This is a genomic window from Thalassospira sp. CH_XMU1458 (genome assembly GCF_037027205.1).
Classification (GTDB): Bacteria; Pseudomonadota; Alphaproteobacteria; order Rhodospirillales; family Thalassospiraceae; genus Thalassospira; species Thalassospira tepidiphila.
This window is the reverse complement of record NZ_JAYMDW010000002.1, coordinates 54,095-169,437: the sequence shown is the minus strand read 5'-3', so window position 1 is coordinate 169,437 and position 115,343 is coordinate 54,095. Positions and strand designations below refer to the sequence as shown.

Below are 115,343 nucleotides of genomic sequence, written 5' to 3'. Positions count from 1 at the left end.
CCATGCGGTTGAGTGTGATCAGATCGAGATCGTCGAGGCATCCCACCCCGTCCCCGATGCTGCGGGCGAAAAGGCGGCCAAGCGCATCCTTGATATCGTTTCTGATGCCGGCCCTGATGATCTGGTGGTCTGCATGATTTCCGGTGGTGGATCGGCGCTTCTTGCCCTGCCCGGACCGGGTTTGACACTTGAAGACAAACAGGCCATCAGCAAGGCGCTTTTGCGCAGCGGTGCGACGATTTCGGAAATGAACTGTGTGCGCAAACACCTGTCCGCGATCAAGGGTGGCCGCCTGGCCAAGGCCTCGGCACCGGCGCGCATGGTGACCTATCTTGTATCTGATGTGCCGGGTGATGATCCGGCGATCATTGCGTCGGGCCCGACGGTGTCTGATCCGACGACCGGGCAAGATGCACTTGATATCATCCGCCATTATCAGATCGACATTCCGCAGGCTGCCGAAGACCTTCTGCAAAGTGCAGAGGACGAGACAATCAAACCCGATGATCCCTGCTTTGACGGTCATGAAACCATCATGCTGGCCCGCCCGCAGGATAGCCTCGAGGCCGCAGCATCGGTTGCACGTGACATGGGGCTGAATGCCGTCATCCTTGGTGACGCCATCGAGGGTGAGGCACGCGAAGTCGCCATCGTTCATGCCGGGATTGCCCATCAGGTTGCCAATCATGGCCAACCGGCGACAAAGCCCTGTGTCCTGCTTTCGGGCGGTGAAACCACCGTCACCGTCCGCGGCAAGGGCGGCCGTGGTGGTCGCAATAGCGAGTTTTTGCTGTCACTTTTGCTGCAACTTCGCGATCAGCCGGGTTTCACGGCACTGGCAATTGATACCGATGGTATTGATGGCAGCGAAGACAACGCCGGGGCAATCATTGACGCCAAAAGTTGGCAAACCGCCCAGAAGGCCGGTATCGACCTTCGCGAATATCTGGCCAACAACGATGCCTATAGCGCGTTTGCCAAGATTGATGACCTGCTGGTCACCGGCCCGACCCTGACCAACGTCAATGATTTCCGGGCGATCCTGATTGAAAACTGAGTTTCCGCCAAGCTGGAGAGTCACTGCGGATGTCAAGTAAGGGACATTACCTCGGCGGAAGTAGTTTACTTCGCTCCGGGAAAGCGAAAATCCTCGGAGAAAAAAGGCCGCTTTTGCGAGATGCCACCTCTGAAGGTTCACTTAAAAATCCAGGACAGGACAAGCTGGCTTGCCGAAATCTGAAGAGCGCACGTTCGACATTACTTTTTCGATCATACGTAAGGAATTGCAGAGCGATGTCGTTAGCCGGACGCCCATGGAATCCACCGCCAAAACCAATTTTGAAGCGCTTTAACAATAATTTAGACGCGATAAAGGATGCAGTAATGCGGGATCCCTCATTCACTGACTAAGGATCAAGGTTACTTTGGCATCCATGGACGGACCCAGCCAAGCCCGTCTTCGGTCTTGCCGTGCGGCTTGTATTCGCAGCCGATCCAGCCTTCATACCCAATGCGATCCAGCATATAGAACAGGAAGGGGTAATTCAGTTCCCCGCTGTCAGGCTCATGCCGACCGGGCGCGCCCGCGACCTGAACATGGGCGATGCTGTCGATATGTTTATCCAGTCTTGCGGCGATGTTCCCGCCGACGATCTGGGCGTGATAAATATCGAATTGCAGTTTCAGGCGCGGGTGATCAAGCTGTTCAAGGATGACGGCCGCCTGTTCGATGGAATTAAGCAGATAGCCCGGCATATCGAGCGGATTGATCGGCTCGATCAGGATATCGACGCCGGCCTGATCGGCAAGGTCCGCAGCATAAAGCAGATTGTCGCAATAAAGCCGGGCAAGTTCGCCGGGATCTTCGCCCTTGCCCATCAAACCGGCCATGCAATGGAGCATCTTGCAATCGGTTGCCGCCGCGTAATCAAGCGCCTGCACGACTGAGTCGCGAAACTCATCTTCGCGTCCAGGACGGCACGCCAATCCGCGGTCGCCTGCCTCCCAGTTACCGGCTGGCAGGTTAAACAAAACCTGTTCCAGACCGTTGTCATTCAAAAGCGATTTAACCGTCGATAACGGCATGTCATAGGCGCCGATATATTCCACCCCGACAAAGCCTGCATCTGCCGCCGCGGCGAACCGTTTTTCAAACGGCAAGTCGGCAAACAGAAACGAAAGGTTGGCGGCAAAGCGGGGCATGATCCATCCACACGAATGATTAACAATGGCACATGGTTTCCGATGCAGCCCGCAAGGTCAATCGTCAATCGCCAGATTGCTCGGTACGTGGTGCCGAAGATGCCACTTCGCTTCTGATCCACTCCCCGAATGCTTCAACTTCGCGAAGGTTATCGCCCCGGCCAGTGTGCACATAGTGATAAAAATGCCCTTTGATTTCCGGGCCAAATGGCATCACCAGCAATCCTGCATCAATTTCTGCGCACACCATCACAGGACTGGCCAAAACAACACCTTGGCCTGCAATCGCCGCCTGAATGGCGTGACTGTCATCGGAAAAACTGATCCCCGCAGATGGCAAGTGATCTGCAGCACCTGCCACCTGCCCCCACCTTTGCCATGTCGGGGTCGCATCATCCGGGCGTAACCAGTCAAAATGCAGCAAGGTCGCATTGCGCAAGTCTTCCGGTTTTTTCAGGCCCAGTGCCGGACTGCAAAGTGGCACGAACTGTTCACGAAACATCGTGTGTGCAACCAATCCCGGATAGGGGCCGACACCATATCGAATGGCTGCATCCGCCACACCGCCGGCAAGGTCGACGGCCTCTGGCGAGGTATGAAGTCGCAAGTTGATATCGGGGTATTTTGCCTGAAACCCAGACAGGCGTGGCAACAGCCATTTTGCTGCAAAGGATGGAATGACCGAAACCGTCATGCTGCGCGATACCGGGCGGTTCCGCACCCGATCAACCGCCTTGGCAAAGGCGGCAAAGCCATCACGCAAAACCGGATACAACTCCTGCCCGACATCGGTCAGAACAACCTGCCGTGGCTTGCGGTCAAACAACCGGACACCCAGCGTTTCTTCAAGCAGACGCACTTGATGGCTGATCGCGGTCGGCGTGACGCCAAGCTCGGATGCGGCATTCTTGAAACTTTGATGGCGTGCTGCGGCCTCAAAGGCGCGCAGGGTCGCAAGCGGCGGCAACGACATATGAATGAATTCAACTCATCTATTGGCTGAGGAATTCGATTTTGCCGTGGGAATAAAATTCCGTCAATCCTTGGTCATGAAACCAAAATACAGATGAACCATTTTCATCACATGGAGAAAATGATGACCAGAATTCTTCATATCGACAGCAGCGCCCGGCCCGGTAGGTCCGATCAGAAACAACATGGTTCGCACAGCCGCCGCTTGACGGCCAAGTTCATCGAACACTGGTTGGCCAAGCGACCGGAAAGCGAAGTGATCTATCGCGATGTCGGCGCAAATCCGCCAAGCCCGGTGACCGGGGATTGGGTCCATGCTGCATTCACCAAACCCGAAGACCGCGAAGCATGGATGCACCGCGCCTTGCGCGAAAGCGATCAATTGGTCGACGAACTGCTTGCCGCTGACATCATCGTTGCCGGGGTGCCAATGTATAATTTCGGCATGCCGTCACAGATGAAGGCCTGGGTGGATAACATTGTCCGTGTTGGTCGGACATTCGGTTTTGACCGAACGCGTGGCGACGTTCCCTACTGGCCAATGGTGACAGGCAACAAATCGATTGTCGCCCTGTCCTCACGTGGTGACTATGGCTATGGGCCGGATGGTCGTATTGCGCACCTGAACTTTGTTGAAGGCGGGCTGTTTACCCCGCTGCAATATATCGGCATCACCGATCAGTTTGGTGCGGCCATTGAATATGACGAGTTCGCCGACGAACGAACCGAGGCTTCCATTCACGCAGCCGAACAAGAAGTCATCGGTCTTGTTGATCAGCTTCTTGCCAAACATCGCGATGTAAAGGTCGCATGATTTCACAGGCGGGAGGGCCTGACCTTCCCGCCAACATCGCATATACCCGCACAGCTATCTGACGGATTTCACACCTCAGACCAAGACAGAGAAAGAACGGCAGGTTATAAGCAGGGTCATTGTTCGGGCTATCACGATAACAAGGACTGACCATGAATAACGCATTCACCCTTCATCCCCAGCTTGCCGCCGATACCACCCTCGTCACCGACGGGCCGCTATCGCATGTGCTTTTGATGAATGATGCGCGTTATCCTTGGCTCATTCTGGTGCCCAGACGCCCCGACCTTGTCGATTATGACGACCTGAGTGCGGAAGACCGCAAAACCCTTGGTGACGAAGTCGCGGCGGTTTCAAGCGTCATCAAACGTCGCTTTGATGCCTTCAAAACCAATGTCGCGATGCTGGGTAATATGGTTCCGCAGCTTCATTGCCACGTCATTGGTCGCTTCAAGGATGATGCCGCATGGCCGGGCCCGGTTTGGGGCGTTGGCACCGCCGAACCCTATGAAGAAGACGAAGGCCGTGACCGTCTCGCAGCCCTTCGTGCAGATCTGATATCGGCCTTCAAGCATCTTTGAAGGCCGCCCCTGACATCGCCACGGCGCAAACGCAGTGCCACCACCAAAAAGGCCACACCCCATGCCGGATCTGGGACGCGATACGATATTCCTGCTCAAACCCGACTTTGAAGATCCTGCTTGGCCAAACCAACGCTTTTACTGCTGGCATTGTGCGTTGATTGATGGGGTTTTGGGATCTTTTCCGGACTTGCTTTCCGGACTTGATATTCGCCATATCAATTGGCCCCGTCCCCGACACGATGTGATTGCGCTATTGGGCGAAGATCATCAGTCACTTCCGGTAATGATCCTGAAATCCGGCGATACATCATCGCTGCAAACCGGCACCGCAAATGGCTATGCCTTTATTGACGGCAAGGACAACATTTTGCTGGCGTTAAGCGAACGACACGGTTTCCCTGTTCCCCACCCTTGACGCATATCAAGGCAGGCAAGTTTGGAATAATGCAAAAGACGGACAGAACGAATTATCGGGATGTCCGTCATGCAGCTTGCCCTTTACGAAAAATACGACCTGCGACTGCCGCGCTATACCAGCTATCCGACCGCGCCGCATTTCCATGCTGGCGTTGATGGCAAGGTGTTTGAGGGCTGGCTGGGTGATCTTGATCCCGAACAACCGCTGTCGCTTTATCTGCATGTCCCCTATTGCGAGGAGATGTGCTGGTTCTGCGGCTGCAACACCAAGATCACCAAAACTTACAAGCCGGTGAATGGCTATGTCACAGCCCTTCTGACCGAGATCGAAGGCACCCTTGGCAAACTGCCTACAGATCAGAAATTCACAGTGTCGCACATTCACTTTGGCGGCGGCAGCCCGACCATCCTCAAGGCCGACGACCTGCGCGCCATCATGGCCGCAATTCGTTCTCGCCTTGATATCCTTGATGATGCCGAAATTGCCATTGAAATGGATCCGCGCACCGCGACCGATGATTTCATGGAAGCCATGGTCGAATGCGGCTTTAACCGTGCCAGTATCGGCATTCAGGACTTCAATCAACAGGTCCAGACGGCGGTCAACCGCATTCAAAGCATGCAGCTTGTCCGTGATGTGATCGCCAAACTGCGCTCGCACGGGATTGCCGGCATCAATGTCGATCTGATGTATGGCCTGCCGTTCCAGACCGTGGACTCACTGCGCGAAACAGTTGATCAGACGGTGGAGCTGTGCCCTGATCGCCTGTCGGTCTTTGGCTATGCCCATGTGCCATGGATGAAAAAGCATCAACAGCTTATCCCGACCGAGGCCCTGCCAAATACCGGGGAACGCTGGGCGCAGTATGAGGAAATCCAGAACCGCCTTGCCAAACATGGCTTTGTCGCCATCGGACTTGATCACTTCGCCCATCAGGCTGACAGCATGGCGATTGCGCTCAAGGACGGTAAACTGCACCGCAATTTCCAGGGCTACACGACTGACCGCGCCGAAGCCCTGATCGGCTTTGGCCCATCGGCGATCTCATCCCTGCCGCAAGGCTATGCACAGAACGATCCTGCCCTCGCCCGCTGGCAACGCGCGGTCGAGGATGGCAAATGCGCGATTGAAAAGGGCGTTGCCCTGACCAATGAGGACAAATTACGCCGCGACATCATCAATGAGCTGATGTGCAATCTTGCCGTCGACCTTGACCCGGTTTGCGCCAACCACGGCATTTCTGCAGATCGCTTCGCGCCAGAGGTCGAACGCATCAAGGCCATGACCCGGGATGGCATTGTCAAAGTTCAGGGCAATTACATCGAGCTCAGCGAAATCGGCCGTCCGCTGGTGCGTGCGGTTTGCGCAGCATTTGATACCTATCTCAACCATGCACACGGGCGTCATTCGCAGGCCGTTTAAGCAACGCAAAATCCAAACCAAAGGGAGCTTTCAGGCTCCCTTTGTCTTATTCGGCTCAGGCCCCTTTGCGCAGGGTCAGGATCGCAATTCCGCTGACCACGACCAGACCACCGAGCATCTGGATCGGGCTGATCATCTGACCCAGAATGACCCAGCCAAACAGCAATGTCGCGATCGGTTCCATATTCATCACCGGCGCATTGCGGGCCATATCAAGGCGCGGCACACTGATGAACAGAACAGCAAATGCCCCGCCATACAGCAGCATCAAGGCAAAAAGCCCCATCCATCCCGGCATCGCATTCGGAAGCCCCATACCACCGGGCAACACATCACCGGTCCCGGCAATGATCATCGAAATGAAAACAACGACCATGGTGAACATTGACCGCACCGGCCCACTGATTCCGGCAAGCTTATGATCGGTCACCCAGAAGGCCACCGAAAGAACGGTTGCAGACATCAAGGCAAACCCGATGCCCAGCCACCAGCTTGATGTCACCTCTGCCCCACCGCCGAGAATAGCTGGAAGATCAAGCGCCAGAACAAGGCCCGACAGGATAAACAACATCAAACCTGCCGCACGCAATGTAGGGCGCGGACCGCCAAGCCCCCATGTCAGCAAGGCAAGAATGATCGGAAAGGTATTAGCTGTCAGCAACGCCAGGGCGACGGGCACACGGGCCACTGCGGAATAAAGACACAGGCTTTGGATTGTGATCATCAGACCAAGCACCAATTGCCAGCGCACCAGACCACGCGGCAAACGAATGGAATGACGTTTGAAATAGACGATCGCAATCAGGATCGAAAGCGCAACAGCCGAGCGGCATAAAACAGCCAGAAGCAGCCCTGTCCCGTTTTCAAATGTCAGGCGTGCGGCAACATGGTTTGCCGCAAAAAAGCAGGCAGCAGCGGCCAAAATCGCAACCGCAATGTGGCGTGGAAACAATTGCGGTGCATTTAACGCACGCACAGCGGTGGGGTCGGTCGGGGACGAAGACATCGGGGCGATATTCCTTGGTGGTGGCGCCCGGCAAATAGACCCGATACACCACAACAAAACAAGGTGTTATCAACCTTTCAGGTCAGGGAGCGCCCAAAAGCTCCAGACAGCGCTGTGCGACCATGCGGGCCGGCTGCAAGGACGGATGCTTGAACGGCACCAGTTCGGTGTCGGGCAAAAGCGGTCTGGCATAGCCGCCTTCATAAAGGCTTTGATGCAGGCGTTTGTGCCGTTTGTTGGCCAGACCATCGGGATCAAAGATATAGACACCACCCGGTGCCGCCGCCGCCTCGCAGCACATCGAAACGGAATCACTGGTCACGATCTTCACATCGGCAAGTGCTAGATAGCCGAAATACGGGTTTTCGGCCTGGGATGTCCAGTCATGCAGGTGATAAGGCACGCCGGACGCTGCCAACCGCTCGGCGATCAGGGCTTCGTTTTCCACACCCGTACGGCGGCTGGTGGTGACAAGCAAAGACCCGTTGACCGTACTTGCAGCTTCAACCGCCTTGTCGATCAGCTGTTCTGCCATGTCTTTGGTAAAGGTCGTGCGCTTGGTACTTCCGCCAATGATTAGGGCGAACTTTGGCTCCGGCAGACCTTTGAAATGCGGGCGCCATTTGTCGGCCTCGATCAAAAGCCTGCTTTCGGTCACACGGTGCGGCGCACCGGGGATTTCGACGATGTTTTCACGAATGACAGAACGGTCATGTGCCGGCACGGCAATCAGGTCAAAGGCACTTTCGAAGCCATCCGGTCGCATGATGATGCAAATGCGGGTATGGCCGCGACTTTGCTTTTTGATCCAGCGCGCTACGGGTGCAGAACGCCGCCCGCAACAGATGACAAGATCCGGCCAGGGTGCCACCAGTCGCCTGCGCGATGCCTCATCAATCCCGATCAGACTGGTTCTGCGGATAAAGTTCGGAAGACGCACAAATTTCGTAAACCCGATATCAATGCGCTTGAAAGGCTGTGCCAGTGCCTCTGCCACCCCCAAACACTGATTGACATTGCCGGTCCGGTCATCGGCCAGAACCCAGATCAGGTGTGTGTCTTCGTCGCTCATGCAGGGAACTTTCCTGACAGGTTTGTTCGGGCTTGATCAACCGTGCATAAATGTGGTCTGAAAATCCCGCGGATGCTTTCCTGATAGGTACAGCCTGATCCAACGATTATCAAGCATGACAAGCATCGGTAAAATTTGCGCTGGGCTTTGAAATATTTTTGTAATCTAATCCCGACGCCCCACCTTTAAGGGAAGACTTCCCACCCTTAAGAAGGGGTCGATCAAAGCCCAACGCCAACGTGGACAGAATGCTGAACTCTTCGGTTTCAATCAAAAGAATATCCAGGATCGTACTATGCGGTTTGCTTGCACTGCTGCCGGTAACCGTGTGGTTGGTCACGACGTTCTGGCATGAGGCAAAGCTGATCGACATCACGGAAGATGGGCGCAACAAGCTTGAGCTGTATCGATCCAACCTTCAGGGCGCGATCAAGGAACACGAATATCTGCCGATTACGCTGGCATCGGACAAACGCATCATCGATCTTGCGATCCATGCCGATCCGGTGATCGCCAAGGCCGTCAACATTTACCTTGAAAAACTGGCAGCCGACAGCGGCGCCTCAGACATTTATTTCATGGATCAAAATGGCGACACCCTGGCTGCCAGCAACTGGAACAGCGACGCGTCCTTTATCGGGCGCAACTTTTCCTTCCGCCCCTATTTCCAGCAGGCCAAAAGCGGCCTGACCGGTCATTACTTTGCCTTTGGGATTACCTCGAACGTACCAGGTTATTACATCTCCCACCCGGTGCGCCCGGACGGGACGCGTTTTGCCGGTGCCGTGGTGGTCAAGACCCACCTTGAAACCCTTGTGCAGCGTTGGGCACGCGGCAGCGAGAGCGTTCTGGTCACCGATCAGAACGGCGTCGTTATCATTTCATCCAACCTCGATTGGCGGTTTCGCGACCTTGCCGGGCTCGGTAACAATGACCGTCCCCGCCTGATCGCGTCGCGCAAATATGGTGACTACCCGCTTGAACCGATGCCGTTGCTGGATGGGGCATGGCCGGTTGACGATAACCCGGCAATCCTCAGCCTCGGCCCGGTTGCCAGCGAAGACGAGGCACGAGCCGCAAACGAACAATCAACCGGCAAACCGCAAACGCGCCAGACCACACCAGACAAGACAACCTATCTGGTCACGGCAAGCACACTTCCCAAGCAGGGCTGGCGGATGTTTCTTTTGACCGATAAATCCGTGCTGGATCGATCCGTGATCAGTGCCGGTGCAATGGGCGGGGCTGCGCATATCATTCTGACCGGTCTGATTTTCATCATCCTGCAACGCCGGCGCGCGATGCTTGAACAGCTTGAAATCCGCGACTGGTCGCAACGCGAACTGGAACGACAGGTCCGCCTGCGCACGACCGATCTTATGAACACCAACCAGCGCCTGGCAGAAGAAATTACTGAACGGTCACGTACTGAAGACGCGCTTCGTACGGCCCAGGCCGAACTGGTCCAAACCAGCAAGCTTGCCGCACTTGGTCAGATGTCCGCCGGGATCGCCCATGAAATCAACCAGCCCCTGACCGCCATCCGGAACTATGCGGAAAACGCGATGAAGTTCATCGCGCGCGACAATAAGGAAACGGCGAACCGCAACCTGCAACGGATTTCAGAACTGACCGATCGCATGGGGCGCATTACCGGCAACCTCAAAACATTTTCGCGCCGCCCGGAACAGGATAATCATCCGGTCGATGTTCCGGCCCAGATGCAAATGGCAATCGATCTTGCGATTGAAAGCGGACGTGCAGGTGTCGAAAACATCACCCTGCACCAGCACGGCGATGTCAAACACGTCATTGCCGAGGCCAATCAGCTGACCCAGGTCTTTACCAATCTGATCAATAACGCGGCGGATGCCTGCCAGAATATGGCCAACCCCGAAATTGATATCGCGATCACCGGCGGCGAAGATCGGGTGATTGTGAAGGTCAATGACAACGGGCATGGCATTTTGCCAGACAACCTGCCCAAGCTTTTTGACCCCTTCTTTACCACCAAACCGTTTGGTGATGGTCTGGGGCTTGGTCTTTCGATCTGTTATGGCATCATTCGAAGCTTTGGCGGAACGCTCCGTGCGGAAAACCGCCCGCAAGGCGGCGCATCCTTCATTGTCGAGCTACGCTATGATGGCCCCGGCGATACGGAGCCGAAAAACAGCATCTCGACGCCTGCCTTCACGGCTGCTAAAACACCCTCAGAAACCCGCACATACCTTGCAAACCATCACGATCAGGGCTGACATGCAAATTGTCCTCTGATCCAATTATCGGGTCAAAGGATAAGCCAGTGCCAACCAGTGCCGAATGCGTTCTGTTTGTTGATGACGACGAAGATGTGCGTGAAGCCGCACAGCAAACGCTGGAGCTTGCCGACATCCCTGTCGAAGTTTACTCGGACGCAGTATCTGCGGTTGAACGCCTGAAAAAAGGCTGGCCGGGCATTGTGATTTCCGACATTCGCATGCCGAAGATGGATGGCCTTGATCTGCTGACAGAAGTCAAAAAGATCGATCCGGAAATGCCGGTTATTCTGGTCACCGGGCATGGTGATGTCGCAACCGCCGTTCAGGCCATGCATGACGGGGCATTTGACTTTATCGAAAAGCCCTATGCACCGGATCTGTTTATCGACATTACCCGCCGCGCAATGAGCCACCGCGCCCTTGTGCTTGAAAACCGCACGCTCAAGATCGAACTCGCACGCCATTCCAAAAACGCATCGGACTTTATCGGCCGCAATCCGGCGATGGAAAAGCTCCGCACCCTGATCGGCAATGTCGCGGCCACCAACGCCCATGTCCTGATCAATGGCGAAACCGGATCGGGCAAGGAAGTGATCGCGCGCAATCTGCATGAAATGTCGGGGCGTCCCGGCCCGTTTGTGGCGGTGAATTGCGGCGGCATGCCCGAACATCTGATTGAATCAGAACTGTTTGGTCACGAAGCCGGCGCCTTCACCGGGGCCGATCACAAACGCATCGGCAAATTCGAGTTTGCCGACAAGGGCACGCTGTTCCTTGATGAAATCGAAAGCATGCCGCTTGCGTTGCAAATCAAATTGCTGCGGGTTTTGCAGGAACGCGCGGTAGAACGGCTTGGATCAAACCGGGTCCTGCCAATCGACTTGCGGGTTATTGCAGCAACCAAGGTTGATCTGCGGTCGGCCTCGGCACGTGGTGAGTTTCGCGAAGATCTTTATTATCGCCTGAATGTCGTGCAGCTGCATATCCCCCCGCTTCGTGATCGCAAGGATGACATCGCGCTGTTGTTTGAATATTTCACCCGTGATGCCGCCAAGCGGTTCGACCGTACCGTCACCGCCTTGAGTGCGGCGGAACTGGCACGGTTCAATGCCTATGACTGGCCGGGCAATGTGCGCGAATTGCGCAATGCCGCCGAACGCCGGGTTCTTGGTCTTGATCCCCTAGCAAACAGCGAGGATGGCGAAGACAATTATGCCGTTCCCCTGCCCCAGCAAGTCGAGGCATTTGAAAAAAGCCTGATTACCGAAGCCCTGCGCGAACATGGTGGCAATGTTACCGCCACGGTCAGTGCGCTTGGCGTCCCGCGCAAGACGTTTTACGACAAGCTGACCAAATACAACATTGTCCCTGCCGAATTTCGACGCCCGCGTTAATCAATCGATCAGGAGCCCGTCAGTTAGACGGGCTTTTTTTTTCGTCATCCGGTCCGTCAAATCCACATCCGGCAACCTGTGCGGCAGTCCACACACTGACCTAAAATTCGTGTGCGCCTTCACACACGAAATATCCCAAGTTTGCTGCATCGCAGCAACATGAAATTCACCTTATTTCATTGATATAATTACATAAATCCAACCGATTTCGAACTGGCCCAGAGCTTGCTGATTACGGCACAGCGCCAAACGGCGTTTTAGAACGACGCCAAAAATGGCGCGCTAATGGGAAAACAGATTTAATCAATCAAGGGAGACGTTTTGATGCGTCCTATCAGCAAAAGCATTCTTGCTGCCGGTGTTGCTGCCGCAGCACTTCTGGGGTCCAACCTTGCGGTTTCCGCACAGGAAATCATCAAGTTCGCACATGTTGTTGCACCAAACACCCCGAAGGGCCAAGGGGCTGACTTCTTTAAAAAACGCGCCGAAGAAATTCTGGGCGACAAGGTCAAAATCGAAATCTATCCGAACTCGCAATTGTTTGATGATGACAAGGTTCTTCCTGCCATCCTGCGTGGTGACGTCCAGTTCGGCGCACCGTCGCTTGCGAAATTCGGCAAATGGACCAAGAAACTTCAGGTCTATGATCTTCCGTTCCTGTTCAAGGACATGGATGCGGTTTCCTGTTTCCAGAACGGTGAAAAAGGTCAGGAACTGCTGAACGCGATGTCGTCAAAGGGCCTCACCGGTGTTGGGTACTGGCATAACGGCATGAAACAGCTTTCCGCCAACAAGCCGCTGCGCGCACCGGAAGATGCCGCAGGTCAGAAATTCCGTATCCAGTCGTCTGACGTGATTGCCGCCCAGTTCGAAGCTGTTGATGCCGTTCCGCAGAAAATGGCTTTCTCGGAAACCTATTCAGCCCTTCAGACCGGCGTTGTGGACGGTCAGGAAAACACCTGGTCGAACATCTATTCCAAGAAATTCTTCGAAGTTCAGGATTACATCACGGAATCCAACCACGGCCTGCTTGATTATATGGTCGTAACCTCGACCAAGTGGTGGGAAGGTCTGGATCCGGAAATCCGTGAAGGTCTTACCCAGGCAATGAACGAAGCCAGCGATTACGCAAACAATCTGTCGGCGGAACTGACCGCTGAACAGCGTCAGGCCGTTATTGACTCCGGCGAAACCGAGATTCTGGAACTGTCGCCTGAAGAATTCGCAAAATGGCAGACTGCCATGAAGCCGGTCTGGGATGAGTTCTCTGGCGATATCGGCCAGGACATCATCGACGCCGCTGCTGCGTGCAACTGATCCGTACTTTTTTCCCAACATCATCGGAAAAGGGCCGTTCAAGATGATCTCAACGGTCGTTAACCGGCTGGAGGAGGGCTTTATTGCCCTCCTGCTTGCCGCCATGACGTCGCTTACCTTTGTGAACGTTGTCATGCGTTACGTGTTCAATTCCGGCCTGACATGGGCCTTGGAAATCACGGAATTCCTTTTTGCCTGGCTGATCCTGTTTGGCATGTCCTATGGCGTCAAGGTTGGCTCCCACATCGGTGTGGATGCGCTGGTCCGCCTGTTCCCGAAAAATGCCCAGCGCGTGATTGGCCTGATCGTCGTCGTCGCAGGCATCCTGTATGCAAGTTGGTTGATCATTGGTGGCTGGGAACTGGTCAGCTTCAATCACATGCTTGAAATGGAAGCCGAAGACAGCCCGATCATGCTGTGGTTCGTCTATCTGATCATGCCGGTGGGTGCCGCTTTGCTGGCATTCCGTCTGGCACAGGTTGGCTGGCGCATCATTACCGGCCAACAGGTTGGCTTCAACCTGGCGGACGAAGCACGCGAAGCAATTGATCAGCTTGGCGCAAGCACTGTGCAGGACGACAAGTCCGCCACTGCTTCGACGCCAAAATCGTAAGCCGGACAGGGGGAACATTTAAATGACGATTGCATTCCTGTTTATCCTGCTGTTTGGCTTGATGGCGCTGGGCGCACCGATTGCCATTTCACTTGGCGTGGCGTCGCTTTCGACCATCCTTTTGTTTGGTGATGACAGCCTTGCTACCCTGGCAGAAAAACTCTTTGGCGGGATGGAACACTATACCCTTCTTGCCATTCCCTACTTCATTCTGGCATCGGCCTTCCTGTCGACCGGGGGTGTTGCCCGCCGTCTGATCCGCTTTGCCATTGATACCGTGGGCTGGTTCCCCGGTGGTCTTGCCATGGCATCGGTTCTGGCCTGCATGCTGTTTGCCGCTGTTTCTGGCTCAAGCCCGGCCACAGTTGTTGCCATCGGTTCCATCGTGATTGCCGGGATGGTGCGCGCCGGTTACCCGCAAAGCTTTGCGGCTGGTGTGATCTGCAATGCCGGTACGCTTGGCATTCTGATCCCGCCATCCATCGTGATGGTTGTCTATGCCGCCGCGACGGAGGTTTCGGTTGGTCGCATGTTCCTTGCTGGCGTTATCCCGGGGATCATGGTTGGCCTGATGTTGATGATTGCGATCTATATCGTTGCCCGCATCAAAAAACTGCCAAGCCAACCGCGCCCGACGCTTGCCGAATGGGGCACCGGCCTGTTTTCGGCATCGGGTGGCTTGTTGCTGGTGATCCTGATCATGGGCGGTATTTATGGCGGGGTCTTCACCCCGACAGAGGCCGCGGCGGTTGCCGCCTTCTATGCCATGTTTGTTGCCGTCCTGTTTTACCGCGACATGGGCCCGATCAAGGAACTTTCCTGGGTGCCCGATAACGGCAATACCGGCATTAGCAGTCTGATGGCGCACAACCTTCCGAAAATGGGCAAGGCACTGGTGCTGATCCCGTTTGACAAGGAAGTCCGTCACGTCCTGCTGGATGCAGGCAAGGTCACAATCATGCTGATGTTCATCATCGCCAATGCGATGCTGTTTGCCCATGTTCTGACCTCTGAACGTATTCCTCATACAATTGCAGAAACCATTATCGGCTGGGGTCTTCCGGCATGGGGCTTCCTGATTGTGGTCAACATCGTTCTGCTGATTGCCGGCAACTTCATGGAACCATCGGCGATCCTTCTGATCATGGCGCCGATCCTGTTCCCGATTGCCATGCAGCTTGGCATTGATCCGATCCATCTGGGCATCATCATGGTGGTCAATATGGAAATCGGCATGATCACACCGCCGGTCGGGTTGAACCTGTTTGTGACATCGGGGATTACCGGCATGCCGTTGCTCAAGGTTGTCAAGGCCGCCTTCCCGTGGCTTCTGATCCTGCTGGGCTTCCTGGTCCTGATCACCTATGTCCCGGTGATATCGACCTGGCTTCCGACCACCCTTATGGGACCGGAACGGATCATGACCCACTAACCGGGTTTGATCGCAAACGCACAAAACAGGGGCGGCATTCAAACGGATGCCGCCCTTGCTGTATTTCCGTGTCACGTTCCACGACATGGGGTACTATTGCTTAACAGCAAGAAAAGCCGGGCCTTAATGCGCCGCTGAGAGGAGTGGTATCAATATGTCCAAGATGAATTTCAACGACTATGGCCGCTGCATGGCAACCTATAACTGCTGGCAGAATGGCGTGCTGTTTGACCTGTGTGATCAGATCGGCGATGTCGAACGCCGCCATGATCGCAACATGTTCTTTGGCTCCATCCACAACACGCTCAACCACATCCTGTATGTTGATCTGCGCCTTCTGACCATCCTGCGCACCGGCGAAGCCGGGCCGTTCGAACCAACCACCATCGTTGCCGATGATTTCGATACGCTCAAGGCCATTCGGGCCGAAGTCGATGCCGAAATCACAGAATTTGTCGAAAGCTCCGATCACAGTTGGCAGGATGAAGTTCGCGAACTGCCCTTCCCCGATGGTGTCACCCGCAAGCTCCCCCGACAGCTGTTTCTGGTTCAGTTGTTCAATCATCAAACCCATCATCGTTCGCAGATCACAAGCGAACTGCACAAGTTGGGCCTTGATTACGGCAACACCGACCTGCCCTATACGCCCGATCTGCCAATAAGCTAAGAATCGATCCAAGCAACCGCTGGCAGAAGCCTGAATTTTATGGATAATAAAGGGCTCGGGATTATCACACCCGATGCCCCACACTGCTGCGCCTTGGTCACTTTGCTTACCTGCGCGTGCTTGCATACTCCGCGCAACGCGTGCCCTCTGATCGGGGGCTCTGACCCGCCGCCAAACACTGAACGGAATTGATTGCGCATGTCCACGCCCCTGCCCAGCGCATCGCTTGACCCGAAAAAGCTTGCCATCTTGCTTGCCGCACTGGTTGCGACGGCACCATTTGCCATTGATACCTACCTGCCGGCGATCCCGGCCATGGCGCGCGACTTTGGCGAGGCCACCCATGCTGTTGAAGTCTCCGTCAGTACCTTCTTGATCGGATTTGCCTTGGGGCAACTGATCGGCGGACCGCTGTCTGACCGGGTTGGTCGACGGCCCATCGCCTTGGTCGGGTTGGTTATCTATATCGTCACCAGCGCGATCATCACCACCGTCGACAGCGCCTTTTCGCTGAATGTCATGCGGTTTTTCCAGGCCATTGGCGGCGGATTTTCGATTGTGATTGTCGGGGCGTCGGTGCGCGATCTGTTTGAAGGCAAGGAAGCCGCGCGCATGTTTGCGCTGATTGCGGTGATCATGATGATTGCACCGCTTGTCGCGCCAACCATCGGCTCGTTACTGCTGGTCTGGTCAACATGGCAGTCGATCTTTGTGCTGCTGATTGTCTATGGCAGCCTGATGCTTGCCATCGTTTACCTGAAACTGCCCGAAACAAGCTTGATGCGCCGACGCCATCCCGGCCCGGTGCGCCGGGTCTGGTGGACTTATCTGGAAGTCCTGCGTACGCGCAAGGCGGTTGGCTTTATGCTGACCCATGCCGGGGCCAGTGCGGTGATGTTCAGCTTTGTAACCGACAGCCCGTTTATGTATATCGATTTCTTTGGCGTGCCGCAGGCATACTTCCCCTATCTGTTCGGGGCCAATGTTGCGGTGATTATCATCTGTAACCGGCTCAACAACCCGTTGCTCAAACGCCTCGAATGTCATCAGATTCTAAAAATTGGTACCGGCATTCAACTTGTCGCGACCATCGGCTTGTTCATTGCGACAAATGTCTTTGAGCCAAGCTTGTGGACAGTGGTGCCGTTCATCATGTTCTCGGTTGGACTGATCGGTCTTACGGCCCCGAATGCCACAGCATCCTTCATGCAGTATTTCCCGTATATCGGCGGTACGGCGACGGCCCTTTTGGGGACGATCCAGTTCGCCACCGGCGCGGTTGCAGGCATCGTCATCGGTCATTTTCATGACAACACTTTGTTGCCACTGACCGTATCGATGCTGGGCTTTGCGATTTTTGCCAATCTGATGGTCCATTTTATGGCCGACGCCAAACAGACAGAATCCCCGACCTGATCAAGCTGCTGATCACACCGACCCCGCCACCACTCATTTCAGGATATCTTCAATGGCCCGGATGACATTTGACGACTATGGCTGCGCAATGGCCAAATACAACACGTGGCAGAACAACGTGCTTTATGATCTTTGCGGTCAGATTGGCGACGAAGAACGCCGTCGTGATCGCGGCATGTTCTTTAAGTCGATCAATGCCACCCTTAACCATCTGGTGCATATAGACCGTCGTATTCTCAGCATCATGAAAACTGGAAACGCCCCGGTCTATGATGCCCACACCCAGGTCGCCGATGATTTTGAAGAGTTGCGGCAAATCCGCCGCGACCTTGATGCCGAGATCGAGGCATTTGTCGCCTCGGACGATCGTGACTGGCAGGATGGATATCGCGAGTTCACCGGTGTCGACGGAGTTACCCGCAACCTGCCCCGCCCGCTATTTTTGGTGCAGTTTTTCAATCACCAAACCCATCACCGCTCCCAGATCACCAGCGAATTGCACAAGATGGGCATTGATTACGGCATCACCGACGTGCCGTTGACACCGGATTTGGGCCTTTAACAGGTCCCGGTTTAAAGGAATTCTGCCTATTTCCCGGTGAAGACCGGTTTGCGTTTTTCAAGAAACGCGGTGTAGCCTTCCTTAAAATCTACACTTTCAAAGGCGCGGTAGCCTTCATCAAATTCGTGCATGTCAATTGACCCACCCTGGCGCAGACGGTTCAGCATGCTTTTGTGTGCCCGCTGTGTCAGTGGCGCGCCACCGGCAATGCGTTTGCCGGTCTTGGCAACTTCCTCGTCAAACACTTCGAGTGCCACATGACGGGCGATAAAACCGATCTCGCGCGCACGGGCGACGTCAAACACCTGCCCTTCAAGCAGGATTTCAAACAAAGCCGCCTCGCCCAGCAGATCAAGCATGATTTCAAGCTCGGGATAGCCAAGTGTTGCGCCCAGCTTCATCGGCGGCACAGCGAATTTTGCGTTATCGGCGGCAATGCGCATATCGCACGCTGCTGCCAGCACGAAAGACGCCCCCATGCACGGGCCATCAATTGCGGCAATTACCGGATGGGTGCAGTTCTGAATGGTCTGAAGCGCCTCGGCATGCAGCATGCCGTAATCGCGAGCCTTTTCGAACCCGGACCGTTCACGTACGAACTCATGGATATCTGCCCCGGCACCAAAACCGGCCCCTTCGCCACCCCGAATAATCACGCAGCGCAGATCAAGATCATCCGACAATTCGTGAACAATCGTCGCCAACGCGCCCCACATCGGTTTGGTCAGGGCGTTTTTGCGTTCCGGCTGACAGATCGTGATGGTGGCAACGCGATCATCAATGGTGACATTCAGTCCGGTCTGATCAGTCATGGCATTTCCTTTTGGGGCTTGCTGTTTGGGCACAGCTTAAATCGGCATTACTATACCGAATAAACCCAAAATGCTGTTTTGCCAACAAAAGACCAATTGGTTGCGCCCGGACTGCGGTTAATCCCGCAACGTGCCAAGCTTTTCGCCCAGCCATTTGACAGCCTGTTCAACATCGGCCTCGTAATGGATTGCTGGCGGCTTCATTCCGTGGACAAACAAATCGCGCCGGATATCGTGTTTCGTGCCGCTAAAGACAATCAGCCCGCCCCGGCTGCGCACTTTCTGAACAAGGCTCGCCAGCGTATTGGCCGCCGTCGAATCAAGAAAAGGCACGGATGAAAAATCAACAACCAGTGCACGGCGCGTATCACCGATACGATCCAGCACCGATCCGAAGGCCGCCGTCGCCCCAAAGAAAAAGACGCCGGAAATTCGGTAAACAACGATGTCGGGATCACCGGCCGATACAGGGTCCGATACCATCAAGACGACCTGATTATCCGCCCGGTCTTCGGCAACAAAAGGGGTAGCACTTTCGATATCGGCCATCCGTGACATACGCCGGATAAACAGAACCGATCCCAACGCAAAACCGACAACAATCGCCTCAAGCAGATCGCGAAACACGGTCAGAAGCAACGTTGTCAGCAAAACCGCCGCATCACCACGCGATGATCGCAGCAAAGTAACGATGGCGTGCTTTTCGATCATGTTCCAGGCAACGGTTGCCAACAGACCGGCAAGGCATGCCAGGGGAATGAACCCCGCCAGAGGGGCCGCAATCAGAATGAACAGCAACAGAAATACGCCGTGGAAAATTCCAGCGATCGGACCGTGCGCCTTGGACCGCACATTAGTTGCTGTGCGCGCGATGGTGCCGGTAACACAAATCCCCCCGAAAAGGCCCGACGCAACGTTTGCAACGCCCTGTGCCACCAGTTCGCAGTTTGATCTGTGACGACGTCCCGTCATGCCATCGGCCACCACAGCAGACAGCAGCGACTCAATCGCCCCCAAAAGTGCAAAGGCAATGGCGTTTGGAAGCACCGCCTGCGCCTTGGCAAAATCAATATCAGGCAAGGATGGCATTGGAAAACTGCTTGGAATGCCGCCGTAAATACTGCCGATCGTCGCAACCGGAAGATCAAACACAGCCGTTATCAACGCGGCACCGACCACGGCAATCAGCATGCCCGGCCAATGCGGGCGAACATATTTAAGCCCGACAATCACCAGAATAGTCGACCCTGACAACATCACGGTCGCAAGATCCATACTCGGCAAAGCTGCCCAGATAACCGGCAATTTCTCAAGAAACGGTCCCGGCTCCGGACCACCAAGATCAAGTCCAAGCAGGTCCTTGATCTGGCTGGCGAAGATGATGAAGGCAATCCCGGCGGTAAAACCAACCGTCACCGGATAGGGAATAAACTTGATATAGGTGCCCAGCCTGAAAAGGCCGATTAAAACCAGAAGCACGCCCGCCATGATCGTTGCCAGCAACAAGCCATCCATGCCGTGCGCCTGAACGGTGGCCGCGACCAGTACAATAAAGGCACCAGCCGGCCCCCCGATCTGAAACCGGCTCCCGCCCAGAAGCGAGACCAGTATCCCGCCAATAATCGCGGTATAAAGGCCTTGTGCCGGTGTCGCCCCGGATGCAATTGCAATCGCCATCGACAACGGCAAGGCAACGATGGCAACGGTCAGCCCGGCAATCGCATCTGCGCGCAATTGCGCAAGACCATACCCTTCACGCAGAACGGTGATCAGCTTCGGTGTAAACAGTTCGACAAAATCCGGTTTTGGATACCGGCTTTTCTCTGGATTTTCTGGCTTCATTTTGCTTGGCACCCTCATTGGGTGATTGCACACATCAATTCCCCGGCCGGGCCGGGATGACACAGATCCTTACCGATCAGCAGTCACCAAATGCGACAATTGCACGAACCGGCATTTTTTGAATGCACGCTAACCGTTACCCGAATGTCGGGTTTCCGCTTCCTTCAGCCGAACACCCCGACCGGCGCCCATACTCGGAACCTGTTCGCCAATAAGCTCGATACCTGCACGGTCAAGCGCCTCAACCACCTTTGAAAGGGTATCTACGACTCCTCGTACATTGCCCTGACTGGCTTCCATGCGCTGAATGGTCGGAACCGAGACGCCTGACATTTCTGCCAGCATTTTCTGGTCAATCCCCAAAAGGGCCCGCGCGGCCCGCATCTGTCCGGCTGTAATCATCAAGTCACCCTTCCAACAGGCAGATCATCAAACTCCAGATGTAACAAATTCACCTTATAACTTCAATTATGATATCTCAGATATCATTACTGGTGTATTATGTATCATCATAATGACGACAGAATCCCACTTGCATCCCCTTAATCGGGCAACAGAAACCACAAAGGAACCTGACCAAATGGTCAGCGGCTTTTCTTTGCGCTTTTCGGCCAAAAGCGCTAAGAGGTCGGCAAATAGTCGATCCGGAGAAGGTATAGCCGCCATGACCACTGAAAAACCGACCGCGCATTGCACCTATGCTGCCAAAACTGTCGCCAAGATTTTGCTGGATATCGGGGCTGTGAATTTCCGCCCGGAAGAGGCCTATATCCTGACATCCGGCTGGGCCAGCCCGGTTTACATCGATTGCCGCAAACTGATTTCCTTCCCGCGCGCACGCCGCAAGGTTATTGAACTCGCCGCCCGTCAGGTATCCGATGCGGCTGGCTACGAGGCCTTTGACGCGGTTGCTGGTGGTGAAACAGCAGGTATCCCATATTCCGCATGGCTTGCCGATGCGCTTGACCTGCCGATGCAGTATGTCCGCAAAAAGCCCAAGGGCTTTGGCCGCAAGGCCCGCATCGAAGGTGACATCCACGAGGGACAGCGCGTTCTTCTGGTCGAAGACCTTGCCACCGACGGCGCATCGAAGGTCAACTTCGTCAACGCCATCCGCGAAGCCGGTGCCGAGTGCAAACATGCCTTTGTCGTCTTCTTCTATGACATCTTCGAAGGCGCGCTTGATGAACTGCGCAAGGACGACATCGAAATGCATTACCTTGCAACCTGGGCCGATGTCCTCGCGGTTGCCGAAGAAGGCGAATATTTCAGCAAGGATGCCATCGAAGGTGTGCGTTCCTTCCTGAACGACCCGATCGGCTGGTCAAAGGCCAATGGCGGCAAGCACGACTAAGCTGCAATAAGCCCAAAAAACAAAACGCCCGCAGGTTCAACCAAGCGGGCGTTTTTTATTGCCTTTATTACGCATCAAAGCGCAAGCGCGATGTTGTCTTGCGGTATCACGCGCAAACGGTTTGCCAGATATCCGTCCTTGCACGCGATGAATTCGTGCAGTTCCCGATAATAGGTGGCGGGCACAGCGTTTCGGACCGTCTCGTGTTTGGCCAAATCGCTTGCCCAGCCTCGTAATCCGGGAAAACCGGCAAACAGATCCCGGTTCAGCCCGACCGCGATCAGGGCAAACGGCCGAAAAACTGTCGCAAAAACGATATCAAGCATCGAAAGCTCTCTGTCCGCGTCCAGGGCCTGTGGCGATATCAGATCCGACACAATCGACATCTGTTTGTTAATCTGATGCATCGTCGCATCGACGCTGCTTTCAGACAGATCGCGATAAATCAGATCTGCGGTAAGCGATAATAACTTATCGCCAATCGCAACCACCGCCTGCGCCAAGGCATGGTCATAGGCATCCGCACCACACGGTTTTTTACCCGTAATTGCCTCAAGGTATTGGCAGATGGCGGCGGCCTCAAACAAGGTCCGCTCATCATCAACCACCAGCACAGGAACGTTTCCGGTCGGGCTTAGTGCCAGAAACCAGTCCGGCTTGGCATCAAGGGCAATGTCGGTGCGTTTGTGGGCTATGCCATTTTGCGCCAGAACCATCGCGACACGCTGGACATAGGGACAAAGCCGGTGACCGATCAAATGATATGATGACATCAGCTCCACTCCCCCGCCGCATCACAACCAATCATCGCCTTAGCCCATATGATGGATGTTGAGTTTGTTACCATCGAGATCGCGGAAGTAGGCCGCGTAAAACCCGTTTTCATGGCGCTGTCCCGGCTCACCTTCTGACGTCGCGCCAAGCGAGATCGCCTTTTTATAAAACGCATCGACCTGATCACGTGACGCGGCTGAAAGGGCGATCATCGTCCCATTTCCAACCGTTGCCGCATTCCCGTCAAACGGAACATGCACCGAAAATGCCGGGCTGTTTTCGCCGGCACTCCAGACGATAAAGTCCGGCTGTTCAAAGACACGCTGCGCCCCAAAATCAGCAAGCAATGCGTCATAGAACGCGCCCGAACGGGATAGATCATTGGTGCCGAGTGATGTGTATCCGATCATGTTTTCTTTCCTGACATATGTAGGTGAATTCCTTGATACCGACACCGTAAGGAATTTCAATTTTGCAATACATAGGCAATTTTGTAGTATCTGATTGCAAATTTGAAACGGAGCACCGATTGGACTGGAACTATATCAAGTCGTTTCTCGCCATCGCGGAAACAGGGTCGCTTGAATTGGCCGCGCAGAAAATCCGGGTTAGCAACACCACGGTGTTTCGCCATATTCATGCGCTTGAAGAACAGGCAGGCACCCGGCTTTTTGATCGCATCCGTGGCCAATACAGCCTGACCGATGCCGGGACAGAAATGCTTGTCCCCGCCCGGCAGATCATGAACAGCTTTGACGTCATCAACACCACCATTTCGGGCGCTGATGCCACACCGGCCGGTTTGGTGCGCATCACTGCACCGACCAGTTTTTCCTATTTCTTTCTGCCAGACCATCTCGCCCGGTTTCAGAACCAATGGCCTGATATTCAGATCGAACTGCTTGCCAGCAACCTCGAATTCAATATGACACAGCGATATGCCGATATTGCCGTGCGGGTTGCGGCCAGCCCACCCGAACATCTTGTTGGCAAGGAAATCCGCACACTGCAATGGGGCATCTATGGTGCCGCAGACCGATATCAGCCCGCAAAGCTTGATGACCTGCTGGCGGAACCCTTCATCGGCGCGTCGGGAACACTGGCAAGCTACGCACCTTATAAATGGCTCGATGCGAACCGCCGCACGCCGCATAAACAGCAAACCGATGATCTGATCGCGATGGCGCATCTGGTGCGCGCCGGGTGTGGTCTGGCCTGTTTGCCATCCGACCTTGCCCTTCCCGGTTTGCGGTTGCTTGCGCCTTTGCCGGAAATACCGGCAAACAAACTTTGGGTTTTAACCCACCCTGATTTGCGCAACATATCGCGCATCCGCGAAACCATGCGATGGATCCGCAAATCCTTAAAGGACGAACCGCGGCTTTCGCCAGGCAAAGAACGATGAATGTGATGGAAGCTCGATATTACCGTCTGATTGCATTCGCTGGCCACGCACTTGCCCGGACTGGACAGACTCCGTAACGACGTTCAATATGTTCGCAAGCAAAAGCAAAGTCATAGCAGCGACTGTGGCAGAGTTCGGGACAACAAACTGACGTGACCAAGGCGCGCCCGCCACCGGTCGGAGGAACAACGCATGTCGATGCGCAAGATTGCCAAATGCCTGCCCGCAATCGGACTGGGCCTTGCCCTGTCGGGGTGCATGGCCCCGGTCGAAGAACCGGTCACGATGTCCAACAGTTCCGACACCATCGTTACCCCGTGGGGTGCACCAGCCCAGAATACCCGCCCGGCATCCCCGGCCACCATGCAGGGATCTACGTCTGCGGGGGAAAATGACAATCTCATCATGATGGACGATCCCAATCGCAAGGCGATGGATGAAATGCGCCAAAAGCAGATCGACGAAGCCCGTATTGCGCTGGGTATTCTTGATCGGATGGCGCAGCGCTGCGTTCAATCCGGCGACGCCGCCGCCTGCACAACGCTTCAAACCAATTGGAGCACCCTGTCACAGCAACTGCACAAGACGCTTTCGATGATGTCAGGCGACACAATGCAGATGCCAAACAGTGTCCCGACCGATGATCCGGCGATGCCCGCCATGCCCGCGATGAACGACAGCGCACCGATGTCACCTGCCCCTGTCACGCCCCCTGCCACCACAGGCGTTCCGGCTGGCGGCGACATTCCGACCATGGAAAAAACCATCCCGATGACCGAACCGGGTGCGGACGGGTGATACTTGGCCCGAAATTACAACTTGGAATAATTTAATTTGAGATAGAGCAAAGAAACCATCCCGAGACGACGATAGGGTAGCCACAGACATTAAGGCCAAGGGCAATTTGACAGATTTCGGGTCAGCCCCACGCCACCTACCGAATGGAGATCGGATCATGTATCGGGATATTCTTGTTCATATCGACACCTCAGCTGCCTGCAAGGAACGCCTTTCTGTTGCGTTGAAAGTTGCCAAGGCGCAGGACGCGCACCTTACCGGTCTTTTCCTGCTGCCCTATCCTGAAATTCCGCGCTTCATGGAAGTCCAGATCACCGAGGAAATCATCAATCAGCAGCGATCTGCGATGGCGGAAACCGCAAAGGCTGCACGCACCCAGTTCGAAGAAACCTGCAACGCGGCCGGTGTTGCTTTCAGCTGGCAAGAAACCTCGTGCCCGGCGTCTGAAATTGCCGATACCACCGCGATGTATGCCCGCCATCATGATCTGACGGTTCTGGGCCAGCACGACCCGGAAAGTTCCGATCCGTGCTCTGTCTCGGAAATGCCGGACAAAGTCATCCTGACCGCCGGTGCGCCGGTTCTGCTTGTGCCCTATGTCGGCAAGTTTGATACCATCGGTGATCGCGTCATGGTCGCCTGGAAGCCCTATCGCGAAGCCGTGCGCGCCATGAATGACAGCATGCCGTTCCTGGAAGCCGCAAAATCCGTTCTGGTTCTCTGTGCCGACCCGAACAAGGGTGCCCGCGATACCATGCCGGTTCCGGGTGTCGATATTGGCGAACGTCTGAAATGCCACGGCGTGAATGCCAAGAAAGAAAGCATGAACGCATCTGGCATCAGCGTTGGCGATCTAATTCTGTCGCGCGCAGCCGATGAAAGCATCGATCTGATGGTGTGCGGCGCCTATGGCCGTCCGCGCCTGCGTGAACTGATGCTTGGTGGCGTCACCCAGCACCTTCTGCGTCACATGACCGTTCCGGTCCTGATGTCACACTAGGCAACAACATTCCGAATTCCCAAAAACCGGCCGGAACTTTCGGCCGGTTTTTTTATTGGCTTTGCCGATTGCCACCTTGCAAACAGGCAATCGCACACGGACTAATCCCTTGTCCAGACAAGGAAAAATCAAGCAATCTGCTTCTATCTCCGTCACCAAATCCAAAAATTACCCGCAAATTTATCTGATCATCAACATTAATACATATTGAAAATCATATGTAATTTCTGTCATGATTGATTTTTCCGATGGATGAAAACGATTTAATTGTGGCGCAAAAGCTGTTCGAATCCTTGCCAAATGACGCCAACGAGGCCAAATTGGGTCATAAGACAAAACGGAGCTTGCTCCGAAAAGAGATCGACACAAGAGAGATGGATCGCCTTCTCTGATCTGATGGTTCCAAACAAGACTGGAATCGCTTTAATTTTTGACAAGGGTCAATGCCGTATCGGCCTTCATGGTTGATAAGGGAACCATAAAGACCCGGTCGAACCGGAGGATATGTCCAGAATCAGGTCGCTGATCTGGACGAGACCAGAGCTTTGTGATGCCACGACCAGATACAAAGTCCGTGACACTGCAAAGAGACAGGCGAAAGAAACAAGTATGAATTACAACACCTTCTTCAAAGATGCGCTGTCCGGCCTCAAGGCTGAGGGCCGCTATCGTGTATTCGCCAATCTCGAACGTATTGTCGGAAAATTCCCCAAGGCGCTCTATCACCCCGATAACGGCGAAGCCCCGCGTGAAATCACCGTGTGGTGCTCGAACGATTATCTTGGCATGGGCCAACATCCCAAGGTGCTTGAAGCCATGCAGAACGCCATCACCGGTCAGGGTGGTGGTGCGGGTGGCACGCGCAATATTTCCGGGTCCAACCATCTGCATGTCGCGCTTGAGCGGGAGCTCGCCGACCTGCATGGCAAGGAAGCCGCCCTTCTGATGACCTCGGGCTATGTCGCGAACTGGACGACGCTGTCAACGCTGGGATCGAAGCTCCCGGATTGCGTGATCATTTCCGACTCCGAAAACCACAATTCCATGATCGAAGGCATGCGCCATTCCAAGGCAGAGCGCCGCATCTGGAAACATAACGACGTCGCCCACCTCGAGGAAATCCTCAAGGATCTCGGGCCGCAGCGCGCCAAGATCGTCGCGTTCGAGTCTGTCTATTCGATGGATGGCGACATCGCACCGATCAGTCAGATCCTTGATCTTTGCGAAAAATACAACGCGCTTTCCTATCTGGATGAAGTCCATGCGGTTGGCATGTATGGCCCGCGCGGCGGCGGTGTTGCCGAACGTGATGGCGTCATGCACCGCGTCGACATCATCCAGGGCACGCTTGCCAAGGCATTTGGCGTGATTGGTGGCTATATCGCAGCCAAGCCTGAAATCGTCGATTTCGTGCGCAGCTTCGGCAATGGCTTTATCTTCACCAGTTCCCATCCGCCAAGCATTGCGGCGGGTGCGCTGGCAGCTGTGCGCCATCTGAAAGAAAGCAATGTCGAACGCCTTGCCCAAAAGGAACGCGCCGATACCCTGCGTGCACGCATGCGCGCGGTCGACCTTCCGGTCATGGACGCGCCAAGTCATATCGTTCCCTTGATGGTGGGCGATCCGGCCATGTGCAAGGAAGCCAGCGACCGTCTGTTGTTCGAACATGACATCTATGTCCAGCCGATCAACTACCCGACCGTCCCGCGCGGCACCGAACGCCTGCGCTTTACGCCGGGCCCGCTGCACAATGACGAGTTGGTCGATCATCTGATCGACTCGCTCCTGTCGGTCTGGAGCAAACTGGGCATTTCCAAGGTCGCCTGAGGCAGTTCCAGATTTAAGTGATCAAGGATGAACGAAAACAGCGGCAACCTCTATTCTAAAGGTGTTTTGCGTTTAGTAAATCTGCTAAGCGCACTCATTTTCTTTGGCTCTGTAACATACGTGGTGTATTTCGCTTTCAATTATGAGCAGATGCCTGCTCCCGCTGAGCTAGGAATACCATACTTCCTTATATTGTCGGCAGTTTGCGCACTTCTTATCAATGCAAATCACGAACGTCTCAGTTCAATTTTCACAAAAATTGGGCCTGTAGAGTTTCGTGAAATGCTTGAAGAACAAACTGAAGAAGCGAACGAGGTAATTCTCGGAATTGAGGAACGGTTTGAATATATTGAACACACTCTCAAAGAAAATGATGATCCCGCCGGTTGGCAGCATATGTTCTCTCATGACAGAATTTCGAAGCTGATTATCAATTATTTGGATTTCTCCAATAACAAGCCAATCTCAGCCCTGCGTCTGCAACGGGTAGCAGGCAAACAACACGGTTACGAAGAATTAGCGACGACGAATTCACTAGCTCTCCGAACAACACTTAGTGAAATGGTTCGAAACGGAACACTTACAACATCTCTTAGTGCCCGAGGAAACCGCTTGTATCAGCTTGCCAACTAGCAGCGAAGGCCTTGCAGTTCCTTACCATCACAATATATCTAGTGTGCATAGAGCTATAGTTTGCAATTAAGAACCGTTCGCGTTAATGTCGGACCTGTCATCAAACAGGGACCGCCCATGTATTCGGATAAAACCTTGCTCCCCAAAGAATGTCTCCGCCTGTGCGCACTTGGCACCCTTGCCCTTTCCGAAAAGCCGATCAGCTATGGCGATCTGGCCAACGAGGTGCGCCATTTCATGTCGCACATCATGGGGCCGTCCCTGGATATGATGGGAAGCTCGCTTCAGCTGCTCAAGCTTGAAGGGCTGGTCAAGGAAGATACCTCAAGCGGCGGGTTGTCTGACGCGCAATTGAGCCTGACCGATGCCGGGCACAGGAAGTTCATTGAACTGATGCAGGGCAATGTGCGCGATACATCGGGCGAGCTTTCACGCCTGATCATGGCGCTCAAGATGCGGTTCCTGCATCTGCTTGATCATGACATCCGCACCGAACAGATCGAAATCCTGCAAGACGTCTGCGAACTTGATCTCGAACGCGTGCTGGCCCTGCGTGACGAGCACGCAACCGAGGCCGAAAACTTCACCAGTTGGCTTGAAATGGAAGTCAAACGCCTGGAGCAAAAACGCGACTGGCTTAAAAGCCTTTCAGCGTAAACCGTTTTCCCGTTATAGTCGTGATGGATGGCCCGCAGGAAGCAGGTCCAACGTCACAGGCAGGGACGGAAAATGTTGATACGTGAAGAAACCGAAAGAGATATCGCGGCGATTCACGCGTTGCTGGATGGTGCCTTCGCAACTGCACCCCACAGTCAGCAGACCGAACATTTGATCGTCGATGCGCTCCGAAAAAGTGGTCAACTCACCCTTTCCTTGATCGCGGAACAGGACGATGAAATTGTTGGCTGCATCGCGTTTTCACCGGTGAAAATCGATGGCAAAGCCTGTGGTTGGTTTGGCCTTGGCCCCGTTGCGGTCACGCCGGATCGCCAAGGCCTAGGCATTGGCTCCGAGCTGATCCAAAGCGGCATACGCCATTTGCGCGCCGATGATGCCCACGGCTGCGTCGTACTGGGCGAGCCGGATTATTATGGCCGGTTTGGCTTTGCGCCCCTGCCCGATCTGAAACTTGAAGGCGTGCCCGATGAATATTTCATGGCACGCCCATTGGTTGATGAAATCCCGGCGGGTTTGGTCGAATACAACCCGGCCTTTTACATCAAGGCTGACAGCTAAGAAGTCATCCACTCCCGATCTGCCGATCAGTACAGATGCTGCCCGCCGGTAACAAAGATCTCCGTGCCGGTGACATAGGTACTGTCATCCCCCACCAGATAATGCACCGCTGCCGCCACGTCTTCGGGCGTGCCCATGCGGTTCATCGGAATGCGTGGCACAAGTGCCTCATATTCCGGGGAAATCATATCAGTCTTGATTTCGCCCGGGGCCACCGCATTGACCCGCACCCCAAGTTCGGCAAATTCAACGGCCATTTCACGCGTCAGGCCAGACAGTGCTGCCTTGGATGTCGAATAAGCCGATCCGGCAAACGGATGGACATAATGCCCCGCGATCGAGGTAATGTTGCAAATCGCCCCCTTACCCCGATGCAGTGCCGATGCAAACCCGCGCGACAGTGTGAGCGGCGTAAAGAAGTTCAGCTCAAACACATCGCGCCAGGCAGCAATATCACCATTCAGGCAACCAAGCCGTTCCTTATAGGGGGTCTTGGGCGACACACCGGCATTGTTGATCAGGGCATGCAACGGATCATCGCCCAGAACTTCGTTCGCCTCGGCGATAAAAGCTTCGACCTCTGCCGGTTTGGAAAGATCGGCACGGATGTGTATGCCCAATGCCGGATCGCGCGGGCAGCTTGGCGGCGGGGCTTCACGTGAACAGCAAATCACCCGCCAGCCACGCTTGGCAAAATATCCAACCGTAACATGGCCGATGCCACGACTGGCACCTGTCAGGACGACTGTTTTCGGGGCATTGCTGCTCATTGGTGTACTCACTTCACAAGATATGCAGGCAAACAGAATTTTGCTGACTTTCTTATAGCACCACAGGCCCCGCCATCGAAGGAAAAGCCTTGTACTGTAAGATTTTTCTGCAGTCACCGTCGCGATATAGGCTGCCCTACAGGCATTTGGCAAGGGATGCGAAACAGGCTATGTTTTTGCCATTGTAAAGATGGGCAAGACCATGTGCAGCCGCTTTGATCTTAACAGCGACATCCGCGCCTTTCAGGTTCAGCTTGGTCTGGAAATGGAAGATATCATTCGCATGCCATTGCCCGACCGGTTCAGTCGCAACGGATCAGATGACGAGGACGAAAACGCCGCCTTCGACAGCCTGACCGGTACGCGTCGGCCGACCGATCCGATTGCCGTCATTCTGCCGCATCAAAAGGCCGCCATTCGATACTGGGGGCTGAGCATCCCGGGCATGAACAGCCCTATGATCAATGCGCGCGCCGAAACCCTGACCGAAAAGCCAACCTTCCGACCACTTTTGAACCGCCGTTGCCTGATCCCGGCAAACGGATGGTATGAGTGGCGCAAGGACGGCACCGCAAAGCACAAGAACCGGATCACCCTGCCCGATCATCAACCGTTTCTGTTTGCGGGCCTCGAAAACGGCCGTGAAGCCACGATCATCACTTGCGCCCCATCGGGCTCAATCGCCCATATTCACAATCGGATGCCGGCTGTGATCGGCCCGAACCATCTGGCAGCTTGGCTTGATCCGCACATGCCGTTCGAAGATCTGGGATACATGCTGGGCCCGTTGCCCGATCATGTACTTTCATGGCAGGAAGAAAGGTCGAATCGCCCCAAAACAGATCCGAATACGGATGCGGATGAGAAAACAAACCAGATTGATCTGTTTTCAAAATAGGCTGCTTGGGCAGGCACACAGCCTGTCTGGCCCAATCAGTCCATAACTGGGAATAAGATGATCAGTCGCTGTCAACGTCGTTGGCGGCACATGGTGCCGCATTGCATGACTGCAACGCACCGCCAGCTTGACCAGACAGCAACGCAGCAAGATCAGGCACACCAACATTCGGATTGTTAAGTTCCTGTGCCAGGTCTTCGGACATCGAAGCGAAATCGATGATATCGCGCAATGACAACATGGGTTTTCCCCTGTCAGACGTTGATTTCCCACAATGCGAAACACCTCGTTTAGGGGCAGGACTGACTAATTTGGTTTCAATGGTTCACCGGATTTGTGCGGATACGCGGAGCAAAACCGCAGGAAGATAAAAATCTTTCAAGGCTTTGCGACAAAGTAGCCCGTGCAAATCCGGTTAATCCGAAGGACAGACGTTATATTTGCAAACTCCTGCGTCAAACCCTTTGGCCGGGATACCAGCCCGCCCCGCAGGCTTTTCCTTGGATTTCACAAATATAACGTCTGCCATTCAAATCAAATTAGTCAGTGCTGCCCCTATGGGGTTTCGTCACTTTCTTATTTCTGTAACCCTGTTCCTATTTATCCCGCAACGCAACAAAAAAAGGCGCATCAAAAATGCACCTTTTCAGTCATATACCATCGGTTAGGTAATATAATTTCGCGATATCAGGCGCTTAAGCAGCCCCTTGGCTTAGTGCATTATCCAAAGCGGCAATGCACATTTTGCCAACATATCCTGCGTCACACCGCCAAGGATCATCTCCTTGAAGCGTGAATGGCTGTACGCCCCCAGAACAATGGTATCGGCACCGCATTTTTCTGCCTCGGAAATCAAGGTATTAGCAACCTGTCCGGTTTCCGTGCTTTCAACCACGGCCGCATCGACTCCGTGCCAGCTGAACTGTTCGGCCAGCGCCTTGGCGCATGCCCGGCCATAGGGAACCTCACCGACACTGACAATCGTGACTTCCTTGGCATTGCGCAACATCGGCATGGCGGATGTAACCGCGCGCGCGGCCTCAATCCCGCCATTCCAGGCGATCATGACTTTTTCACCGATGGTCGCCGGGGTTACTTCAGGTGCCACCAGGATCGGACGTCCGGTTTCCATCAGGGCCGCATCAAAGGTCAGGGATGCGGAGGCTTCCTTGGGATCCCGGCCAATCACCACCAGATCGAAAAGACGCCCGCGGCGGGCCACTGTTTCGTCTTCGCGCCCGCTATCCTTGCGCCAGGCGCAGGTCGGCTTGGCGTCTGCGCTCGGTGTGTTGGACTCTTCAATGCCGGCCTCTTTAACGGCGGCGGCAAAGGATGCCTTGCCGCTGGCTTCGCGCTTTTCGGTTTCGGTGGTGGCGGCCTGGATCATTTCTTCGATGATCAGGCCTGACATGCCTTCGCCAACAATCGGAATGGCGTCTTGTGGTTCGGCCGCAACAAAAAGCGCCTCAAGATGCGCGTTGAATGACTTGGCCAGCTTAAAGGCCGTCGCCATCACACGTTTGTCGATTGCCGTGCCTGCTACCGGTGCCAGAATGGTGCGAATTGCCATGTTAACTACTCCCGCCTGTCGAACAGGTCATTGAACCTGCCTGAAATACCGACTGATGATGCCTTTACTGCCAAGCAGTCTGAGGTCTTTTGCCCCAGCTTTCTTTGTTCAAGATCAAAAATTTGCGAAAGTTATTATTATTCTTATACTTTGTTGGTGTCGCTGGTTGGTGCCAGATCGGTTTTTCTCAATCGACCGTGCACAAAATGATTGTAACATGAATGCCAACGATTACGATGACGCTTTAAAGATCGAGATATTATTCTCTTGGGTAGGATACCGGGCATTCAAAGCAAAAATGCGACCTGGTGTGCAGAGTTAAGAACGGGGTTACTCGCGGATGGACTATACGGCACTGCACGAGAATGCACGTGAAGCTGCAGAATTTCTCAAAACGCTCGGCAATGAGTGGCGTCTGCTTATTTTGTGCTCTCTCGGCGACACGGAAAAATCCGTTGGCACGCTGGAAAATGAACTGGGCATCAAACAATCCGCCCTGTCACAGCACCTTGCACGCCTGCGCCGCGAAGGGCTTGTAAAAACCCGCCGCGATGCGCAAACGATCTATTATTCGCTGGCCAATCCGGACATTATGAAGATCATCGCTGTGCTGCAGGACACCTTCTGCCCGCCAGAACCTGCGATCTAAGGCGCACCGATCCAGAATACAAAAACGCACAAGGCGTGATCCCTTGTGCGTTTTTTGCGTTTTGGAGTCTGTCGCTGTCCTTACGGAAACAGCTTTTGCGTATCCCAGCCGCTATCGGCGTCATCGCGGGTAAACAGCTTGCGGTCATGCAGGCGGAATTTGCCCTCTGCCCAGAACTCGATCCGATCCGGCACAAGGCGATAACCGCCCCAATGTTCCGGGCGCGGTACTTTGCCAAGACCAAATTTGGCGGTGAATTCCGCCACCCGTTTTTCCAGATCAAACCGGCCACTCATCGGGCGCGACTGAATGGACGCCCAGGCCCCCAACTGGCTGCCACGCGGGCGGGATGCAAAATATTCATCTGACTCGGCCGCATCGACCTTGGCAACTTTGCCCTCGATGCGCACGCACTTTTCAAGTGTCTTCCAGTGGAAACAAAGGGCAGCAAAACCGTTCTCGGCCAACTGGTCGCCCTTGCGGCTTTCATAGTTGGTATAGAAAACAAATCCGCGCGGATCAAAACCCTTAAGCAGCACAATGCGCGCCGACGGGCGACCTTGTGCATCGGCAGTCGCAAGCGTCATCGCATCCGGATAGGCAGTCTCGACCTTTTTTGCATCCGCAAACCAGGTTTCGAACATGTCGAACGGGGCATCGTGGGGTTCATGCCCAATTTTTGGCGCATTTTTCTCGTTCATTGCGAAAGGATTTCCTTTGGCTGATTAAATTTGTTGCCGTCAGGACGACATATTTCGGAACTACGGTGGTAGCAACAACGTTGGATCAATATATATACCCAAAGAATATCGGTTGGGACTGTAAAGACAAGATGGGCAAATTAAACATGAAATTCCGTCAGATCGTTATCCCGGTGGTCATGACCGCCTTTATCGCTGGCTGCGCCCAGGATCAGGGTCAGAAGCAAACGGCCGGCACACTTCTTGGTGCCGTCGGTGGTGCCGTCGCAGGCGCACAGTTCGGCAAGGGCAGTGGCCAGCTTGTCGGTGTTGCACTTGGTACGCTTGCCGGTGCCTTTATCGGCAGCGAAGTCGGCAAGTCGCTTGACAATGCCGACCGCGCCATCATGGCAAAAAGCACCCAGCGCACGCTGGAAGCCACCCCGACAGGTCAAACCACCACTTGGAACAACCCCGATACCGGTGTTCAGGGTACGGTGACCCCGACCCGCACCTATCAGGAACCGAAAACCCAGGAATATTGCCGCGAATACCAGCAGACGGTGATGATCGGTGGTCAGGAAGAAACGGCTTATGGCACCGCTTGCCGTCAGCCGGATGGCAGCTGGAAAGTTGTAAACTAAGCCTTGCTAAAAATCTGAAATGACAGGCGGTGCGGTCCTTGCGATCTGCGCCGCCTTTTCATATCTGGTCATCGGTTCGGGCGACAAACCCACCTTAATCTCATTGTTTCGGATCAGATGCGGCAAAATGGTTCATCTTTTGCGACGCATGATCTAATAATGAACACAACGTGCAAATCACATAACGTGCTTTTAGTTTCTGGAACCGGTCAGTAAATGCAGGATCCCTACAAGACACTTGGCGTTGCCAAAAACGCCAGTCAGGAAGAAATCAAAAAGGCCTATCGCAAACTGGCGCGTGAACTTCACCCCGATGTCAATCCGGGCGATGCCAAAATCGAAGAACGCTTCAAAAAGGTATCGAGCGCCTATCACCTTCTCGGTGATGCGGAGCGCCGCAAGAAATTCGACAATGGTGAAATCGACGCCGATGGTCGCGAAACCAGCCCGTTTGCCCGTGGCGGCGGACATGCCGGTGGCGGCTTTGGCGGCGGTGATCCGTTCGGCGGCTTTTCCGGTGCCAATGCCGAGGACATCTTTGACGAAATTTTCGGCAAGGGGCGCGCACGTTCTGGCGGCGGCGGTTTCGGTGGCTTTGGCGGGGAACGCAAACCCAGAAAGGTCAAAGGCCCGAACATCTCCTATGAGCTGAGCCTTGATTTCGCCGAGGCCATCCTTGGCACGACCAAGCGTATCAATCTTGCCAGCGGCAAAAGCCTTGAGGTCCGCATTCCACCCGGAAGCGAAAACGAACAGACGCTCCGTCTTAAAGGCCAGGGCATGGCGGGCATGAATGGTGGCGAGGCCGGTGACGCGTTGATCAAGCTGCATGTCCATCCGGATAAAACCTTCCGGCGCGAGGGCAATGACCTGCATTGTGATCTGGCAATCAGCCTGCCTGAGGCCATTCTGGGTGGCTCGATCGAAGTGCCGATTGTCGATGGCAAGGTCAATATGAAGCTGCCCGCCAACGCCAACAGCGGCACCAAACTGCGCCTGCGCGGCAAGGGTGCCCCCTATGACCGGGGCAACAAACGCGGTGATCAATATGTTCACCTGACGGTCAAGCTGCCCGAAGAACGCGATGATGAATTGGTCCAGTTCATCAAGGACTGGTCTGAAAAGCACCCCTACAAGGCGCGTTGACCCAATAATCCAAAGCCGGCATTCGCCGGCTTTTTTCTTGGCCCGTTGGTACCCGGGATCAGGCCACGCAAAAGAGCCCGCGTTGAAAGGTGCCTGTTAATCCCGTTCCGTGTTACCATATTGTTTTAATGGGCTTTGTCGCAAAGAACGAAACCGATCATCAGGGGCAATATGGAACAGCTCAGCAATCCGGACATCTATTTGCAATGGCTTGAACAGGCAATCGCCTGGATCTCTGCAAATGTCCTGCTGGTCCCGATCCTGATCCAGATTGCTGCCTGCCTGCTTGCCACCATCCCGGCCTTTTTGCTGCGTGGTCGTCTGGCGTCGCTTCTCGCGCGCTTGCAGGACTGGAAGCCGCTTTTACCCTATGCCGGGTTTCGACGCTTTGCGCTGGTACTGCCCAGTCTTGCCTTTCCGCTGATTTTTGTCATTGCCATCTGGCTGCTTGATGCCATCGCCATTCAGGCTGGCTATCGCCATAACATCATTCGGTTGGTGGCAAGTCTTCTGAATGCATGGATTGTCATTCGTCTGGCCGCCGCCATTGTCAATGATCCTGTCTGGTCACGCACCATTGCCACCGCCGCCTGGACTTTGGCGGCACTCAATATTGTCGGATGGCTGGAACCAGGTATCGCAATCCTTGACGGGCATGCGATTGAATTCGGCGAGTTCCGTATTTCGATCTATGGCATCATCAAAGCCGTTCTCTCGCTTGCGGTTTTGCTGTGGGTGGCATCCTTTGCCTCGCGCCTGTTTGAACAACGCATCCGCAAGGTCCATCACCTGACCCCCTCGGTTCAGGTCCTGATGGCAAAGCTTCTCAAGCTTGTCTTGCTGTCGATCGCCGTTTTGTTTGCGCTGTCGACCATGGGGGTTGATCTGACGGCACTCGCCGTATTTGGTGGTGCGGTTGGTGTCGGGATCGGCTTTGGTCTGCAACGCATTTTCGCCAACCTGATCAGCGGCGTGATCCTGTTGCTTGACCGCTCGATCAAGCCCGGCGATGTCATTGCGATTGGCGATACCTTTGGCTGGATTCAGTCACTGGGCGCGCGCTATACTGCGGTTCGAACCCGCGATGGCACGGAATTCCTGATCCCGAACGAAGACCTGATCACCAATCAGGTCGAAAACTGGAGCCACTCGGACGTCAAGCTGCGCCTGAAGGTACCGGTCGGCATTTCCTATAACTGCGATCCACACCTTGCGATCAAGCTGTGTAACGAGGCAGCGGCAAAATGCGCACGCGTGCAGGACAATCCAGGGCCCAATACCCTGATGCGCGGTTTTGGGGATAACTCGGTCGATCTTGAAATCCGTTTCTGGATCAACGACCCGCAAAACGGACGCGGCAATATCATCAGCGAAGTCTTGCTCAATGTCTGGGATGCCTTCATCGAACACAATATCGAAATCCCGTTCCCGCAGCGCGATTTGCACCTGCGCAGCAGCGATGAACCAATCCGCGTGGAAATGACACAAAGCCCCTCCTCCAAACGATCCTGACCCTGCCCAACACCTCGATTTAAGTTGATTTCAGCTCTTCAGCTTGCTGTCAGGTTGCGACGCCAGAATGCGTTATTCACGTATCAAAAGGCGTCCACTGAATGCTGCAGCTTAATTACAACGAAAACGGCAATCCCTCGGCCAGACTTCGTTTGCAGAAGAACGGGTTTCTGTCCCGCGTGCCGACGCATGCTTGCGCCATTTCAATCCTGACCAATACGGCGCGTGAACGTGCCGAGGTCGAGGATTTCATTTCTGGCATCTATGCCCGCACCTATGAGGCAGAAATTTCGGTTCATTACGACACACTGATGAGTGTACGCGATGATCATGGCGATATCGTTGCCGCCCTTGGTTTTCGCTCCGCCGGGCATGGACCGCTGTTTCTCGAACAGTATCTCCGTCGGCCGATCAATTCGGTTCTGGGTTTTCCCCGCCACGAGATTGCTGAAATCGGCAATCTGGCATCAAATGGATCAGGCGCATCATCCTTCCTGTTCACCGCCCTTTCGGCTTATTTGCATCATAGCGGCTTCAAACAGGCGGTCGTAACCGGCACCGCAAGTCTTGAAAAACGGTTCCAGAAAATGGGGTTGGCCCCGGTGCGTCATGCGCTCGCCGACCCGGCCCTGCTTGAATGCGGCAACACCCATTGGGGTCGGTATTACGACACGCGCCCGCATGTTCTCTCGGGCTCGGTCACTTTGGGATATCTGCGCCTGCAATCACTTTTTGGCGCTGAGTACAGCCACATGCGCCCGCGCCTTTATCCCCGTCTCCAACATAATGGCGAGGTCTGAATCTGATCATGCTGTTTTCACGCATTGGCCAACACCCGGCCGACAAAATCGCCCTTAAAAGCCAGACCGATCAGATCACCTATGGCGAGCTGATCCGGCGCATTGATGACCACGCCAAAGACCTTGCCGATGTCGATGTTCTTGGCATTGCGCTTGATAACGGTATCGACTGGGTCCTTTGGGACTTGGCGGCACTCAAATCTGAAACCGTCTGTGTTCCGATCCCGCCCTTCTTTACCAAAGCACAGATTGATCACGCGGCCGCAACAGCTGGCATCACTCACATGATCACACCAGATGGCATGGTGCAAACCGGTCTTGCCAAATCCGCGACCATCCCGGCAAAAACTGCAAAAATCACCTTCACATCCGGCACCACCGGCACCCCCAAAGGTGTCTGCCTGCCTGCAACCGCCATGATGAATGTCGCAAGCTCGATCTATCAGATGCTGGGCGACGGATTTGCCGGTACGCATTTTTCCGCCCTACCCCTTGCCGTCTTGCTGGAAAATGTTGCTGGCGTCTATGCAGGACTTCTCGCCGGTTGCACCGTGCATCTGACGTCCTTGCGGAACTTTGAGGCGCAGTACGAAAACCTGCATGGCTTGCTCAGGGGGGCTGATGCCACCTCGGTCATTCTGGTGCCGGAACTGCTGCGCGCCCTGATGATGCAGGTCATGCAGTATGGCCTGCTGACCAAACTTGATTTCATTGCCGTTGGCGGCGCGCGGATTGATCCCGCGCTGATTGCCAAGGCCCGTCAGATCGGACTTCCGGTTTACGAAGGATATGGCCTTTCTGAGTGCGCATCGGTGCTGTCGTTGAACGTTCCGGGCAAGGACAAACCGGGCACGGCGGGCACGCTGTTGCCGCATGTCAGCGCTGAAATCGCCGATGATGAAATCGTCATTCGCAATCCGGGGTTCCTTGGCTATGTCGGTGATCCGTCCCCGGCAAACGCATCCCTCTCGGAACGCTTCGCCACCGGTGACCTTGGCCGGATTTCAGACGACGGCTTTGTGTCCGTTACCGGACGGCGCAAAAACGTCCTGATCACTTCAAACGGGCGCAACATATCACCCGAATGGCCCGAGGCCGCCTTGCTGGCCCAATCCGCCATTTATCAGGCAATCGTTTTTGGCGACGACCAAGCCCATCTTGAAGCCCTCATCGTACCAAGCAGCACTGATGCCGACATCCCTGCCGCCATTCAGGCCGCAAATACCAGCCTGCCCGACTATGCCCAAATCAAACATTTCACGCTTTGTGCGCCCTTCACCGCACAGAACGGCTGCCTGACCGGAAATGGTCGGCCCAAGCGTGATGTGATCGTCAAACAATATATCTCCTCACAAAACACTTCAGAGCTCCCCATGAATTTTTATGATCGTCTTGTTGCCCAAACCGCTGATGCCCGCGCAGCGCTTTATCACGTCCCGCAGCTTGTCGACGGACTTTCGGGCAGTATTTCCCGCTCCACCTATGTCGCCTACCTGACCGAGGCCTATCACCACGTCAAACATACCGTTCCGTTCCTGATGGCGATGGGATCGCGCCTGCCCGATGACAAACGCTGGCTGCACAAGGCGGTGATTGAATATCTCGAAGAGGAAGAAGGCCACGAAGAATGGATCCTCAATGATATCGAGGCCGCCGGTGGTGACCGCGAAGCTGCACGCAACGCAACGCCCAACCTCGAAACCCAGGTGATGGTCGCCTATAACTACGACTATATCGCGCGCAAGAACCCGGTCGGCTTCCTTGGCATGGTCTTCATGCTAGAAAGCACGTCAACCCAGATCGCAAGTCAGGGCGCGGATGCCGTCATGAGCGGTCTGGATCTTCCAAAATCGGCATTCAGCTATCTGTTCTCGCACGGTTCGCTTGATATCGAACACATGAAATTCTTCGAGAAAACCGTCAACCAAATCACCGATCCGAACGATCAGGCCGCGATCATCGAAGTTGCCAACAACACCTTCCGTCTGTTTGCCAACCTGTTCGCAGCGATCCCGCATGAAGGACAACGGAAAAATGTTGCTTGAGGGAAAAGACATCTTTCTCACCGGTGCAACCGGCGGGATTGGAAAACCCCTTGTGGAAATCCTGAAAGAACGCGGTGCGAATGTCCGGTCTTATGACCGGGCATCCGAAGGCGATCTGATGGAACGCATCGATACGACCTGCAAGGCGCTTCGCGAACATACGCCTGACATCCTGATCAACCTTGCCGGGATCAATGATTTCGGCCATGCCGAAGATCAGGATTACGATGCCCTTCTGACACTCAACCTTTTGGTGCCGATGCGGCTGTGTCAGGCGGCCCTGCCCGCCATGCGCACCCGCAATCATGGCCAGATCGTCAATATCGGCTCGATGGTTGGGTTGATCCCGTTACCGCACATGACCGGTTATGCTGCGGCCAAATCCGGGCTTAAGGGATATAGCGACGCCCTGCGTCGGGAACTTTGCAACACGGCCATTACTGTCACCCACATCGCACCGCGTGCTGTCAATACCGGTATGAATAGCGGCAAGCTCGGCATGCTTAATCGCAAGACCAAAGCCACCGAAGATCGCCCGCGGGATGTCGCGCTTCGCATTGCCAGCGCAATTGAACTTAACGCCAGTGATTTTCGCCTTGGCTGGCCGGAACGGCTGTTTGCCACCCTCAATGCGCTTGTGCCCGCAATGATCGACAAGGGCCTGCGCAAAAACACCCAAATTGGCGAAGAGATACTGGCAACTGACAAGGCCAACGCGAAACCAGCCCTGATCATCAATGGCACCGGATCAGAAAGTGACGCACAGAGGAACATCGCATGAAACGCAAAAACATGATCACCTTATCGGCCCTTGCGGTTGGTCTTCTTCTAGTTTTGCCGGCAACCTCACAGGCGCAAACCGCAAACCCGGCGGTGATGAAGGCTGTCAGCCACCTGCAACATGAATGGGCACACATCAAATACGAAATCACCGATGAAGATGCCCAACTTGATGCCATTCACAAACTCGAAGCCGATGGCGAAAAGCTGCGTGCAGATTTCCCCGACAGCCCGGAACTGCAAATCTGGCAGGGCATCATTCTGTCAACCGATGCCGGAATTGTGCGCGGTATCTCGGCCCTTGGCAAAGTGCGCGACGCCCGCGAACTTTTTGAAAATGTGATTGCCACCGCACCGACCGCGATGGATGGCTCGGCCTATACTTCGCTCGGCTCGCTTTACTATCAGGTGCCGCCATGGCCGCTGGCCTTTGGCAGCGACGCCAAGGCCGAGGAAAACCTCAAAAAGGCGCTTGCGCTCAACCCGAACGGCATTGATCCGAACTTCTTCTATGGCGATTTCCTGCGCCAACAGGAACGCTATGACGAAGCGCGGATCTATTTCCAAAAGGCGCTTGATGCCCCGGACCGCCCGGATCGTCCGCTTGCCGATGCTGGCCGTCGGGCCGAAATTTCTCTTGCGCTCAACCAAATGGCCTCCCGATAAACCGTACCGATCATCAACACATCAAAAAGGCCGGGAAGATTATCCTTCCCGGCCTTTTTTCTGTATCCCGCGAAACAGCCATCAGTTCATGATGTCGGTCATGTCTTTTTGATTGATATCGTCTGGCTTGTCCTGATCCGGTTCTTTCTTTTTCTGCTCGGGGATTTTGTCTTCGGGCCGCGGGGTATCGAGGAGATCACCCACCTTCACATCCAGAACCGTTTTGCGTTTTTCTTCCAGTGCGATCAGGCGTTCGCGCATGGCAATCGGCCAGCCGCTATCGGTCTGCACAACCAGCAACCGGTCGTAGTCCAGAAACAGGCCAAGGCGGCTCATCAGATCCATCAACGAAACCCGCGACAGATCCCCCGAAAGCAGCCAGCGATGATTTTCGGAACGATCAATCAGCTTTTCGCGTCGCAATGCTGCCAACGCCCAGTTCAGATCACGCCCACCCAGTTTGACGTCGCGCATCATCCTGCGGTAGGTCGGCGGCTTGGCGGCCTCGTGGAAACGATTTTGCAGATATTCCAGAACGCGCAGCACCGCGATAATCCGTTCCATATGCCCGGGCACCGCACCGCGCGGATCGGGAATGATGCCCGCCGCCCGTGCCGCACGCCATTCGGACCGACCCGCTGCCACCTGTGCCCCCAAAAGGATCACGATCCAGGTCAGATACATCCACAACAAAAAGATCGGCACAATCGCAACCGCACCATAGATCGTCTGATAGGTCGGAAACGTCGTGACATAATACGCAAACCCCTTTTTCAGGGTTTCGAACAAAACGGCGGCCACAACGCCACCAACCACACCATCAATAATCACGACCGAGCGGTTCGGCATGCCGATAAACAGCAATGAAAACGCCACCGCCGAAAGAACAAACGGTGCAATAAACGTCAGTTGTCCGATCTGCTCGCCAAGCGCGTCCCCACCAACCAGATGGCGCATGGCAAAGAAATAAGACGCCAGCGAAAGGCTAAGCCCCAGCAACATTGGCCCAACCGTCAAAAGCGTCCAGAACACCACCAGCCGCGCCAGAAGTTTCCGAGGGCTGGTAACGCGGAAAACATCGTTCATCGCCCCTTCGATGGCGCTCAGCAACATCACCGCCGTCAGGCCGAGCACGATTGTGCCAATCGCCGTCATCTGTCCGGTATTTTGCAGGAAACTGCCAAGATAGTCTGTAACCTGCGCGCCGGTTTCCGGCAGGAAATTGTTCAGGACCACGGTCATGATCGTGTCCTTGAACTCATCAAAAACCGGAAAGGCCGACAAAACCGTCAGTGCGATGGCCAGAAACGGCACCATCGCCAAAAGTGTCGTATAGGACAAACCGGCGGCACGTTGTATGGATTTGTCATAAACAAAACGCATAGCGGCATAGCGCCAGAACGCAGTTCGATCAGCGAGCAATTTCTGAATTTCGGCCATTAAACGCTTATCCCCACGCATTTTCCGGTTATACTGCACCTGATCAACAAGATAGCGTGCCTGCACACGTTATGACAGGTCAGATTGACCTTGGCCGCGCTTTGTGTAGGATGCGCCGAATGTCTAATGCCTTCTGGGCCGGTCGCGGCTTTTCTTGAATGCCTCTACCTGCCAGAGAGAGATCGTGGGAACGAGAGGAAATATGAGCCTGTCCACCGACAATATTTCGGGCCTTATGGCCGGTAAACGCGGCCTGATTATGGGTGTCGCCAACGATAAATCGATTGCCTGGGGCATTGCACGTGCGGCTGCTGCGGCCGGTGCCGAAGTGGCCTTTACCTTCCAGGGTGAAGCCCTTGAAAAACGTGTGCGCCCGCTCGCAGAGTCTGTTGGCAGCAACATCGTTCTGCCATGTGACGTGACCGATGCGGCCAGCATGGATGCCGTGTTCGAGACGCTTAAGGAAAAATGGGGCAAGCTTGACTTTGTCGTGCATGCCATCGGTTTCTCCGACAAGAACGAACTGCGTGGTCGCTATGTCGACACCTCGCCGGAAAACTTTGCGCTTTCAATGAACATCTCGGTCTATTCCTTTACCGCGATCGCACAGCGCGCGGAAAAACTGATGACCGATGGCGGTTCGCTTCTAACGCTCTCCTATTACGGCGCGGAAAAGGTCATGCCGCATTACAACGTCATGGGCGTTGCCAAGGCGGCCCTTGAAGCCAGCGTCAAATACCTTGCCAATGACCTTGGCCCGGATCGCATTCGCGTTAACGCCATTTCGGCGGGCCCGATGAAGACCCTTGCTGCATCAGGGATTGGCGATTTCCGCTATATCCTGAAATGGAACGAATACAACTCGCCGATGCGCCGTAACGTCACGCTTGATGATGTTGGCGGATCTGGTCTGTACTTCCTATCGGATCTTTCGACCGGTGTTACGGGCGAAACCCATCATGTCGATTGCGGTTACCACACCGTGGGCATGAAACAGGCAGACGCACCTGACATCACTGTCCAGAAATCCTGATCTGGGCCTGATACGATTTTGCGGGCTGCCCTGATGGGCGGCCCGTTTTGTCTCTAACATATTTGAATTCTGGATAATCGGTTATGGCTGGCAACAGTTTTGGAACACTTTTCCGCTTCACCACCTTTGGCGAAAGCCACGGCCCGGCCATTGGCTGTGTCGTTGATGGTGTGCCGCCCCTGCTTGAACTTACCGAGTCCGATATTCAGAATCACCTCGAAAAACGCAAACCCGGTCAGTCGCGCTTTACCACCCAGCGCCGCGAACCTGATCAGGTCAAAATCCTTTCGGGCGTGTTCGAAGGCAAAACCACCGGCACCCCGATTGGTCTTCTGATCGAAAACGTCGATCAGCGTTCCAAGGATTATGGCGAGATTAAAAACCAGTTCCGCCCGGGCCATGCCGATTACACCTATTGGGAAAAATACGGCACCCGCGATTACCGCGGCGGCGGCCGTTCGTCGGCCCGCGAAACCGCCATGCGGGTCGCCGCCGGTGCAATTGCCCGCAAGGTGCTGGGTGATGACATCAAAATCCGTGCGGCCCTGGTCAAAATGGGCACCAAGGAAATCAATCGTGCGAACTGGGACTGGGCCGAGGTTGATAACAACCCGTTCTTCTGCCCCGACCCCGAAGCCGTTCCGGTGTTCGAGGAATATCTTGATGGCCTGCGCAAGGATGGATCATCTGTTGGTGCAGTGATCGAAGTCGTCTGTTCCGGTGTTCCGGTTGGTCTTGGTGATCCGGTTTATGACAAGCTTGATGCCGATCTGGCCAAGGCGATGATGACGATCAATGCCGTCAAGGGCGTTGAAATCGGCAACGGCTTTGAAGCCGCCGAACTGACCGGTATCGAAAATGCCGATGAAATGCGTCTGGGCGAAGATGGCAAGCCCGTCTTTGGCTCCAACCATGCCGGGGGGATTCTCGGCGGAATTTCATCAGGTCAGGACGTTGTCGTGCGCTTTGCCGTCAAACCGACCAGCTCGATCCTGACCCCGCGCAAAAGCCTTGATATCTATGGCAAGGAAGTCGATGTCGTCACCAAGGGTCGCCATGATCCGTGTGTTGGTATCCGCGGCGTTCCGGTGGGCGAAGCGATGGCTGCAATCACCCTTGCCGACCACCTTTTGCGCCACCGCGCACAGTGCGAAGGCTGGAACAGCAACAAGCATTTTCCAAGCTAGTTTTCGGGCCAGTTTTCCGACGCAATCGGAACGGGCGAATATCGCATCACAACTGGTTTCATGCCGCGTCTAAGTGGCATGAACCCGATATTGCTCAAAACCCTGATCCAACTTGCTGCGTCCAACAAAAAACCGGCTCCCAGCGGAACGGTTGGCAGTGACGCGCAGCTCAAAAATCGCATCGTCCTATTTGCGGACGAAGCCGTCGCCCTGCCCGACTGGGGGATTTCAGGGCTGCCGTCCATGATCCTCGGCGCGGCACCGCAAACCTGCCTGTTCGTCAGCGACCTCACTGTCGATGATGACGGCGATGACAAGGACGATACCGGCGGTTCCGATAGCAACAGCGATGACGCGTCCGATGCAACGGCCAGCGGATCGGTATCTTTCTCCCTGACCATCAAGGCCCCGCCTGCCGCCGACAGCAGCCTTAAGTCGCGCACCATTGTCTGGAAGCTGACATTGCCCGTTGCGGGCTTTCGCGATGTTCAAACAGGTGCCAGCACCCCGCCCGTGCACGCCCCTGTGATCAAAACCCGCATCAAGCTGGGTGGCGTTATCCGTGATGTCGAAATCGGCCTTCTGGAAATGGGTCCTCTGGATCAACCACTTCTGATCGGCAAGGACACGCTATCAAACAAATTCCTGATCCGCCCCGACCGGCCCGAAGATCAGAAGATGCCAGCCGCCCCAACGGTTGACCTGACACCGGCACCCGCCGAGACGCCAAAGCCTGACGGCAGCCAGCCCGACCCAACGTCGGAAAAGGATCAACCGGCAAGCACAGGCGATACAGATCCCAAGGCAAAATCCGGGGACCAGATCGACGACAAGGACAAAGCCGCTTCTCCATCGGACTCGGGCGCGGGGACGAAGCCTCCGGCAACGGATACCACGGACACCAAGGCAACCAACGATACCAAAACTGATCCGGACAACAAGGCCCCCGACGAAACCGCCAAAGCCGCACCAACCGAGACCACGACGCCAGACGCCCCTGCGGCGTCTGATACGTCAAATGCGGCACAGGTAAACGATCAGCCTCAGGATCAAGAACAGCCAAAGTCCGAGGCAGGCGATGCCGCCACCGCCCCGGTGCCACAACCCTCTTCCGACGGCACGCAAGCGTCGGACGCGCCCCAAACAACCGCATCGCCGGAAAGCCAAGCGGCGTCAACCGATGCCACCTCCGCCGAAACGACGGACAAATCAGAAAACGCAACTCAATCCGACACAACACAAGCTGAGCCTGCAAGTTCGCAGTCAGACTCAGATGAAGACAAGACACCAACCCAACCTGCAGATACTCCGTCCACGACCGATACGGCTCACCCGGCGGCCCCGGAAAAAGAACAATCCTGATAAGCCTTTAAACCATAAGCGCCAGACTCCCCTCGCGCCATCCGATAACGGGTGGCGCATTTTTTTTTGCTGATCGAAGTAATTTTTGCTGCACGCCATCTTGTAGTTCTGCTGGGTGACCACATCTAACTTTCATAACAAAAAAACGAACCCCAAACGCGGTTGGGAAAAGGCAAAACCAATGACCATCGATCTGGACTTATCCCGTCTGTCGCGCAGGTCTGCGCTTAAGGGCTGGTTTGCCGCAGGCTCGGCACTTATCGGCAATTCCATTCTGTCACCGGTCTCCGCTGCCAGTGAAAAGACCCTGCTTGCGACCCCTACCTGTGGGGAGGATATCGGACCGACACGCGCCATGACCGAAGGCCCGTTCTATAGCAAAAATCCACCGGAGAAACGCAACTTCCGAACGCTTGGCAACGGCACGCCGGTGACCCTGCTAGGCTATGTGCTGAACTCGGCCTGCACGCCGATTGCCAATGCGATTGTCGATCTGTGGCATGCGGACTCAGATGGCCGTTATGACAATCAGGGCTTTAACATGCGCGGCTATCAGCGCACTGACGGCCAGGGACGCTATTACTTCGATACCATCCGCCCGGCCGAATATGCCGGACGCACCCCGCACTACCACGTCAAGATCACCCCGCCCAATGGCCGAACCCTGACCACCCAGCTTTATTTCCCGGATGAACCGCTTAACGAGCTTGATCACCTGTTTGACAGCGCGCTTCTGATGAACATGCATCCGGCAAGTGACGGCGAAATCGGCCGGTTTGATTTCGTTCTGGGCTGATGCCTGGTCACGGGTATCCCTAACCGAGATTTATGGTTTTACAATCGGGTAATCATCCAAACTGCTGCCATCAGGGAGGCGATTATTTTCTGGTTTGATCAAAGCGATACCAAATTCCAAATCCTCATGGCCTGTTGGGCCGACAATTACTAGCGCACGCCGAATAGCGCCCGATTCATCAAACAATATGTACGAAACCATACCTGGTCTGTCGGGTGGAAGATCGATCTGTTTAGTTCTTCCAACAAGCGTGCTCGCCAAAGCTGATTTCGTTACATCTAAGCTTTGGTCGGTCATTGAAACCACGCAAGTTTTGTTTTCCACCAAGGTCAACAATACGTCCACACTATTGTAATCCTTGTGCTCATACTGCCAAATACTGGCTTCGCTCTCTGGAAACGCTGCGTCTATTCGCTCCTGAGAAACAAGGTAAGGCGCAATCTGGGGATCAGTAACAAGTACAGAAAGGTCGTCTAGGTTAGCAATACAACGCTTGTTGAATTCATCCGAAGCAAGGCCTTGTGGCACTTCATAAGTTGCAAGCTTCCATAGCTTTCCTCCCGCCACGGTAATTACCAATGCAACGAAGAAGAAAATCCAGAACCTTCGCTTTTCTTTGCGAGTCTCACCAATCACCTTACTAACACCTTTTTTAGATTCTCGTGTCGCGAGCATATATAAACCTGATGCACGCAAAACCGTATCTCCGAATTCAGTCTTCGTCGATCTGAAAGATCGAAATGGGGTTGCACAAACTTGGCGCGACGGATAATGTTAACAAAGTTAACATAAGAAAAACGAGTTACGTGCAAATGGGAAAGTATCACCACGGTGATGTCCGGAATGTCCTCCTGCAACAAGCTGAAAACATCCTGACGAACGAAGGCCCGGCTGGTTTGTCGCTACGCCGTCTGGCGCGGCTGACCGGTGTGTCGGAAGCCGCCCCCTATCGCCATTTTGACGGCAAGGATGGCATTTTGGCGGCAGTTGCGATTGCTGCCTTTGAAAGGTTCGCCGAACAACTTGAAAGCGCTGCGGAAAGTCACCCCAATCACGAAGAACGCATCATGGCGCTGGGGGCTGCCTATGTTCAGTTCGCGGTCGAAAACCCGCAGCATTTCCGTCTGATCTTTGGCCGCGAACGCCCGCCACTCGATCAATATCCGGAACTGCGCGATGCCGCCGATAACGCCTTTGACGTCTTGCAACGCGCCGTCACATCGGTTGATCGCAAGGCCGAAATGACCCTGGCCGAGGCCGCCAGTGCCTATAACCGGGCACTCGCCGCTTGGAGCCGCGCCCACGGCATCGCCATGCTGGTGATTGATGGCATGATCGTGCCGCCCGCTGATCAGGATCTTTCAAGTTTTGTCCTGGGCCTTCTGGCCGAAGATTTGACCATGCCGGTCAACACCGACAAAGCCCCTTAAACCTTAACGGGCAGCCGCCTGTTACCAACCGGAAAATCAGATGGAATACGCAACCGTCAAACTCATACACGTCATTGGCGCCATCCTGTTTTTGGGCAACATCATCGTATCCGCCGTCTGGAAAATACAGGCAGACCGGACCAATAACCCGGTCGTCATCGCCTTTGCCTGTCGCCTGATCAACGTCACCGATCTTGCCTTTACCGCGCTTGGTTCGGCCCTGATCGTGATTGGTGGCATCGGGCTTTTTCATGCGACCGGCATCGCGCTTTCAGAGGCACCCTATCTGATCTATGGCATTGGTCTGTTTGGCATGGCAGCAATGCTGTGGTTGGTGGGCTTGCTCCCGCTTCAGATCTATATGTCAAAGATCGCGGCCCAGACCGTGGCAAACGGTGAAACCGCAATGCCCGCAAGCTATGAGAAGTGCCGCCGGCTTTGGAACATGGTCGGGCGGATTGCCATCCTGTTTCCGCTGGGCGCCCTTTACCTGATGATCATGCGCCCCGACTTCTAAGTGGTGGGCGCAACATGCTGCGCCTTCCACCATACGGAAAGCCGTTTTATCTGATTGATCGCCTTTTGGCGCAGGCCCTAAGATGCCGCCAGTTAATTGCATCAAAGAAAACGTCCCGGGAGAAGTCCAATGCTGACCATCAAACGCCTGTCCATTGAGGATGCCTATATCCTGATCGAAGGCGCGCGCAACCGTGCCAATGAAATCGGGGTGCCGATGTGCATCGCGATTACCGACGAATCCGGTGTGCTGATCGCGTTTGAGCGCATGGATGGCGGCAAGGTCACCAGCACCACCATCGCACAGGACAAATCCTTTACCGCATCGGGCGCACGCAAGGGTACGCATGAATATGCCGCCGCTGCCCAGCCAGGCAAACCGGCCTATGGTATTGATTCGGAAATCGGCGGCCGTCTGTCGATTGTTGCGGGTGGCCTGCCAGTGTTCGTTGATGGTGAATGCGTCGGTGGTATCGGCGTCAGTTCCGGCACCCCGCCGCAGGATCAGGACTGCGCCCAGGCCGGTATTGATTTCTTCATGAAGAAAATCGGCAAGTAATCTGATGAGGACGGGTGGAAATCGGGCCTGTTGATCAGGCCGTTTTCCGCCCGCAAATCAGGAATTCAACATTGCCTTCGGGGCCAGTGATCGGGCTTTTGGTGATGCCAAGCACTTCCCAGCCCGGAAGATTTGCCAGCCAGTCGGAAATGGTATCGCAGACTTCCTGATGCAGTTCAGGTTCGCGAACGACCCCCTTTTTGCCAACTCGTTCCTTGCCGACTTCAAATTGCGGCTTGATCAGCGCAATCAGATAACCGCCCGCCTTGACCCGCTCCATACTGGCCGGAAGCACGGTACGAAGCCCGATAAAGCTGGCATCGCAAACAACGATATCAATGGCATCAGGGATCTGTTCTTCGGTCAGGTGGCGCGCATTGGTCTTTTCCATGACCACAACGCGCTCATCATTGCGCAGCTTCCAGTCCAGCTGCCCCTGCCCGACATCGACGGCATAAACCTTGACCGCCCCGTTCTGAAGCAGAACATCGGTAAAGCCGCCGGTGGAGGCGCCGACATCAACCGCGATAAACCCGGTCACGTCGATCTCGAACTCGGCCAACCCTTTTTCAAGCTTGAGCCCGCCGCGTGACACCCACGGATGGGGCTGCCCGCGCAGCGTAATGGAAATGTCTTCCTTGCACGGCATGCCCGGCTTATCAAGCCGTTGCTCGCCACTAAAGACATTGCCTGCCATAATGAAAGCCTGCGCCTTGGACCGGCTTTCCACCAATCCACGTTCCACAAGCAACTGATCCAAACGTTTCTTTGCCATGAGCGCGTTTTAACGCACCCGCCCAAAAAGGTCACGCATTTGGTGTCGCTTTTAAACCGGAATCAGCTGGCCAGCGGTTCGAGGTATCCGCGCGGCACAATCGCCAGCAGATCATTAAGCGACTCACCCTGAACCGCCACATGCTGCTGCATCAGTTTGCCGGCAGTCTCGGCCTCGCCATTGGAAATGGCACTGAGGATATCGGCATGTTCATTGTTGGATTTCTTGACACGCCCCGGACGGTGCAATTGCAGGCGACGATAAGGTGCCAGTCGGTTGCGCACATTCTTGGTCTGACGTTCAAGGAAACTGTTGCGGCATCCGGCATAGATCGCCTCGTGGAAGCGCACATTGGCCTCGTAATAGGCGTCCGCATCAGCATGGTCCTTAAGCCCGTTGCACTCTTCGGACAGCGCAATCAGGTTTTCGATATCGACACGCGGCATGCGTCGTGCGGCGAGGCGTGCGCACATGGCTTCAAGTTCGGCCATGACTTCGAACATTTCAATCAGTTCGGCAACCGTGATCGAGGCAACAATAGTGCCGCGGCGTGGCATGGTCGCAACCAGTCCCGAACCGGCAAGCGTCTGAAGCGCTTCACGCACCGGCGTACGTGAAACACCGAACCGTTCGCTTAACGAACGCTCGTCAAGTTTGTCGCCAGGCTTGAGCACACCGGTCACGATATCGCGTTCAAGTTTCTGGACCAGATCGGTGGCAAGCTTTCCGTTTTGCGACATGTGGGACCTCGTTTTTCGTCACTTACTGGTATACCAGAACACATATTCTGGTACCAATCAAAGCCTTTTCGATGCTGCTTTGCGATGATTTCCTGCTGCATCGCAAAAGTTCAGGCCCGGTTTTCCTAAATCCCCCGGCAAATACTAGGGCGCGGATTTGTGGCACTGCAAAATGACGTTCTGGTATACAAAATTGCGTGGACAGCATGCCAGAAATCTGTAACGCTTTCTTCCAATGCGAAAACCGCATCAATAATAAGACGCGCAAAAAGCCGTCAAAATGCATTCAAAACGCATGCTTCATCCGGGAGGATAAAGATGAAGATTTTCAAGAAGACTCTTACGGCGTCTGTTGCCGCCATCTCCATGTCTGTTGCTGCCTTTGGCATGTCCGCATCTGCTGGTGCCGAGACGCTCAAGCTGTCTCACCAGTGGTCGACCAGCGACATCCGTCACAAGGTTGCACAGATCGTCGCCGATGAAGTCAAAGCCGCAAACGTTGATCTGGAAATCCAGATCTTCCCGTCCGGCTCCCTGTTCAAGGCAAAAGAACAGTGGACCCCGATGACACGCGGGCAGCTCGACATGATCGTTTATCCGCTGGCCTATGCCGGTGGTCGTGTTCCGGCAACCAACCTGACCCTGATGCCGGCACTGGTCAAAAACCACGATCATGCCAACCGCATCAACGAATCCCCGTTCATGGCTAAAATCGAAGAACTCCTGAACGAAGATGGTGTTGTAACCGTTGCCAAGGGTTGGCTGGCCGGTGGCTTTGCCTCGACCAAGGGCTGCATCCGTAAGCCGGAAGACGTCAAAGGACTTCAGATTCGTGCCGCCGGCAAATCGTTCGAGCAGATGCTTGAAGGTGCCGGTGCATCCATCGCCGCCATGCCGAGCTCGGAAATCTATCCGGCCATGCAGACCGGCGTTCTTGATGCCACCAACACCAGCTCCTCAAGCTTCGTTTCCTATCGTATCTACGAGCAGGTCAGCTGCTACACCCCGGCCGCAGGCAACGCACTGTGGTTCATGTATCAGCCGGTCCTGATGTCGAAGAAAAGCTACGACAACCTCAATGATGCGCAGAAAGAAGCCCTGGCTGCTGCTGCGAAAAAGGCTGAGGAATACTACACCACCGAAGGCCGCAAGCAGGACTCTGACAGCATCGACGTCTTCAAGGAAAACGGCGTTGAAATCGCCGAGTTGACCGACGAAGACTTCGCTGCATGGCAGGCTCTGGCCAAGGAAACCTCCTACAAGAAGTTCGTTGAAGAGACCCCGAACGGTCAGGAACTTCTTGATATGGCACTTGCAGTCGAGTGATCGGTTCTTGACGTGAAGTGATGGTGGTGCCGGTCCGTCCGGCACCACCCCATTCCTCAAAATACAAAAATATAGACCAATACGGTTCCGTCAGAGGAGAACGCGCGTGTCGAACGCCATGTCCCCGCACCCACTTCCGATTGATCTGCCAGACGATTTCACGCAGACACCAAGTGCGTCGCATTCCGTTAAATCAGATATGCCTCCCCCGCCTGATGTCGAGCCGATCGACCATCAAAACGCCATGGCCGCAAACCGGTCCCAGGCGCCAAAGGGCCCGCTTGATGGCGTCATTTCAGCCATCCATTTCTTATCGCGCATTTGCGGGATCGCATCGGCAAGCATGTTTGCCATTGCGATGCTGATCATCTGCCAACTGGTCTTCATGCGCTATGTGCTCAATGAATCCACCGTCTGGCAGACCGAAGCCGTCATCTTCCTGATGATCGGCGCAACACTGGTCGGCCTGCCCTATGTTCAATTGCTGCGCGGTCACGTCAATGTTGACCTGTTCCCGATGTACCTCAAACGCGGCGCCCGCATGACCCTTGCCATCCTGACCCTGTCATGTGGCATGGCGATCAGCGCCCTGTTTGGCTTCTATGGTCTGGAACTGGTGATCGAGGCCTATGAAGGCGGCTGGTTGTCTGAAACCATCTGGGCCGTCGCACTCTGGAAACCTTACACCGCGCTGCCGATCGGCTTTGGCTTGCTGTTCTTGCAATTCTTTGCCGATTTCCTGTCGCTCATCACCCGCAGATCGACACCGTTCGATATTCGCGACGACATTTCCTAAGGAGGCCGCATCATGGATCCCTTGCTTCTTGCGGCCGTTGTCGGCATCGCAACCACTCTTGTTCTTTTCTCCGGCATTCCGGTCGGCATTGGACTGCTTTTGGTCAGTGTTGGCTTCATCATCACCTTTGATGGCACCGGATCACTGCCGCTGTTGCCGGAAATCCTGTTCGGCAAACTCGAAAGTTTCGAAGTTCTCGCCATCCCGATGTTTATCCTGATGGGCGCGGTTGTTGCCTCGTCTCGGGCCGGTGGTGACTTGTATTCCGTTCTTGATCGCTGGCTGACCCGTATTCCGGGCGGGCTTGTGATTTCAAACCTTGGCGCCTGCGCGATCTTTTCCGCGCTTTCGGGTTCGTCGCCTGCCACCTGTGCCGCAATCGGCAAGATGGGCATCCCGGCGATGCGCGAACGCGGCTTCCCCGATACGGTTGCGGCCGGCTCGATTGCCGCTGGCGGTACGCTGGGCATCCTGATCCCGCCAAGTGTCACCATGATTGTTTACGGCATCTCGACCGAAACCTCGATCGGGCGCCTGTTCCTTGCCGGTCTTCTGCCGGGTCTTCTGGTCACCGCCCTGTTCATGGCCTGGTCGCTCTATTCGACCTGGCGTCAGGGTAATGCCCAGGCCGCCCTTGGTGTTGTCAAATACACCTGGAAGGAAAAGTTTGAAATCCTTCCGCGTGTTCTGCCCTTCCTTGTCATCATTGGTGCGGTTCTGTTCGCCCTTTATGGCGGTGTTGCGACACCTTCGGAAACGGCCGGTGTGGGTGCACTGTTCTGCCTGATCACCGCGATGATCGTTTATCGCATGTGGAAACCGGGTCAGCTTTGGAATGTCATGCGTGACACCACCAAGGAATCCGTGATGATCCTTTTGATCATCGGGGCTGCTGGCCTGTTTAGCTACATGCTGTCATCGCTGTTCATCACCCAGTCGATTGCACAGTGGATTTCCGCCCTTGAGGTCAACCGTTGGGTTCTGATGGGCTTCATCAACGTGTTCCTGCTGATCAGTGGCTTCTTCCTGCCGCCGGTCGCAGTCATCCTGATGAGCGCACCGATCCTGCTGCCGGTGATCATCAATGCCGGTTTCGATCCTTACTGGTTTGCCGTGATCCTGACGATCAACATGGAAATCGGTCTGATCACCCCGCCGGTTGGTTTGAACCTGTATGTCATCAATGGCATTGCACCCGATATCCGCCTGCAGAGCATCCTTAAGGGCGCCTTCCCTTACGTGATGTGCATGATCGCAGCGATCATCATTCTGTGCTTCTTCCCGCAGATCGCCACCTGGCTTCCGGAAACCATCATCGGAGGACGCTAATGTCAGGCATGTCTGTCAAAAGCTGGCTTTCAAGCATTGCCGACCGTGGTCGTGAACTGCTTGATCTGCCACTCTCGACCCCTCAGGACCCGCTCAAGCAGCTTGGCGCCATGTGCAAGGACCTTGTTTCGCAAAAGGGCGAGGCACGTGGCACCGCGGCTGCACGCGAAGTGGTGCGGCTTTGGGAAAACCTGCCCGAAGAAGACCATCTGGCCTTCTTCCGGATGATGCAAAATGACTTTAGTGCTGATCGCGCCAAGGTCACCAAGGCCGCCGAGGCCTTTGCCAAGGACCCGTCCGAGGCAAACCTCGCCGTCCTGACCCAAACGTCCGAGCCGATCCGTCAGGAACTGCTGCGCAAGATCAACATGGCGCCGGGTGGTACGCGGGCCATTGTCGATATGCGTGAAACCCTGATCGGGCTTCTCAAGAACAACCGCGATCTTGAACCGCTCAATGCCGATATGCAGCACCTGCTGACCAGCTGGTTCAACCGTGGCTTCCTTGAGTTGCGTCACATCGATTGGGATACCTCGGCGGCCATCCTTGAAAAACTGATCCGCTATGAGGCGGTCCATGAAATTCAGGGCTGGGAAGATCTGCGTCGTCGTCTGGCAACCGACCGGAAATGCTTTGCCTTCTTCCATCCGGCCATCCCCGACGATCCGCTGATCTTTGTTGAAGTCGCCCTCGTGCATGGCTTGGCTGATAGCGTTCAGGCGCTTCTGGCCCCGGAAATCGATGAAAAGGCCCCGGAAACTGCCAACACGGCGATCTTCTATTCGATCAGCAACTGTCAGGCCGGCCTTAAGGGCATTTCGTTTGGCAACTTCCTGATCAAACAGGTGGTCGAGGAACTCAAACGCGAATTCCCGCAGCTCAAACAATTCGCCACCCTGTCACCCATTCCGGGCTTCATGGGTTGGCTGCGCACCCGCCAGAAAAGCAAGGCCGACGACGCTGAACTCGCCGGTCAGGTGCTGGACGGGCTTAGCGAAGACGACTGGATCAACGATCCGATCAAGGTCGCCAAGCTGCAAAAGCCGACTTTGGCGCTGTGTGCCACCTATCTTGCCACCTGCAAACGCGGCAAGTCCCCGCTTGATCCTACTGCCCGCTTCCATCTGGGCAATGGTGCACAGCTTGAACGCCTGAACTGGCTTGGCGACACCTCCGAAAAGGGTCTGCGTCAGGCGGGCGGCATGATGGTGAACTACGCCTATCACCTCAATGATATCGAGAAAAACCACGAAGCACTGATGAATGACGGAAAGATCGCCACATCGAAATCCGTCGCACAGCTTGCCGGAATTTAAACAGGTATGACCATGTCAGATAATCTTCTTCAAACATTTCTGGACCGTTTTCCGGCCGACAAATCCCGCACGTTTCTGATTGAACGCGACGGCACCGAACGCAGTTTTTCGTGGCTGCTTGATCGCACCGGTCGTTATGCCGCTGTCCTGGCATCCCATGGTGTGGTCAAGGGTGACCGCGTTGCCGCACAGGTCGACAAGTCATCGGATGTGATCGCGCTCTATCTGGCCTGCCTGCAACTTGGCGCCATTCACCTGCCGCTCAACACCGCCTATACCGGTGATGAAATTGCCTATTTCCTCGGTGATGCCGCACCGCGTGTCTTCGTTTGTCGTCCGGCCCATATCGATGCGGCCAAGGAACTGGGTGACAAGAATGACGTCGCCGCTGTCCTGTCGCTCGGTTCAAACGGCGATGGCAGCCTGAATGACCAGGCCACAAACGCCACCGCCATGACCGACATCGTCGCCGCCGACAAGGACGACGTTGCCGCGATCCTGTACACATCGGGCACCACGGGCCGGTCCAAGGGCGCGATGTTGACCCACAACAATCTGGGCTCGAACGCCAAAACCCTGCATCAGGCATGGGGCTTCAAGCCGGGTGATACTTTGCTCCATGCCCTGCCGCTGTTCCACACCCACGGGCTGTTTGTTGCGATCAACATCATGCTGATGAATGGCGGCAAGGTGATCCTGCTTCCGAAATTCGATGCCGATGACGTGATTGAACGTCTGCCGCAATCAACCGTCCTGATGGGCGTTCCGACCTTCTATACCCGCCTGCTGGCGCATCCGAAATTCACCAAGGATGTGACGGCCAACATGCGTCTGTTCGTCTCGGGCTCGGCCCCGCTTCTGGCCGAAACCCATGACGCATTCTTTGAACGCACCGGTCACAAGATCCTTGAACGCTATGGCATGACCGAAACCTGCATGAACACCTCCAACCCGCTCGATGGCGAACGCCGTCCGGGTGCGGTTGGCCCGACCCTGCCAGGGATCGAGGCCCGCGTTTGTGACAAGGATGGCAATGTTCTGGGGGCTGGTGAAATCGGCGTGCTTGAAGTCCGTGGCCCGAACGTCTTCAAAGGCTACTGGCAGATGCCGGAAAAAACCGCGTCCGAGTTCCGGTCTGACGGCTTCTTTATCACCGGCGATCTCGCCACCATCGGTGAGGACGGCTATGTCACCATCGTTGGCCGTGACAAGGACCTGATCATTTCCGGTGGCTTTAACGTCTATCCCAAGGAAGTCGAAGAAGTCATCGCCGAGTATGACGAGGTCGATGAAGTCGCGATCTTTGGCCTGCCGCATCCCGACTTCGGCGAAGCCGTTGCCGGTGTGATTGTGGCCGCCAATGGCGATAAAGCCGATCCCGAAGCCATCATCAAACGCACCCAGGACAAGCTGGCGAAATTCAAGGTGCCAAAACGCATCTGGGTGATCAAGGAACTGCCGCGCAACACCATGGGCAAAATTCAGAAGGCCCAGCTGCGCAAACAATACGAAGACACCTTTACCTCCCCTGCAGCATAAGCGTTGCAGTCTTATACTCCCGCTGCCCAGAGCCTTTCCTGCTAACAGAAAGCTCTTTCCCGCAGCACCCATCGGGTCTCTGACCCTACCTCCCCGGCCGGATTTATCTGGCCGGTTTTTTTTGCCTGCACACCCAAAACCCGAACGTCACGAATTCCGCCGTTATGCAATTTTTAGGGAATAACGCCAAAAAATGCTAAATTAGACAACGACCAACAACCAATCTGAAGGCCTGTCGTAGGGACCAGCACGAAAGTGACCGGGATTGATGACCAAGCTTGATGACGCAATAGACCGGGTTTCGCGCAACATCGCCCAGACCGGCGCCCTGACGACCGAGGCCTCGCGGCGCTACGAACAGATGTTTGCCGATTTCCGCACCGAACTGGACCGCGCCCTTGATGCGGCCGAGACGCTTGCCGATGCCGCCGGGGCCACCATGGCGATACTCGAACAGGCATCAAACCTTTTGCGCCAAAGCTTTCCCAACCCGTACCCGCGCGCCTGTCGCGATCAATGCAGCGCCTGCTGCCACCTGTTTGTCAGTGTCCCGCCCGGTGTGACCGACCTGATCGCCGCCCACATCACGGCAAATTTCACCACGCCACAGATCGATGCCCTGAAAGATCGCCTGCGCAGCGCCGCAACCGATATCGAACAATATACAAAAACCAGTGACGTCCGGGTGCGCTGCCCGTTACTTGATGAACAGGATCGCTGCAGCATTTACGCCGTCCGCCCGCTGACCTGTCGCGCCTTTACCTCGGCCAATGCCGGTCTGTGCCATGCCATGGTGTTTGGCGACAGCGCGCAACAATCCACCCGCATTGATCAGGATCCCGGCCATTACCGCCTGCATATCGCAGCAACCGAGGCGCTGCAAAATCTTGCAACCCGTCGCGGCCTTAACGGGCGTCAGGAGGGCTTTGTTCACGCCCTGCTCGATCGGCTTGAAAACGGGCCAGTATCCGCCTGATACAAACGCCTTGCAATTTCGCGCAAACAAGACCATTTCCCAAAAGTTCCTCAAGGGCTGCGCATCCGCCCGGCCTTGCCATCAAAACCAAATGGGGCAGACATGGATAACCCGTCCGCAAAATCACCGCGCGTGGCCTTTGTCACCGGTGGTGCCCAGGGCTTGGGCCTTGGCATCTCAAAGCATCTTCTGGGGCTTGGCTGGAAGGTCGCGATGTTTGATCTTGATGCCGATGCGGGCGAGGACGCGCTTGATAGCCTGACGGATGCCGAACGCGACCGCACATTGTTTTTGCAAGGCGACGTCGCCCATGAGGCCGACATCAAACTTTGCATCCAGCAATGCGTTGACCGGTTTGGCCGCATCGATGGCCTGATCAACAATGCCGGGATAGCCAATCCCCATGTCCCCAACATCGAAGACCTTGAATGGGATCAATGGCAACGCGTGATCAATGTCAATCTGGGCGGGGCGTTTCTGGCAACCAAGCACGCGACACAGCATCTGCGCGATACCAAGGGCGCGATTGTCAATATCGCCTCCACCCGCGCCTTCCAGTCAGAGGCCAACACAGAACCTTATGCCGCGTCCAAGGGTGGCATTGTTGCCCTGACCCATGCGCTGGCCGTCAGCCTTGCGGGCGACATTCGCGTTAACGCCATCGCACCGGGCTGGATCGAAGTTGGCGACTGGCAGAAGAACGCCAACAAAACCGAACCCGATCACAGCGAAGCCGACAAGGCCCAACACCCGGTTGGCCGTGTTGGTAAACCTGAAGACATCGCACAGGCCGTCGCCTTCCTGCTGGATGGTGATAAATCCGGCTTCATGACCGGCGAAACCATCCGCATCGATGGTGGCATGACGCACAAGATGATTTACGTCGACTGACGAACGCCAGGAAAGAAAAAGGCCGGTCTGTCATTTCCGACAACCGGCCTTTTTTATTCTCGAAATCTTCGAACTGATCAGGCGCGCGCCTTGCTTTCGCTCATGCCAAGCGCGCCAAGCGCGGTCTTGACGATGGCCTTGGCATCAAGCCCGGCCTTCTCGTACTGGATTTCCGGCTTGTCATGATCAATCAGCGCGTCAGGCAGTGCCATGGTGCGGATCTTAAGCCCGTTATCAAGCAACCCGTGTCCCGCCATATGTTGCAGGACCATCGCGCCAAAGCCGTTGATCGATCCTTCTTCGATGGTGATCAGGACTTCGTGGTTGCGCGCCAGATCGGCAATCAGTTCATGATCAAGCGGCTTGGCAAAGCGCGCATCGGCCACCGTGGCAGGCAAACCGCGTGCGGCAAGGTCTTCGGCGGCAATAAGCGCCTCGGCCAGACGCGTGCCATAAGACAGGATGGCAATCTTGCCCCCCTCGCGCAGGATACGGCCCTTACCGATTTCAAGGACTTTTCCCTCGGCCGGCATTTCAACGCCAACACCTTCGCCGCGCGGATAACGGAACGCAGATGGTCGATCATCAATCGCCCAGGCGGTTGTGGTCATGTGGATAAGCTCGGCCTCATCGGCGGCCGCCATCAAAACAAAGTTCGGCAAACAACCAAGATAGGCAATGTCATAGGCCCCGGCATGGGTCGCACCATCCGCCCCGACCAGTCCGGCACGGTCCATCGCGAAACGCACCGGCAGGTTCTGGATCGCGACATCATGCACGACCTGATCATAACCACGCTGCAGGAAGGTCGAATACAGCGTGCAGAACGGCTTGTACCCTTCGCACGCCATCCCGGCGGCAAAGGTCACCGCATGCTGTTCGGCAATCCCGACGTCAAAGGCACGATCCGGAAAATGATCGGCAAAGATGTTCACACCCGTGCCCGATGGCATCGCAGCTGTGATCGCGGTAACTTTCTCGTCCTTCTCGGCAAGCTTCACCAGCGTTTCGCCATACACCTTGGTGTAGCTCGGCGCATTCGGGGTCGGCTTGGCCTGCTTGCCGGTGACAACGTCAAACTTGGCAACGCCATGATATTTGTCGGCGGCATTTTCGGCGGGGCCATAGCCCTTGCCTTTTTGCGTAACGGCATGGATCAGGATCGGGCCATCAACATCGGCATCGCGGACGTTTTTCAAAACCGGCAACAGATGATCCATGTTGTGACCATCAATCGGCCCGACATAGAAAAAGCCCATTTCTTCAAACAGGGTGCCGCCCGTGACCATGCCACGGGTATATTCTTCAAGCTTGCGCGCAGCCTCTTCGATCTGGCGCGGCAGGTGCTTTGTCAGGCCCTTGGCCGCATTGCGCAGGCCCTGATAGCCCTTGCCCGAAATCAGGCGTGACAAATAACCCGACATCGATCCCACCGGCGGGGCAATCGACATGTCGTTATCATTCAGGATCACAATCAAACGCTGATCGGTGGCGGCGGCATTGTTCATCGCCTCATAGGCCATGCCCGCACTCATCGATCCATCGCCAATCACGGCAATCACGTTCTTGCGCTTGTCATCCGATAGCTGGTTGGCCACCGCCATACCGAGGCCTGCCGAGATCGAGGTGGAGCTATGCCCCGCCCCGAACGGATCATATTCGGATTCGGATCGTTTGGTGAAACCGGACAAACCGCCACCCTGACGAATGGTGCGGATACGATCACGCCGCCCGGTCAGGATTTTATGCGGATAGCACTGATGACCAACATCCCAGATCAAACGATCATACGGCGTATCAAACAGGTAATGGATCGCAACCGTCAGTTCGACCACACCAAGGCCAGCACCCAGATGCCCGCCGGTCACCGATACTGCATCAATCACCTCGGCGCGCAATTCGTCGGCAACCTGCTTCATCTGGGCAGGCTGCAACTTGCGCAGCTCTTCGGGGGTGTTGATGGTATCCAGCAGCGGGGTCTTGGAGGTCGTGCTCATTCCGATCTCGATTTCAATTTTTTATATGGCGTTGGTTACAACAGGGTGACTGTTATGGCGCCATGTTGCAAGCTGCGTAAAATAGCGAGGTTCGACCGAATTAGCGACCCTGAATTTCACCGGTTTTTACCTTATCGAGGAAACGGTGGATCACTTGCTCGACAGTGCGGTGAATGGTGTCGCGATCCTGACCAAAATCGCGGCATAAATAGCCAAAATTCTCTGCGATATATGGGGTGCATTTCGGCAAGAATGAATAGTGCCCGGCCCCTTTGACCTTCACAAACTTTGCCCGCCCGCGCAACAGCTTGCGGAAGTGTGCGGCGTTAACATGCTCATGCAGGATTTCATCTGTATCGGCCTCGACAAACAGCATCGGGATATCGATATCGCTCAATCCCGCATCGGTCGCCGCCACGCCAAAGGCTGGCGCAATCGCGATAACGGCAGCAATTCGTTCATCTCGTTCAGACACCACCGGCCCGCCATACACAGTGTGCAACCGATGAAGGTGATCATCACTTGGCGCATGCTGGCAAATCACGTGATCCGTATCAGCGTTGATTTCGCAGTAATCCTGCCAGGCCTTGGCATCAAAATCCCAGCCCGCCAGCTTAAGAACCGTCGCCCCACCGGCCGAATGACCAAGGGCATAGATTTTGTCCTGGTCAATCTGCGGCCCGATTTCGTCATGCGCCAACAACAAATCAAGGGCCAGACGCATTTCCTGCGGGCGGCGCTCGATAATCGTCAACTGCCGGGCTTCGGACGCATCAAGGTAGTTATCGCCATGATGCTGCGGGGCGGCGACGATATAGCCCCGCCGTGCCAGATATTCTGCCAACCAGAACTGATTGAACCGATGCCCTTCCGACCCATGCGAAAACAGCACGATGGGAAATGGGCCGTCATCGGCAAAGGCGGCACCACGCGCAGCACTGGAAACCACGCCCATATGACGCACCGAACTTTCGGGTGCGGTCGCCGGATACCAGATCGCGAGTGGGAACGGATCCTTGTCAAACAGCCGGTCACGAAAACCGGCTGTATATGGCGCATGATCGGTCATGGTGATGATCTATGACCACGGCCGCTTAACGGCCGCGTTCAACCACAAAACGCGCCACCGCACGCAGCGGTTCGGCCTCGTCGTCAAAGCAGTTCAGGTGATTGATCGCCTGATCACACAGCATTCTCGCCTGCGCGCGGGCCTGATCAAGACCCAGCAATTTGACGAAGGTTGATTTTTCCTGATCAACATCCTTGCCGGCGGTCTTGCCAAGTTCTTCCGAACTTGCCTCGACATCAAGGATGTCGTCCTTGATCTGAAACGCCAGCCCCATGTCATGCGCGTAGGACCGCAGCGCCAAACGAATGCTTTTCGGCGCCTTGCCAAGGATCGCCCCGGCTTCGCAGGCAAAGGCAAACATCCGCCCGGTCTTAAGCAAATGCAGGTGTGTGACCTGCGCCTGATCAAAACTCTGCCCTTCCCCGGCCAGATCGATCATCTGTCCCCCGACCATGCCATACGGCCCCGCCGCACGCGCAAGGGCACGGACAAGATCGGTGCAAACGCGCGGATCAGGATGGGTATCTTCATCGGCCAGCACTTCAAACGCCTGGGTCAGCAACGCATCACCAGCCAAAATCGCCGTCGCCTCGTCAAACTGCTTGTGGCAGCTGGGCTTGCCGCGACGCAGATCATCATCATCCATCGCCGGCAGATCATCATGGATCAGCGAATAGCTGTGAACCATCTCGACCGCGGCCGCCACACGAAGGGCCGAGCGGCGCGATACCTTGAACAACCCAGCAGAGCTCAGCACCAGAAACGGGCGTAAACGTTTGCCGTCGCCCAGCGTCGAATAGCGCATCGCCTGATACAGGCGCTGCTCGATCTGGCCATTGGCGCGGGGCAGGATCCCGTCAAGCGTCTCGCCCAGATCAGCAGACGCCGCACTCAGTTCGGCAATCATGTCGTAACTCACGACGGTCTCCGATTATTCAATTTCGGTCGGGGTTGCCGACGGGCGGCCATCCGCATTCAGGGTGATTTTTTCGATGCGCTCTTCAGCCGCGCGCAGTTTGTCCGCGCAATGGCGTTTAAGCGCCGCACCGCGTTCATAGGACGCAATGGCGTCATCAAGCCCGACCTGCCCCTGTTCAAGCTGACGCACAAGGGTTTCAAGCTGCCCAAGCGCCTCTTCGAAACTCAGTTTCGCGATATCTTCAGGAATTGCGGGAGATGCAGTAGCCTCGGACATGTAAGCTCCATTTCTTAGATCGGCGCGGAGTTTACGCGCAAGTCACGATCAGGGCAACCGAACAGAACGCAATTTCGTCTGACTGAAACGCTTTTGTCGGGCAACAGCTGGGTGCTTAATGTGCCCCCATCAATGTGCGCACATGTTGCACGGCACTGGTCGCAAGCGACGGCAAATCATAGCCCCCTTCAAGCAAGGACACCACACGTCCACCACACTGTTCCTCGGCAAGATCCATCAACTGCTTGGTCATCCAGACAAAATCATCCGCCACATAGCAAAGCCCCGCCAGCGGATCATTCTTGTGCCCGTCAAAGCCCGCCGAAATGATCAGAAGTTCCGGCTTGAACGCGGCAATACCCGGCAAGACCGTCGAATTGAACGCCTCTTGCACTTCTTTTGTGCCCGATCCGGCAACCATACCGACATTCAGGATATTATTCGCACATCCGCGTTCGCTTTCGGCCCCGGTGCCCGGATAAAGCGGCCATTGGTGGGTGGAGCAATAAAACAGGTCCGCATCATTATAAAACAGGTCCTGCGTGCCGTTGCCGTGATGAACATCGAAATCCATCACCGCCACCCGCTTGATGCCAAATTTGTTGCGCGCATGGTGGGCGGCAATGGCCGCATTGTTAAACAGGCAAAAGCCCATCGCCCGGTCATATTCGGCGTGATGCCCCGGCGGCCTGGTGGCGACAAAGGCATTCTTTTCATGCCCCTCCATCACCGCATCGACCGCGACACAGGCCCCGCCAACTGATCGCAATGCCGCCCTGCCTGAGCCCGGCGAGACATAGGTATCACCATCAAGCGGCTCGATGCCGTGGTCAGGGATGCTTGCCATCACCTTGTCGACATAGGCCGGGTCATGCACTTTCTTGATCAGGTCGATATCGCCCAGCGGCGCTTCTTCGCGGTGAAGGAACATGAATTCCTCGGCCTCGAAAACGCGCTGGATCACGCGCAGACGATCGGCACATTCCGGGTGTCCCGGGCCGGTATCATGTTCAATACAATCGTGATGGGTCACGAACAAAGTCGCCATTTTTCTGCGTCGCCTTCCTGAATGGTCCGATTTGGTGCGGCGCCGGGATCAAGCCCGGGTCACGGGATCGCGTTGACCGCGTCCGTTGTTTTTATCCTGCTTTGCTTGTTCTAGCGCAAAACCGGATGCTTCTCTTTGTTCTAAATCAGCACATCACCGAACGGTAAGGCAAGCTCTTTGGCCTTCGATCTTCGCATCATTTGGCGCGTGTCACGTTTGCTACTAATACTTTCACAGTTTTGCCGTTTTCTCGGGTTTGTATATGCTGGTATCGATTATGTTTCAAACCGAGCAAACGGGAACATAATCAAATAAAAACAGGTCCTGTCGGAATCGGTGCAAAGGTTTCATTCGCCCGCACACCGCCCAAGGGATCAAATTCGCGATCACCAGAGGAAAATCTGGTGCATGGAAGGAAGTTCGACAGGCCGGATTCCGGCACAAACACCATCAGCAGCAGGTGAGACCCGAGTAAACACTCTCTTGACAGATTTGTAATATACTTGAGAATAAGTTTACCGATGAATTCCTGTAATTTGTTGGTGGCAGAAGTCACTATCCTTTAGGTATTATTACCGCAGTGACTTCGCGCCAGTCGGATCAGAAGCCACCCGATGGCTCCGTCTGGTGATTTGTCGAATTTTCATTGGGACAATGGCCGCTTGCGGTCAGGCTCATAAGGAAGCCAAATGGAACTTAACAACTTAGAAGAAAAGGCCGAACAGGCTAGCACCCTGTTAAAGGCCATGAGCAATCAGAGCAGACTGCTTATCCTTTGCCAACTCAACGAAGGCGAAAAGTCGGTTGGCGAACTCGAACGCATTGTCGGGCTAAGCCAGTCCGCCCTCTCGCAGCATCTTGCACGCCTGCGTCGTGACAAGCTCGTCCAGACTCGTCGCGAAGCACAGACCATCTACTATTCGCTGAATGGTAACGATGCTCTGCGCGTGATCGAGACCCTCTACGGGCTTTATTGCAACGCCTCACGCAATTCTGCTGCTGCGTAAAACACCCGGGCACTCCCCACTAAAAAAGCCTGCCTTTTTTGGGCAGGCTTTTTTACGTCTGGATTTTAAAATCTGTCTATTGCGATCCGCATTCCGGCAGCGGCAGCTTGGTGACCTTATCAAGCGTGCCCAGAACTTCAAACTCGCCATAGTCAAAACGCATACCATGCGCGACACCGTTATCGCCAAAATCAACCGCCATCTCGGTTGACGGGCCATTTTCCGCAGCCCCGATCGGATAAAATGCCAGGTTCATGCGATGAAACGCACCGCGCGCAATCGCGTCGGGATCGTTGGCGGTGTTATCGGCATCCTTGCTGCCTGAAATCACCACAGCCACCCGGTTGGTCGGGGTATCGCCGCTGCCATCAAACACCAGATCATTGGCAAACCGCACCCCGTCTTTGGCACGTTTCAGCAACACCAGCGAATGCTGGGTCGGGAACATGGCATCGGCCGGAAGTTCTTCCTCGACCTCGACCGGGATTTCGTAACTGACCTTGACCATGTCGTCCTTGCGGACCGCCTTGCCGACGATCTCGTCGACCTTGGTGCCATCAAGATAATCACGCATGCGGAAACGATATTCCGTTCCGTCAAAATCTTCCCACTGGGTCATGGAATAGGCCGAATTGATCGGCGTGCCTTCGCTGCCCTGAAGGATCATGATCTGCTGCATTTCCGTGACCCAGCCATCGCACATCTTCTCAAAGCGATAGCCAAGCACACCGGACGCATCAACAATCGAACTGCCCTGTTCGGCATGGCTCAGCTTGAAGTGATATTCCGCCACATGCGGCACGATGGCATCTTCGATGCCCGTCACATTACCAGCCTGCGCGGCACAGCCACCAAGACCCAAACAAAAGATCAGCGTTCCTTTAAGGGAACGCTGACGTTGCTTAATCTCTGAAAAAAATCCAGACAACATCACTCTCCGGTGGCGCCAACTCCGACAATCCAGGGATCTTTAACCCCCTTTTTGGCAGCAAGAAGGCGCAAATCATGTGCGTGTTCTGCCGAAAGCGGCCCGACCGCAACACGAAGATACGGCTTGCCCTTCACCTCGGCATTCAAAAGGCGCGGCTGGTATTCCTTATAAAGGCCCAGCGCCCTGTTGGCACGCGCTTCATCTGCAAAGCTTGCCAATACCACATAATCACCGGGCAGCGGCGCGGCAAGGTCATCCCCTGCAAGGGCGTCCCCGTCAAGTGCTGCATCCACCGGTTTGACCATCACGTCATCCCCGTCACCCATAACCGCCGGATCGATCAGTGCGGCGGTGACGGTTTCCTTTGGCGCGGCAATTTCGGCTACCGGTTCGTAACTGACATAGCCTGCAACCGCGGCATCTGCCTCGACCTGCGGGTCGATCGGGCCAAGGTCACTGCGATCAACGGCAACGTCTTCGACTTCGATCTGATCACGTGCAGAGGCAACCTCAACCGCATCAACCGTATCATCGGGCGTCTTTTTCGGGGTCAGTGGCGGCAGGTTGGTGGTGACAATCGCGTTGGATTTAAGGGCCGTCGCACTCGGGCGTGACCAATCCTCGGCCGGGGCATTCACCGCATAGATTTCCGGGCGGGCAACGCGCAGTTCCTGTTTGATTTCAGGCTCACCCATCACGGCAAGGGCTGCGGCCTCTTCGGCCAGGATGGTTTCGTCGTCCTTGCAGATGGTCTGTTCGAGAAGTGGGCGATGCAGCGCGCAATCGCGCTCGGCAACGAAAGAAACCGCATGGTCGGTTGTGCTTTTGCCGGTCGACACATAGCTGATCAAATCACCGGCAAGCTTTGCCACCGTCAACTCAATCGGACCACCGCACGCGCCAAGCGCCAAAGGTGCCGCCACCACAAGAATTTTTCTCAACAGGCCATCCCCCGAAGGATCGAATTTTCTTTTCCTCCGCTACAGTGGCCCAATGGCGGTTAATATTAGGTAACGATTGCCAATAGATTTCCCCAAAAGAAAACGGCCCGGAAAGCTCCGGGCCGTCTGTATCTTCAGTATTTCGGGCAAGGCCCCAAACACATCAGTCTTTTTTCGCTTTCGGCGGCAGCTGCACACGCAGGTGCAATTCTTTAAGCTGCCTGTCATCGACCTCTGCCGGCGCATTCATCATCAGATCCTGTGCCTGCTGGTTCAGCGGGAAGGCAATGACTTCGCGAATGTTCGGCTCATCGGCCAGCAACATGACGATACGGTCAACACCCGGGGCCGAACCACCGTGCGGCGGGGCGCCGAATTTGAACGCGTTGATCATGCCGCCAAAGCGGTCATCGACAACGTCCTTGCCATAACCGGCAATCTCGAACGCCTTGTACATGATGTCCGGGCGATGGTTACGAATGGCACCCGATGACAGCTCGATACCGTTACAAACGATGTCATACTGCCACGCCTTGATATCAAGCGGGTTCATGTTTTCCAACGCGTCCAGACCACCTTGGGGCATCGAGAACGGGTTGTGGCTGAATTCGATCTTGCCGTCGTCGTCTTCCTCATACATCGGGAAATCAACAATCCAGCAGAACTTGAACATGCCTTCTTCGCGCAGTTCCAGTTCGTCACAAACCTTGTCACGGACCTTACCGGCAAACTTGGCCGCGGCCAGTTCCTTGTCACAGGCAAAGAACACCGCATCGCCATTGGCAACGCCGGTGATTTCCTTGATCTGTGCGATACGATCGGCATCAAGGTTCTTGGCAATCGGGCCTTTTGCTTCGCCGTCTTCACCGTAAACGATGTAGCCAAGACCAGCCGCACCTTCATCACGCGCCCAGTTGTTGAGCTTGTCAAAGAAGCTGCGCGGGCGCGATGCGGCACCGGTTGCCGGGATCGCACGCACAACCGAACCTTTTTCGATGTTCGATGCAAAGATGCCAAAGCTCGATCCGCGGAACGGCTCGGTGACGTCCGAAATGATCAGCGGGTTGCGCAGGTCGGGCTTGTCGGATCCGTATTTCGCCATCGATTCATCGAACGGAATGCGCGGGAACGGATACGGGGTCACATCACGACCACCGCCGAACTCGACAAAGATGTCATGCAGAACCGGCTCGATTGCGGCAAACACGTCGTCCTGGGTGGCAAAGGCCATCTCGAAGTCGAGCTGGTAAAACTCACCCGGCGAACGGTCGGCACGTGCGTCTTCATCGCGGAAGCACGGCGCAATCTGGAAATATTTGTCAAAGCCCGAAACCATCAGCAGCTGCTTGAACTGCTGCGGTGCTTGCGGCAGGGCATAAAACTTGCCCGGATGCATACGCGACGGCACCAGGAAGTCGCGTGCGCCTTCCGGCGAACTTGCGGTCAGGATCGGCGTCTGGATTTCAAGGAAGCCCTGTGCGGTCATTTTCTGACGCATGGCCGAAATCACCTGCGAACGCAGAACGATGTTCTTGTGAACGCTCTCGCGACGCAGATCGAGATAACGGTGACGCAGGCGAACTTCCTCGCCGTATTCGACATCGCCAAACACCGGCATCGGCAGAACTTCGGCCGAAGACTGAACTTCGATGTTCGATGCATAAACTTCGATCTCGCCGGTCGGCAAGTTCGGGTTGATGGTCTCGGCCGTACGTTTGACAACCTTGCCATCGACCGTGATCACGCTTTCAGCACGCGCTTTATCAAGCGTCTCGAACAGCGGGCTCGAAATATCGATCACGACCTGGGTGATGCCGTAATGGTCGCGCAGGTCAACGAACAGAAGGTTGCCGTGGTCACGTTTACGGTGAATCCAGCCAGACAGGCGAACTTCCGCATCGGCGTCAGTCGCGCGCAGCGCATTACAGTTATGAGAGCGAAAAGGATGCATTGTCATTCCAGGTTGCTTTGTATTTTGGGCCGCAAATTTGGCCGCAAAGGTGCATGCCAGACCCGCGCTGTCAAACAAAAAACGCACCACAACATGCCCGCCAACCAGTGATTCATGGCGCTTATGTGTGATGTTCCCCTGCCCGACGGACGTGGTATCTCAAAATTTCAGCGGTATAAAACGCGCAGACAGGCCCTTCGTCAAGTGCCAGTAATGCAGGTCAGTCAACGCAGATCAGCAAATCATTCCGCGCTAATCTTGATCGCCTGAAGATCCTTGACCTTGATAAAGTCGATCAGCCGTCCGCTGCCCGGTGTGATTTCACCCCAGTGATCAACATCGAACTCGAAATGCGCAAGCCCGCAGGTCGGATATTTGCGTGCCATGATCTCGCGGGCCTCAATATTGCCACCGCCATAAAGCGACTGGGCAAAAATCTCGATCCCCGGATTATGGCCGATGAACATCACATGCTTGGCGTCTTCATGGGTGTGGTGCAGGCTTTCAAGCAGCACCCGCTCGCTCGCCATATACAGATCTTCGTTATAGATCACATCGGCATCGGTTGCGAAATCCCGCCCCAATAGACCAAGTGTCTGCACCGCACGTGCCGCCGTCGAACACCAGATCAGGTCCGGCACCAGTTCATGCTGACGCAGATAGCGGCCCATAAAGGGGGCTGCCTTTTCACCACGGCGGTTCAGTTCGCGGTCATGGTCGGCCCGACCCGGATCCGTCCAGCTTGATTTGGCATGCCGAAGCAGCAGCAACGTCTTCATATCTTCGTTTCGCGAATGATGATCAACGGTGTACCTGCATGCCATATCAACGGCTTTGATGCCATCAGAAAAACTGACACATAAATTTAAGAAAATTGCACCCACCCAAGCAGTTATCCTATACTCCATTTGCAACCGGGAACTGTCGCATAAGTTCAAGGACGTTCCCTCAATCCGCAGGAGGCATAGCGTGACACACGCCGCTGCAGTTCAGTCAAGCGCGATCACCATTGATTCGGAAAGCCGCTTCATTAACCGCGAATTATCGTGGCTGGCATTCAACAATCGCGTTCTTGAAGAGGCCCAGAATACCGGCCACCCACTGCTTGAAAGACTGCGTTTCCTGTCGATTTCGGCCAGCAACCTTGATGAATTCTATATGGTCCGCGTCGCCGGCCTCGTTGGGCAGGTCCGCGCTGGCATGACCAAGGTCAGTCAGGATGGCATGAGCCCGTCCGAACAGCTGCGCGCCATTACCTTTGATGCCAACCAGTTGATGCAGGATCAGCAACGCGTCTGGCGCCAGCTCAGCAGCGAGATGGAAAAACAGGGCATCTCGGTCATTGATCAGGGCGACCTGACCCAGACTGACCGCAAATGGCTGGATGGCTATTTCACGCGCGAAATCTTCCCGACGCTGACCCCGCTTGCCATTGATCCGTCGCACCCCTTCCCGTTCATTCCCAACCTTGGCTTTGCCATCGTCATGCAGCTGTTTGATCCAGCAGACGGGCACAATATGCGCGGGCTTATTCCGGTACCGCAAAAAATCGGCCGTTTCCTGCGTCTGCCGGGCCGCAATGAACGTTATCTTCCGGTCGAACAGGCGATCTTGCTCTATCTCGGCAAGCTGTTCCCGGGCTTTGATATGATCGAACACGGTTTCTTCCGCGTCATTCGGGACTCGGACGTTGAAATCGAAGAAGAAGCCGAAGATCTGGTGCGCGTTTTCAAAACCGCGCTGAAACGTCGCCGTCGCGGCAGCATCATCCGTCTTAAGGTCAATGCGGCGATGCCCGAAGACCTGCTTGATTTCGTCATTGATGAACTTGATGTCGCGCTTGAAGAAGTCGTCAAGGTCGATGGACTGCTTGGCGTTGTTGATGTCAAACAGCTGATCGATTCCGATCTGCATCATGACTTGCTGTTCTCGCCCTATGCCGCACGTTATCCGGAACGGGTGCGTGACTTTGGCGGCGATTGCTTTGCTGCGATCAGCAAAAAGGATCTGGTGGTTCATCACCCGTTCGAAGATTTCGACGTGGTGGTGCAGTTCCTGCTTCAGGCTGCCCGTGATCCCGATGTGGTCACCATCAAACAGACGCTGTATCGCACCTCGGAAAACAGCCCGATCGTCAAGGCGCTGATTGCCGCGGCCGAGGCGGGTAAATCCGTCACCGCCATGGTCGAACTCAAAGCGCGCTTTGACGAAGAAGCCAACCTGCGCTGGGCGGCTGACCTTGAACGTGCGGGCTGTCAGGTGGTCTATGGCTTCCTGGATTGGAAAACGCATGCCAAGGTATCGCTGGTGGTCCGCCGTGAAACCCACGGCCTTAAGACCTATACCCACTTCGGGACCGGCAACTATCACCCGATCACCGCCAAATTCTATACCGATATCTCGTTCTTCTCGTGCGATCCGGCACTCGGGCGTGATGCGGCCAGCATCTTTAATTTCATGACCGGCTATGCCACCCCGCGCTCGCTTGAAAAAATCGCGATTGCGCCGCATACCCTGCGCCCGACCTTGCTCACCCACATCGATCAGGAGATCGAGAACTGCAAGGCCGGCAAGCCATCTGGCATCTGGGCCAAGATGAACAGTCTGGTCGACCCGGTGGTGATTGATGCGCTTTATCGCGCAAGTCAGGTTGGCGTTCATATCGAACTGATCGTGCGAGGTATTTGCTGTCTGCGTCCGGGGGTTCCGGGTCTTTCGGAAAATATCCGCGTCAAATCGATTGTCGGCCGGTTCCTTGAACATTCGCGCATCGTTGTCTTTGCCAACGGGGCAAAGCTCCCGTCGCGCAAGGCCAAGGCGTTTATCTCATCGGCCGACTGGATGCCGCGTAACCTGAACCGCCGCGTTGAAACCCTGGTTCCGGTTGAAAATCCGACCTGTCAGCAACAGATTGTTGAACAGATCATGATTGCCAACCTGAAAGACACCGCACAGGCATGGCATCTGCAGCCGGACGGCTCCTATGAACGCTGCGAGGCAGGTGAAAATGCATTCTCGTCGCACAAATATTTCATGACCAACCCGTCACTTTCGGGCCGCGGAAGTGCGCTGGATCAAGCCGACCCGAATGTTCCCGTGCTACAGCTAGACGATTAAAGACGGCTAAAGACGACCAAAGACGACCAACAGGTGCCAACATCTTATGCTGACTGACCAACGGGCTTCCAACCGCATCGCGATCATAGATGTTGGCTCCAACTCTGTGCGGCTTGTCATTTTTGATGGCATGACCCGCGCACCGATGCCGATCTTCAATGAAAAGGTCATGTGCGGCCTTGGCCGTGACCCGGAAAACACCGGCAAGCTTAACCCGGAGGGGGTGGAGCTTGCCGTGGTCGCCATGCACCGCTTTGCGAAACTGTTGCGTGCGATGAAAGTCACCCATGTCGATGTGCTCGCAACCGCTGCTGTGCGCGCTGCCAGCGACGGCAAGGAATTCTGTGATCGCGTGGCATCGGAAACCGGCCTTACGGTCAAGGTGATTGACGGCCTTGAAGAAGCCCGCCTGTCGGCCCTTGGCATCATATCGGGTGATCCGATGGCATCGGGCATCATGGGCGATATCGGCGGCGGGTCGCTGGAACTGGTTTTGCTGGATCAGGGCGAGATCAAAAAACGTGTCAGCCTGCCCTTGGGTGCGATGCGCCTGCATACGGTCTTTGGCTCTGACCGGGCCCGCCTGACGGCTGAAATCAATCAGCACCTTGATACGGTCGATTGGCTGGCAGAGGGCAAAGGCCAACAGCTTTATGCCGTTGGCGGCTCCTGGCGATCAATTGCCAAGCTGTTCATTGCCCAGGAAAACTATCCGATTTCGGTGGTGCATAATCTTGCCATGCCGCAGTCGGAAATGGCCGAACTGACCCACATCATTTCCCAGCAAAGCCGGGTATCGCTTGAAAAGATCGGCGGTGTGTCCAAACGCCGTATCGACAGCCTGCCGCATGCATCGCTTGTAATGAACATGCTGATGACCCGCATGAAGCCAAAGGAAGTTGTCTTTTCCGGCCATGGCCTTCGCGAAGGCTGGATGTATGAAGTCCTGCCCGAAGATCTGCGTCAACGCGATCCGGTGCTTGAAGCCTGCTTCAGCTTTGCCGAAGACGGCGAACGTTTCCATCAGCACGGCGAAGAAGTCGCCCAGTGGTGTGCGCCGATCTTTTCCGAACTGCCGGTCAATATCGAACGGCTGCGTTTGGCGGCCTGCATTATCGGTGATATCGGCTGGAACGAACATCCCGATTACCGTGCAGAGCAAAGCTATAACCGCATTCTGCGCCACCCCTATATCGACCTCAACCACCATGACCGCGTGTTCCTCGCTTACACCATCGGCTCGCGCTATACTGGTAATTTCAAAGGTGATGAGGCCAGCGACCGCATCCTCAGCGACGAGGACCGCCTGACGGGCCGTCTGTTTGGCCATGTCATTCGCTTGGGTCACACGCTGTCTGGCGGGGTCGAAGGCATCCTGCCGCAAACGCAATTGCTGCTCGAAGAAGGCAAACTGATCCTGCAATTCGAAAAGCAGGCATCGGCCCTGTACGGCGAAGTCGTTGAACAGCGCCTGTCGAAACTGGCCAAGCTGATGAACCGCGAAAGTGTTGTCCGGCTCGCCGAATAGGGTTCAGACGCGCACAATCAGACCGCGCATTTTATTGACGCCCCACACCAAAACCGGCACGATCATCGATCTCTTTTCTGATCAGGAGTGCCGTGTCATGACCGACACCAAACAGCCATCCGATCACACCGCGCGTGACATCGTGGGCGCACTGGCACATATGTCCTTTCAAACGCTTTGTCAGGAAATAACCGTTCTGCCAGATACCGACGAAGACATTGAAAAGCTTCGCGCTGCCGCCCGCGATGATGAGAAATCACTGATTGACCTTCTGATTGCGCTAAGGTCTGCCCGACTTGGCGACATTGCCCCCTTGTTTGCCAATCCGGACGACGATCCGGCCAATGCCAAAATCGCCGCATCCGATGTGCCCGACAACATGCTCTCATTGCTGAGTGCCCTTCGGGCGAGCTCAGGCGCCCCGATCCCGGGCGAATAATGAAACCGCTCGACACCCAAGCCACGCTGCATGTCCGTTGCGGATCCGATATCCGCGATGGCCTCAAGCAGGCGGGCTTCACCGGCGACTTTCTGGAATTCTCCGATCCGTTTTGTCAGGGCCCGGTGCCCGATCTGCCACGCGATGCCTTCATCGAAACCCGTGCGGCCTTTATTGCCGGTGCTTACGACCTGCCAAGTGATGAAGCACTTGAACGCCTCAGGCGCGAATATGACGCGCTGGGTCGCCTTGGGCAGTATGACCATGTCGTGCTCTGGTTCGAACATGACAGCTACGATCAGCTGATCCTGGCCTTCCTGATGGATGCCATCGCCACCATCCAGCCCGAAACAAATATCGACGTCATCTCCGTCAACCACGCGCCCGCGTCCGAAGCCATCGACCGCTTCATCGGCCTTGGTCAACTCTCCCTCGATGGTCTGATCTGGTGCTGGAACACTCAACGCCAGCCGCTTAACAGCGACATGCTGACATTTGGCAGCAAAGTCTGGAAGGCCGTCCGCCAAGACACCTCAAACGACCTTAAAACGCTTGCGGCAACCGGCAATGCTCCCCTGCCACATATGATCGGCGCCCTCAAACGCCATCTCGCCGAACTGCCCGACCCGCAAACCGGCCTAAGCCTGACCCAAAAACTCACCCTGCAAATCATCAAGGACCACGGCCCGCTCCCCGTCGGCAAGGTCTTCGGCCACCTGATGCGAACCTACGATCCGCTGCCCTATCTCGGCGATCTGATGTTCTGGTCAGAAATCCAATGGATGATGGACTGCCAGGACCCGCTCTTCATCCTCACGCCCGCCACCCCCAAAACCAACTGGGCCGAACGCACCATCACCCTCACCAACACCGGCCACGAAACCTTGTCTGGCACGCGTAATTTCCTTGATAACTTTACCGGCACCCGTTGGGTTGGCGGTATAAGAATCAGCCCGCTATAAGCGGACTGATTCGTCGACTCTTAGGTTTAAGCGTTCCAGAAAAGATCCGCGTTCACGTTCTGGTTTTCCACCAGATACTTAAGCTGCTCAAGACGAATGTGCTTTCTGCCAAACAGGTCTTCTGCTTTCGCTTTTTCCGCTTTCAGGCGCTCAGCAACCTGCGCAGCCCCCTTTTCCGCATTCCATTTAAAACCGATATTCGGAAGCACACTATGAAGCTTGTCAAATGACACACGGTAGCTGCGCGCATCCGCCTGCGCGTCATCGGAATAAGTCAGATCACAGCCCGGAACGACTTTCTGAACAGTTCTGGCAATATCAATAACCTGATAATTCTGCTCGTTGGTGCCGACGTTAAAGGCTTCCCCACTCACAAGGTTGGCCGGTGCGGTCAGAACGGCTTCAAAACTCGCGCTCATGTCTTCGACATGCAAAAGCGGGCGCCAGGCAGATCCATCAGACAGAAGCTTCACCTCCCCAGAAACAATCGCACGGGCTGTCAGGTTATTCAGGACAACATCAATACGAATACGCGGGGAGTCACCATAACACGTCGCATTGCGCATGAAGACTGGCTCGAAGTTCTCGTCTTTCATCGCAAGCAAGGCGTTTTCACAATCAATTTTGCTTTTCGCATATGGCGTCAGTGGAAGCGTTGGCGATGTTTCATCGACCGGCTTTGAAACATCAGCAGCACCGTAAAGCGAACAAGAAGACGCAAACACAAAACGTTTGATGCCACGCTTCTTGGCTATCTCGGCCAATTTCATGGTTGCCTTGAAATTGATATCGTCAGTCAACTCCGGCGCAAAATCACCCAGCGGGTCATTGCTGAGCGCAGCCAGATGAATGATGGCTTCAACGCCTTCGATATCCTTTTCCTGCACATTTCGCATATCAACGGTTCTGACTTCATCCACGGATGGCGGCGTCCAAAGGTCGAGACCATTGAAATAGCCTGTATCAAGACCGATGACAGAATGGCCGCGGGACTTGAGATACCCGGACATGACACTTCCGACATAGCCCTGATAACCGGTCAATAATACTTTCATAAAAAGTCTTTCTGTTGATATGCGTGTTAAGGAGTTCGTTTTGCGGCACAACCACCCGCATCCGCAAAGCGAACAAGCAATACTTTTCCTGCCGCATTTTCTAAATCCTCGCGGAAATGCTTTCAACAGCAAAACAGCAAACACCCTTATAAGCGCACTAAAACCTCTGAGCTTTTTAAGGCGCTGGAATGCCCACGATTATTTTCAACTTGGCCGGAATCTGTCGTTGGACATTATGTTCGGATTGAGTATGTTCAGCCCCACAAGGGACATGGATTTTCTGCAGGAAAAATAAATGACGGCGAGAACAACAGTTATCACGATCACCCATAACGGGGGGCTCGTTATTGGCGGGCTGTTGAAATCGCTTCCTGCCGACCTGCCACTGATTGTCATCGATAACGCCTCCGAGGACGATACGCTTGATATCGTCACCAATTTGCGCCCGGATGCCAAAATCATCCGCAATCGCGTTGGCCTTGGCTATGGAACCGCTGCGAGTCAGGGTCTTGAGATTGTCGAAACCGAATTTGCCCTGCTGGCCAATCCGGACTCTTTGATGACCGGTGATGCCATTGACGCACTTGTCGCCGCCGCGGACCAATACCCAGATGCTGCGATGTTCGGCCCACTACATAAGGATGGCAATGGCGATATCGAACCCAGCCATGATGTCGAACTCTGGAAACGTCGCGATTATGGCCGACTTGCCTATGATTGCGTGCCCGAAGGGCCGCTCTGCGTCGAATTCCTATCCGGCGCGGTCAATCTGGTCCGCATGGACGTCATGCGTCAGGTTGGTTTCTATGATCCGGAAATTTTTCTTTATTTCGACGATGACGACATGTGCGCACGCATGCTCCGTGCCGGGCATGGCATGATCCTTGTTGCTGATTCAGTTGTCATGCATCTCAATGGGGGGTCCGTTCGCCCCAACCGTGCTTATTACTGGGAAAAGTTCTGGCACCTAGCATGGTCACGCATATACTTTGAACGCAAATATAAGGGCCGTTTGGCGGCGATATGTCTTGGTCTGAAACACACTGTGCGATACGGCTGGAAGGCGCTCTTGTATGGGATCACCATGCAACGCAAAAAGGGCTGGCGTGATCTTGCAAGATTTTTTGGCTCGCTTGGCGCGTTGATCGGTGTGCGGGCCTCAAAACAGCCGCGCGCGACACAGCGTTAAGGCCTCTGAAAGCAAACCCTGAGTGAGTGGAATTCTTTTCAAATGAAGGCAGTAATTCTTGCGGGCGGATATGGCAGCCGACTGAGTGAAGAAACATCGGTCAGACCAAAGCCGATGGTCGAAATTGGTGGCAAGCCGATCCTGTGGCACCTGATGAAGATATACGCGGCACACGGGGTGAATGAATTCGTGATCTGCCTTGGCTACAAGGGCTATGTGATCAAGGAATATTTCGCCAACTACTTCCTGCATCATGCCGATGTAACCATCGATATGGCGACCAATCAGCTCGAATATCACAATGCCAATGCAGAGCCCTGGAAAATAACGCTGGTCGATACCGGCCTGAACAGCATGACAGGCGGCCGTATCAAGCGTGTCGCTGACCATCTTGATGATAATGCCCCCTTCTGCCTGACCTACGGCGACGGGCTTGGCAATGTCGATATCACCGCCAGTATCGACTTCCACAAAAAACAGGGCCGCAAGGCAACCATGACGGTGGTATCACCTCCGGGCCGCTTCGGTGCGACGGTCCTTGATGGCGATCGCGTCACCACGTTTCAGGAGAAGCCGCTTGGCGATGGTGCGCGCATCAATGCCGGCTTCTTTGTCTGCGAAAAATCCGTACTCAACGAAATTGCAGAAGACAAAACCGTCTGGGAAGCAGAACCGCTGCGCAACCTGTCTGATCAGGGTGAACTTTCTGCGTGGCGTCACGATGGTTTCTGGCAACCGATGGATACACTCCGCGAAAAGCATATGCTTGAAAACTTGTGGTCAGAAGGCAAAGCACCGTGGAAAATTTGGTAAGCCAAGCTCGATGACGGCTGAAATGCGCTAAATCCTGGGGCGCCAGATCGCCCCGCCTGATGTGATGATGGATACGAAATGACAACGCCAACCTGCCGCGCCTGCGGAACCGACCTGAAACACACACTCGTTGATCTTGGCCTGAGTGCGCTTGCCAACTCCTTTGTGCCGCTTGATCAGGCAGACCAGACGGACCCGCGCTATCCGTTGCATGCGCGTGTGTGCGAGAATTGCTTCCTTGTTCAGGTCGATGACGTTGTCCCGCCGTCTGACATTTTCAGTCACTATGCCTATTTCTCAAGCTACTCCTCAAGCTGGGTCGAGCATGCCCGCAAATACTGCGAAGCAGCAGCAGAACGGCTTGATCTTGGCAAAGACTCATTCGTGGTCGAAGTGGCGTCCAACGATGGCTATTTGCTGCAGCATTTTGTTGCCAAATCAATCCCGGTTCTGGGCGTTGAACCGGCTGCCAACATTGCCAAGGAAGCCGAGAAAAAAGGCGTTAAAAGCCTCGTTGCCTTCTTTGGCAAGGAAACGGCCGAAAAGGTCGTCGCCAAACACGGCCACGCAAGCCTGACCGCAGCCAACAATGTTCTTGCCCACGTGCCCGACATCAACGATTTCGTCTCGGGTTTTGCCACGATTTTGGCCGATGACGGGGTATCAACCTTTGAATTCCCGCATCTTCTGAACCTTTTGGAAAAGACCCAGTTCGACACCATTTACCACGAACATTTCTCCTACCTGTCGCTTTACGCGGTCGAGAAATGTTTTGAGCAAAATGGCCTTAAGGTCTTTGATGTCGAAGAACTCCCAACCCATGGCGGCAGCCTGCGCGTCTGGGCCCAGAAAACCATCGGCACCCGGCCCGAAACTGATCGGCTAAAGGCACTCCGTACCAAGGAAGCCAATGCTGGCATCGCAACCCTTGACTGCTACGAAGGCTTTGACGCGAAATGCCGCAAGATCCGGGACGATCTGCTGGCTTTCCTCAAATCCGCCAAGACAGAGGGCAAAACCGTTGCCGGCTATGGTGCAGCCGCCAAGGGCAATACGCTGTTGAACTACTGCGACATTGGTACCGACCTGATTGATTTTGTGGTTGATGCCAACCCGCACAAGCAAAACACGCTCCTGCCCGGCAGCCATATTCCGGTCCACGCACCCGACCACCTCAAGGTCGCGAAACCGGACTATGTCCTGATCCTGCCATGGAACCTGTCGGCCGAGATCATGAAAGACATGGCACATGTTAAGGATTGGGGCGGACAGTTCATGGTTGCCATCCCCAGGGTCGAAGTGATCGGATGAAATTTATTGCGACAGATATCATTGGCGTCGACCTGATCGAGCTTGAAAAGCACAGCGATGATCGCGGCTTTTTCGCGCGTTCCTTCTGCAAGCAGGAACTTGCCTCTAACGGCCATGAATTCGAGATCGATCAGGCAAATCTGTCGTTTAATCATCACGCGGGCACGCTGCGCGGCATGCATTATCAGGCCGCACCGGTTGGTGACCCAAAGATCGTGCGCTGCATTTCCGGTGCGATCTTTGATGTTGTCATTGACCTCCGTCCAAGCTCGCCGACCTATTGCAAATGGGTGGGTGCCGAATTGTCAGCAACCAACCGCAATTCCCTGATCATCCCGGCGGGCTGCGCACATGGCTTCCTGACGCTTGAACCCGATACCGAGGTCCTCTATCTGATGGGCGCCCCCTTCGTGCCTGACCTCGCATCTGGCGTGCGCTGGAACGACCCGGCCTTTGGTATTGAATGGCCCCAAAAGCCTTCCATCATCAATGACCGCGATGCCAACTACCCAGATCACGAGCCGTCAAAATGAAGGTCCTCGTCACCGGTGCCAACGGCCTGATCGGCCCCTATGCCTGCCAAAAGCTGATCTCGACTGGCCATGATGTCATCACCTGCGGGCGATCTGCCCCACAAGATGGCGAGCTCCCCGGACGACATGTGACGGGTGACCTGCTGGATGCCAGTTTTCGCAAACATCTGATCGCATCCGAACGTCCCGATGGGCTAATCCATCTGGCCTGGCAGACCAAGCACGGTCATTTTTGGAACGCGCCGGATAATCCAGATTGGCGCGAAGCCAGCATTGATCTTCTGGATCGTTTCCATGATCAGGGCGGCAAGCGTGCCGTGCTTGCCGGAAGCTGTGCCGAATATGACTGGCAGGGTATTGCGCCGGGTCAGAAACTGACCGAGGGCGCGGCATGTACCCCCCATACCCTCTATGGTCAGGAAAAGCTTAAACTTGCCCAGCATTGTCTGGACCTGAACGCCAAGGGTGCCGCCATCGCCTGGGGACGTCTGTTCCTGCTGTGCGGCCCGAAAGAGGCCCCCGCACGTTTTGTTCCGGCCATCACACGCGCCATGCTGGCCGGTGAAACTGCCAAAATGAGTTCTGGCAAACAGATCCGCGATTTCATGCATGTCGCCGATGCCGGTGCCGCATTTGCCAAGCTGGTCGATCATCCCTTCACGGGTCTGATCAATGTCGCATCCGGCGAGGGCCACAGCCTGCTTGAGGTTGCCGAAACCATCAAAAGCCTCATTGGCCATGGCACCATCGCAGCGGGCAGCATGGCCGACCGCCCGGATGATCCGCCCTATCTGGTCGCAGACACATCAACGCTTAACGAAACGGTTGGTTTCAGGCGCGAATTTGATCTCCAAGCGGCACTTGAAAACTGCATTGAATGGTGGCGATCCCACCCGGCTTGATCCGGGCTTGTTCAAGCGCCTCCCTACCCCAACCCGCGCGACGCCCGGAAAATCTCGCCTCGCAGCCATTTATGTGCGGCATTGGCGGCGTTGCGGACGTGCCAGTATTGGGCAAAGCCATATTCGCGGAATTCAAGCGGCAGGTCGAACTGGCCAAAATCCTGCATCATGGAGCCTGACAGGCGCGATGGCAGGGTGGCGATGATGTCTGTGCCGCGGATCAGGTTGGCGACACTGGCAAAGGTCGGCACCTGAAGCACTGTGCGGCGTGATCGGCCAAGGCCGCGCAGGATGTCATCGATTTCCGAACTGTCATTGGCCCCGATCATCACGCGCGCATGACTGGCCGCACAATACCGGTCCAGCGTATCGGGCGGCCCGTCGTGAAATGCCGGATCATAAAAGCACCGCATCCGTTCGCGAAACAGGCCTTGGCGGGCGATATCGCCATGCTTGCCCGATTGATCAATCGTAATCGCATGATCAATCGTGCCATCGCGCAGCCATTTGACCATGCGGTCTACCCCCGGCACCGATACGACCTGAAGCCGCACATCAGCAGAACATTTTTGCAACCGCTTCATCAGGGCCGGCAGGATCACCGCCACCTCGTAATCATTAGCACCAAGCACAAAGCGCGCAGAATGATCGGCATTATCGGGATCAAACGCGACCACACGGGTCAGGCCACGCATCCCCTGCAACAACCCACGCACCTGTGGCGCGATTTCATCGGCATGGGCGGTCGGTGCAACTGATCTGCCTGACCGGACAAACAACGGATCGCCGATAATCTGGCGCAACCGATCCAGCCCGTGACTGACCGTCGGTTGCCCGACATCAAGGCGGTGTGCGGCTGCTGTCACCGATCCCTCGTCATAAATCGTCAGGAACAGCCGAAGCAGGCGATAATCAAGATCCAATTCATCGATTTTCATGCATAAGTACTATCATACCCATCGAATTGATCATATGCATTATTGGGTCCAGATTTCTCCCATGAACAGGCGATGCCTGACCCCTTATCGGAGAAACTGACATGACCATCCTCATCACTGGTGCAACCGGCCAACTCGGAAGCCTTGTTGTCAAACATCTGCTCGATCGCATCCCGGCAAGCGACATCGCCGTCAGTGTGCGCAAGCCTGAAAAGGCCGCAGACCTGAGCGCCAAGGGCATTGATGTCCGCAAAGGTGATTTCAATGACCTTGCCCTGATGACAAAGGCGTTCGCCGGCATTGACACAGCCCTTATCATCTCGGCCGAGGACGACAACGAAACCCGCATCAAACAACACCGCACCGCGGTCGATGCCGCCAAGGCCGCCGGTGTCAAACACATCGTCTATACCGGCATTGTTGATCCCAAGGCGGATGCCGATTTCACCTATTCGGCCATTCACCTTGATACCGAAAATTACATCCGCCAAAGCGGCCTCGCCTTCACCATTTTGCGCAACAGCTTCTATGCCGATCTTCTGCTGGCCGGTGTGCCACATGCGCTTGAAACCGGCGATTTTGGCGCGCCGGCCGGTGATGGCAAAATCACCTATATCCCGCGCAATGACCTGGCAGAAGCCGCCGCCGTGGTTCTTGCCAAGCCCGCTGATCACGGAAACAAAACCTATGACCTGACCGGAACCAAGGGTGTGTCGCACTCCGAAATCGCGGGCTACATTTCTGACGCCACCGGTAAGCCGGTCAAATTCGTCGATCTGCCCGCTGAGGTCCATACCGGCATCCTCAAAAGCCTCGGCCTGCCCGATCACCTGATCGAGGCCCTTGGGGGTCTCTATGTCGGGGCGAAGAAAGGCGACTACGAAACCGTGAGCAACGATTTCGAAAAGGTCGTCGGGCGCAAACCACAATCAGTTGAAGACTTCATCGCAAAGGCTCTGAAATGAACCGCTTTAAATCAGGACTTCTCATTCCTGTACTCGCAACCTTCCTTGCCACCATCCAACCGGCTCATGCTGGTGAGATTGAGGATCGCAACACTGCAAACGCCGTTGCCTTCTATGAAATGGTCTTTAACGAAAAGGACGTGGACGGCGCGATCACGAAATATATCGGCGACGAGTATATTCAGCATAACCCGTTTGCCGCAGATGGCATCGAAGGTTTCCGTAGTGCCATCTCTGGCTGGCTGGCGTCAGATCCCTCTATCCATGCTGATATCGTCCGCACCGTCGCCGAGGATGATCTGGTCGTGCTGCATGTCCGGTCAACCTCTGCACAGGGCGAAAGCGCTGTGATGGACATTTTCCGCTTTGACGACAACGGCAAGGTTGTCGAACATTGGGATGTCGTTCAGCCGGTTCCGGCGACATCGGCAAATGACAACACAATGTTCTAGGCCCTCAACGCCTCCCATCACATCAAGCCCCCGAAAAGGTGCTTTTCATCTGACAAAAAACGGGCCCCGAAAGGGGCCCGGCAAGTTTTCAGGGAGGCATCAGAAACGGACCAAACGGTCCCTGACCTTCAGGGGGTAAAGGTCAGCAGAGAAGAGACAAAAAGCACAGCCGTCGAGGTAATCGAAAAAGCGATATATTTGATAATCATGTTCAGGTTCCTTTGCGGGGGGCGGGGGTACAGGCAAGACAGCACCGGGGACGCACCATCTTGCCTGCCCGGGGTAAGACCCCAAGTAGAACGCGTTTCCGCCGAACTTTCCTTTCCCCTCAGGGAACCGGAACATGGCGGGGTGATCTAAATCGGGACTAAAGTCCCAGGTCTGACAGCCCCGGATGATCATCCGGACGGCGGCCAAGCGGCCAATGAAACAGCCGGTCTTCAGCCGAAATCGGCTTGTCATTGATCGATGCCACGCGATGGCGCATCAGGCCGTCTTCATCAAATTCCCAGTTCTCGTTGCCATAGGCCCGAAACCAGTTGCCGCTGTCATCGCGATATTCATAGGCAAAGCGCACAGCGATGCGGTTCTCGTGAAACGCCCAGAGTTCCTTGATCAAACGGTACTCCAGCTCCTTGGCCCATTTGCGGGTCAGGAATTGAACGATGTTTTCCCGGCCCTCGAAAATCTCGGCGCGGTTACGCCAACGGCTGTCTGGCGTATAGGCCAGCGACACCTTTTCGGGATCGCGGCCGTTCCAGCCATCCTCGGCCATACGGACCTTCTGTTTGGCGGTTTCGACGTTAAAAGGCGGAAGAGGTGGCCGTGACATCATCTGATCCTTTGGTGTTTGGTCGATAAAGGGACCCCGGTCGGCGCGCAGCAACATGCGGAGGGGGGAATGCCGACCGGGGGAGTTGCCGGTTGTTACGCTGCGGAGGCGTTAACCACCGGGAAATCAATCGGGGTATCAAAGGCTTCGTTGAGATAATTGGTCAGGGTATTGAGCGCGACATGCGCCACGATCTCGACCAGTTCGGCCTCGCTGTAACCGGCAAGTTTGGCGGCACTCACGTCACCTTCGCTCACCTGGCCACGGTTTTTGACCAAAGCGACGGCAAAGCGCACAGCCGCATCCGCCTTCTGATCGCTCGACGTACCATTGCGGTTTGCCGCGATCTCGGCGTCATCAAGTTTGGCGATGTTTTTGCCCAAGTATGTATGCGCCGACAAGCAATAGTCACAGCCATTAAGCTGTGCGACCGCGAGGGCAATGCGTTCGCGGGTCTGCGGATCGAGCGCCCCTTTGGCAAGCGCCCCATTCAAACCAAGATAGCCCTCAAGGGCGGCCGGGCTGTTTGCCGTCAGACGAAACAGGTTCGGAACCGAACCGAGCATCTTGTTCACACCTTCAAGAAGCGGCTGGGAAGCCTCAGGCGCAGCATCGATCGAAGCAGGCAGGGAAATACGGGTCATTGAAACTCTCCTAAACAAGTTCGGGTTGATCAGTGTTGAAAACATATATACAGACAGGTCTGTCTACTTGTCAAATATATTTTTGGAATGACCGTTCTTTTATCTGAAACGCTTGCAATTCTGCGGCTTTCCCGCCACAAGAATACAGACCGGTCTGACTATTGGAGTAAGAAAATTGAAGTCTAAACGCGACGTTCTCGTCGATACGGCCCTGCGTCTTTTCTATACACAGGGCTTCAACGCCACCGGAATCGACAAGATTCTGGCCGAGTCCGGCGTCGCCAAAATGACGATGTACAAACACTTCAAGTCAAAGGATGAACTGATCCTGGCCGCCCTTATGCGCCGCGATGAACAGTTCCGCGACTGGCTGAGCGCTGAAATGCAAAAGGCATCAACCAATCCGCGCGATCAGTTGCTTGCGATGTTTGATGCGCTCGAAGAATGGTTTCATGGCCGCGCCTTCAAGGGCATGGGCTTTTCCGGCTGTGCGTTTATCAACGCCTCAAGCGAGTTCGCCAAACTTGATCACCCGGCCCACCAGATCGCCGCCGAACACAAACGCTGCGTACTCGAACATATTGCCGATCTGTGCACAAAGGCCGGCGCGTCCGACCCCAAACAACTGGCCGAACAACTCGCCCTTCTCAAGGAAGGGGCAATTGTCACAGCCCAGGTGCGCGGCATGCCCGAATCGGCCCAGATTGCCAAAACCATGGCAACCGCCCTGCTGGATGCCGCCCTGCCCGCCTGACAACATCGAAACGTTATTCCCGCGACGGCGGGAATCCATTGCTTGCGTGATAGTCCGGCTATCAAAAACAAAAACGGGGCTATCGGGCCCCGTTTTTTGTTCATCACAGCAATAAGCGACCTAGTCATCAAGCTCGACAAAGACCACTTCGCCGTCTTTAAGCTTAAGGCCAAGCTGGCCGTGCTTGAGACGCAGCGCGTATTGCCCGAACAGCTCGCGCCGCCAGCCACGCATGGCCGGAACATCGGCATTGTCATCAGCCGCGATATTCTGAAGATCGTCGCTTGATGCCACCAGACGCTGGGCAACGCCCTTTTCCTCGGCACAGAGTTTAAGCAACACCTTCAGAAGCTCCACCGTCGGGCCAATCCCGGCCGGCAGTTCGATGCGTTCCTTTGGCTTCGGCCACTGATCCTGCGGGCTATCAAGGGCCGCCTTGATAGCCTCGATAATCGCCTGCCCCGGTTTGGAGGTGCCAAAGTTGCGGCCAACGCCACGGGTTTTATCAAGGTCCTTGTCGGTCATCGGCTGACGGGCGGCGATATCAAGCAAGGTATCATCGCGCAAAACCCGGTTGCGCGGCAGGTTCTTGCGCTGTGCTTCGGTCTCGCGCCATTCGCCAAGCGCGCGCGCCACCGCCAGGAATTTCGGGCTGTTGGATCGGGTTTTAAGCCTCTTCCATGCTTCGGCCGGATCAATCGAATAGATCGACGGATCGGTCAGGCGTTCCATTTCCTCAAACAGCCAGACCGCACGGCCATTGGCCTCAAGCCGTTCATGAAACGCTTCATAGATCACGCGCAGATGGGTGACATCCGAAAGCGCGTAGCTGATCTGTTTGGTCGAAAGCGGACGGCGCGACCAGTCGGTAAAGCGCATCGATTTATCAATGCTCTTGCGCGCCACCTTGTTGACCAGCGTCTCATAGCCGACCTGATCACCATAACCCAGCACCATCGCCGCCACCTGGGTATCAAATACCGGATGGGGGACCTTGCCCGACAGATGGACGAAAATCTCGATATCCTGGCGGGCGGCGTGAAACACCTTGACCACCGCCTCGTCCTGCATCAGCTCGAACAGCGGCGTCAGGTCAATGCCCTCGGCAAGCGGATCGACCGCAGCCCCGTTATCGGACGGCTCCGGACTTGCCAGCTGCACCAGACACAGTTGCGGCCAATAGGTCGAGTCCCGCATGAATTCGGTATCGACAGTGACATATTCGAACTTGCGCAATCTTTCACAGAGACTGCGAAGTTCTTCTGTAGTTGTAATTGGTTCCATGCCGACTGCTATAGCATTGCCTGCCACAATTCGCCAGTGGCTTCGATGCAGGGCTGATCTTCGCCTTATTCGGGCAACATATGCCCCAAGGCTCTCCAGAGAATAGGTCCTGACCCTAGATAATCTCGTCCTCATCCAGAAGCGGATCGGATTGCAGATGGGTTTCGATGGCGTCCATGCGTTCCTGGACTTCCGACGGCCGCTTGATCGACGCGATATGAAACAGCGCGTCCCCCTGATTGACAATAGGGTGGTTGGTCCGCCCGATGATCAATCCTTCCTCGCGCACGATGACTTCTTCGTCACGCTGCCCGAACGGATCGGATACCGCCGCGGCCACATCCCCGGCCCGGACAAACTCCCCGGCCAGTTTAAAGGTCCGCAAAATGCCGCCGGCCGGTGCGCGCAGCCAATGGCTGTTGGAGGATTTGAACGACGGCACACGCGGTTCGCGCACGGTGCGTTGCGATGTCATGCCCAGTTTGCGCATCACGCGCAGAACGCCTGACACCCCGGCACGGATCGACATTTCATCAAAACGAAGCCCCTCGCCCGCCTCAAACAGCAGGATCGGCACGCCAAGCTCACGCGCGGCCTCGCGCAGTGATCCGTCGCGCAGCGGACTTGTCAGGATGATCGGTGCGCCGAACGCCTCGGCATATTCCATGATATTTGGGTCATCTTCATTGACCCGGATCTGCGGCAAGTTAACCCGGTGGACCGCCGCCGAATGCAGGTCGATACCGAAATCGGATCTTTCGACAATTTCGTGCAAAAACAAATGGGCCAGCTGTGCGGCCAAGGATCCACGCGAATGCCCCGGGAAGCAGCGATTCAAATCGCGCCGGTCGGGAAGATAGCGGGTGTTGTTAAGAAACCCGAACGCATTGACCACGGGCACGGCCAGCAACGTACCACGCATGCCTCGCAATGCGGTTGATTTCAAAACGCGGCGGATGACCTCCACCCCGACAATCTCGTCGCCATGGACAGCGCCACTGACGAAAATCACCGGACCCGGTCGTTTGCCATGCACGACATTGACCGTCAGATTGACCGGCGTGTGGTTGGACAAAAGCGAGATCGGGATATCAACAATCTGGCGCGTGCCCGGAGCAACCTTTTTCCCAGCGATTTCAAAATCAGGGTTCTTGGGGGTTCTGGGCGCTTTGGCTTTCCCCTTGGGTGATCCGGTTTCGCTCATTGTGATATCCCTTGTTCTTATCCCTTGCCTTTGGTCCGCACCTTACCGGGTTTGAAATCTTTTTCCATGAATTCAATGATCATGCCGGCAATGTCCTTGCCCGTCGCATTCTCAATGCCTTCCAGTCCCGGTGACGAATTCACTTCCATCACCACCGGCCCGTGATTGGATCGCAGGATATCAACACCACAAACATTAAGCCCCATCGCCTTGGCGGCTTCAACGGCGGTTGAGCGTTCCTGCGGCGTGATGCGGATCGCACGCGACGAGCCACCACGATGGATGTTGGATCGGAAATCGCCCTCAGCCCCTTTGCGTTCCATGCTGGCAACCACCTTGCCACCAATCACAAAGCAGCGGATATCGCTGTTGCCGGCTTCCTTGATGAATTCCTGCACCATGATCGCAACATTGGCACCACGGAACGCCTCGATCACGGATTTGGCGGATTTTTCGGTTTCGCCCAGAACCACACCGATGCCCTGTGTGCCTTCCAGAAGCTTGATCACCACCGGCGCGCCACCCACGATCGACAGAACTTCATCGGTCTTCTTCGGATCATGGGCAAAAGCCGTCACCGGCAGGCCAATACCACGGCGTGCCAGGATCTGCAGCGAACGCAACTTGTCGCGCGATCGGCCAATGGCAACAGACTCGTTTAACGGATAAACACCCATCATTTCAAACTGGCGCAAAACCGCCAGACCGAACTGGGTCACCGACACACCGATACGCGGGATCACCGCGTCATAACCGGTAAGCTTGTCACCGCCGTAATAGATTTCCGGTTTCAGCGACGTGATGTTCATCGACACCCTGAGCGTATTGATGATGTCCAACTCATGCCCGCGTGCTTCGGCCGCCTCGACCAACCGTTTGTGGGAGTAAAGGTTTGGATTGCGTGCAAGCATCGCGATTTTCATAAGATGTCCCCCAAGGTCGGCAAAACGAAGTGCGACCGGTAAAATACCGGTGGCTGGCGAATGCGGAATTGTCAGAAAGTAAAACGCCCCAGTCGGATGTTAGTTCCGATCTCGGGCTGTTCTTCTGCGCGTCTATCTCTGTTCCGGCTTCCCTGCAAGATAAGATTTCGATGGCAGCACCAAAAATCTTCCTGCTTTCATCGCTGTGCGGCCCAAAAGCATGGGAAAGCCCATGATTGACCGGTTTGCCAGCGATACTTCAACTTTCAATTTGTGATGCCCAACCTGGATATGGGTGGCAATCACAAACCGTTCTTCGGCATTTCCGTTCGAAGAGCGAATCTCGCGCATTTCAATCAGCGGCGCCAGACAATCGATCCGCCCATGCCCGTCCCCGCGATAATGCGGCAAGGTAAATGATACAAAATCCTGCCCGTCACGCACCACCTTCTTTGGATTAAGCGCATGCAGCGATGATGTTCGGGCCCCGGTATCGACCTTGGCCTTGATCAAGGGCACGCCAAGATCAGGAAGGCCGATCCATTCCCGCCACCCCAAAACATGTCCATCGGAAATCAGGGTATCGGTCTGGGTCTTAAGCGACGGTTTTGCTTTTACGCGTTGCGGGCTCACATGCAGCTTCCGGTTATTGAATGCAATCTGTTAGGTGGTGGTGATGATAACCTGTAACAACCTGATCGGCTTACGAAATTCGTTTCGATGTTACGATTCCGTGGTCATGTCATCCATGACACTTCGTACCAGCGGCAAGGTCACCGCCCGCTTTTCGGCCAGTGCCCGGCGATCAATCGCTGCCACCAATTGACTTAACGCCGCAAAGGACCGTTCGATCCGTGGCAAAACATAACTGATGATTTGCGGGCTGGCCGGGATTTGCCGGTCGGCAAACAGCTTGATCAGAAGTCCTACAATCAAATCATCATCTGGCGGCGAAATCTCGCACACCAGGGCCGCCCCCAGCCTTGATTTCAAATCGGGCAAATCAATCTGCCAGCGCGATGGCGGCTGGCTTGCGGTCAACAACAAATGCCCACCGCGTTCTTTCAGCATATTGTAAATATGGAAACAGACGGTTTCATCAAGGCCCGCGCCAGCCACAAGGTCCGCATCCTCGATCACAAGACCGGTGGCATCGCCCAGAAGCTCATCGGGATTGATCCCGTTCAAATCCGATGCGGCGACCTGTAACGCACCGGATCGCGCCCGCCACACTTCCGCCAGATGACTTTTCCCGCATCCCTTTGGCCCATACAGGCACAAGGCCGGGGCGGGCCATTTCGGCCATTGGTCAATCCACGCCACCGCTTCGCTATTGCAATCGGCCACCATGAAATCATCACGGCCCAATGCCGGACGCATTTCAAGCGCCAGCGGCAATTGCTGCGGGTCGTTATCTTTGTCCGGCTTGGATGTCACCCGGGTCACAGTAAACTCAATTTGCTGATCTCGATCTCTGGGGGCTATTTCTCGGGCTCGGTCGTGGCATTGTTGCCAGCGTCCGGTCCGTGATCATAAAGCCTGCTATCGAGATACTGCCTTAAGCCATAACGTACAAGCACGCCGATCACAGCGGCCACCGGCACGGCCAGCATCACACCCAGAAGGCCAAACACCGCACCCCCGGCAAGCAAGGCAAACATCACCCAAACGGCATGAAGCCCGACCTTGTCGCCCACAAGCTTGGGGGTCAGGAAATTGCCCTCAAGCACCTGACCGATCAAAAACACCAGCGCCACCAGCCCAAGATCAAGCCCAAAGCCAAACTGGGCCAACGCCACACCCATGCCAACCGCAAAGCCGGCAATCATCCCGAAATAGGGCACAAAGGACACAAGCCCGGTCATCAAACCAATGACAAAGCCAAATTCAAGCCCCGCCAGCGTCAGGCCAAGCCCGTAAAACAGGCCAAGCAATATGCACACCGTCGCCTGCCCGCGGACAAATCCTGCAAGGGTTTCGTCAATCTCGCTAACGCACTGGCGGATATCCTTGGCCGACCGTCTGGGCAGGTAACTGTCCACCTTGGCAACGATCTTGTCCCAGTCACGCAGCAGATAAAACGACACCACCGGCGTGATGAACAGCAAGCTCAGGAAGTTCAAAAGTGCCAACCCGCCCGAAAGCACATTGGTCAGAACATTACCGACCCATTTAAGGGCATTGGCACTCTGTCCCTTGATCGCATCCGATACACTTTGCAGCGTTTCCGGTGCGACGCGATCGAGCACATTTTGCAGATACGGCGCGACATTGGTGCGCAACGTATCGACATAGCCCGGAAACCGCTCAAGGAATCCTGCCAACTGGCTGCCGATCATCGGTACGACAATCAACATCACCAGAATGAACACAAGGAAGAAAAGGAAGGTGATGATGCTGGTCGCAATCACCCGGCTGGCGCCGCGTTCCTCAAGCCGGTCGGCAAGCGGATCCAGGAAATAGGCAATCGCCATCCCGGCCACGAACGGCAACAGGATGCCCGAAAACAGCCAGATCAGGAAAAAGAATCCAACAACAAAGATCAGCCAGAAACGTGCTTGCTGTCGTAATGTCATTCCCCGGCCCCTGTTAAACTGTCCCTGTCCTGCAAAAGGCTTATCCGCCTAACGACAGCCCCTGCAAACGATCCGCCCCGCTTGGCTGGATGAACCAAAGTTCCCCCATCCGCGACAGGCTAAGGTTCTGCTGATTAAGCGCTGTCTGCAACTGATTGGCCGATCCGACATATTCGATTGATACCTGCACTTCGCGCTTGGACATGGCAATCACCCGCGAATTGCGCACCACCGGAAGCCCGATCAGCTTGTTCTCGATCCCCGCCCAGTCCGCAAGACCGGTAATCGGGATAAACACCATCAGGTTGCCACCCGTGCTGTAATTGATCAGATTGGCGCGTTTCCAGCCATCGGCCAGCTGTTCCTGAACCGACTTGGCGGCCCGCACCAGCGTTTCATTCAATGTCTCGCCCGCTTGCGTCTTTTCCTGCACACCAAAAATCTGCGGCGCGCCATTGGGCTCATAGCGGGTGACGGAAACATCAACCGTCTCGCCGCCCTCTGGCCCGCTGACCTCGGCACTGGCGACCACGGCGACATCCGCGCCATACCGTTTTGCAAGCTGGGACAGACGTTCCATCGATCCACTTTCGGCCTGCTCGGCCGAGACGGTGCTGATATCGGTCAGATCGCCAATCGGTGCCTTGATCGGCACCAGTCCCGATGTCGCGATATTACGCGCCCAGACATCGCGCCACGGATTGGGATCATCCCACAGATTGACGTAATTATTCGTGCGATAGACCGGCACGATCATCACCGGTTTGGACTGCAATTCGGCAAATGAAATATCGCGGAACCGCAAGAACCGGCGAAGCTCGTCATCCTTGAAGCGCACGGTCATGTCCGCAATATAGCGCACCGACGATGTCTTTTCGTCCGACACCCCGAAATCGCGCACCATGTTCGTGATCACCGATGTTTCCGGTGTCGCAAGTCCGGCGCGATCTTCGGGCAGGGTCAAGCGGGCAACCACTTCTTCAAACGCCTTGCGCTGACCGATTTCAAGTGCACGCTCGCGCGCAGCAGCCGCAGTTTCGGCGCGCTCGTCAACATGAACACCGCTGACGGTGAAAATGTCCTGTGCCGCTGCCGGAAAGGCCATAATGGCTGCTACGGTGGCGGCACCCGCCCACATCTTGATGTTTTTCAATGAAGTAAGCACGTATGCCTCTTTGCCCTAATCGTGTCTTGTTGCATTATTCTATAACGCTCTTTGTGGCATGTTGAACGCATTCTGCAAAGAAAACTCTGTCATGCGCAGGTGATCATTGCATATTGCCCGCGTTTGAGTATTTTCGGCCCAGCGGAAATTATCAAGCCCGCGTTTTTTATCAGCAGGATCGCTTTGTCCTCTATATCTGATTAAAGGCGTCAGTAAGGCGGATTGGTCAAACAGCAGGTTCCCTGCGACCCGGACCGCAATGCGACAGGTGCCCGTCGATTGGACGTCGATACGTGCTGATGAAAAACGCGGTTTTGCCGCCTTTTATTCATGCATGTTTGATGCCAGGGACCCCGAAATGACCACCTCTAACGGCCTTACCTATAAGGACTCCGGTGTCGATATCGATGCCGGGAATGACCTTGTCGAACGAATCAAACCGCTTGCAAAAGCAACAACCCGTTCCGGTGTTGCCGGTGGTCTTGGCGGCTTTGGCGCCCTTTTTGATCTGAAGGCAGCCGGATATAACGACCCGGTTCTGGTATCCTGCACCGATGGTGTCGGTACCAAGCTGAAAGTCGCCTTTTTGGCCGACAAACACGACACGGTCGGCATCGATCTTGTCGCCATGAGTGTCAATGACCTCGTCGTTCAGGGCGCAGAACCCCTTCTGTTCCTCGATTACTTCGCAACCGGCAAGCTTTCGGTCGATAACGCCGCAAGTGTCGTTGGCGGCATTGCAGAAGGCTGCAAACAGGCTGGCTGTGCGCTGATCGGTGGCGAAACCGCTGAAATGCCGGGCATGTATGCTGACGGTGAATATGATCTGGCCGGTTTTGCGGTCGGTGCGGCCGAACGCGGCGAACTGCTTGATGGTTCCAACGTTGCCGAGGGCGACGTTATTCTTGGCCTCGCATCCAGTGGCGTTCATTCCAACGGTTATTCACTGGTGCGCAAGGTTGTCGATATGGCGGGCCTTGGCTACGCCGACGAAGCCCCCTTCGCACCGGGCAAAACCGTTGGCGAAGCCCTGCTTGAACCGACCAAGGTTTATGTCAAAAGCTGCCTGGCGGCGCACAAGGCCGGTCTGGTCAAGGCACTTGCCCACATCACCGGTGGTGGCCTGACCGAAAACGTCCCGCGCGTTCTGCCCGAAAACCTGACCGCTGTGTTTGATGCCAGCACCTGGGAATACCTTCCGGTGTTTAAATGGCTCGCCAAACAGGGTGGCATTCCGGCAACCGAAATGGCGCGTACCTTTAACTGCGGCATTGGCATGTGCGTCGTTGTTCCGGCGGACAAAGCCGATGAGGCCGAAGCCATCCTGCGCGAACACGGCGAAACCGTCAGCCAGATCGGCGTCATTGGCCCGCGTGCTGGCGATGGCCCGCAGGTCGTGATCAAAAACATGGGCCCTTCATGGGAAAAGTAACCAAGTTGAAGCTCGCCGTTCTGATTTCAGGCGGCGGGTCCAACCTGCAAGCCATCATCGACGCCTGTAATGCGCCCGACTACCCGGCCGAAATCGTGCTGGTCTTTTCCAACCAGCTTGATGCAGGCGGGCTTGAACGTGGCCGCAAGGCTGACATCCGGGCTGAGGCCATCTCGCATAAGGGCTATCCCGGCGGGCGCGAGGCCTATGACAATGCCGTCAGCACCCTGATCGAAGAAAGCGGTGCCGACCTTGTCGTTTTGGCCGGTTACCTGCGTCTGGTCAGTGAAAGCTTTGTCACCCGCTGGAAAGACAAACTGATCAACATCCACCCGTCGCTACTGCCAAGCTTCAAGGGTCTTGGTGTGCATCAGGCCGCCCTGGATGCCGGTGTGAAGTTTGCTGGCTGCACCGTGCATTACGTCGTCCCCGAAGTCGATAGCGGCCCGATCATCGCCCAGGCCGTCGTTCCGGTCCTGCCGGGCGACGATGCTGGCAAACTGGCACAGCGCATCCTTAAACAGGAACACCGCATCTACCCGCAGGTCATCCGCTGGATCGCCGAAGGCCGCGTCTCGGTCGATGCCAAGGGCATCGTAACGGTGGCGGATGCGCCCAAGGCCGATTTCGCTGAAATCAACCCGGCACTCGAACCCGGATGAAAGAACCTTTGGCGCTGGCTGCGCAGGTTTCTGAACGCATAAAAGGCGGGGCATAATCATGTGCCCCGCCTTTTTCTTGGCCTGCTGCCAGATCCGCAAACCGGGGTCATAATCTTTGCGCATTCTGATGCTGTTATGGGATTATCGAATGCCACCACCGCCACGGAAAACCGATATCATGACGCGCAAGCTCTTAGGACTGATTATCCCCCTCGCCATGTTGGCCATGCTCACCACTCCCGCGTTGGCCGATTCCGATCCGGAACTGGAGTCTTACAAGGCCGATATGCAAACGGGTGAAAAATCCTGGCGAGCGCAAAAATGCGCTGTCTATCAGGAAACCCGGGATGAAATGCTCGATGAAATTCCGCGCGGCGCACTCAGCCCCGAATTTGCCAAGGCCGAAGAAGACTATATCGAAAATGGCTGTGCCGGGCGCGCCTATGCCTGCCCGAAATCCAAGACGGAACTCGACTATGCCAACAAGATGTCGTTTGCGATGATGAGCCACGGGCTGTCGGGCACCTTCCTGCCCTATGGCTGCAAATCAAGCATCCAGTAACCCCTTGGGATCAAAGGTGAACCACAACAGATGTGAAGTCGGTCAAATGTCTAACATCTATGGTTAATCTGCATCTTGCACTGCATCAACTTCGTGGATATACATTTGAACAATCCCAAAATATCCAATCCAAGGAGGCAAGTTTGCAGGGTAACGATTACGAACTGACTGAAACCCATGTCAGCATCTATCACGGCTACACCAACTTCGTGAAATGGGGCACCATCTCGATCATTGCCCTTCTGGTGTTGATGGCAATTTTCCTTCTGTGATCTGCCAACCGGCATCGATCCGAAAAATAAAAAGCTGCCGTTTTCCGGCAGCTTTTTTGTTTTTCAAAGCCTGTAGGCTTGAGATTGAACAGATGAAAACAGTCAACAACATCAAAGCAATTCACCCCTGAGTTGATTTGCGCTACCATCACCTTGTTGTCTTGCGTGATAACAGCAAACCAAACAATGGTCCCAACAACAGGGAGGAAACAATGCAAGGAAGCGATTACGACGAAGGCCTGGTGCACCACCACGAGGAAGGCTGGCACCACTGGACAAAATTCATGCTCTGGAGCGTGATCTCGATCGGGGTTCTCCTGCTGCTGATGGCCGCATTCCTGATCGACTAAACTCGCCTCAATTCCCTTTTATGCCGTAATAGAGCTGCCCGCTTTGCACGCCGCAAACGGGCAGCTTTTCTATGTTTTCACCGCAAAACATTGAAAAGAACGCCCCCCGGCCCAACCTCAAGACCTAACGCGCCACCAAATTGGAACAGCTCAAAAAACGTCTGGGGTGGAATCTATGCTCGACCGTTTTCGCATCAGCACAAGATTGATGATGGCCTTCATCACAATGGCACTCGTCACCACGCTCACCGGTGTTGCGGGCATTGTGTTCACCAAACTGCTGTCATCTGAAAGCAAAACCGTCGCGGTCGATCTTGCGCCGCTGGGCGATGCCGCGATGGAAATCAAGCTCACTGCCACCAACGCCCACTTGCTGCTTGAAGAAATCATGGGCGGTGATACCTCCGAAGACATTAACGAGGTCTGGGCCCTTCTCGATGAATCGCGCTGGTACGCCAATGCGATCCTTGAAGGCGGCACCAATGACGAAGGAACCTTTGTCGCCTCCCAAAGTCCCGCTGTCCGCGCTCAGATCGAAGACGTCCTTGTCGCCCTTGATACCCTGATCGCGGTCAGCGAACGCCGCTATGCCCGCATAGCCTCTCAGGAAGGTGTCGGCACCGGTGCCGATCAGCAATTCGACAGTCTCTATGAAAACCTGCAAACCGACCTTGGTAAGCTCCTCCCGCCGCTCCGCCAAAGCTACGATCCTGCCGCCCTTGCCGCCATCGAAAACGTTGGCGAGGCCCGCTATCGTCTGGCCAACGGCCACCTGTTTCTCGAAGAACTGCTCAGTGGTGATCCCGAACTGACCTATGACGGGGTTGCCGAAAACTTCACCGAAGCCCGCAACCGCATCACCGCGATCAATATCCCGGTGCTGTCCGATCAGACCACCAAGCTTGCCAATGATATCAACGCACTTGCCAACACCGCCAAGACGCGCGCGGACAATACCCTTGCCAATCTGAGTGCTGATGCCGAGGCCGATGTCGAATTTGATGCCAGCTTCGAACATTTCATAAGCCTTGCCGACGCGGCTGAAGAAATCGTTCATGACGACATGGATGCCGGCCTGTCGGGCATGGAAAGGCAAATCACCCTGTCCGAAGCCACGATGATCACAGTCACCATTGTCGGCTTTGTTCTGGCCATCCTGTTTACCATCGGTGCACGCCGCGGGATTGTCTATCCGATCACGCGTCTTGCCGATGACATGGGCAAACTGGCCGGGCGCGACATCAATGTCGACATCCCCTATGTCCGTGCCCAAACCGAAATCGGCGACATGGCCCGCTCCGTTCAGGTTTTCAAGGACAATATGATTGCCTCTGACAAAATGACCGCCGAAAAGGAGCAGGAACAAAAGGCCCTTGATGCCGCAAATACCGCCCGCCTCGCATCGATCAAGAAATTCGATGGTGAAATCAGCCGCATTCTTGGCTCTGTGACCGGATCGGTCGGCACCGTCAAGGATACCTCCGACAATCTCAACGAAACCGCGGATATCAACGCCGCCATGGCAAACGACGTCAATCAGGCATCGTCGGAGGCCAACCGTAACGTCCAAACCGTTGCATCGGCGGCTGAAGAACTCAGTGCCTCGATCAATGAAATTCGTGCCCAGGTCGACCGCTCGCTTGAGATTTCCGGCAGTGCAGTTTCCCAGGCCGAACACACCAACCAGCTGGTCGAAGGTTTGGCCGTATCTGCCGCCAAGATCGGCGAGGTACTTGGGCTTATTTCCGATATTGCCGAACAGACCAACCTGCTGGCCCTTAATGCCACGATCGAGGCGGCCCGCGCAGGCGACGCTGGCAAGGGCTTTGCCGTTGTCGCATCCGAGGTCAAAAACCTCGCCAATCAAACCGGCAAGGCCACCGATGAAATCGGATCACAGATCACCGGTATTCAGGATGCCACCAAACAATCGGTCGATGCCATCAAGGGCATCACTACCGTTATTTCCGATATGAGTGAAATCGCATCGTCGATTGCCGCTGCCATCGAACAACAGGGTGTCGCCACCGCCGAAATTGCCGCCCGCGTCCTTGATGCCTCGGACGCAACCAGCAAGGCGTCCGATCAGTCTGACAGCATTCAGTCCGCGGCGGAGCAAAACCGCGCACGCGCATCCGAACTGGCCAAGGCCGCCCACGAACTCGCCTCTGGGTCAAACGCGCTGCGCCAGTCTGTCGATACCTTCCTCGATGATGTGCGCCAATGATCCATCGCGTTTCGCACAATCACCAAACATTGCCGTAAAACAAAAAAACGCCCCGCAACTTGCGGGGCGTTTCATGCCGGATGAACCGGTAATTCGGTATTCTTGGCTTAGCCGACGATTTCGGTCTGAGCGAAGAAGTATGCAATTTCGATTGCAGCGTTTTCGAGCGAGTCCGAACCGTGGACCGAGTTCGCTTCGATGGATTCTGCAAACTGTTTGCGGATGGTGCCTTCCTCGGCATTTGCCGGGTTGGTTGCGCCCATTACTTCGCGGTACTTAACGACGGCATCTTCGCCTTCGAGAACCTGGACAACAACCGGGCCAGAGACCATGAAGTCTACCAGCTCGCCAAAGAACGAACGTTCTTTGTGAACTGCATAGAAACCTTCAGCCTGAGCGCGGGTCAAAGCGACGCGCTTCTGTGCGACAATGCGCAGGCCAGCTTCTTCGATGACGGCATTGATTTTGCCAGTCAGGTTGCGGCGCGTTGCGTCCGGCTTGATGATCGAAAGAGTGCGTTCGACAGCCATTGGTTTCACCTAAGCTTTGTAAAAATTCGTTACCCCCAAAGAGGGCCCCCAAGAAGCCCCCCGAGTACAAAGGGCCTGCGGAAGATAAAGGCGGTACCAAAGACCGCCCTTATCATCCACAGACCCGAAGGTTGGCGCTATATAAACGGGGTTGGATCGCAACGCAACACATAGTTCTACCGCTGCAAACCAGACCTGCAGCCGTTGCATTCACCCGTTTCGCCTGCAAAACGCCCCCAAAAGGCATGAAACTGCGATTTAGCACCGGTTTTGCCCGGATCTGTCATCGAAATCACACAAGCCATGACAATTTGAAGAATCCTTGCGTCAAACACGCTCCTGCCCTATTGAAAGCACAGAAATCCTTGCGATTCCCCCTAAACTGCGCCCAAAGCGCCCGCAAACCAGTTCAAGAGACCAACCGAAAATGCTGCAAATTACCGACCTCACCTATCGCATTGGCGGACGTGTCATTCTTGACCGGGTATCGCTGACCATCCCGGATGGCCACAAGGTCGGCCTGATCGGGCGCAATGGTGCGGGTAAATCGACCCTTCTCAAACTGATCTCGGGCGACCTGCCCGGCGATGGCGGCGATATTGTGCTGTCCAAGCGGGCCCGCATGGGCGTGGTATCGCAAGAAGCCCCGGCAGGTTCGCGGTCGCTTCTTGAAACCGTGCTGGCGGCCGATACCGAACGCGCCGATTTGCTGGCAGAGGCCGAAACCACCACCGACCCGCACCGCATTGCCGAGGTCCATACACGCCTGGCCGATATCGAAGCCCACACCGCCGAGGCGCGTGCTGCCGCCATTTTGTCCGGCCTTGGTTTTGACGGCGAAGCCCAGCAACGCCCCTGTGATGATTTCTCGGGTGGCTGGCGCATGCGTGTGGCCTTGGCGGCCACCCTTTTCCTGCGCCCGGATCTGCTCCTGCTTGACGAGCCGACCAACCACCTTGATCTCGAAGCCACCATCTGGCTTGAAAACTATCTGATCAACTATCCCGGCACGATCATCCTGATCAGTCACGATCGCGATCTTCTCAACCGGGTGGTCAAATCGATTGCCCATCTGCATGACGGCACCGTGACACTTTATGGCGGCAACTACGACAAATTCGCCAAGACACGCCGCGAACAGATGGAACTGGCCTCCAAGCATTATGAAAAACAGATCGCCCAGCAAAAGCATCTGCAATCCTTCATCGACCGCTTCCGTGCCAAGGCCAGCAAGGCCAAGCAGGCACAAAGCCGCGTCAAAATGCTTGAAAAAATGGGCCCGGCCATCCCGGTGGTTGAGGATCGCGGCATTTCCTTTGACTTCCCAAGCCCCAAGGAACTGCCGCCACCCCTGATCAACATCCATGACGGCGATGTCGGCTACGAAGAAGGCAAACCGATCCTGCGCAATATCAGCCTGCGCATTGATATGGATGACCGCATTGCCCTTCTCGGCGCCAATGGTAACGGTAAATCGACCCTGGCAAAGCTTCTGGCTGATCGCCTGCAATTGATGTCAGGTGAAAAACATGCGTCGAACAAATTGCGCATCGGCTATTTCGCCCAGCACCAGACCGATGAACTGCGCGGTGATGAAACGCCCTATCAGCACATGGCATCCCTGATGCCCGATGTGATCGAACACAAGGTCCGCGCCCAGCTCGGCCGCTTTGCCTTCGAAGGGGCCAAAGGCGACACCAAGGTCAAGGACCTCTCGGGTGGGGAAAAGGCACGTTTGCTATTTGCCCTGATGACGCTTGATGCCCCGCATATGCTCATCCTCGACGAGCCGACCAACCACCTTGATATCGACAGCCGCGATGCGCTTAACCACGCGCTCAATGCCTATGAAGGGGCGGTGATCATCATCAGCCACGATCCCTATCTGATCGAAGCCTGTGCGGATCGTCTGGTTCTGGTGGCTGACGGCACGGTCACATCGTTTGACGGCGACGTTGCCGAATACCGCCAGTATCTTCTCGATCGTGCGCGTATGGAACGCCGTGCCAACAAAAACGGCGGCGAAGACGGAAACGGCAATGGCAAACCCGCCAAACGCGACCGCAAGGCCGAACGCCAGCAGGCGGCTGAAAAACGCAAAGTCGCCGCCCCGATCAAGCGCGAAGTCGAAAAGCTCGAAAAGCAGATGGAAAAGCTTTCCGAACGCAAAGCCGGCATCGAAGAAAAAATGGCCGACCCGACCCTTTACGAAGACGCCAACGCCCAAAAACTGGCCGACATCCAGAAGGAACTCGGCCAGATCGAAAACGAACTTGCCATGGTCGAACAGAAATGGCTCGACAAGCAGGAAGAATATGACGCGATGGTCGCCTGAGACCCTCGCCTCAATCTGATCAACATACAGGCCCGCAATACATGATTGCGGGCCTGTGTTGTTTCTGCCCTTTGCGCAGCACTTCCTCACGGAACAAGCCCGTCGGCAACCAGTCATCAAGTCGCCAAAATTCCGCCGCAACCTTGAATTGCCGGGGTAAAGGCATTCCACGCAGGAGATGGTCATGGTTGACAACATCTATGGAACCGACGGCAACGACACGATTATCGGAACAGAACAGGACGACAGGATATATGGACGCGAGGGCGACGATTATGTCCGCGCGCTGGGCGGCAACGATCACCTGTTTGAGCTGGGGTTTGGTGATGACACGCTTGATGGCGGTGCCGGACATGACGACATCAATGGTAGTGCCGGAAACGATACGCTGTTTGGCGGGTCGGGCAATGACGAACTCAATGGCGGATCGGGTGCTGATGTGATTGATGGCGGCCCCGGTCGCGATGAAATCACCTTCGGCTTCACGCAAGATCCGTCAGGCCAGGGCGTTTACGTCAATCTCACGACCGGCATCGGGTTGGGCGGCGACGCAGAGGGCGACCGCTACAGCAATATCGAAGATATCCGTGGTTCAAACCAGGGCGATGTGCTGATCGGCGATGACGGCAAAAACGCCTTCTACCAAAACTACAATCGCACCGATGACGGCGACGTGATGCAGGGGCAAGGCGGCGATGACACCTTCTATGCCGCGGCCAGCACCGACTTTTCCGAGGACCGCACTAATATCTTTGATGGTGGTGACGGGATTGACACCATCAGCTATATCGCCGGCTGGGGCAATGATGCGCCATATGGCGAATATGGCCCGCAACCGGTCATCAATCTTGCAACCGGCACGGGCCGCACCGGCGATCATTTCATCAGCATCGAAAATGTCGATGGCAGCAATCAAAGTGACCTGATCATTGGTGATGAAGGCGACAACCGTCTTATCGGCAATCGTGGAATTGATACGATCTATGGCCGCGATGGTGATGACGTCATTGTCGGCGAAAACATCCATGGCGAAGCCGGAAATGATACGCTCACCGGCGAATGGTATGATGTCTCGCTTTATGGCGGCGATGGGCATGATACGCTGCGCGCCGGGCCCCTTGGTGATCCGGTTTTCAGCGACAACCTTTTGTCGGGCGGGGCCGGCAATGACTGGCTCGAAGGCAATAGCGGCAATGACACCTTTGTTTTCGATGCCGAGGCCTCAAGCCGTGACCGGGTTGTCGGGTTTGAAACCGGTGACAGCGACGAAACCGGCAATCACCCCGATACCCTGCTTCTGACAAGCGACCTTCAGGAACGCTCCGGCATCACGGATTTCGACAGCTTCCTTGATCACACCACCCAGACCGGCGATGATCTTTATGTCGATTTCAGCAATGGCGATCCGTGGACATTTGGCGTGATCATCGAAGACACCGACAAGGATGATCTGGCCGCTGATCATGTCCTGTTTGCCGATGTCTAAATCGGGCGAACTCAAATCCTCATACAATTGGATTTTGGGTGCGGTCTGACCGGGACATAAAAAAAGCCCCGCAGGACGTGTTTCCTGCGGGACTTTTCAATTATTTTGAATAATCGCGATGATTATTCAGGAAGCTTGAATACCGGCAGGACCGATCCTTCATACTTGGTTTCGATGAATTTGCGCACCGCATCATCGTGGTAAGCTTCAACCAGCGTCTTGACCCACGGCTCGTCCTTGCGCGCGGTTTGGGTAACAATAACATTGGCATACGGGCTGTCATTGCCTTCGATCGCAATCGAATCCTTGATCGGGTTCAGACCGGCTTCCAGCGCATAGTTGGTGTTAATCGCCGACGCATCCAGATCATCCAGCGAACGCGGAAGCTGTGCGGCGTCAAGCTCTACAAAGCTGATATTCTTCGGGTTTTCGATGATATCAAGCGGACTGACCACAAGGCCCGCCGCCGGATCAACCTTGATCAGGCCATGGGACTGTAGGACCAGCAACGCACGACCGCCATTGGTCGGATCGTTCGGAATGCCGACCTCGGCACCGTCTGCCAGTTCATCCAGGCTTTTGATCTTGTTGGAATAAATGCCCATCGGGGTCAGGATGTTGTAGCCCACCACCGAAAGCTCATACCCGCGATCCTTGATCTGGTTATCAAGATACGGCACATGCTGGAAGCTGTTGGCATCGAGATCGCCATCATCAAGCGCCTGGTTCGGAATGACATAATCCGAGAAGCTGACCAGTTCGATGTCCAAGCCCTTGGTGGCCGCGACCTTGACGACTTCTTCCATGACTTCTTCGTGCGCACCCGGGGTAACGCCGATTTTGATCGCGTCATTGGCCAGTGCCTGACCGGTGAGTGCGGATGCCAGAACGACAGCCGCCGTCAGTTTAAGGAAAAACCGCATTGTAAAACTCCTTGATTTCATTTGGGTTTGTGCGGGAATTTGGCGAATGTGAGTAATCCTCACATTCTGATTTTGTTCGATGAGATGCTCAGATGTTGCGTTTGTCGGCCTTGCGCGCCAGATAGTCGCCAAAGCTTTGCACGACCTGCACGACGACAATCAGCGTGATGACAACCGCCGCCATGACATCCGGGCGGAAACGCTGATAGCCATAACGAATGCCAAGATCGCCAAGCCCACCGGCACCAACGGCGCCGACCATCGCGGAATAGCCAATCAGGGTCACCGCGGTCAGGGTCAGACCGTGAATGATGCCCGGCAATGCTTCGGGCAACAGAACCTTGGTCACGACCTGCACCGGGCGCGCGCCCATGGCCTGGGCGGCTTCGATCAGGCCGCCATCGACTTCGCGCATCGCACCTTCGATGATCCGCGCAATGAACGGAATGGCCGCCACAGTCAATGGCACGATGGCAGCAGACGTGCCAATCGAGGTGCCGACGACAAAGCGGGTAAACGGAATGATCGCCACCGCCAAAATGATGAACGGGACCGAGCGGGTTGCATTGACCAGCGGGCCAAAAACGCGCTGGAACCAAAGGGCTTCAAACAGCTCCCCCCGGCCAGAGGTGGCGAGCAGCACACCAAGCGGCAAGCCAAAGGCCGTCGCAATCGTAAGCGAGACGGCCACCATATAAAGGGTTTCACCGGTCGCCTGAAGCAGAATGGGTGCAAGGGTAGAAAACATGACTTAGCCCTCCTGCCCGGCGGCAACGCCGCTGGTATTTGTATTGGTTTTGGTGGTGCTGTTCGCATCTGATCCGGCGCGGAAATCCATGAATTCATCGGCCAGAAGCGATTGGGTGGTCGCGTGTTTCGGATCGGCAAAGATGCCTTCAACCGCGCCCTCTTCGACAATCACACCAGCATCCATGACCGCCACACGGTCACACAGCGCCTTGACCACCGCCATTTCGTGGGTGATCACCACCATGGTCAAACCAAGGCGTTTGTTGATGTCCTTAAGGAGTGTGAGGATCTGACGAGTGGTTTCCGGATCAAGGGCGGATGTCACCTCGTCACACAGCAAAACCTTGGGGTTGGATGACAGCGCACGCGCAATGCCGACACGCTGTTTCTGACCGCCCGACAGTTCGGCCGGGTAGCGATCACGCTTTTCTTCAAGCCCGACAAGCGGCAACAGCGGATCAACCGCCTTGGCGATCTCGGCCTTGGTGACACCGGCAAGCTCAAGCGGCAGCGCGATGTTATCAAACACGGTGCGTGACGACAGAAGGTTGAAATGCTGAAACACCATGCCGAGCTGACGGCGGAACAACGGCAAATCGCGTTTGGAAAGTGTCGTGACATCGGTGCCATCAACCGTGACCGAGCCCGAGGTCGGGGTTTCAAGCAGGTTGATGCAGCGGATCAGGGTTGATTTGCCCGCACCCGAGCGGCCAATAACGCCGACGATTTCGCCAGCAGCGATATCAAGATTGATGCCGCGCAGCGCAACATGTTCGTCGCTGCCACGCCGGGCTGCATATGTTTTCTGGACGTTCGAGAGCCGGATCATGGATCCCAACCTTTCCGTAGATACAAAAAAACCGCCACGGCTTTACCGAGGCGGTCGTACATACAGAGCATATACGCCCTCTCGCTTTAGCCGCATTTTTAGCGCGCCCGCAAGCTGAGGAGCAAATCGGCGCGTTCAACACCCCTTGTCTATCTGACCCGATGTCATTGTTCAATGGCTAAAATCATGCATTTCACGCATGGCATGTATGATTCCCAAAAATACAACACAAAAATTTTGTTTATTGAGCACCTAATGGCCCGACATCACAAAGCCCCACCCTGTTCGTCTATCAGGGGTCAATATCAATGCGGGATTGAACAGATGGCCTTTGCCAACCGGATCAACGACCTTGCCCGAACACTGTCGCAATACCCGACTTTTGTCACAGTCATGGGCAATAAGGTGGATGTGCGTACCAAGGAGCAATTGGGGACACTGTCTGCCGAGACAGCCAAGCTCGAAGCACTGGCGGCCGAGGGAGATACCGCCATCGCAAATGGCACCTGCACGGACCCAGCGGGGCTTTCATCCCGGCTGGACTTCAACGCACCCCAGATTTCATCCCTGCTGACCGCCTTTGCCGCCCAAGATTCCGAGCGTCTGAAATCGATGAGCATCATCAGCAAACAGAAGTTTGATGCCTATGCTAAGAACCGGCTGGGTGCGGAAAAGCGCTTTGCCGAAGAGGTTTCCCAACTGCTCACCCAAGAATCTCAGGCTGTCGGACAACTTGAAAAACCACAACAGCCCAAACCTGCCCCTGACCTTACACCCCAGCCAAAGCCCGAGCCTCGGCCGCAACCTGCTCCGAAACCAGGTCCTAAGCCGAAGCCCGTCATGTCCTTACAAGAGGTCATTGCATCCTTGCCCGGATATATGCAGGTAAACCATCCAGAAGCTATTTCCGACTTTGATGCAGATAGTCTGAAAGTGGCCTGCGACACCGCCGGGGAATCCGCAATCAAGCTTGGCGTTAAAACACCGGATGGGATCGTTGATTATGCCACGGTGCAATTCACGGGTGGCGCAAACGTCACCAGCCAAGCTTGGGCAAGCGCAATCCTGAAAGATAAGGCCCTGGGCACCATTGATGACCGTGTCGCAATCCTGAACAACGCCCTGCAAGCAAGGCTTTCACTTGCCAGTGTTTTGGGCGCTGACACATCCCCCGAACCGATCAACAGCTGAGGACGTTATGGCACAATATACTCTACAGCTAACCGCCCCTGCTGGCGCTTATCCGTTTGATGAGGTGCGGGTATCATTGACCTGCGACAATCAGCCACAGCAAACGCACAACATGACCCTGACGCCCGGCGTGGCCGAATCCCATGAGTTCACCATCGACAACGGAACCTGGCGTTTACGGGTCAATGGTGCCGGGTTTGTGCCGATTGACGAACAGAATATTGTGGTCAATGGCGACGGACTAAATGCCAAGGATCTCACCGTCATTTACTACACTCTTCACACGGATCGCAATCGCGACGGTGCCGTTGACGGGGCGGGCATCATTAATCAATTCACGCCACCCGCAATCACTTTTGGCGTGCATGGTCAAGGTGCCATTATCCCGGTCAATTGTAACCGTGATGACAATACAATCACCGCCGGTTATGCCGACAATCAGGACGATAAGGTCAATGGCAACAATGATCTTGCGAGCGGGACGGGCCGGATTGAGATACGCCGCACCATTGCCGGTCCTGTAGTCGGCGTGCCCGCAGCGTGGGAGCTTAAGCTTAAGGTCATACGCGAAACTTTGGCCGATGACGAACCTGAGAAGCATATCCGGATCTTTGATGGTATGCTGCAAGACAGCGACGAGATGATCGGCCCTGAAACCGACAGCTTCGCCCGCCCGACCACGGCTGATGTCGGAGCGAGCAAAATCTATGCAATCGAAGCCGTGCGCTTTGCCGGGCGCAACTTTGCCAACGGTGAATGTGGCCTTGTCCTCAGCGTTATTCAGCCCGAAGTCACTGGACCGGACACCACCACCTATTGGTATGCAGATAGACTTATGGTTGCTCGGTGGATCGGCAATCATCATTTGCAAACCGTCAGTGATCTTTACGTTGCCATTGCAACCAATGATGACGGATCAGACAATCAACTGTTCAGAGCCGCGCTTGGTAATGCCGCCGGTGCTGATAATCCGGCGATCACGGTTACACCCGGCGATCCGGAAAATGCACAGGAAATCGATATCCCGTATCTTAACGGCAATGTCTGGGACGATTACGCCCCGGCGGGTCAGACCGCACCCGAGCCGGCTGGCGATGACCGATGGATGCGCGACACTGTGGTTGCGGGTTACAGCAGCTGGCCGGGAAACAATAATGCCGCGCTGTCGAAGAACGCTTTCATGAAAACCCACCGTTGGGGTGCATTGCAGAACTGGGTTTTCGAAAGTCTCCTGAGTGCCGATGTCGGCGTGTTCTACCCGGCGGCCGGAAGCACTGACGATATTGTGTCGGGAAATTCGGGTGGCAATATTGCCGTGACACCGCCGGTCAAAAAGACCACCCTTGCCGGGACGACCAGTTATCGGTTTGGACGGATCTATTACGGGCATAACCAGGAGCATCAGGTAGACCGAAGCAGCCGCGACTTCATGGCTGCACAAAACATGCAAGCGCCCATCGTTCTTGATACTGATTGGCTTTATGTCGGCCATGTTGATGAAATGATGACCTTTGTGCCAGATCCGAACCCGGCCGATCCATTCAAGAAATGGAAGCTACTCGTCGCAAGCCCAGCCGAGGCATACCGTCTGCTGACAGCCGCCCAGGGTGCACATGGGGCGGCAAACATGCTTAAACGCCCGGCTTGGAACGGCGGGAACAATCAGTTTGATTATACGGATCTTGAGATTGACGGCACGCCAGTTGGCGCAACCATCAATACCTTTCTTGGCAACGGTAATGCGCCATTGGATCATCCGGAAACCGGTGCATCCTACACCTATGAACAACTGCGCAACTGGAATATCCATGGCGTAGAGGCCGTTATTGCGCAGAATATTGACCGATTAAAAATGGCGTTCGATCTGGCCGATGATGATATCATCAAGGTCCCGGTCATTTTCTATCCAGAAGATTACATCGACGAACCCTATGCGCTTCTGGACATGCTAGATCCCACAGCACTGGATGATGATGACGGGTTCAACATCTATCCGGGGGTTGATGGCGGTTTCCAATGCGGCGCATTGACCGGCGACATGCCCAACATGTTTGTTGGCAACACGCGCTTGATGATTCCCAAGCCATATGGCCCTTGGATTGTCGATCTGACAGACAACGTCAATCACGGGTACGATCTGTTTGAACGCGATTTACAGCAAAAGCTTGCAGCCATCGTTAATGGTCCAACTTGCGTCTTTATCGACGATTGGGTCGATTATCATACGATGCTTGGCGAAATTCACTGCGGCACCAACGAGGTCCGCAGCCCATATGATGGCCAAACGGCATTTGGCAATGCGCGGTATGGCCAATGGTGGACTGCGGTTGATGCCTGATATCATTGCACATGAAATGGGAGCGCCCCGATGAGCGCAGAAAGCGACTATCAACAAGCCCTGAAAGATATCGCAAGCCTTGCCAAGCGCGAAGCAGCCCGCGTCACCAGACGCCCCGCTGCAAAGGCCATTGATCAGCTATTTCGCAAATATGGCGGCACCATCGCCGCCCCGCTGATTGCTGATTTAAAGGCCGGCGCGTGGAAGAAATGGGAAAGCTGGCAACTGGGCGGTGCCATGTCCTATCTGGGAAGTTTCGCCACATCAGATGCTGTTGCGCCGTTGCGTGACATCGAACAGAACTATCCGGTTGCCGACATTCAGACACAGGCAAAGGAATTGGCAGACCTTCTGGCGACACTTGACGTTGCCGTATCGGAAGCCAAACAACTTGCGCAAGTTCAGGACGCCATAAAAGGCGGCAATACCGACGAGATGGCCCGCGCAATGCTATTGGCGCTAGCAAAAATTGACCCTGATTGGCCGGTGCGGGCCTCAGCCATTCAGAAGGATCTTTATAAACTGTCCGCAGACAGTTTTCCGGCGATCAATGAATTAGCTGCGGGCAAATTGTCGCAAGCCGACGTGACGAAGGCGTTAGTTGAAATTCTGTTCCGGCAGTTCCTCGGCAAGACCTCGCCGCCTTGATACCACACGAAATCAGCGTAATCAGCTTTCTGCTTTTTCCCCACGCCTTACTATTGAACACTCTATCACTGGGTGAAAAGCAGCTTTAAAAAACTGCGCAGCAGCATGACCTGATCGGCGAGTTTGCGGGGTTCGTTGAGTGCCTTTGACATGACGATGCCGCCTTCGAGCACGGTTGAAATCATGTCGGCGACTTGTTCGAGGTCGACCGGTTCTGTCGTCTGATATTGGTCGGCGATATCATCAAGGATCGCGCGGAACCGGGTGCGCCAGGCCAGAACGGCATGGCGGTTGAGATCGCGGACTTCCTTGTCAAACAGCCGTTCCTGATAGCAATAAACCGCAACGATGCAGCCCGGATGACCGTTGGGCAGATCTTCAAGCACCTCGGCCAGCATTTTAAGCGCTGCCAGCAATTGATGCAGCGGATCGTCGACCAGTTCGCGGGCGCGATCAAACACCTGATCGAGGATTTCGTCATCCTGTTCGATATAGCGTTGCAAAAGCGCGCGGGCGAGTTCGTTCTTGTCGGAGAAATGATAGAAAAACCCGCTTTTGGTCAGACCGGCTTCGCAAATGATTTCCTCGATCGAGGTCGCACCGAACCCCTTTTCCAGAACAGCCTGCGATGCGATTTCCAGAATGCGTTCGCGCGTGCGTTCGCCCTTGCGTTTGGGGCCACCGAATGTGTCGGTGATTGTCAGTTTTTCCATCTCAACCCTCGCTTACCCTACCGCCGGTACAGTTTTTCGTCGTCAAAGGCCGCCACGGCCGCGCCGAAAAACACCGGACAACCCATAAGTATCTGTTTTGAATATATTTTTGAAAATCTGAAAAACCTGACCGTGTGCCTACTAGATGCAAAACTCAATCAGGGCGAGATTTCCGATCCGCGATTACATACCCCCGCGGTAGAAATTTTGAAACCCAAAACTGAAATTTGGACCCATGAGCACAGGCAATCTGCCCCTTCCGCACCACGGAAAGGTAAAATTCATCACCGATGGTGGTCTTGAAACCACCCTGATCTTTCATGACGGGATTGATCTTCCGCATTTTGCATCGTTTGACCTTTTGAAAACGGATGCGGGCTGTGCGCGTATCACCGCCTATTACGAACGTTACCTTGATCTGGCCAAACAGGCCGAAGCCGGATTTATCCTTGAAAGCCCGACATGGCGCGCCAATCGCGACTGGGGGGCCCGGATCGGTTATGACGTGGATGATCTGGCCGATATCAACCGCAAGGCCATTGCCCTGATGGCGGAGCTTCGCGATCGTTATCATTCGGATGCTACACCCTGCCTGATCAGCGGCAATATCGGACCGCGCGGTGACGGATATGTGCCATCAGACCGGATGACGATCAATCAGGCGCGCGCCTATCACGCCCCGCAGATCGTTACCTTTGCCAAGGCGGGGGTCGATATGGTGTCGGTCGTGACCATCAACTATCCCGAGGAAGCCATCGGCATCGCCCTTGCCTGCCGCGATGTTGATATTCCTTGTGTCATTTCGTTCACGGTTGAAACCGATGGCAACCTGCCCAGCGGCGAGACCATCCGTGATGCGATTGCCATGGTTGATGCCGAGACCGGGGCTTACCCGGCCTATTACATGATCAATTGCGCCCACCCGGATCATTTCCGCGACCGACTGGAAGAAAGCGGCGACTGGAAAACGCGCATTTGTGGTGTACGGGCCAATGCATCGCGCCAAAGCCACGCCGAACTTGATGCCAGCACGCATCTTGATGATGGCGATCCGGATGAACTGGGGCAGCTTTATCACGATCTGGTTGATCTGCTGCCCAATCTGGCGGTGATTGGCGGCTGTTGCGGCACAGACCATCGCCATGTTGCGGCCATGACCAAACATGCCCTGCCGCGCCTTTTGGCAGCAGGCGCCTAAGAACCAAACACGAAAACCCAAAAAAAACAGGATACGAGCAATGATTGCAGAACCCGTACTGGAACGGGCGGCACGTAAGGGTGCCGCCCATCCAAGCCACCCGCGCCATCCACGCCACCCGCAACCGGTCACAAGCTTTGTCAGGGCGACCAAATCGGATGCCGATGCGATGGCCCAGCTGATCAATATCGCCGGTGAAGGTTTGCCGGTCTATTTGTGGCAAGGCATGGCAGAAGGCAGCGAGACGGCCTTTGATGTCGGGCGCAGACGCGCACAACGTGATGAAGGCGGATTTTCATATCGCAACACCACCCTTGCCGTCCGTCATGGTGAAACCGTTGCGGCACTTGTCGATTATGCCCAACCTGATCAACCAGAGCCGTTTGACCCGGCGGATATCCCGGCGATATTCGTACCGATCCTTGAACTTGAAAGTCTGGCACCGGGAAGTTGGTACATCAATGTTCTTGCCGTTTTTCCAGCCCACCGCGATCAGGGGATTGGATCGGCATTGCTTGCACGGGCCGAGGCCAATGCCCGGCATGCTGGTAAAAAGACTGTCAGCCTGATTGCATCGGATGGCAATCCCGACGCCATTCGCCTTTACCAACGCCAAGGCTTTGTGGCCTGTGCCCAACGCCCGATGGTCAAGGAAGGTTGGGAAAATCGTGGTCAGAACTGGGTGTTATTGATCAAGGAAATCTGAACAGAACCTTGAAACAACAAAGGCCGGAAGCACTCAGCTTTCGGCCTTTTTTTCCCACGACCCTTGCGGGGTTTGCTGCCAGTAGGACAGTTTGTGTCCGGCGTCTTTCCAGTCTTTCCAGCGCGTGCGGGCTTCAGAAACCGCATCGTGATCGCGATCATCAAACAGCATGATGACGCGTTCATAGTCCCCCACCTTGTCGCTCATGGCGCGGTCGGTCAGGAACAGGAACTGGGCATTGTTGGGATTTTCATCCTCGGCCGTCAGCCAGACCGGCTGCATTTCGGCATCGCCGTCGGATTTGGAGCCATGGGGCAACCAGCTTGCGGCGTCATAGGTCCAAAGCAGGGTATTGATCGCCTCGACCCGTTCTTCGACACCGGTCATCACCACAGCACGCTTTTCGCGCTCCAGCGTTTTGGAGAGCAGCGTGGGCAAGGCCCGTTCCAGCGGCATGCTGGTGAGATGGTAAAACCAGATATCAGCCATAGCCAATTGAGTATCGCGAAAGCAAAAACGGGGCAAGATGATCATCACCCTGCCCCGTCTTTTATTCAGTTATGCGTTCCTGAAATCAGGACTCGTAGTTATCGGCGACAAAGCGATCAAGCAGACGCACACCAAAGCCGGTGCCACCTTTTGGCACGACTTCCTTGTCAGACGTCGACCAGGCCATGGCGGCGATATCAAGATGCGCCCACGGGCGATCCTTGGTGATAAAGCGTTTGAGGAACTGAGCGGCGGTGATCGAACCGGCCGGGCGACCGCCGACGTTTTTCATGTCAGCAATGTCGGATTTAAGCTGCTTGTCATAGGCCGGCGACAGCGGCAGACGCCAGACGCCTTCATCCACCGAAAGACCCGCCGTGGTGATCTGGGTCGCCAGATCATCATTGTTGGAAAACAGACCAGCATTTTCATGACCAAGGGCGATGATGACAGCGCCCGTCAGGGTCGCAAGGTCAACAATCAGACGCGGATCGTATTTTTCCTGCACATAGGTCAGCGCATCACACAGAACCAGACGGCCTTCGGCGTCGGTATTGATGACTTCGATCGTCTGACCGGACATCGAGGTCACAACATCGCCCGGTCGCTGTGCGGTCGAGGACGGCATGTTTTCAACAAGGCCAAGCACCGCAACCACGTTGCATTTCGCCTTACGACCGGCGAGTGCCTTCATCAGGCCGGAAACCACACCGGCACCGCCCATATCCCACTTCATGTCTTCCATGCCGGCAGCCGGTTTGATCGAAATACCGCCGGTATCAAAGGTCACACCCTTGCCCACGAAGGCAATCGGTGCGTCCTTTTTCTTGCCACCGTTCCAGCGCATCACGACCATGGCCGGTTTGCGGGCCGAACCCATTGCAACACCCAAAAGCGCGCCCATGCCAAGCTTCTTCATTTCCTTTTCGTCAAGGACGTCAATCTCGACCCCGAGTTTTTCAAGGGCTGAGACTTCCTTGGCGAAGCTTTCCGGATAAAGAATATTGGCCGGTTCAGACACCAGATCGCGGGTGAAGAACACGCCTTCGACGACCTTTTTGGCACTTTCAAACTGTTTCTTGGCGTCCTTGTGATCGCGGGTGGCGATATCGAACGCCTTCAGGACCGGCTTGTCTTCCTTGGTCTCGGTCGTGCGGTATTTATCGAAACGATAATCGCGCAGCATCGCACCGGTTGCGAAATCACAGGCGAGGTTTTCCATATCAAACAGAACGGAAAGCTCTTTCTCGCCGGTGGAAAGCGCGCGTGCGGTGACGGAACCACCAAGTTTCTGGGCTGCAATCACGTCAAATTCGGCTTCCTTGCCGATCCCGAAAATGATCACGCGCGACAGATCGACATTGGCCGGTGCAAGGACCTGCAGGCTTTGGCCCGACTTACCCTTGAAGGTCGACGCCTTGATCGCCTTGGTGATCGCACCCCCGGTTGCCTCATCAAGTGCGACGGCACTGGGCATCAGATCGGCACCTTCGGTCGCGAAGGCGATAACGGCACCGGTTTTCGGAATGGCGAGATCGGAAAACGTGATCTTCATGGTGAACAGGACTCCTGTCATGTTTCGGGGCGCGCGGCCCTTATCAAGCAACCGCGCTTCAAAATACTGTTCCTAATCTAGCGCGTTAAACGCGGTTGAAAAGGCTTATCGTTCAAAAAGGTGCGGGATTTCACGCAAAGGCAACACCAACCCGACAAAACGCCCTACCGACGAATTGCGCAACATCAAGGCGCGATCAGGTTTGATCGCTACTATGACGCATTCCAACATTCCGGAGGTATGTCATGGCTGGTCGAACCGCGCCGATTTCGATTACCGAACCACAGAGGGCCACACATCCGTTCTGGACCGGGGCTTTTCGCCCGCTTTTCCTGCTGGCCGGGGTGCTGGCCATCGTGGCTGTTGTCTGGTGGGTGGCGGGCTTTGTGCATGGCATTGCAACACCCAGTCTGGGAACAGG

Annotated in this window: 115 protein-coding genes and 1 pseudogene (2 of these 116 running past the window's edge); 71 read left to right on the top strand and 45 right to left on the bottom strand. The window is 55.3% G+C overall.

Annotated elements, in window-relative coordinates:
- Nucleotides 1–1,057 carry the 3' portion of a glycerate kinase type-2 family protein gene (locus WBY09_RS08170; protein WP_336232468.1) on the top strand. 209 nt of this gene lie to the left of the window's left edge, so only the last 1,057 of its 1,266 coding nucleotides appear in the window; the start codon falls outside the window, past its left edge; its stop codon occupies nt 1,055–1,057.
- Nucleotides 1,058–1,419: 362 nt separating this feature from the next.
- Here the strand turns inward: WBY09_RS08170 and otnI are convergent, their stop codons facing one another.
- Together otnI and gcvA are read right to left on the bottom strand one after the other, a co-directional pair.
- Nucleotides 1,420–2,202: a 2-oxo-tetronate isomerase gene (gene otnI / locus WBY09_RS08165; RefSeq protein WP_336232467.1), complete on the bottom strand. Its 783-nt coding sequence runs from the start codon at nt 2,200–2,202 to the stop codon at nt 1,420–1,422.
- Between the two features lie 64 nt (nt 2,203–2,266).
- Nucleotides 2,267–3,175: a transcriptional regulator GcvA gene (gene gcvA / locus WBY09_RS08160; protein WP_336232466.1), complete on the bottom strand. Its 909-nt coding sequence runs from the start codon at nt 3,173–3,175 to the stop codon at nt 2,267–2,269.
- Nucleotides 3,176–3,298: 123 nt separating this feature from the next.
- On the opposite strand from gcvA, the gene WBY09_RS08155 reads away from it, so the two are divergent.
- The 4 genes from WBY09_RS08155 (at nt 3,299) to hemN (ending at nt 6,412) form a co-directional block, all read left to right on the top strand.
- Complete coding sequence (locus WBY09_RS08155) at nt 3,299–3,988, top strand: FMN-dependent NADH-azoreductase (protein WP_336232465.1); 690 nt, start codon at nt 3,299–3,301, stop codon at nt 3,986–3,988.
- Nucleotides 3,989–4,140: 152 nt separating this feature from the next.
- Nucleotides 4,141–4,569 (top strand): HIT family protein, encoded by a 429-nt coding sequence (locus WBY09_RS08150; protein ID WP_336232464.1) that lies wholly within the window; start codon nt 4,141–4,143, stop codon nt 4,567–4,569.
- Between the two features lie 34 nt (nt 4,570–4,603).
- A complete protein-coding gene (locus WBY09_RS08145) occupies nt 4,604–4,987 on the top strand; it encodes a DUF3088 domain-containing protein (protein WP_336232463.1) in 384 nt (127 codons plus the stop codon).
- A 69-nt stretch (nt 4,988–5,056) separates the two neighbouring features.
- On the top strand, nt 5,057–6,412 hold the full coding sequence (gene hemN / locus WBY09_RS08140; protein WP_336232462.1) for an oxygen-independent coproporphyrinogen III oxidase: 1,356 nt from the start codon (nt 5,057–5,059) through the stop codon (nt 6,410–6,412).
- A gap of 55 nt (nt 6,413–6,467) precedes the next feature.
- Here hemN and WBY09_RS08135 read toward each other — a convergent pair whose 3' ends face one another.
- Both WBY09_RS08135 and WBY09_RS08130 read right to left on the bottom strand, forming a co-directional pair.
- Nucleotides 6,468–7,418 carry a DMT family transporter gene (locus WBY09_RS08135; protein ID WP_336232461.1) on the bottom strand — a complete coding sequence of 317 codons (951 nt, stop codon included), beginning with the start codon at nt 7,416–7,418 and terminating at the stop codon, nt 6,468–6,470.
- An 82-nt stretch (nt 7,419–7,500) separates the two neighbouring features.
- Nucleotides 7,501–8,490, bottom strand: a complete 990-nt coding sequence (locus WBY09_RS08130; RefSeq protein WP_336232460.1) for a mitochondrial fission ELM1 family protein — start codon at nt 8,488–8,490, stop codon at nt 7,501–7,503.
- A 302-nt stretch (nt 8,491–8,792) separates the two neighbouring features.
- Here WBY09_RS08130 and WBY09_RS08125 point away from each other — a divergent pair, with 302 nt between their 5' ends.
- From WBY09_RS08125 to WBY09_RS08090, 8 genes are all read left to right on the top strand, one after another.
- Nucleotides 8,793–10,745 carry a sensor histidine kinase gene (locus WBY09_RS08125; RefSeq protein WP_336232459.1) on the top strand — a complete coding sequence of 651 codons (1,953 nt, stop codon included), beginning with the start codon at nt 8,793–8,795 and terminating at the stop codon, nt 10,743–10,745.
- Nucleotides 10,746–10,792: 47 nt separating this feature from the next.
- The gene (locus WBY09_RS08120; protein WP_336232458.1) at nt 10,793–12,142 is read left to right on the top strand and encodes a sigma-54-dependent transcriptional regulator; all 1,350 of its coding nucleotides are present in this window, start codon (nt 10,793–10,795) and stop codon (nt 12,140–12,142) included.
- A 324-nt stretch (nt 12,143–12,466) separates the two neighbouring features.
- A complete protein-coding gene (locus tag WBY09_RS08115) occupies nt 12,467–13,459 on the top strand; it encodes a TRAP transporter substrate-binding protein (RefSeq protein WP_336232457.1) in 993 nt (330 codons plus the stop codon).
- A gap of 43 nt (nt 13,460–13,502) precedes the next feature.
- Nucleotides 13,503–14,072: a TRAP transporter small permease gene (locus WBY09_RS08110; protein WP_336232456.1), complete on the top strand. Its 570-nt coding sequence runs from the start codon at nt 13,503–13,505 to the stop codon at nt 14,070–14,072.
- 22 nt (nt 14,073–14,094) lie between these two features.
- A complete protein-coding gene (locus tag WBY09_RS08105) occupies nt 14,095–15,504 on the top strand; it encodes a TRAP transporter large permease (RefSeq protein ID WP_336232455.1) in 1,410 nt (469 codons plus the stop codon).
- 154 nt (nt 15,505–15,658) lie between these two features.
- Nucleotides 15,659–16,171 (top strand): DinB family protein, encoded by a 513-nt coding sequence (locus WBY09_RS08100; RefSeq protein ID WP_336232454.1) that lies wholly within the window; start codon nt 15,659–15,661, stop codon nt 16,169–16,171.
- Nucleotides 16,172–16,369: 198 nt separating this feature from the next.
- Nucleotides 16,370–17,587: a Bcr/CflA family multidrug efflux MFS transporter gene (locus WBY09_RS08095; protein ID WP_120225057.1), complete on the top strand. Its 1,218-nt coding sequence runs from the start codon at nt 16,370–16,372 to the stop codon at nt 17,585–17,587.
- Between the two features lie 52 nt (nt 17,588–17,639).
- The gene (locus WBY09_RS08090) at nt 17,640–18,149 is read left to right on the top strand and encodes a DinB family protein (protein WP_063087148.1); all 510 of its coding nucleotides are present in this window, start codon (nt 17,640–17,642) and stop codon (nt 18,147–18,149) included.
- A 26-nt stretch (nt 18,150–18,175) separates the two neighbouring features.
- Here the strand turns inward: WBY09_RS08090 and WBY09_RS08085 are convergent, their stop codons facing one another.
- The 3 genes from WBY09_RS08085 to WBY09_RS08075 all read right to left on the bottom strand — a co-directional run bounded on the left by WBY09_RS08085 (nt 18,176) and on the right by WBY09_RS08075 (nt 21,205).
- On the bottom strand, nt 18,176–18,961 hold the full coding sequence (locus tag WBY09_RS08085) for an enoyl-CoA hydratase-related protein (RefSeq protein ID WP_336232453.1): 786 nt from the start codon (nt 18,959–18,961) through the stop codon (nt 18,176–18,178).
- Between the two features lie 117 nt (nt 18,962–19,078).
- Nucleotides 19,079–20,803, bottom strand: a complete 1,725-nt coding sequence (locus WBY09_RS08080; protein ID WP_336232452.1) for a SulP family inorganic anion transporter — start codon at nt 20,801–20,803, stop codon at nt 19,079–19,081.
- A gap of 129 nt (nt 20,804–20,932) precedes the next feature.
- Nucleotides 20,933–21,205 carry a helix-turn-helix domain-containing protein gene (locus WBY09_RS08075; RefSeq protein WP_336232451.1) on the bottom strand — a complete coding sequence of 91 codons (273 nt, stop codon included), beginning with the start codon at nt 21,203–21,205 and terminating at the stop codon, nt 20,933–20,935.
- Nucleotides 21,206–21,467: 262 nt separating this feature from the next.
- Between WBY09_RS08075 and WBY09_RS08070 the strand changes: the two genes are divergently transcribed.
- On the top strand, nt 21,468–22,157 hold the full coding sequence (locus WBY09_RS08070; protein WP_044828964.1) for an orotate phosphoribosyltransferase: 690 nt from the start codon (nt 21,468–21,470) through the stop codon (nt 22,155–22,157).
- 74 nt (nt 22,158–22,231) lie between these two features.
- Here WBY09_RS08070 and WBY09_RS08065 read toward each other — a convergent pair whose 3' ends face one another.
- On the bottom strand, nt 22,232–22,930 hold the full coding sequence (locus WBY09_RS08065) for a glutathione S-transferase family protein (RefSeq protein ID WP_336232450.1): 699 nt from the start codon (nt 22,928–22,930) through the stop codon (nt 22,232–22,234).
- 39 nt (nt 22,931–22,969) lie between these two features.
- Nucleotides 22,970–23,341 carry a VOC family protein gene (locus WBY09_RS08060; RefSeq protein WP_336232448.1) on the bottom strand — a complete coding sequence of 124 codons (372 nt, stop codon included), beginning with the start codon at nt 23,339–23,341 and terminating at the stop codon, nt 22,970–22,972.
- A gap of 119 nt (nt 23,342–23,460) precedes the next feature.
- Here WBY09_RS08060 and WBY09_RS08055 point away from each other — a divergent pair, with 119 nt between their 5' ends.
- From WBY09_RS08055 to WBY09_RS08025, 7 genes are all read left to right on the top strand, one after another.
- Nucleotides 23,461–24,336 carry a LysR family transcriptional regulator gene (locus WBY09_RS08055; RefSeq protein WP_336232447.1) on the top strand — a complete coding sequence of 292 codons (876 nt, stop codon included), beginning with the start codon at nt 23,461–23,463 and terminating at the stop codon, nt 24,334–24,336.
- Between the two features lie 192 nt (nt 24,337–24,528).
- A complete protein-coding gene (locus WBY09_RS08050) occupies nt 24,529–25,134 on the top strand; it encodes a hypothetical protein (RefSeq protein WP_336232446.1) in 606 nt (201 codons plus the stop codon).
- 157 nt (nt 25,135–25,291) lie between these two features.
- Nucleotides 25,292–26,134: a universal stress protein gene (locus WBY09_RS08045; RefSeq protein WP_063087139.1), complete on the top strand. Its 843-nt coding sequence runs from the start codon at nt 25,292–25,294 to the stop codon at nt 26,132–26,134.
- 609 nt (nt 26,135–26,743) lie between these two features.
- Nucleotides 26,744–27,961, top strand: a complete 1,218-nt coding sequence (gene hemA / locus WBY09_RS08040) for a 5-aminolevulinate synthase (protein WP_063087138.1) — start codon at nt 26,744–26,746, stop codon at nt 27,959–27,961.
- Nucleotides 27,962–27,988: 27 nt separating this feature from the next.
- Nucleotides 27,989–28,594, top strand: coding sequence for a hypothetical protein (locus WBY09_RS08035; RefSeq protein WP_286792959.1), 606 nt, complete (start codon nt 27,989–27,991; stop codon nt 28,592–28,594).
- 117 nt (nt 28,595–28,711) lie between these two features.
- On the top strand, nt 28,712–29,251 hold the full coding sequence (locus tag WBY09_RS08030; protein WP_336232445.1) for a hypothetical protein: 540 nt from the start codon (nt 28,712–28,714) through the stop codon (nt 29,249–29,251).
- Nucleotides 29,252–29,323: 72 nt separating this feature from the next.
- The gene (locus tag WBY09_RS08025; protein ID WP_336232444.1) at nt 29,324–29,830 is read left to right on the top strand and encodes a GNAT family N-acetyltransferase; all 507 of its coding nucleotides are present in this window, start codon (nt 29,324–29,326) and stop codon (nt 29,828–29,830) included.
- A gap of 26 nt (nt 29,831–29,856) precedes the next feature.
- On the opposite strand, the gene WBY09_RS08020 is transcribed toward WBY09_RS08025, so the two are convergent.
- Nucleotides 29,857–30,600 (bottom strand): SDR family NAD(P)-dependent oxidoreductase, encoded by a 744-nt coding sequence (locus WBY09_RS08020; RefSeq protein ID WP_008891311.1) that lies wholly within the window; start codon nt 30,598–30,600, stop codon nt 29,857–29,859.
- 202 nt (nt 30,601–30,802) lie between these two features.
- Between WBY09_RS08020 and WBY09_RS08015 the strand changes: the two genes are divergently transcribed.
- On the top strand, nt 30,803–31,498 hold the full coding sequence (locus WBY09_RS08015; RefSeq protein WP_336232443.1) for an SOS response-associated peptidase: 696 nt from the start codon (nt 30,803–30,805) through the stop codon (nt 31,496–31,498).
- Nucleotides 31,499–31,559: 61 nt separating this feature from the next.
- On the opposite strand, the gene WBY09_RS08010 is transcribed toward WBY09_RS08015, so the two are convergent.
- Nucleotides 31,560–31,739, bottom strand: a complete 180-nt coding sequence (locus WBY09_RS08010; protein WP_063087136.1) for a hypothetical protein — start codon at nt 31,737–31,739, stop codon at nt 31,560–31,562.
- 471 nt (nt 31,740–32,210) lie between these two features.
- The gene (locus WBY09_RS08005; RefSeq protein ID WP_064790082.1) at nt 32,211–33,068 is read right to left on the bottom strand and encodes a universal stress protein; all 858 of its coding nucleotides are present in this window, start codon (nt 33,066–33,068) and stop codon (nt 32,211–32,213) included.
- A gap of 340 nt (nt 33,069–33,408) precedes the next feature.
- Here WBY09_RS08005 and WBY09_RS08000 point away from each other — a divergent pair, with 340 nt between their 5' ends.
- Nucleotides 33,409–33,717: an ArsR/SmtB family transcription factor gene (locus WBY09_RS08000; protein ID WP_336232442.1), complete on the top strand. Its 309-nt coding sequence runs from the start codon at nt 33,409–33,411 to the stop codon at nt 33,715–33,717.
- An 80-nt stretch (nt 33,718–33,797) separates the two neighbouring features.
- Here WBY09_RS08000 and pdxH read toward each other — a convergent pair whose 3' ends face one another.
- Nucleotides 33,798–34,418, bottom strand: a complete 621-nt coding sequence (gene pdxH, locus WBY09_RS07995; protein WP_008891307.1) for a pyridoxamine 5'-phosphate oxidase — start codon at nt 34,416–34,418, stop codon at nt 33,798–33,800.
- 146 nt (nt 34,419–34,564) lie between these two features.
- Here pdxH and WBY09_RS07990 point away from each other — a divergent pair, with 146 nt between their 5' ends.
- From WBY09_RS07990 to WBY09_RS07960, 7 genes are all read left to right on the top strand, one after another.
- On the top strand, nt 34,565–35,041 hold the full coding sequence (locus WBY09_RS07990; RefSeq protein WP_008891306.1) for an RT0821/Lpp0805 family surface protein: 477 nt from the start codon (nt 34,565–34,567) through the stop codon (nt 35,039–35,041).
- A gap of 216 nt (nt 35,042–35,257) precedes the next feature.
- Nucleotides 35,258–36,187, top strand: a complete 930-nt coding sequence (locus WBY09_RS07985; RefSeq protein WP_336232438.1) for a J domain-containing protein — start codon at nt 35,258–35,260, stop codon at nt 36,185–36,187.
- Nucleotides 36,188–36,358: 171 nt separating this feature from the next.
- Nucleotides 36,359–37,699: a mechanosensitive ion channel family protein gene (locus WBY09_RS07980; RefSeq protein ID WP_336232436.1), complete on the top strand. Its 1,341-nt coding sequence runs from the start codon at nt 36,359–36,361 to the stop codon at nt 37,697–37,699.
- Nucleotides 37,700–37,800: 101 nt separating this feature from the next.
- Complete coding sequence (locus WBY09_RS07975; RefSeq protein ID WP_336232435.1) at nt 37,801–38,499, top strand: thermostable hemolysin; 699 nt, start codon at nt 37,801–37,803, stop codon at nt 38,497–38,499.
- A gap of 8 nt (nt 38,500–38,507) precedes the next feature.
- Nucleotides 38,508–40,544, top strand: a complete 2,037-nt coding sequence (locus WBY09_RS07970) for an AMP-binding protein (RefSeq protein WP_336232434.1) — start codon at nt 38,508–38,510, stop codon at nt 40,542–40,544.
- Nucleotides 40,516–41,325: an SDR family NAD(P)-dependent oxidoreductase gene (locus tag WBY09_RS07965; RefSeq protein WP_336232433.1), complete on the top strand. Its 810-nt coding sequence runs from the start codon at nt 40,516–40,518 to the stop codon at nt 41,323–41,325. The genes WBY09_RS07970 and WBY09_RS07965 overlap by 29 nt, the downstream gene beginning before the upstream one ends.
- Entirely contained in the window at nt 41,322–41,990 is a 669-nt protein-coding gene (locus WBY09_RS07960) for a tetratricopeptide repeat protein (protein WP_336232432.1), read from the top strand. The genes WBY09_RS07965 and WBY09_RS07960 overlap by 4 nt, the downstream gene beginning before the upstream one ends.
- A gap of 81 nt (nt 41,991–42,071) precedes the next feature.
- Here the strand turns inward: WBY09_RS07960 and WBY09_RS07955 are convergent, their stop codons facing one another.
- A complete protein-coding gene (locus WBY09_RS07955; protein ID WP_197145266.1) occupies nt 42,072–43,430 on the bottom strand; it encodes a YihY family inner membrane protein in 1,359 nt (452 codons plus the stop codon).
- Nucleotides 43,431–43,632: 202 nt separating this feature from the next.
- Here WBY09_RS07955 and fabI point away from each other — a divergent pair, with 202 nt between their 5' ends.
- From fabI to WBY09_RS07935, 4 genes are all read left to right on the top strand, one after another.
- A complete protein-coding gene (gene fabI, locus WBY09_RS07950; protein ID WP_008891298.1) occupies nt 43,633–44,463 on the top strand; it encodes an enoyl-ACP reductase FabI in 831 nt (276 codons plus the stop codon).
- Between the two features lie 83 nt (nt 44,464–44,546).
- On the top strand, nt 44,547–45,650 hold the full coding sequence (gene aroC, locus WBY09_RS07945) for a chorismate synthase (protein ID WP_197145267.1): 1,104 nt from the start codon (nt 44,547–44,549) through the stop codon (nt 45,648–45,650).
- A gap of 60 nt (nt 45,651–45,710) precedes the next feature.
- On the top strand, nt 45,711–47,012 hold the full coding sequence (locus tag WBY09_RS07940) for a hypothetical protein (protein WP_336232430.1): 1,302 nt from the start codon (nt 45,711–45,713) through the stop codon (nt 47,010–47,012).
- Between the two features lie 181 nt (nt 47,013–47,193).
- Nucleotides 47,194–47,808 carry a dioxygenase family protein gene (locus WBY09_RS07935; protein WP_197145269.1) on the top strand — a complete coding sequence of 205 codons (615 nt, stop codon included), beginning with the start codon at nt 47,194–47,196 and terminating at the stop codon, nt 47,806–47,808.
- A 30-nt stretch (nt 47,809–47,838) separates the two neighbouring features.
- Here WBY09_RS07935 and WBY09_RS07930 read toward each other — a convergent pair whose 3' ends face one another.
- Nucleotides 47,839–48,504, bottom strand: coding sequence for a hypothetical protein (locus WBY09_RS07930; protein WP_197145270.1), 666 nt, complete (start codon nt 48,502–48,504; stop codon nt 47,839–47,841).
- 116 nt (nt 48,505–48,620) lie between these two features.
- On the opposite strand from WBY09_RS07930, the gene WBY09_RS07925 reads away from it, so the two are divergent.
- From WBY09_RS07925 to WBY09_RS07915, 3 genes are all read left to right on the top strand, one after another.
- Nucleotides 48,621–49,238, top strand: a complete 618-nt coding sequence (locus WBY09_RS07925) for a TetR/AcrR family transcriptional regulator (protein WP_197145271.1) — start codon at nt 48,621–48,623, stop codon at nt 49,236–49,238.
- Between the two features lie 40 nt (nt 49,239–49,278).
- A complete protein-coding gene (locus tag WBY09_RS07920) occupies nt 49,279–49,755 on the top strand; it encodes a DUF2269 family protein (RefSeq protein WP_336232429.1) in 477 nt (158 codons plus the stop codon).
- Between the two features lie 129 nt (nt 49,756–49,884).
- Nucleotides 49,885–50,313, top strand: coding sequence for a GlcG/HbpS family heme-binding protein (locus tag WBY09_RS07915; RefSeq protein WP_008891292.1), 429 nt, complete (start codon nt 49,885–49,887; stop codon nt 50,311–50,313).
- A gap of 34 nt (nt 50,314–50,347) precedes the next feature.
- On the opposite strand, the gene WBY09_RS07910 is transcribed toward WBY09_RS07915, so the two are convergent.
- Entirely contained in the window at nt 50,348–51,088 is a 741-nt protein-coding gene (locus WBY09_RS07910; RefSeq protein WP_197145273.1) for a TlyA family RNA methyltransferase, read from the bottom strand.
- 62 nt (nt 51,089–51,150) lie between these two features.
- Nucleotides 51,151–51,828 carry a GntR family transcriptional regulator gene (locus tag WBY09_RS07905; protein WP_008891290.1) on the bottom strand — a complete coding sequence of 226 codons (678 nt, stop codon included), beginning with the start codon at nt 51,826–51,828 and terminating at the stop codon, nt 51,151–51,153.
- Between the two features lie 318 nt (nt 51,829–52,146).
- On the opposite strand from WBY09_RS07905, the gene dctP reads away from it, so the two are divergent.
- The 7 genes from dctP to WBY09_RS07870 all read left to right on the top strand — a co-directional run bounded on the left by dctP (nt 52,147) and on the right by WBY09_RS07870 (nt 60,001).
- The gene (dctP, locus tag WBY09_RS07900; protein WP_063087123.1) at nt 52,147–53,154 is read left to right on the top strand and encodes a TRAP transporter substrate-binding protein DctP; all 1,008 of its coding nucleotides are present in this window, start codon (nt 52,147–52,149) and stop codon (nt 53,152–53,154) included.
- A gap of 106 nt (nt 53,155–53,260) precedes the next feature.
- Nucleotides 53,261–53,950, top strand: a complete 690-nt coding sequence (locus WBY09_RS07895) for a TRAP transporter small permease (RefSeq protein WP_008891288.1) — start codon at nt 53,261–53,263, stop codon at nt 53,948–53,950.
- Between the two features lie 12 nt (nt 53,951–53,962).
- Nucleotides 53,963–55,279, top strand: coding sequence for a TRAP transporter large permease (locus WBY09_RS07890; RefSeq protein ID WP_008891287.1), 1,317 nt, complete (start codon nt 53,963–53,965; stop codon nt 55,277–55,279).
- Nucleotides 55,279–56,595 (top strand): malonyl-CoA decarboxylase, encoded by a 1,317-nt coding sequence (locus tag WBY09_RS07885; RefSeq protein ID WP_336232428.1) that lies wholly within the window; start codon nt 55,279–55,281, stop codon nt 56,593–56,595. Before WBY09_RS07890 ends, WBY09_RS07885 begins: the two co-directional genes overlap by 1 nt.
- Nucleotides 56,596–56,607: 12 nt before the next feature.
- On the top strand, nt 56,608–58,134 hold the full coding sequence (locus tag WBY09_RS07880; protein WP_336232427.1) for a malonate--CoA ligase: 1,527 nt from the start codon (nt 56,608–56,610) through the stop codon (nt 58,132–58,134).
- A 268-nt stretch (nt 58,135–58,402) separates the two neighbouring features.
- Nucleotides 58,403–59,110 (top strand): YkgJ family cysteine cluster protein, encoded by a 708-nt coding sequence (locus WBY09_RS07875; protein ID WP_336232426.1) that lies wholly within the window; start codon nt 58,403–58,405, stop codon nt 59,108–59,110.
- 102 nt (nt 59,111–59,212) lie between these two features.
- Nucleotides 59,213–60,001 carry a glucose 1-dehydrogenase gene (locus WBY09_RS07870; RefSeq protein ID WP_336232425.1) on the top strand — a complete coding sequence of 263 codons (789 nt, stop codon included), beginning with the start codon at nt 59,213–59,215 and terminating at the stop codon, nt 59,999–60,001.
- A 77-nt stretch (nt 60,002–60,078) separates the two neighbouring features.
- On the opposite strand, the gene dxs is transcribed toward WBY09_RS07870, so the two are convergent.
- From dxs to WBY09_RS07840, 6 genes are all read right to left on the bottom strand, one after another.
- Nucleotides 60,079–61,998 (bottom strand): 1-deoxy-D-xylulose-5-phosphate synthase, encoded by a 1,920-nt coding sequence (gene dxs, locus WBY09_RS07865; protein WP_336232424.1) that lies wholly within the window; start codon nt 61,996–61,998, stop codon nt 60,079–60,081.
- A 100-nt stretch (nt 61,999–62,098) separates the two neighbouring features.
- On the bottom strand, nt 62,099–63,067 hold the full coding sequence (locus WBY09_RS07860) for an alpha/beta hydrolase family protein (protein ID WP_336232423.1): 969 nt from the start codon (nt 63,065–63,067) through the stop codon (nt 62,099–62,101).
- 25 nt (nt 63,068–63,092) lie between these two features.
- Nucleotides 63,093–63,974 (bottom strand): polyprenyl synthetase family protein, encoded by an 882-nt coding sequence (locus WBY09_RS07855; protein WP_064780575.1) that lies wholly within the window; start codon nt 63,972–63,974, stop codon nt 63,093–63,095.
- Between the two features lie 24 nt (nt 63,975–63,998).
- A complete protein-coding gene (locus WBY09_RS07850; protein ID WP_044828501.1) occupies nt 63,999–64,262 on the bottom strand; it encodes an exodeoxyribonuclease VII small subunit in 264 nt (87 codons plus the stop codon).
- Nucleotides 64,263–64,377: 115 nt separating this feature from the next.
- Complete coding sequence (locus WBY09_RS07845) at nt 64,378–65,310, bottom strand: histone deacetylase family protein (RefSeq protein ID WP_008891278.1); 933 nt, start codon at nt 65,308–65,310, stop codon at nt 64,378–64,380.
- Between the two features lie 307 nt (nt 65,311–65,617).
- The gene (locus tag WBY09_RS07840) at nt 65,618–65,866 is read right to left on the bottom strand and encodes a hypothetical protein (RefSeq protein WP_336232421.1); all 249 of its coding nucleotides are present in this window, start codon (nt 65,864–65,866) and stop codon (nt 65,618–65,620) included.
- A gap of 133 nt (nt 65,867–65,999) precedes the next feature.
- On the opposite strand from WBY09_RS07840, the gene WBY09_RS07835 reads away from it, so the two are divergent.
- Nucleotides 66,000–66,317, top strand: coding sequence for an ArsR/SmtB family transcription factor (locus WBY09_RS07835; RefSeq protein WP_008891276.1), 318 nt, complete (start codon nt 66,000–66,002; stop codon nt 66,315–66,317).
- Nucleotides 66,318–66,393: 76 nt separating this feature from the next.
- On the opposite strand, the gene WBY09_RS07830 is transcribed toward WBY09_RS07835, so the two are convergent.
- The 4 genes from WBY09_RS07830 to WBY09_RS07815 all read right to left on the bottom strand — a co-directional run bounded on the left by WBY09_RS07830 (nt 66,394) and on the right by WBY09_RS07815 (nt 70,919).
- On the bottom strand, nt 66,394–67,248 hold the full coding sequence (locus WBY09_RS07830; RefSeq protein ID WP_008891275.1) for an EipB family protein: 855 nt from the start codon (nt 67,246–67,248) through the stop codon (nt 66,394–66,396).
- A complete protein-coding gene (locus WBY09_RS07825; RefSeq protein WP_336232420.1) occupies nt 67,248–68,189 on the bottom strand; it encodes an SPOR domain-containing protein in 942 nt (313 codons plus the stop codon). Before WBY09_RS07825 ends, WBY09_RS07830 begins: the two co-directional genes overlap by 1 nt.
- Before the next feature lie 163 nt (nt 68,190–68,352).
- Complete coding sequence (gene aspS, locus WBY09_RS07820) at nt 68,353–70,140, bottom strand: aspartate--tRNA ligase (RefSeq protein ID WP_064790209.1); 1,788 nt, start codon at nt 70,138–70,140, stop codon at nt 68,353–68,355.
- A 242-nt stretch (nt 70,141–70,382) separates the two neighbouring features.
- Complete coding sequence (locus WBY09_RS07815) at nt 70,383–70,919, bottom strand: SixA phosphatase family protein (protein WP_336232418.1); 537 nt, start codon at nt 70,917–70,919, stop codon at nt 70,383–70,385.
- 190 nt (nt 70,920–71,109) lie between these two features.
- Between WBY09_RS07815 and WBY09_RS07810 the strand changes: the two genes are divergently transcribed.
- The 4 genes from WBY09_RS07810 to WBY09_RS07795 all read left to right on the top strand — a co-directional run bounded on the left by WBY09_RS07810 (nt 71,110) and on the right by WBY09_RS07795 (nt 76,186).
- Entirely contained in the window at nt 71,110–73,257 is a 2,148-nt protein-coding gene (locus tag WBY09_RS07810; protein WP_008891271.1) for an RNA degradosome polyphosphate kinase, read from the top strand.
- Nucleotides 73,258–73,303: 46 nt separating this feature from the next.
- Nucleotides 73,304–74,785 (top strand): exopolyphosphatase, encoded by a 1,482-nt coding sequence (gene ppx, locus WBY09_RS07805; RefSeq protein ID WP_064780572.1) that lies wholly within the window; start codon nt 73,304–73,306, stop codon nt 74,783–74,785.
- 97 nt (nt 74,786–74,882) lie between these two features.
- Entirely contained in the window at nt 74,883–75,224 is a 342-nt protein-coding gene (locus WBY09_RS07800) for a hypothetical protein (RefSeq protein ID WP_336232417.1), read from the top strand.
- Nucleotides 75,224–76,186 carry a DUF1835 domain-containing protein gene (locus WBY09_RS07795; protein WP_336232415.1) on the top strand — a complete coding sequence of 321 codons (963 nt, stop codon included), beginning with the start codon at nt 75,224–75,226 and terminating at the stop codon, nt 76,184–76,186. Before WBY09_RS07800 ends, WBY09_RS07795 begins: the two co-directional genes overlap by 1 nt.
- A gap of 26 nt (nt 76,187–76,212) precedes the next feature.
- On the opposite strand, the gene WBY09_RS07790 is transcribed toward WBY09_RS07795, so the two are convergent.
- The gene (locus tag WBY09_RS07790) at nt 76,213–77,241 is read right to left on the bottom strand and encodes an NAD-dependent epimerase/dehydratase family protein (RefSeq protein WP_197145283.1); all 1,029 of its coding nucleotides are present in this window, start codon (nt 77,239–77,241) and stop codon (nt 76,213–76,215) included.
- Between the two features lie 295 nt (nt 77,242–77,536).
- Between WBY09_RS07790 and WBY09_RS07785 the strand changes: the two genes are divergently transcribed.
- The 5 genes from WBY09_RS07785 (at nt 77,537) to WBY09_RS07765 (ending at nt 81,989) form a co-directional block, all read left to right on the top strand.
- The gene (locus tag WBY09_RS07785) at nt 77,537–78,430 is read left to right on the top strand and encodes a glycosyltransferase family 2 protein (RefSeq protein WP_336232412.1); all 894 of its coding nucleotides are present in this window, start codon (nt 77,537–77,539) and stop codon (nt 78,428–78,430) included.
- Nucleotides 78,431–78,472: 42 nt separating this feature from the next.
- Entirely contained in the window at nt 78,473–79,243 is a 771-nt protein-coding gene (rfbF, locus tag WBY09_RS07780; RefSeq protein ID WP_197145285.1) for a glucose-1-phosphate cytidylyltransferase, read from the top strand.
- Nucleotides 79,244–79,321: 78 nt separating this feature from the next.
- Nucleotides 79,322–80,554, top strand: a complete 1,233-nt coding sequence (locus WBY09_RS07775; protein ID WP_197145286.1) for a class I SAM-dependent methyltransferase — start codon at nt 79,322–79,324, stop codon at nt 80,552–80,554.
- Nucleotides 80,551–81,087: a dTDP-4-dehydrorhamnose 3,5-epimerase gene (rfbC, locus tag WBY09_RS07770; protein ID WP_336232411.1), complete on the top strand. Its 537-nt coding sequence runs from the start codon at nt 80,551–80,553 to the stop codon at nt 81,085–81,087. Before WBY09_RS07775 ends, rfbC begins: the two co-directional genes overlap by 4 nt.
- Nucleotides 81,084–81,989, top strand: coding sequence for an NAD-dependent epimerase/dehydratase family protein (locus WBY09_RS07765; RefSeq protein ID WP_336232410.1), 906 nt, complete (start codon nt 81,084–81,086; stop codon nt 81,987–81,989). Before rfbC ends, WBY09_RS07765 begins: the two co-directional genes overlap by 4 nt.
- A gap of 23 nt (nt 81,990–82,012) precedes the next feature.
- On the opposite strand, the gene WBY09_RS07760 is transcribed toward WBY09_RS07765, so the two are convergent.
- On the bottom strand, nt 82,013–82,927 hold the full coding sequence (locus tag WBY09_RS07760; RefSeq protein ID WP_336232409.1) for a LysR family transcriptional regulator: 915 nt from the start codon (nt 82,925–82,927) through the stop codon (nt 82,013–82,015).
- A 101-nt stretch (nt 82,928–83,028) separates the two neighbouring features.
- Here WBY09_RS07760 and WBY09_RS07755 point away from each other — a divergent pair, with 101 nt between their 5' ends.
- Together WBY09_RS07755 and WBY09_RS07750 are read left to right on the top strand one after the other, a co-directional pair.
- On the top strand, nt 83,029–83,892 hold the full coding sequence (locus tag WBY09_RS07755) for an SDR family oxidoreductase (RefSeq protein ID WP_336232407.1): 864 nt from the start codon (nt 83,029–83,031) through the stop codon (nt 83,890–83,892).
- Entirely contained in the window at nt 83,889–84,344 is a 456-nt protein-coding gene (locus tag WBY09_RS07750; RefSeq protein ID WP_336232406.1) for a nuclear transport factor 2 family protein, read from the top strand. The genes WBY09_RS07755 and WBY09_RS07750 overlap by 4 nt, the downstream gene beginning before the upstream one ends.
- A 367-nt stretch (nt 84,345–84,711) precedes the next feature.
- Here the strand turns inward: WBY09_RS07750 and WBY09_RS07745 are convergent, their stop codons facing one another.
- Both WBY09_RS07745 and WBY09_RS07740 read right to left on the bottom strand, forming a co-directional pair.
- The gene (locus WBY09_RS07745) at nt 84,712–85,176 is read right to left on the bottom strand and encodes a nuclear transport factor 2 family protein (RefSeq protein ID WP_008891265.1); all 465 of its coding nucleotides are present in this window, start codon (nt 85,174–85,176) and stop codon (nt 84,712–84,714) included.
- 95 nt (nt 85,177–85,271) lie between these two features.
- Nucleotides 85,272–85,820: a carboxymuconolactone decarboxylase family protein gene (locus WBY09_RS07740; protein ID WP_064780558.1), complete on the bottom strand. Its 549-nt coding sequence runs from the start codon at nt 85,818–85,820 to the stop codon at nt 85,272–85,274.
- A 175-nt stretch (nt 85,821–85,995) separates the two neighbouring features.
- On the opposite strand from WBY09_RS07740, the gene WBY09_RS07735 reads away from it, so the two are divergent.
- Nucleotides 85,996–86,574, top strand: a complete 579-nt coding sequence (locus WBY09_RS07735) for a TetR/AcrR family transcriptional regulator (RefSeq protein WP_336232405.1) — start codon at nt 85,996–85,998, stop codon at nt 86,572–86,574.
- 120 nt (nt 86,575–86,694) lie between these two features.
- Here WBY09_RS07735 and rnd read toward each other — a convergent pair whose 3' ends face one another.
- From rnd to WBY09_RS07700, 7 genes are all read right to left on the bottom strand, one after another.
- Nucleotides 86,695–87,858: a ribonuclease D gene (rnd, locus tag WBY09_RS07730; protein WP_040824125.1), complete on the bottom strand. Its 1,164-nt coding sequence runs from the start codon at nt 87,856–87,858 to the stop codon at nt 86,695–86,697.
- Nucleotides 87,859–87,973: 115 nt separating this feature from the next.
- A complete protein-coding gene (locus WBY09_RS07725; RefSeq protein WP_296990643.1) occupies nt 87,974–89,062 on the bottom strand; it encodes a succinylglutamate desuccinylase/aspartoacylase family protein in 1,089 nt (362 codons plus the stop codon).
- Between the two features lie 17 nt (nt 89,063–89,079).
- Nucleotides 89,080–89,985, bottom strand: a complete 906-nt coding sequence (rimK, locus tag WBY09_RS07720) for a 30S ribosomal protein S6--L-glutamate ligase (protein WP_064780554.1) — start codon at nt 89,983–89,985, stop codon at nt 89,080–89,082.
- 132 nt (nt 89,986–90,117) lie between these two features.
- Nucleotides 90,118–90,618: an ATP-dependent zinc protease family protein gene (locus WBY09_RS07715; RefSeq protein ID WP_336232404.1), complete on the bottom strand. Its 501-nt coding sequence runs from the start codon at nt 90,616–90,618 to the stop codon at nt 90,118–90,120.
- Between the two features lie 90 nt (nt 90,619–90,708).
- Nucleotides 90,709–91,431, bottom strand: a complete 723-nt coding sequence (locus WBY09_RS07710) for an HdaA/DnaA family protein (protein WP_120225096.1) — start codon at nt 91,429–91,431, stop codon at nt 90,709–90,711.
- Nucleotides 91,432–91,466: 35 nt separating this feature from the next.
- A complete protein-coding gene (locus WBY09_RS07705; RefSeq protein ID WP_336232403.1) occupies nt 91,467–92,561 on the bottom strand; it encodes an AI-2E family transporter in 1,095 nt (364 codons plus the stop codon).
- 40 nt (nt 92,562–92,601) lie between these two features.
- A complete protein-coding gene (locus WBY09_RS07700; protein ID WP_336232402.1) occupies nt 92,602–93,726 on the bottom strand; it encodes a DUF2066 domain-containing protein in 1,125 nt (374 codons plus the stop codon).
- Nucleotides 93,727–94,084: 358 nt separating this feature from the next.
- On the opposite strand from WBY09_RS07700, the gene purM reads away from it, so the two are divergent.
- The 6 genes from purM to WBY09_RS07670 all read left to right on the top strand — a co-directional run bounded on the left by purM (nt 94,085) and on the right by WBY09_RS07670 (nt 99,231).
- A complete protein-coding gene (gene purM / locus WBY09_RS07695; RefSeq protein ID WP_064780995.1) occupies nt 94,085–95,158 on the top strand; it encodes a phosphoribosylformylglycinamidine cyclo-ligase in 1,074 nt (357 codons plus the stop codon).
- Nucleotides 95,146–95,820 carry a phosphoribosylglycinamide formyltransferase gene (purN, locus tag WBY09_RS07690; RefSeq protein WP_336232401.1) on the top strand — a complete coding sequence of 225 codons (675 nt, stop codon included), beginning with the start codon at nt 95,146–95,148 and terminating at the stop codon, nt 95,818–95,820. Before purM ends, purN begins: the two co-directional genes overlap by 13 nt.
- A 178-nt stretch (nt 95,821–95,998) precedes the next feature.
- Nucleotides 95,999–96,382 (top strand): hypothetical protein, encoded by a 384-nt coding sequence (locus tag WBY09_RS07685; RefSeq protein ID WP_336232400.1) that lies wholly within the window; start codon nt 95,999–96,001, stop codon nt 96,380–96,382.
- A 143-nt stretch (nt 96,383–96,525) separates the two neighbouring features.
- Complete coding sequence (locus WBY09_RS07680) at nt 96,526–96,654, top strand: aa3-type cytochrome c oxidase subunit IV (RefSeq protein ID WP_197145299.1); 129 nt, start codon at nt 96,526–96,528, stop codon at nt 96,652–96,654.
- Nucleotides 96,655–96,866: 212 nt separating this feature from the next.
- On the top strand, nt 96,867–97,004 hold the full coding sequence (locus WBY09_RS07675; RefSeq protein WP_114129841.1) for an aa3-type cytochrome c oxidase subunit IV: 138 nt from the start codon (nt 96,867–96,869) through the stop codon (nt 97,002–97,004).
- Between the two features lie 175 nt (nt 97,005–97,179).
- Nucleotides 97,180–99,231 carry a methyl-accepting chemotaxis protein gene (locus WBY09_RS07670; protein ID WP_336232398.1) on the top strand — a complete coding sequence of 684 codons (2,052 nt, stop codon included), beginning with the start codon at nt 97,180–97,182 and terminating at the stop codon, nt 99,229–99,231.
- A 107-nt stretch (nt 99,232–99,338) separates the two neighbouring features.
- On the opposite strand, the gene ndk is transcribed toward WBY09_RS07670, so the two are convergent.
- Entirely contained in the window at nt 99,339–99,761 is a 423-nt protein-coding gene (gene ndk, locus WBY09_RS07665) for a nucleoside-diphosphate kinase (protein WP_008891250.1), read from the bottom strand.
- Nucleotides 99,762–100,188: 427 nt separating this feature from the next.
- Between ndk and WBY09_RS07660 the strand changes: the two genes are divergently transcribed.
- Both WBY09_RS07660 and WBY09_RS07655 read left to right on the top strand, forming a co-directional pair.
- Nucleotides 100,189–102,096 carry an ABC-F family ATP-binding cassette domain-containing protein gene (locus WBY09_RS07660; protein WP_336232397.1) on the top strand — a complete coding sequence of 636 codons (1,908 nt, stop codon included), beginning with the start codon at nt 100,189–100,191 and terminating at the stop codon, nt 102,094–102,096.
- Nucleotides 102,097–102,280: 184 nt separating this feature from the next.
- Nucleotides 102,281–103,582 (top strand): calcium-binding protein, encoded by a 1,302-nt coding sequence (locus WBY09_RS07655; protein WP_336232396.1) that lies wholly within the window; start codon nt 102,281–102,283, stop codon nt 103,580–103,582.
- A gap of 122 nt (nt 103,583–103,704) precedes the next feature.
- Here WBY09_RS07655 and WBY09_RS07650 read toward each other — a convergent pair whose 3' ends face one another.
- The 3 genes and pseudogenes from WBY09_RS07650 to WBY09_RS07640 form a co-directional block, all read right to left on the bottom strand.
- Nucleotides 103,705–104,505: a MetQ/NlpA family ABC transporter substrate-binding protein gene (locus WBY09_RS07650; protein ID WP_286792005.1), complete on the bottom strand. Its 801-nt coding sequence runs from the start codon at nt 104,503–104,505 to the stop codon at nt 103,705–103,707.
- An 88-nt stretch (nt 104,506–104,593) separates the two neighbouring features.
- A complete protein-coding gene (locus WBY09_RS07645) occupies nt 104,594–105,253 on the bottom strand; it encodes a methionine ABC transporter permease (protein ID WP_008891244.1) in 660 nt (219 codons plus the stop codon).
- Nucleotides 105,254–105,355: 102 nt separating this feature from the next.
- A pseudogene (locus WBY09_RS07640) lies at nt 105,356–106,084 on the bottom strand (methionine ABC transporter ATP-binding protein); the annotation flags it as partial.
- 174 nt (nt 106,085–106,258) lie between these two features.
- Between WBY09_RS07640 and WBY09_RS07635 the strand changes: the two are divergent.
- From WBY09_RS07635 to WBY09_RS07625, 3 genes are read left to right on the top strand one after another with little or no spacing between them, the layout of a single operon-like run.
- Nucleotides 106,259–107,275: a hypothetical protein gene (locus WBY09_RS07635; protein WP_143588700.1), complete on the top strand. Its 1,017-nt coding sequence runs from the start codon at nt 106,259–106,261 to the stop codon at nt 107,273–107,275.
- 7 nt (nt 107,276–107,282) lie between these two features.
- Nucleotides 107,283–109,613: a protein-arginine deiminase family protein gene (locus tag WBY09_RS07630; RefSeq protein WP_286793026.1), complete on the top strand. Its 2,331-nt coding sequence runs from the start codon at nt 107,283–107,285 to the stop codon at nt 109,611–109,613.
- 30 nt (nt 109,614–109,643) lie between these two features.
- Entirely contained in the window at nt 109,644–110,261 is a 618-nt protein-coding gene (locus WBY09_RS07625; protein ID WP_063087080.1) for a hypothetical protein, read from the top strand.
- Between the two features lie 65 nt (nt 110,262–110,326).
- Here the strand turns inward: WBY09_RS07625 and WBY09_RS07620 are convergent, their stop codons facing one another.
- A complete protein-coding gene (locus tag WBY09_RS07620) occupies nt 110,327–110,974 on the bottom strand; it encodes a TetR/AcrR family transcriptional regulator (protein ID WP_063087079.1) in 648 nt (215 codons plus the stop codon).
- Nucleotides 110,975–111,209: 235 nt separating this feature from the next.
- Between WBY09_RS07620 and WBY09_RS07615 the strand changes: the two genes are divergently transcribed.
- Both WBY09_RS07615 and WBY09_RS07610 read left to right on the top strand, forming a co-directional pair.
- A complete protein-coding gene (locus WBY09_RS07615; RefSeq protein ID WP_063087078.1) occupies nt 111,210–112,172 on the top strand; it encodes a homocysteine S-methyltransferase family protein in 963 nt (320 codons plus the stop codon).
- A gap of 40 nt (nt 112,173–112,212) precedes the next feature.
- The gene (locus tag WBY09_RS07610; RefSeq protein ID WP_197145307.1) at nt 112,213–112,878 is read left to right on the top strand and encodes a GNAT family N-acetyltransferase; all 666 of its coding nucleotides are present in this window, start codon (nt 112,213–112,215) and stop codon (nt 112,876–112,878) included.
- 33 nt (nt 112,879–112,911) lie between these two features.
- Here the strand turns inward: WBY09_RS07610 and WBY09_RS07605 are convergent, their stop codons facing one another.
- Nucleotides 112,912–113,367 (bottom strand): DNA polymerase III subunit chi, encoded by a 456-nt coding sequence (locus WBY09_RS07605; RefSeq protein WP_063087092.1) that lies wholly within the window; start codon nt 113,365–113,367, stop codon nt 112,912–112,914.
- Between the two features lie 85 nt (nt 113,368–113,452).
- Nucleotides 113,453–114,922: a leucyl aminopeptidase gene (locus WBY09_RS07600; protein ID WP_197145308.1), complete on the bottom strand. Its 1,470-nt coding sequence runs from the start codon at nt 114,920–114,922 to the stop codon at nt 113,453–113,455.
- A 245-nt stretch (nt 114,923–115,167) separates the two neighbouring features.
- Between WBY09_RS07600 and WBY09_RS07595 the strand changes: the two genes are divergently transcribed.
- Nucleotides 115,168–115,343: the 5' portion of an NnrS family protein gene (locus tag WBY09_RS07595; RefSeq protein ID WP_197145309.1), read on the top strand. The gene runs 1,057 nt beyond the window's last position; only the first 176 of its 1,233 coding nucleotides appear in the window; it begins with the start codon at nt 115,168–115,170; its stop codon lies beyond the right edge, outside the window.

Coding starts and splice junctions, on each gene's coding strand:
- WBY09_RS07675 (WP_114129841.1), top strand. CDS start 96,867: ATGCAAGGAAGCGATTACGACGAAGGCCTGGTGCACCACCACGAGGAA.
- WBY09_RS07975 (WP_336232435.1), top strand. CDS start 37,801: ATGCTGCAGCTTAATTACAACGAAAACGGCAATCCCTCGGCCAGACTT.
- WBY09_RS08030 (WP_336232445.1), top strand. CDS start 28,712: ATGTATTCGGATAAAACCTTGCTCCCCAAAGAATGTCTCCGCCTGTGC.
- WBY09_RS07940 (WP_336232430.1), top strand. CDS start 45,711: ATGCCGCGTCTAAGTGGCATGAACCCGATATTGCTCAAAACCCTGATC.
- WBY09_RS07760 (WP_336232409.1), bottom strand. CDS start 82,927: ATGAAAATCGATGAATTGGATCTTGATTATCGCCTGCTTCGGCTGTTC.
- rimK (WP_064780554.1), bottom strand. CDS start 89,985: ATGAAAATCGCGATGCTTGCACGCAATCCAAACCTTTACTCCCACAAA.
- WBY09_RS07775 (WP_197145286.1), top strand. CDS start 79,322: ATGACAACGCCAACCTGCCGCGCCTGCGGAACCGACCTGAAACACACA.
- WBY09_RS07830 (WP_008891275.1), bottom strand. CDS start 67,248: ATGTTGTCTGGATTTTTTTCAGAGATTAAGCAACGTCAGCGTTCCCTT.
- WBY09_RS07635 (WP_143588700.1), top strand. CDS start 106,259: ATGGCTAAAATCATGCATTTCACGCATGGCATGTATGATTCCCAAAAA.
- WBY09_RS07645 (WP_008891244.1), bottom strand. CDS start 105,253: ATGTTTTCTACCCTTGCACCCATTCTGCTTCAGGCGACCGGTGAAACC.
- WBY09_RS08050 (WP_336232446.1), top strand. CDS start 24,529: ATGTCGATGCGCAAGATTGCCAAATGCCTGCCCGCAATCGGACTGGGC.
- WBY09_RS07965 (WP_336232433.1), top strand. CDS start 40,516: ATGAAGGACAACGGAAAAATGTTGCTTGAGGGAAAAGACATCTTTCTC.
- rfbC (WP_336232411.1), top strand. CDS start 80,551: ATGAAATTTATTGCGACAGATATCATTGGCGTCGACCTGATCGAGCTT.
- hemN (WP_336232462.1), top strand. CDS start 5,057: ATGCAGCTTGCCCTTTACGAAAAATACGACCTGCGACTGCCGCGCTAT.
- gcvA (WP_336232466.1), bottom strand. CDS start 3,175: ATGTCGTTGCCGCCGCTTGCGACCCTGCGCGCCTTTGAGGCCGCAGCA.
- WBY09_RS07880 (WP_336232427.1), top strand. CDS start 56,608: ATGTCAGATAATCTTCTTCAAACATTTCTGGACCGTTTTCCGGCCGAC.
- aroC (WP_197145267.1), top strand. CDS start 44,547: ATGGCTGGCAACAGTTTTGGAACACTTTTCCGCTTCACCACCTTTGGC.
- WBY09_RS07785 (WP_336232412.1), top strand. CDS start 77,537: ATGACGGCGAGAACAACAGTTATCACGATCACCCATAACGGGGGGCTC.
- WBY09_RS07815 (WP_336232418.1), bottom strand. CDS start 70,919: ATGAAGACGTTGCTGCTGCTTCGGCATGCCAAATCAAGCTGGACGGAT.
- WBY09_RS07915 (WP_008891292.1), top strand. CDS start 49,885: ATGCTGACCATCAAACGCCTGTCCATTGAGGATGCCTATATCCTGATC.
- WBY09_RS07920 (WP_336232429.1), top strand. CDS start 49,279: ATGGAATACGCAACCGTCAAACTCATACACGTCATTGGCGCCATCCTG.
- WBY09_RS08060 (WP_336232448.1), bottom strand. CDS start 23,341: ATGATCGGATACACATCACTCGGCACCAATGATCTATCCCGTTCGGGC.
- dxs (WP_336232424.1), bottom strand. CDS start 61,998: ATGAGCACGACCTCCAAGACCCCGCTGCTGGATACCATCAACACCCCC.
- WBY09_RS07705 (WP_336232403.1), bottom strand. CDS start 92,561: ATGACATTACGACAGCAAGCACGTTTCTGGCTGATCTTTGTTGTTGGA.
- ndk (WP_008891250.1), bottom strand. CDS start 99,761: ATGGCTGTCGAACGCACTCTTTCGATCATCAAGCCGGACGCAACGCGC.
- WBY09_RS07630 (WP_286793026.1), top strand. CDS start 107,283: ATGGCACAATATACTCTACAGCTAACCGCCCCTGCTGGCGCTTATCCG.
- hemA (WP_063087138.1), top strand. CDS start 26,744: ATGAATTACAACACCTTCTTCAAAGATGCGCTGTCCGGCCTCAAGGCT.
- WBY09_RS08080 (WP_336232452.1), bottom strand. CDS start 20,803: ATGAAGCCAGAAAATCCAGAGAAAAGCCGGTATCCAAAACCGGATTTT.
- WBY09_RS07890 (WP_008891287.1), top strand. CDS start 53,963: ATGGATCCCTTGCTTCTTGCGGCCGTTGTCGGCATCGCAACCACTCTT.
- WBY09_RS07610 (WP_197145307.1), top strand. CDS start 112,213: ATGATTGCAGAACCCGTACTGGAACGGGCGGCACGTAAGGGTGCCGCC.
- WBY09_RS07875 (WP_336232426.1), top strand. CDS start 58,403: ATGACCAAGCTTGATGACGCAATAGACCGGGTTTCGCGCAACATCGCC.
- WBY09_RS08000 (WP_336232442.1), top strand. CDS start 33,409: ATGGACTATACGGCACTGCACGAGAATGCACGTGAAGCTGCAGAATTT.
- WBY09_RS08065 (WP_336232450.1), bottom strand. CDS start 22,930: ATGTCATCATATCATTTGATCGGTCACCGGCTTTGTCCCTATGTCCAG.
- WBY09_RS08005 (WP_064790082.1), bottom strand. CDS start 33,068: ATGGCAATTCGCACCATTCTGGCACCGGTAGCAGGCACGGCAATCGAC.
- WBY09_RS07970 (WP_336232434.1), top strand. CDS start 38,508: ATGCTGTTTTCACGCATTGGCCAACACCCGGCCGACAAAATCGCCCTT.
- WBY09_RS07750 (WP_336232406.1), top strand. CDS start 83,889: ATGAACCGCTTTAAATCAGGACTTCTCATTCCTGTACTCGCAACCTTC.
- WBY09_RS07955 (WP_197145266.1), bottom strand. CDS start 43,430: ATGGCCGAAATTCAGAAATTGCTCGCTGATCGAACTGCGTTCTGGCGC.
- WBY09_RS07845 (WP_008891278.1), bottom strand. CDS start 65,310: ATGGCGACTTTGTTCGTGACCCATCACGATTGTATTGAACATGATACC.
- ppx (WP_064780572.1), top strand. CDS start 73,304: ATGCTGACTGACCAACGGGCTTCCAACCGCATCGCGATCATAGATGTT.
- WBY09_RS08155 (WP_336232465.1), top strand. CDS start 3,299: ATGACCAGAATTCTTCATATCGACAGCAGCGCCCGGCCCGGTAGGTCC.
- WBY09_RS07905 (WP_008891290.1), bottom strand. CDS start 51,828: ATGTCGCAAAACGGAAAGCTTGCCACCGATCTGGTCCAGAAACTTGAA.
- WBY09_RS07960 (WP_336232432.1), top strand. CDS start 41,322: ATGAAACGCAAAAACATGATCACCTTATCGGCCCTTGCGGTTGGTCTT.
- WBY09_RS07620 (WP_063087079.1), bottom strand. CDS start 110,974: ATGGAAAAACTGACAATCACCGACACATTCGGTGGCCCCAAACGCAAG.
- WBY09_RS08130 (WP_336232460.1), bottom strand. CDS start 8,490: ATGAGCGACGAAGACACACACCTGATCTGGGTTCTGGCCGATGACCGG.
- WBY09_RS07935 (WP_197145269.1), top strand. CDS start 47,194: ATGACCATCGATCTGGACTTATCCCGTCTGTCGCGCAGGTCTGCGCTT.
- rfbF (WP_197145285.1), top strand. CDS start 78,473: ATGAAGGCAGTAATTCTTGCGGGCGGATATGGCAGCCGACTGAGTGAA.
- WBY09_RS07600 (WP_197145308.1), bottom strand. CDS start 114,922: ATGAAGATCACGTTTTCCGATCTCGCCATTCCGAAAACCGGTGCCGTT.
- purN (WP_336232401.1), top strand. CDS start 95,146: ATGGGAAAAGTAACCAAGTTGAAGCTCGCCGTTCTGATTTCAGGCGGC.
- WBY09_RS08150 (WP_336232464.1), top strand. CDS start 4,141: ATGAATAACGCATTCACCCTTCATCCCCAGCTTGCCGCCGATACCACC.
- WBY09_RS08110 (WP_336232456.1), top strand. CDS start 13,503: ATGATCTCAACGGTCGTTAACCGGCTGGAGGAGGGCTTTATTGCCCTC.
- dctP (WP_063087123.1), top strand. CDS start 52,147: ATGAAGATTTTCAAGAAGACTCTTACGGCGTCTGTTGCCGCCATCTCC.
- WBY09_RS07725 (WP_296990643.1), bottom strand. CDS start 89,062: ATGAGCGAAACCGGATCACCCAAGGGGAAAGCCAAAGCGCCCAGAACC.
- WBY09_RS07860 (WP_336232423.1), bottom strand. CDS start 63,067: ATGACCGATCATGCGCCATATACAGCCGGTTTTCGTGACCGGCTGTTT.
- WBY09_RS07765 (WP_336232410.1), top strand. CDS start 81,084: ATGAAGGTCCTCGTCACCGGTGCCAACGGCCTGATCGGCCCCTATGCC.
- WBY09_RS08075 (WP_336232451.1), bottom strand. CDS start 21,205: ATGATTACAGCCGGACAGATGCGGGCCGCGCGGGCCCTTTTGGGGATT.
- WBY09_RS08070 (WP_044828964.1), top strand. CDS start 21,468: ATGACCACTGAAAAACCGACCGCGCATTGCACCTATGCTGCCAAAACT.
- WBY09_RS07670 (WP_336232398.1), top strand. CDS start 97,180: ATGCTCGACCGTTTTCGCATCAGCACAAGATTGATGATGGCCTTCATC.
- WBY09_RS08090 (WP_063087148.1), top strand. CDS start 17,640: ATGGCCCGGATGACATTTGACGACTATGGCTGCGCAATGGCCAAATAC.
- WBY09_RS08045 (WP_063087139.1), top strand. CDS start 25,292: ATGTATCGGGATATTCTTGTTCATATCGACACCTCAGCTGCCTGCAAG.
- WBY09_RS07660 (WP_336232397.1), top strand. CDS start 100,189: ATGCTGCAAATTACCGACCTCACCTATCGCATTGGCGGACGTGTCATT.
- WBY09_RS08115 (WP_336232457.1), top strand. CDS start 12,467: ATGCGTCCTATCAGCAAAAGCATTCTTGCTGCCGGTGTTGCTGCCGCA.
- WBY09_RS07650 (WP_286792005.1), bottom strand. CDS start 104,505: ATGCGGTTTTTCCTTAAACTGACGGCGGCTGTCGTTCTGGCATCCGCA.
- WBY09_RS07790 (WP_197145283.1), bottom strand. CDS start 77,241: ATGAAAGTATTATTGACCGGTTATCAGGGCTATGTCGGAAGTGTCATG.
- aspS (WP_064790209.1), bottom strand. CDS start 70,140: ATGCATCCTTTTCGCTCTCATAACTGTAATGCGCTGCGCGCGACTGAC.
- purM (WP_064780995.1), top strand. CDS start 94,085: ATGACCACCTCTAACGGCCTTACCTATAAGGACTCCGGTGTCGATATC.
- WBY09_RS08010 (WP_063087136.1), bottom strand. CDS start 31,739: ATGTTGTCATTGCGCGATATCATCGATTTCGCTTCGATGTCCGAAGAC.
- WBY09_RS07870 (WP_336232425.1), top strand. CDS start 59,213: ATGGATAACCCGTCCGCAAAATCACCGCGCGTGGCCTTTGTCACCGGT.
- WBY09_RS07850 (WP_044828501.1), bottom strand. CDS start 64,262: ATGTCCGAGGCTACTGCATCTCCCGCAATTCCTGAAGATATCGCGAAA.
- WBY09_RS07910 (WP_197145273.1), bottom strand. CDS start 51,088: ATGGCAAAGAAACGTTTGGATCAGTTGCTTGTGGAACGTGGATTGGTG.
- WBY09_RS08035 (WP_286792959.1), top strand. CDS start 27,989: ATGAACGAAAACAGCGGCAACCTCTATTCTAAAGGTGTTTTGCGTTTA.
- WBY09_RS07605 (WP_063087092.1), bottom strand. CDS start 113,367: ATGGCTGATATCTGGTTTTACCATCTCACCAGCATGCCGCTGGAACGG.
- WBY09_RS08085 (WP_336232453.1), bottom strand. CDS start 18,961: ATGACTGATCAGACCGGACTGAATGTCACCATTGATGATCGCGTTGCC.
- WBY09_RS07755 (WP_336232407.1), top strand. CDS start 83,029: ATGACCATCCTCATCACTGGTGCAACCGGCCAACTCGGAAGCCTTGTT.
- WBY09_RS07985 (WP_336232438.1), top strand. CDS start 35,258: ATGCAGGATCCCTACAAGACACTTGGCGTTGCCAAAAACGCCAGTCAG.
- WBY09_RS07685 (WP_336232400.1), top strand. CDS start 95,999: ATGACGCGCAAGCTCTTAGGACTGATTATCCCCCTCGCCATGTTGGCC.
- WBY09_RS08135 (WP_336232461.1), bottom strand. CDS start 7,418: ATGTCTTCGTCCCCGACCGACCCCACCGCTGTGCGTGCGTTAAATGCA.
- WBY09_RS08020 (WP_008891311.1), bottom strand. CDS start 30,600: ATGAGCAGCAATGCCCCGAAAACAGTCGTCCTGACAGGTGCCAGTCGT.
- pdxH (WP_008891307.1), bottom strand. CDS start 34,418: ATGAACGAGAAAAATGCGCCAAAAATTGGGCATGAACCCCACGATGCC.
- rnd (WP_040824125.1), bottom strand. CDS start 87,858: ATGGAACCAATTACAACTACAGAAGAACTTCGCAGTCTCTGTGAAAGA.
- WBY09_RS07885 (WP_336232428.1), top strand. CDS start 55,279: ATGTCAGGCATGTCTGTCAAAAGCTGGCTTTCAAGCATTGCCGACCGT.
- WBY09_RS08015 (WP_336232443.1), top strand. CDS start 30,803: ATGTGCAGCCGCTTTGATCTTAACAGCGACATCCGCGCCTTTCAGGTT.
- WBY09_RS07740 (WP_064780558.1), bottom strand. CDS start 85,820: ATGACCCGTATTTCCCTGCCTGCTTCGATCGATGCTGCGCCTGAGGCT.
- WBY09_RS07800 (WP_336232417.1), top strand. CDS start 74,883: ATGACCGACACCAAACAGCCATCCGATCACACCGCGCGTGACATCGTG.
- WBY09_RS07745 (WP_008891265.1), bottom strand. CDS start 85,176: ATGTCACGGCCACCTCTTCCGCCTTTTAACGTCGAAACCGCCAAACAG.
- fabI (WP_008891298.1), top strand. CDS start 43,633: ATGAGCCTGTCCACCGACAATATTTCGGGCCTTATGGCCGGTAAACGC.
- WBY09_RS08100 (WP_336232454.1), top strand. CDS start 15,659: ATGTCCAAGATGAATTTCAACGACTATGGCCGCTGCATGGCAACCTAT.
- WBY09_RS07615 (WP_063087078.1), top strand. CDS start 111,210: ATGAGCACAGGCAATCTGCCCCTTCCGCACCACGGAAAGGTAAAATTC.
- WBY09_RS07925 (WP_197145271.1), top strand. CDS start 48,621: ATGGGAAAGTATCACCACGGTGATGTCCGGAATGTCCTCCTGCAACAA.
- otnI (WP_336232467.1), bottom strand. CDS start 2,202: ATGCCCCGCTTTGCCGCCAACCTTTCGTTTCTGTTTGCCGACTTGCCG.
- WBY09_RS07990 (WP_008891306.1), top strand. CDS start 34,565: ATGAAATTCCGTCAGATCGTTATCCCGGTGGTCATGACCGCCTTTATC.
- WBY09_RS07625 (WP_063087080.1), top strand. CDS start 109,644: ATGAGCGCAGAAAGCGACTATCAACAAGCCCTGAAAGATATCGCAAGC.
- WBY09_RS07855 (WP_064780575.1), bottom strand. CDS start 63,974: ATGATTGCCGAACTGAGTGCGGCGTCTGCTGATCTGGGCGAGACGCTT.
- WBY09_RS07655 (WP_336232396.1), top strand. CDS start 102,281: ATGGTTGACAACATCTATGGAACCGACGGCAACGACACGATTATCGGA.
- WBY09_RS07795 (WP_336232415.1), top strand. CDS start 75,224: ATGAAACCGCTCGACACCCAAGCCACGCTGCATGTCCGTTGCGGATCC.
- WBY09_RS08105 (WP_336232455.1), top strand. CDS start 14,095: ATGACGATTGCATTCCTGTTTATCCTGCTGTTTGGCTTGATGGCGCTG.
- WBY09_RS07835 (WP_008891276.1), top strand. CDS start 66,000: ATGGAACTTAACAACTTAGAAGAAAAGGCCGAACAGGCTAGCACCCTG.
- WBY09_RS08095 (WP_120225057.1), top strand. CDS start 16,370: ATGTCCACGCCCCTGCCCAGCGCATCGCTTGACCCGAAAAAGCTTGCC.
- WBY09_RS08025 (WP_336232444.1), top strand. CDS start 29,324: ATGTTGATACGTGAAGAAACCGAAAGAGATATCGCGGCGATTCACGCG.
- WBY09_RS07980 (WP_336232436.1), top strand. CDS start 36,359: ATGGAACAGCTCAGCAATCCGGACATCTATTTGCAATGGCTTGAACAG.